A 115,343-nucleotide genomic window follows, 5' to 3' on the forward strand; every position below is an offset into this window, starting at 1 on the left:
AAAAGAATAAAAAGACCCATATCAGATGCAGAAGATGTGGTAGAAACACTTACCACGTACGTAAAAAAGTCTGTGCTTCTTGTGGATTCGGTAAATCCAAAAAATTAAGAAGATACAGCTGGCAAAATAAAAAACCAACCACCAGGCAAAGATTGGTATAAGTTGGTTAAACCATTGAAGATTATTTAATTAATCTTCATCCAAAATCTATTTTTCTAAGTAACTTTTAAGTCACTATCTAATTTATAAGCAACTTTTTTTAGATATATTTATATAATATTATAAGACTATAATAAATTTAGGCATGACTAAATTTTTTAGGAGGTCAAAATCATGACTGGATTAGCAGATATTGCAAAAGAAAATGAAGTTGATTTGGAAAACTGTGTCGTTTTTGTAAGAGGAAAAGACGACATTTTGGCTGTTGATATTTCAAATGCAGGAATAAGGCAGAGAAGTGATGATACAATGGGATTCACTTTTTCAATCTCTCCAAAACAGGCTTTGGCACTGGAGGAATTTTTCAACAGATTCACAACAGGCGAAAAATTCTACTTTGACATTTCACAAACCGGCTACAGGCCGGTCTATTACAGGGGTTTGTCTCCGATGACAAAGGAAGTCAGTGTCGAGTATGAACCTAAGTTCAACATTACATTATTTGCACAGAAAGCCATTGTTGAGCCTGATGACAATTACTTTGAGCCAACATGTGAATGCTGTGAGTTCTGCCACATCGGTTTGTGATATCATGTACATTTCAAACAAAATCATAATTAAAAAGCAAAAGCATGGGGAATATGTTGAGCTTGATCAAAGACGAGTCAGAATCAGGGAAAATGAAAATGGTCTGATGGCTTTAAGCTATGTTGCACCTGTATTTGAAATAATGGATTTAGAAAACTTCTTTGATGATGTGATTTCCTCCGAAAAGCTAACTGTGGACATCGGAGGAACCGGTGAGTTCAAGGTAAGCTACAGGGGAATAGTTGACGGTAAGGGTAAGAGTCTTCCTCAAAACCTTGACCATAAGATAATTCTCCTGCAGGAGCCTAAATGTCTTGATGTGAGGGAAAACATTCAGATTACCGGTTTTTCAAAATTCAAACCAAGAGGTAGGATTTCCGAATAATCCTACTTTTACAGTTCGTCTTCAACCGCATCCCATAAATCCACAGCCCAGCCTTGGCCAGCATCGATTACCATATCAAGCAGTCTTACTTTACCGTCTCTGAATCGGAATACTCTGTAGTCCTGTTGAGGCTTTTTGGCAGTGCCTTCCTTGTTGCAGTCAAGATATATTCCTTCACTGTATTCAGCTTCGAAGTTGCCTGCCTGAACAAAGTCGCCTACAAGGGAATATCCGTTTCTAACACTTTTGTCCAATTCTTCGATTGTTTTTAGCCATCCGCCTTGAGCTCTGAATTTTATATCTGGATCGATTCTTGTTATTTCTTCTTGCCAATTCAATATCATATATACCAAATCCTTTTTGATATTATTTTGGTATTGCTTTAAATATAAGAAAAGAGATAGAGCATTTGAAGAGTAATATTTATAACTATTGTTATATAATATTTTATATAATTGTAAATTTATAATTAATATCATATCAACTGACTTTGGGATTTAAAATGAATCTGTTTGAAAAATTTGGCATTGAAACTGAAAATGAACATCTCTATGATGTTGCATTCACTCATGGCTCTTATAGTGCAAAACATAATCTGGACTACAATTATGAACGGCTGGAGTTTTTGGGAGACTCAGTATTGAGTCTAATCGTATCTGATTATTTGTACAAGAAGTATCCTCAATATGAAGAGGGAAAACTAACCAAATTAAGGGCCAATTACGTATGCCAGTCAGCATTAATTCATTATTCCCATGAATTGGGTTTGAATGATTATCTTAGGGTTTCAGCAGAAGAATCCAACCTTACAAAAAATGAGATAATTTCAATTACTGCAGACATTTTCGAATCGTTTTTGGGAGCCATTTTCATTGACCAGGGAATCGAATTTGCAAGAGAATTTATCTCCAAAAACATTTTAATATATATTGATGAGGAAAAAATATTCTTCACAGACTACAAATCCGCAATAAAGGAATATGCGGATGTCCATGAACTGGAAATAGATTATGAAATATTGGAGGAATATGGAGTTCCTCATGACAAAACATTTATAATATCCATTTTAATCAATGGCACTGAAATGGGTGTCGGAAGAGGAAAGAACAAAAAGGAAGCGCAGCAGGCAGCGGCTAAAGTTGCTATGGAAAAACTGAATATTGGTGTTTTAAATGAATGATGAATCTGTAGGTATTGTTGAGACAAAATACCTGAAAATTGATGAGCCAATCGAATTGGATAGCGGTGAAAGTCTTGACAATGTTACTGTTGCTTATGAGACATATGGCGAGCTTAACAAGGAAAAATCCAATGCTATCTTAATTTGCCATGCTTTAACCGGTGATGCTCATGCTGCAGGTTGGCATGAAGGCGACAAAAAGCCAGGATGGTGGGAAATTGTAATAGGTCCCGGAAAGGCCATTGACAGTGAAAAATACTTTATCATATGTTCCAATGTACTGGGAGGATGTAAAGGAACAACAGGTCCAAGTTCCATCAATCCAAAAACCGGAATGGAATACGGTATGGATTTTCCTGTAATCACTATTAAGGATATGGTTAAGGTTCAAAAGAAATTAATCGATTCATTTGGAATCAATCAGTTATATGCAATAATAGGAGGATCAATGGGAGGAATGCAGGTTCTGCAATGGATGGTAACCTATCCTAAGATGATGAAAAAGGCAATTTCTATTGCAACTTCAGCAATGTCATATCCTCAACAGATTGCATTCAATGCTGTTGGTCGTCAGGCCATTTTCTCAGATCCGAATTGGAACAATGGAAATTATTATGAAACCGGTAAAAAACCGGAAAACGGTCTTTCACTGGCCCGTATGATTGCACACATTACATATTTAAGTGATGAATCCATGGACATCAAATTCGGAAGAGGTCTTCAGGATAAGGATGAAATCAGTTATGACTTTACAATCGATTTCCAGGTTGAAAGCTATTTGAGACACCAGGGAAGAACATTCGTAAAGCGTTTTGACGCTAACAGTTATTTATACATTACAAAGGCAGTGGATTTATTCGACCTTTCAGTCAACAATTCGTTAAGTGACGGTTTTAATGATGTGGAATCCAAGGTAGAGGTAATTTCAGTTGATTCCGATTGGCTGTATCCGACAGAACAGAACAAGGAGATATTAACTGCGCTCAATGCCAATGATGTTGAAGTTTCATATTCCGAAATCAAATCTAATTATGGCCACGACGCATTTCTTCTTGAAAAAGGACAGCTTAATTTCATTTTCTCAAAATTCCTGTCCGATAACATTGTTGAAGATATAATGATGGAAAATGTTGCAACAATTAAGGAAGATGCCGATGTTCAGGATGCTGCCAAATTGATGTTGGACAAGCATGTAACACATATTCCTGTCGTTAGTGATGATTTTAAGCTAATAGGTATTGTTACAAGCTGGGATTTATCCAAATCCATTGCAACAAATTCAAATCATTTGAAAGATATCATGACAACAAATGTAAAATACTGTCATGCTCGTGACAGCATTGAAGAAATCGCAAGAAAAATGCGCGATTTTGATATTTCATGTCTTCCGGTCGTTGATAAGGACATGAAAGTATTGGGTCTTATTACAACAGACCAAATCAGTAATTTACTCAGTTAAATTACTTTCTTTTTTTTATTTATTTTTTCAGGAGACATTACTATTTCCAGAAAATCAAAGTTTATTGAAGGCGCCAAAAAGGGTATTCCAATCACATTCGGCTATGTTCCGATGGGAATTGGCTATGCCGCAATAGCTATAAAGGCTGGTTTTACACCATTGCAGACTATTTCAATGTCATTTTTGGTATATGCAGGTGCAGGCCAGATTATAGCAGCATCAATGGCTCTTAGTGGTGCAACTGCCATAGCTATTATTTTAACAAACTTTGTTGTAAACTTAAGGTATTTTGTAATGTCAACATGCGTTCTAAATCAGGTTGAAGAGTCAAACACTCCACTGAATGTCATAGTGGGTCATGTAACCGTTGATGAATCCTTTGCAATGTTTTCGCTTTCAGATGATTCATCAATTTGGATATATCTCGGAATTGCAATAACAGCATGGCTTTCATGGTGTCTGGGTGCTGCAATAGGTGTGGTTATACTGGATTTGCTTCCTGTAATAGTTACAAACAGTTTCAACATTTCGTTATATGCTCTCTTTGTTGCAATATTGACTCCGGCCGTTAAGGAAAACAGACAGATTGCCATTCTGGTTTTGATAACTGCTGTTTTAAACATTGTATTGAGCAACTTTTTGGGAAACTGGTCTTTGATTGTATCAACCCTTGTAGGTGCTGCAGTTGGAATGTATATAGTTGATGATGAATATCTGCTTTCGGGTGATGCGTGATGGATTACATTAATCTTGTGATTTTGGGCTGTGCTTTGGTAACATTCATTCCGAGGTTGATTCCGGCATTATTCATTGACAGGCTTGATTTTTCACCTAAAGTGGAGAAATTCCTGAATCTGATTCCATATACTGCCCTTGCGGCATTGATATGTCCCGGAGTGCTGACAGTTGACAATCAGCTGTGGTATATCGGTTTGATTGGTGCTGTTGTAGCTGCAGGTCTTGCCTGGAAAAAGGTGCCTCTCGGCGCTATTGTAATTTTGACAGTGGTTGTTCTGATTACTGTTTATTCGATTGTTCCTTTCTTTTAGTTTTAATATTAAAATTAGTTTTTTAGCCCCAAGCAGAGATTTAAGGAAAAATGGAGGTTAATATATTGATAATTTTGATGTTTCTGCTTGGAACCATTTTGTAACATTAAATGTGTTAATGAAATGTTACATATGTTAAAGATGATTTACCTATTATATAAATGTTTCGTTTTTTATTATTTACATTAAAAATTAATATTTGATTTTTATATATTGTATTTAGAATAATAATTGCTTTAAAAATATAAATAAAAAGTATTGATATAATTTAACATAAATTATGGATTATTATTCTTATTTAAATGATTTAAACAAAATTAATAAGTTTTATTATTAACCGTTAAGTTTATATACTATGTAATGTAACATTAACATAAGTAATTAGATTTTAACATAATTACTTGAAGTACTTAAATACTTTTTGCAAAAATGAATTAATTTGTGGGAATACTATGAAAACCATGATTAAATATTTAAGACAAGAGCTCAAAATGAGCCAAAAAGAACTTGGGGATAAAGTTGGAGTTACCCGCCAGACGATTAACGCGCTTGAAAACGGCAGATATAATCCATCTTTATTTTTAGCATATGAAATTACCCAGGTCTTTAATAAAATGTTATTCAAAGGAGATCGAGAACAATATTTCGTCATGGAAGATATTTTCATTTTCGATGATGATTACTATTAGGAGTTGAAAAAATGATTTTAGATATTTATAAGGACGCACTGGAATATTCAGCAAAGGACTGGAAAACACTGGTGATTTTAGGAGTAATATGTCTGTTCAGTTTCTTGTTGCTTCCAGTATTTTTACTTACAGGTTATAATTACAGAGTTATCAATACAGCAGTACACGGAATCATCAACGGAAGGGATCCGTTGCCTGACTTTGAAGATTTGATAGATATGTTTGTTGATGGAGTTAAAGTTGTAATAGTCCAAATTGCATATTTGCTTGTTCCAGCAATTGTTTTCATACTCTTTGCGGTTGTTTCAAGACAATTGCCGGGTATAGCTTCATCTGCACTGATGATTGTCGGATGTTTGATTACATTTGCCCTTATTGTAGTTGCATGTCTTATGAACCAAATCGGATTGTGCCACATGGCATACAATGAAGGTTCATTTTCAAAGGCGTTTGCAATAGGTGAAATAAAAGAGGTAATTGATGAAATCGGCTGGTTCAACTGCATTGCAACCTATTTGGGATTGATTATAATAACTCTGGTCATATCAAGTGTTGTTACAGCAATTATTTATGCAATATTTACAGTATTCGGAATTTCAACAGCCATTTTAGGTGCAAATCCAAGCGGAATATTCATATTGGGAATATTGATTAATTCCATGGTTACAATGTTCATTGTCGGACCGTACCTTAGCATATTCAATGCAAGATCCATAGGATTATTATACACTATGCAGATTTAAGGTGATTTGATGGCAAGCATAACAGATCATGTCGTTGAGGGATTGAAATATCCTTTCAATGACATCAAAAAACTTTTAGGCTGTGGCATTCTATTTGCATTGATAAGTGCATTGTCAGTGTTCATGAGTACAAAGTCATTAGATATTTTCAGATATTGCGTGCATCTGGCTGAAAATACAAACACTACCTTATCACACATACCGCTTTCACAGCTTCCTGCCGGAGACATTTACATTTGGGTTGGTCTGGCTATTTTAAGCCTTATCATATCTCTGTTCATATTCGGATATCAGTACAGGGTAGTAAGATTTTCAATCGACAGAAAGGAAGACCTTCCTGGTTTTGATGATATTGTGTCAATGCTGGTTAACGGAATAAAATATTTCATTGTGATTGTGGCATACAACATAATTCCTGCTCTTATATTGGCAGGAGGAATAATACTGGTAGGCAACTCATCAGTATTGCTGATCATTAGTTTGATTTCAGCATTACTGTTCATAATTGCATTTTTCCTCCAGATTATGGCATTAAACAACATGGTTGCACACGACAGCCTTAAAAAGGCATTTGACATAAGGGAGATTACAGACAATATCTCCAATCTCGGATGGGGAAAATACATTGGAATTATAATCTTTACAATAATTGTATACATGATTATCATGGTTGCGGTAAACTTCATATTGAGTTTAATAACTGGAATATTCATAGCAGCCATATCAAATCAGGCTTTCTTTGTATCAATTTTCATTGCAGTGATTGAAGGACTGTTTATAGACTCATACGGAGCAATATTCTACAATAGGGTTTTCGGATCAGTATATAGGGAATCAATTAAATAATATTATGGTGATTATATGAAGTTCAATTCAAAAATATTGGGTGTTTTAGCTGTATTGGCAATTTTTCTTGCAATTTCAGCTGCAAGTGCAGTTAATTTGGAAAACGAATTTAATTTTGCAGATGATGTTTTTTCGGCCAACAATTTCACTGAAACAGTAAACGTTTCAACAAGTGATATGGCCATTGTGGTTTTTCAAAATTCAGAAAATAACTCATCTGATGTAAATTCAATAATGTATTTTAAGGATTTATCATCCGATAAAAGTGAAATAACAGGTTTTGTTAAAGATCTGGAGGGTTCCGCCAGCAAAGTTGAAGAGACAGACAAATATGTTGTATTGAAAAACTCTCCAGATTCCATGAATTTTGATGTTGGAAACAGTATTGGAGATATTTTCAATTTCGTCGGCAGCATATTTTCATCTGAAGGCATGAATGTTTCATCCGATGGAGATTCAATTTCACTGTCAAGCAATGGTTTGAAAATTTCTGATGCTGATGGTCAAAACGTATCAATCACAGCTGATGGTGTATCTGTTTCAGGTGATTCATCATCCAATGACACCGTCAAAGTTTCAAGTGATGCTGATTTCAACATTAAAGATAATGTTTATTCACTCTATTTGAAAAATCCTGCTGGTGATAAGGTTGTTGTGATATCCGGAAACAACCTGGAATTGTTGAAATCAATGGCTGAAAATGTATCTTTCAATGAGAATTAAATTTATTTTCATTTATTTTTTTTAATTTTTTTATAGGAGATTTTTATCATGTTAGACTACGTTATCGAAACAAACAACCTGTCAAAAATATATTCCAAAAATAAGGTTGTTGACTCTGTAAGCATGCATGTTGAAAGAGGCAAAATCTATGGGCTTTTGGGCAAGAACGGAGCCGGAAAAACCACAACAATGTGTATGCTTTTAAATCTTACATATCCAAGCAGCGGAGACATATATCTTTTTGGAAAAAATCCGAAAAAGAATTCTGATGGAATATATTCCAAAATAGGTTCCATTATTGAAACTCCGGGGTTTTATGAAAACCTGACGGCTTATGAGAACTTGAAAATCATTGCAAAGATAAGGGGAAATTATGATTCGTTCCATATCAATTCGGTTCTGAAAATGGTCAACCTGGAAAATGCAAAATCAAAAAAATATAAGGATTTCTCTTTAGGCATGAAGCAGCGCTTGGGAATAGCGGCCGCAATCATGCACAGTCCTGAATTGCTGATATTGGATGAGCCAATCAACGGCCTTGACCCTTTTGGAATTAAGGAAATCAGAACATTGCTTAAAAGACTGGCCCACGAGTTCGGAATAACCATTTTGATATCCTCTCATATCCTAAGCGAAATAGAAAACATTGCGGATGTCATAGGATTTATGGATGAGGGGGTCTTGATTGAAGAGATTTCAAAGGAGGACTTGCACAGTCGTCTTAATAAATTCGTTGAATTTGAAGTGTCAGACATTGACCTGGCAGTTAATATATTTAGGGAATTGGAACTTAAGGAAAATGAAGACTTCACTGTTTGCGGAAATGAAATCTGTTTGTATACTCATTTGCAGTTAAGGGACAAGTTCAATGAACTGTTTGTGAAGGCAGGAATTGATGTTAGAAAAGTAAATCTCTGCGAAGAGAACCTGGAAGAATTTTTCACACGGTTCGTATCAAATAATTGAGGTGATTTGATGTTGACTTTCATTGAAATGGAATTTTTAAAACTGAAAAGATCAAAAATATTTCTGTTAAGTATAATTGGAGCCATTCTTCCTCCATTGCTGATGTTTATTGCTGTTACAGCCTTTGATGAAGGACAAACCTTTCAGATGTTGTTTGAAAATGTGAACATGTACATGTCTGCAATGTTTGCTGTTCTTCTCTTTGCAATAATCATATCCTACCTGTTCGGCAGGGAGTACAATGAACATACTCTAAAGACCATGCTGACAATTCCGATATCTAGGGGAAAGTTTCTGATGTCCAAATATATTATGTTTCTGGTGTGGATTGTCATCCTTACAGTTGTTACAATGCTTTCAGCAACCCTCTTCGGTTTCATTGCAGGTCTTGAAGGATTTACAATGGAGCTGTTTGCAGGCAGTTTTGCACAGCTTCTATATGCAAATGTGCTGTTGTTTTTGACATTCTCTCCGTTTGTATTTGTATCCCTGTTCATTACAAACATGGTTCCTGCAATGGTGGGTGGTGCAGGTTTGTCACTGGTTAATTTAATGATTTATGGCCAAAACTGGGCGCCGTTTGTGCCTTGGGTATGTCCGTATTTAATCGCATCCGGTGAGATAGCTGAGTACACTACAAGCATTATGGTGTCTTATGGTGTTATTTTAGCCACATTTGTCATTGGATTGGCTATTTCGTATATCTATTTTACAAAAAAAGATGTTCAAATTTAGTTTTAAAGCACTGGACGGGTTAGAAATCCAGTGCTTATTCGTACTTATGTTCAGATTTGTCAAATATATCAGTGAAGAATAATATTTTGACTTAAAGGTTGATAAAAGGGTTTATTTTTGATAAATTTATACTAATTTATTCATTGGGTGGTAATCGACAGGTTCTGTTCCCATTGCTTTTACTGCCTCACAGATAAACATGTCTGTTTGAGCAACTGCAGGGAATGCGATTTTTGCATTTTCAATAGGTCCGAAGAGAACGAAGTCTCCTCCACACATCACTTGAACAATGTTAGCACCAATGTCACAAACAGTAAAAGCAGTCTTATTGCCTGCTTTTTTGTATTCTCTTAACCAGTCCCATGCGGATGGAACGTTATGAATTCCAGATCCTACAGGATATCCCCATTTTGCCTTTTCAGCAAATGAGGTTCTAGCAGCAATACCTGCACCTTGGCCTAAAGGTGTTACAGCAGTATCCATCATGAATCTGTCAATACCGCAATCTGCGGCAACTTCAAGTAAACCTTTTTCGTATGCACCATCGTCTCCATCTTCCCACATGGCCATTTTTCCTTCAATGGTAGCGTTCATTGGGTTGAATCCTAAGATAATGGATGCTGAAATGTCGGTTTCGGCAACTGCTTCCAATTCAGATTTGTCTGCTGCCATGTTAATGGAGTTATAAATTGCCCTTTCGGTTAATCCCACTTCATCGGCATATTGGGCTCCAGCTACTCTTGCATCACCTGATGTTGAATCTATAAGGAATGGAGCATCGCAAATTTCTCCAATATATTCAATATATTTTGGAAGAGCTTCAACTGTTTGCCCAAAGACTTGTACGATATACGGATTACCGGTTACATCTGAAATTGATGCCATATCATTAACTAACTGTTCGGCTCGATCTTTGTCAAAGTCCCCAGTCAATTCGTCATTAAGAATATTGTGTCCACCATAGAAAATTGTTCCTGCTAAAACGGTAGGATATTCTCCTGGCTGTCCACCCATTTCGACTCCAGCGAAGTCAAAAACTATTTGTTCTTTATCAAATTTAAACATTTAACATAACCTCTATATTTTTAGACCTAAAAAAATTCAATTTAACTTTAAAAAAATTAAATTTAGGTCTAATAAATATATTTTATTTAAGCATATATAAGTTGATATTATTAATTTTATAATAAATTTGAAATATATTGATAATTGTTTAATATATTTTTATTTTTTATATACATTTTAAATTCAAAAATATCAAGTTAACATATTTTTTTTATGAAAAGGGGTGATATTATGTTTTATTTAATCAATTAATCTTAAAAAACTTGAAATAATTAATTGTTAATGATTAATCATGATTTGGAAAATAAATTTGAAATTCGCTCTTTGATTAGGGAAATAATGGTTTCTAACAAGTTTTAAAATGGCAAATAAGTGATTATTATCTATTCTAGTTTAAAAATTGTAAAATGGATTTATTTTAAGAAATATGTGTCTAATTTAAATAGTTATGTTTTTAATTATTCCGATGGTTCAAATCTCAATTTCCTTTGATTGATTTTGAATTTTTTGTCTTAATATACTTAATTTAATAATAAAGTTTTATATATAATTTAAATCATAGTTTAATATAATTCAATTTAATTTGTGTAATATTTTTATTACTTTAAGATATGTCTAGGGAATGTATGTCATGCAAGATAGAGATTTAACCATCCAAAAAAACTATGTTGACATTATTACAAACAATTCGATAATAAAACATTATGTTAAAGGAATGTCTCGTTTTTTGATATTGTGGATTGTCAAGTTCAAGGGTCCTATACATGGTTATGCAATCCTTAAGGAATTGGATGCTTTTTTTTCAATATTGATTGAAGAAGGATCTTTAAAAAAATCAAATCCCAGCAACATTTATCCGATTCTAAACCGGATGGTGGATTTGGGTCTCATCAACAGCGAATTAAAATACAAAAACAATAAGAAACTTAAATATTTCAGCATTACGGATGATGGAACACATGTATTTGAGTATATGTGGTCCCGGTTTGACATTATCCATGCCAATTCCCAATGGGAATTGCTGTTTGAAACCATGAAATAAGATGCAATTTAAGTATGATAAATTTTAAAATATTATATCATGTGTTCAATAGTAGGTCTTCAGGGCAATTTTAAGGGTAATGAAATAATAAAAATGTTGAAAGCCTCCAAAAACAGGGGTCCTGATTCATCAGGAGTTTATCTGGATGAAATTCATGAAAATATTGATTTGGATGAATTTGCGGATGAAAATACTTATTCTATAGGTTTTGGCCATAACCTGCTTTCCATTTATGATTTAAATGACAGAATCTCAAAACCCCAGCCAGTTTCCAATGGAAATCTTACTGTTGTATTCAATGGTGAACTGTATAATTTTTACACCATGAGAAATTTCCTAAAAAAGGTTGGTGTTGAAGCTGAAATTACCTCAGACACTGATGTCATACTCTATCTGACTGAGTTTTACCAAAAGAAACTGGATCTTCTCAAGGCAGTCCAGTCAACCCTCAGACTGGTTGATGGAGATTACGCCTTTGCCGTCTATGATGGCGAAAACCTTGCAATTGCAAGAGACCCGTTGGGGGTAAAACCTTTATTTTACTCAGATGATGGTAAATTAAAAGGATTTGCATCCTCAAGACACTCCCTAAAGGAAGTGGGATTCAGTGAGATTAACACTCTTAAACCTGAACACATTCTATACAACTGGCAGGATGTTGGCCCTGCCCAGCCGATTTATGAAAATGTATTTGAAGGCGATGTTGCCAAAATAGAAAAGATGCTAAGGTTAAGTGTACTGAAAAGAGTTGAAGGGCTCTCTGAAATCGGAGTAATATTTTCAGGTGGAGTTGACAGCTCTTATTTGGCATTGCTTTTAAAGGAGATTGCAGACAATGTTGCTCTAAAAATCAAGTTATATGCAGTTGGAGCCAAAGGTTCAAAGGATGTTGAAGCTGCAATATATGCCTCCAAATTCCTGAACCTGGATTTGGAGATATGTGAAGTTACAGAGGAGATGGTTCGTGAAAGCCTGCCTCAGGTTGTTGGTGCTATAGGGGACGATAATCTCATGAAAGTTGGCGTAGGCCTTACAACATATTTTGCAACAGAGCTTGTTGCCCGTGATGGACTGAAGGTAGCAATTTCAGGCCAAGGCGCTGATGAGCTTTTCGGCGGTTATAAAAGGTATGTTCAAAGTTTCATCGACGGAACACTTAATTATGATTTGAGAGTTGACATGTCAAACATGTATCATGTTAATCTTGAAAGGGATGATGCATGCTCAATGCTTAATTCAGTAGAGTTGAGATTGCCATTTTTGGATAAAAAGCTTGTCGAGTTGGTATTGAACATTCCTGACAATAAGAAAATAGTTTCAATGCATGATGATATGAGAAAAAGTATCCTGAGAAAATTGGCTTTTGAAGAAGGTCTTGACTATGAAATCGCATACAGGCCCAAAAAGGCCGCCCAGTATGGAACCGGTATAGATAAGATATTGAGAAAGAAAATAATTAAGGATACTGATATTTCACAGTATCTATATTAATTAATTGTTATATAGGTCAAGTTCACTTAATTTAAAAATTTTACAGGATAATTTTTTTCCATATAAATCTTCTTTGAAAAATGACAAATCATAATCGTTAGTTATTATGGGATAATGTTTGTCATTTGAGTAAGATATTAATGCCATATCCTCGAAAGATGGAATTTGTGAACCTTTTCTTTTTTTGTTTAGGAATTCATCAATTTGAGGGTGCACGATTAATTTCTCAAAAAAATCATGAATTTCATCAATGGATTCTTTTGAAGGAAAATAATCCTCAACAACAAACCATTCCTTTTGTTGGAGTAGATTAAACTTGTATTTAACTTTTGATTCAAGTTTCATTTTGAAAAAATAGCCTGAATCTTTTGGCATATTTGTTAATTCTTTTTTAAAAATCATTCCCTCAATTTTTTCAGCAAATGATATTCTATTAATCTCATTAATTATGAACTTCGGAACCCTAAATGTAACCTTTTGATTGATTAAAAATTCTATTAATTTATGTGTTTTATCTGTAAACTCGACAATTTGTGTTTCTTTAGTTTTAAAACAATAATAAATAATTATATTGGAATCTAAAGCAATGTTCTCATAGATTTTAAGTCGTTTCATTGAACCACATCCTTAAAAAAAGATGGATAAATCGGAATGTTCATTAAATTTAGGTAAAATTCCAAGTTCATCGGACACATACTCTTCTAAACTGTTAAAATCATGTTTTAAATATTCTAGATTAACATATTCAAAATTGGCAAGTTTTGAATAATTTTTAAAATATTCTTTTTCAATTTTTTCACAATAATTATACAATTTATTTAACAGTTCTGATTTTTCAATGTCCTTAACATTTTCATGGTCAAATACGATTCTAAAATAATCTAATGATCCCAATATGAATAATCTATTTGAACTAATATCAAATGTTTCAAAAATATCCATCAATCCTTTTGCTTTGTCTTTAACAATTTTTTCAAATTTATCTAAATCGTTAATTTGATTATCATTAATATTTTGATTAAACAAATTAAATTTTTCAATATTATCATAGGATTTAGAAGCAATGTCTTGATGAATATGTGGTTTCAATGATTTTAAAATGTTTAAAGAATCAGTTTTGCTTAGATTTTTAGTATCCATTTTATTTGAATAATAAAGGAGTGTAGATTCGGATTCTAATGTATCATTGTCATGATTTTTAACAAATGAGTTGAATTTATCTAAGTCGATTTTGGCAATGGCTTCACATTCCTGATTAATTAAATCTGTGGAATGGTAATCCGCACTTAAAGTAGCTGAAAAAGGTCCATTGATATGAAAATTAAAATGATAGTTGTTATTCCATCCAAAAAATTTTGATAAATAAACCAATTTTTGGACTTTAATCCTAAAATCTTTGTTTTCATTAATTTTTTTCTGAAAATCTTTATCATCTTTAAAGGGTAATGTTTTTTTCATGGAATTCAAAAAATACACGAGATTATTTATTTCACTCATAAAAATACCTCACATCATATTTTTCAATTTCACCTTTGTGGTGTTTGTTATTATTATAATCTTCATTTAATATAAAGTTTTACTTCTATCTGACATCAATTTTACGAACTTAAATCAATTTTGAGGTAGACATGAACATACATGTGATTTAACTAGATTTTAAACATTTAAATTTGATGTTGATGGGGATTATTTCAATTCATTGAAAAATCTTTAACTTTATTAATATAAAAAAACATAATAAATATATTATTTATTATTATAAGGAGTTTTTAATTTATGACAATCGAGAAAGATGCTGAAGACATTATTGAGAAATTTTCAAAAATATTAGAAGACATCCCGGATTCAGATGAAACCTGGTACATTACTGATAATTTAAATTTAACACGTGAAGATCAATCTCATGAAAAAAATCCTGAAAAAATATTGAGAAATGCTCAAATTGATAAGGAAGGAAATCTCATTGTTAAAAAAGCAGATTGGACAAACTAAAGAGGGATTCAAATGAAAATGAATTTAGTTTTAGAATTGTTGGATATTCCGGGTCAGCTGGTTTCAGTACTGGAGCCAATCAGTAGTCTTGGCGCAAACCTGGTTACCGTTATCCACAAAAGGGAATTGAAAAATGAACAAGGCATGGTTCCTGTTCACCTTACAATTGAAGGGGAACGTGAAAACCTTTTCAATGTAATCCAAAAGTTCGATGATTTGGGTTTTTCCATCGTCGAAATGGATGGTGTGGTTAAAAAGGAAATGGTCAGTACAATTTTATACGGCCATATTGTTGATAAGGATGTAAGGGACACCATGGATAGAATCAACGCACTTAAAGGCGTTACTGTTGCAGGATTCGATATTAAGTTAGATGGTGAAAGAGAATCAACTGCACTTGTTACTGTAGAGACTGATTATGGTAAAAAGCAATTTGTATTTGATAAAATCAAAGAAATTGCAGAAGAAAAGGATTTGGTAATGATTAATGAAGTGTAGGGATTATTATGGATGAATGTAAGGTCATTATAATGGGATTCGGTGCAGTTGGTCAGGGTGTGGCCAATGCCATTTCCATGAAAAAGGATTTAATTTTAGAAAAAACAGGTGTGGCAGTAAAGGTCGTAGCAGCTGCCGATTCATCAACATCTGCAATATCTGCCGATGGTCTTGATGAAAAATTGCTTGTTGAAACCAAGAACAGTGAAGGAAAATTGTCAGCCTATCCTGAATTCGGATGTGATAAATCCGGTGAAGATGTCTTGGATGCTGTTGAATATGATTGTCTTATCGAAGCAACTCCTACCAATATCGTAGATGCGGAACCTGCATTTTCATTAACACTCAAAGCTTTCAGCCAAGGAAAAGATGTGGTAACATCAAACAAAGGACATTTGGCACTTAAATTCAAGGAAGTTGTAGGTGCAGCTGAAAAAGCCGGTGTGGAATTCAAATATGAAGCAAGTGTTGGCGGAGCAATGCCAATCATAAATTTCACAAAAGAGACACTCGCATCATGTGAAATCAAATCAATTGTAGGTATTCTCAACGGTACAACAAACTACATCCTGTCAAGGATGACAACTGAAGGTACAGATTATGAATCCACATTAATTGAATCACAGGAATTGGGTATTGCAGAAACTGACCCTACCCAGGATGTTGAAGGTATTGATGCAGCATGTAAAACTGTGATTTTAGCAAATTCCCTTTTGGGAATCGATGCAACCTATAGTGATGTGGTAGTTTCAGGTATTTCAAACATCAACTCAGATGCAATAGAGCTTGCCAAAAAGGATGACTACCTGATTAAGTTGATAGCTGAAGTATCCAGTGAAAATTTACGTGTATCTCCACGTTTGGTTAAAAAAGGAAGTTCCTATGATGTAGGAGGAACCTTGAACATGGCTACAATCCATACAGATTTGGCCGGAGATATAACCGTAATGGGACTTGGAGCAGGATCTCTTGAAACTGCTTCTGCGATGTTGACTGATTTAATTAGTATTTTAAAAAATAAAAACTAATTAAATTTTTTTTTTACTTTTTTTGATAACATGAAATATGTAATTTTTATTCCAGATGGGTCCAGCGACCTTCCAATTGATGCATTAGATGGTAAAACTCCTTTAATGGTTGCCAACACTCCAAATATTGATAAATTGGCTGAAAACGGTTTTGGTGGACTTACAAACAATGTTCCTGAAGGATACACTCCGGGCTCAGATGTGGCCAACATGAGCATTTTCGGATACAATCCTGCAGATTACTATACAGGTCGTGGACCGCTTGAAGCAGGCAGTGAAGGCATTCCAACAACACCTAAAGACGTTATATTCAGATGCAACACCATATTCAGTGAAACTGATTCAATGGATGACTTTAATGCAGGTCACATTTCCACCGAAGAAGCAGATGAACTGATGAAAGGATTGAACGAATACTTCACAGAAAAATATCCTGACTTTAAAGGAAAATTCTACACTGGTGTCAGTTACAGACATCTGTTTATTTACTCCTGTGACAGCATTGAAGATGCAGAAATATTATCCGCCATCAAAACAATGCCTCCACATGACATTGTCGATGAAAAGTTAGCTGATAATCTGTTTGGTGAATGTGAACTCGCTGAAGAGATTCAGCAAATAATGTTTGAATCAAGACAATACCTTAAAGACGCCGAAGTAAACCAGAAAAGGGAAATCCCTGCCAATATGATATGGCTATGGGGACAGGGCGTAACTCCAAGTCTGCCTGATTTTGAAGAGACTTATGGAATTACAGCTGCAGTGATTACTGGTGTGGATTTGCTTAAAGGTATTGGAAACTTCGCAGGAATGAATATCATTAATGTTCCTGGTGCTACAGGATATTTTGACACTGACTATGAACAGAAAGGCCAATATGGAATTGAAGCCTTAAAAGATAATGATTTATTGCTGATTCACATAGAGGCTCCTGACGAAGCGGGCCATGCCCAAAACATAGAAGAGAAAATAAAGGCAATTGAAAGGATTGATGAATTTATCGTCGGTCCGATTATTGAAAGTCTGAAAGGCCAGGACTTTAAAGCGGCAATACTGCCTGACCATCCAACCCCAATTGATATTGGAACACATACAAGAGATGATGTGCCAATAGTTATTTATGATTCACAAAGAGATGGTGATGAATGCGAATCATTTGACGAGAAAGGTGTCCTGAAAGGTTCAATTGCTATAAAAGAAGGTTATACATTAATGCAAAAATTAATTGATGGGGATTATTAAATGAAAGTTTTATTATTCAACGGCAGCCCTCATAAGAAAGGATGTACATATACGGCACTTACAGAAATCACAAAAAGCCTGAATGAAAATGATATTGAAACTGAAATATTTTGGGTGGGTACAAAACCTGTTTTAAGTTGTATGGCTTGTGGAAAATGTGCTGAGATTGGAAAATGTACTTTTGGGGATGATAAAGTCAATGAATTTGTTGAAAAGGCATATGATGCTGATGGGTTTGTATTCGGAACTCCGGTTCATTATGCAGCGGCCAGCGGGGCAACAACTGCATTTTTAGACCGTGCATTTTACTCAAATGGTCATGGAACTGGGGCTGAAGCATTCAGATTCAAACCTGCTGCAGGCATTGTATCTGCAAGAAGATCAGGTACAACTGCAACTTTTGACCAGCTAAACAAATACATGACTATTACTCAAATGCCAATAATTTCATCAGTTTACTGGAATGCAGTGCATGGAAACACTCCTGAAGAGGTAATGCAGGATGAAGAAGGTTTATTTACCATGAGGCAAATCGGTAAAAATATGGCATACTTTTTAAAATGCATTGAAGCGGGTCGTGAAAAGGGTCTTGAACCTGACATGTCTGAGGCAAAACCACGTACCAATTTCATCAGATAACTTATGAATTTATTTAAAACTCCTGAAGGTTATTTATACACAAATAAGGCATTACTCTACCTGTTCATTCCTCTATTGGTAGAATATGCCTTGGAATTTTTTGTAGGATTTGCCGATTCCATAATGGTCGCATCATTGGGAGAAGCGGCAATTTCAGGTGTTTCCCTAGTTGACTTTTTAGTTCAACTTCTTATTTTTTCTTTTTCAGCTCTTGCTACTGGTGGTGCTGTTGTAGCAGGCCAATATTTAGGCGATAAGCAATTTGATAAGGCACAGGATTCTGCAACCCAACTTGTATGGTTTTCAACAATTCTATCAACTGTGTTGATGGTTGTTGTTATACTTTTGAGAAGAGTTTTAATAGGAGTGTTATTTGGACAAATTGAAGCTGATGTATGGGCAAATGCTGATATGTACCTATACATTATAGCTTTATCAATTCCATTCATTGCAATATATAATGCCGGAGCGGCTATTTTTAGAACAACCAATAATGCAAGCCTGCCAATGAAAATCATGCTGGTCTGTGATGTATTGAATGTAATAGGTAATGCATTCTGCATTTACTATTTGGGCTGGGATGTTAGGGGAGTAGCTATTCCAACGGTAATATCCAGGATGGTTTCGGCATATGTGATAATGTATTTTGCTGTTGATGAGGATTATAAACTGCACATTAAAAAGACTTTAAAACACAAATTTGACTTGTATATTCTCAAAAAAGTTTTAAAAGTCGGAATTCCCTACGGAATTGAAAACGGATTATTCCAATTGGGCAGAGTATTGGTTTTAAGTATAGTTTCAACATTCGGAACAATGGCAATTGCTGCAAACTCAGTTGGATATGCAATCGGAATATTTTCAGTGCTTCCGGGATTTGCAATTAATTTGGGTCTGACTGCGGTCATTTCAAATTGTGTCGGTGCAAATGACTATGAACAGGCAAGATATTACAACAAGAAATGTCTGATAATAGTATTCATTTCCCACATTGTCATTAACATTGTAATATTCGCTTTACTGCCTTTGATTTTAGGTATTTATGATTTATCTGCCCAAACAGCAGCCATGACAACTGAAATGGTAATATGGCATGGAATATTTGCAATAATAATATGGCCTTTATCATTTACAATACCTGCAACATTCAGAGGTGCTGGCGATTCAAAATCAGTAATGTATATCAGTTTGGCTGTAATGTTTGCATGCAGAATAGGTTTATCTTACATAATAGCTGACTGGATGGGCATCGGAGTATTTGGAACATGGATTGCAATGTTTATTGACTGGTATGTGAGAGCAGCGATTTATATTTACAGATATTTTTCAAACAAATGGACGGAATATCGGGTGGTTTGATGAGCGATATAGTTTATAAGGATATTCATGAATTTAAAAAAGAGGACTTGCAGGACTTGTTTCTATCTGTTGAATGGTCTTCAGGTCATTTTCCCGAAAAACTGCAAATAGCTATGAGAAATTTCGAAACGGTAATTTCAGCATGGAGCGATGATAAGCTAGTTGGCATGATTTGTGTGATGGATGACGGCATCATGACTGCATATGTTCACTATCTTCTTGTAATGCCTGAATATCAGGACAAAGGAATAGGAAAACATTTAGTAAATGAAATTAAAGATAGGTATAAGGATTATCTAAGAATTGTTGTTGTCGGATATGATGAGGAAGTGGGCTTTTATGAGTCATGTGGATTCGAAAAGGCAGAAGACGCAAGCCCTCTATTCATAACCGACTTGTGGACTTAAGGTGTTAAGATGATAGAAAATGAAGATATTTTTAATAAATTAGTAGGTTTGGTAAATTTGAATGATGCACATTTCAAAGTAATTATGGACAATCAGAATCTGATTTTAAAAAATCAGGAGATCCTGTTCAAGGAATTTAAAAAAATCAATGAAAGATTGGATAAACTGGAAGAATAGGTGCATTATGGTATTGTTTAGAGGAGATGTCAAGTGCAAAAGCCTGCAGAGAAGAACATCCATTAGCGTGATATTGCCGTCTGATAATATTCATTTCCTGCAGGACACAGAAGAGATTGTTCCAAAGCCTTATAAAACACTGTATCTGCTCCACGGTTTGTATGGCAGTGATGACATATTTTTGGCAAACACTTCAATCCAGAAGTTTGCAGAAGACAATGGGATAGCTATTGTCATTCCATGCGGTGAAAACAGCTTTTACGTTGACAATGTTAATGCACATGCTTATTATGGAGAATATGTCGGCCAGGAACTGTTGGACATTACAAGAAATATTTTTCCATTGTCAGATAAAAGGGAAGATACATATATCGCAGGCTTTTCAATGGGGGGATATGGTGCTATCAGAAACGGACTGAAATATTCCAAAAACTTCTCAAAAATAGGCATGATTTCAGCAGCATTGATAACTGATGATATCGTCAACTACACAAGTGATGATAATGTTTTAAGGTCAAGGCAATTTTATGAATCTGTTTTTGGCAGTTTGGAAGATATTGAAGGTTCGGATATGGATCCTAAAGCATTGATAGATAACTGTGAGAGCATTCCTGAAATTTTTATGGCCTGCGGATTTGATGACTTTTTATATGAAAAAAACAAGGATTTTTATGGATTTTTAAAATCAAGAAATGTTGAAGCTAAATTTGTTGATGCCCCAGGCGAACATACATGGGAATTCTGTGACAGATACATTAAGGAATTCATTAAGACTTTGATTTAGATGTGATAATATGAGATGTCCCAATTGCGGTAATGAATTGGATGAAGACAATTACTGTTATGCATGTATGGAATTCATTACAGGCGAAGGCGATGATTTTAACGACGGCTTTAATGAGGAACATGACTATGATTCAAGGGTCAATAACGGTGAGGAAATCTGTCTTAACTGCACGTACTGGAGCGTAAATCCTCACGGGTCTGCTTATGGGATGGTCTGTCGTAGAGGTAACTTCACGCAGGGACCTGGTGATTCCTGCTTTGATTTTGTAAAGGAAACTCATTTTGCAAGTTATGGTGATGACGGTCAGTACCAGTTTGACGAGACCGGAAGGGCAATTTCAAACAAATTGTATTACTGGAAAAATTCAAGGTAAACTATTTTTCATATCTTCTTTATAAAGCCGATTAAATTTTTATATATCATAACGAACTAAAATTATAAATGTATTTTAATATCAAAGGAGAGGATTTATCTGACAAAATATATTATTATTACTGGTGGGGTAGTAAGTTCCATAGGTAAAGGTATCACATCTGCGTCTATGGGTAGAATTTTAAGATCTTATGGTTTAAAAGTTTCAGCTATTAAAATAGACCCTTATTTAAACTGGGATTCTGGAACACTCAATCCTTATCAACACGGTGAAGTTTATGTAACCAATGACGGTATGGAAACTGATTTGGATTTAGGTCACTACGAAAGATTTTTGGATGTCGAATTAAAAGGCCTTGCCAACATTACTACAGGTAAAGTTTATGAGTCCGTCATCGCTAAGGAAAGGGAAGGCGGATATCTGGGCGAATGTGTACAGGTAATTCCACACATCACCAACAGAATCAAGGAAATGATCAGGGTCACTTCCGAAGGCGATGACTATGATGTGGTCTTAATCGAACTTGGAGGTACTGTTGGAGATATTGAAAGTCAGCCTTTCCTTGAAGCACTAAGACAACTCAGAAATGAGGAAGGACGTGAGAACGTCATGTTTGTCCATGTTACATTTATTCCCTACCTAAATGCAGCTGGAGAATTCAAAACCAAACCGACCCAGCACTCTACAAAAGAATTAAGAAGTGTCGGTATAAATCCTGATGTTATTGTATGCAGATCCCAGGAGCACATTGACGATGCATTGCTTGCAAAAGTAGCTCACTTCTGTGACGTTGATGTAAATGCAGTGGTAAACACTCCTGATGCAGGTACAATATATGAAGTGCCTCTTGTTCTGGAAGATAACGGAATAGGTGAATTGATAGTCAACCGTATCGGTTTGGATGTTGAAGCCGATTCTTCCAAATTGGATGAGTGGAGAGAAATTGTAAAATCTTTAAGAATTAAAGATCCTCAGGTCACCATTGGTATTGTGGGAAAATATGTGGAACTTGAAGATTCATATATCAGTATTAGGGAATCTCTGCTTCATGCGGCTGCAAGCATTGGAGTTAAGGCAAATATCAAATATTTAAGCTCTGATGTTGAAGCGTTGGACAAAGATGCATTGGCAGAGTTTGACGGTATTCTGATTCCTGGAGGATTTGGTGAAAGAGGTTTTGAAGGAAAACTCGATGCTGTCGATTATGCAATTGAAAATAATGTGCCGTTGTTTGGAATTTGTCTTGGAATGCAATCCATGGTAACCCAATTTGCAAGAAGAAACGGGTATGACGATGCAAACAGTTCAGAGTTTGACGATGACTTGAAATATCCTGTCATTGACATGATGGAAGAGCAGAAGAAAATCAAAAACATGGGCGGAACCATGCGTTTGGGATCTTATGATTGTAAAATCATTGAAGGAACCAAAACCTATGATGCTTATGGTGAAATCGATATTGAAGAGCGTCACAGACACAGATATGAATTCAACAATGATTACAGAAAGGATTTACAGGATAAAGGTTTAATAATTTCAGGTACAAGCCCTGATGACTTTTTAGTGGAAATTGTAGAGTTCCCAAATCATCCATGGGCAATTGGATGTCAATTCCATCCTGAATTTAAATCAAGACCAAACAGACCTCATCCTTTATTTAAAGCATTTTTAGAAGCTATTTATGAGTTTTCTAAAAATTAATTTTTCTTTTTTTGTACAATATTACGAACCAATCTTCATTTAACGAGATAAATTTCTATCTAATTAATATTCTAGTTGTTAAATACTATAATTATGAATATTAGTGTTTTATTTTTAATTCAAATTATTGTTACAGTTTTATTTGCTATTTTGGCATCAATTTTCGATGTCAGGAAGGGTTTTGTTCCGGATTCGTTAAATTATCTCCTGATATTTTTCGGCCTGGGATCGAACCTGATTTTGACATTGATTTCAAATAATGTTAAATACATTTCGGCTTCAATTATTTTGATGGTTGTGACATTTTATATATCTTATATGTTATGGCAATTGAATATGTGGGGTGGTGGTGACGTCAAGCTATTCACTTCCATTGCTGCAGCTATACCATTTGGTTTGAATATTGATTTTTTGAATATATTTCCTGTATTTTCGGTTTACCCTTTTGTTTTCAGTGTGATATTCAACAGCATTCTTGTTTCATTTCCTTTTTTGGTTTTGTTTACAGCACATTTGCTTTTAAAAAACAAAGCATTCAACAATAATGTTGATTTTTTGGTAAACATATTCAATTATCAAAGTTTAAGGGCGATGGTCAATTCAACGCTGAATAAAACAGTTCCAGTTAAGGACTTGAAGGTGGGAATGATTGTCAATGATTATGGATTTGATGATGAGCATGTTAAAAATCTCATAGAGGAACTGGACGGGAATCTGAAGGTTTACAAAAACCGGACTGATGACTTTAAATATTACTTCAAGTCCCAAAGTGCGGGAGGAATTACAAGCGATGATATGTACCTTTTGAAAATCATGTCTGCCCAGAAATTCATTTCAAAGGAACTGTCCGTAAAAATTTCATTTCCATTCACTCCGGCAATACTGGCGGGGTTAATCATTGCATTGAGCTATGGTGATTTGATAATGCTGTTTACAAAAAAACTGGTTTTGGTGGTTTGATGATAAAGGATAACAGAGGCCAGATTTCCCTTGAATATCTGCTGATTTTCAGCATTTCACTGATAATTATAACGGTATTTTCACTGCCCCTATTGCATGAAAGCATGGACAATACCTTTGATGTTTCCGATTCCCTCAAAGCCAAAGCGGATTTGTCAAATATAGCTCAGGCAATTAAACATGTCTATGGTGAAGGTCAGGGATCAAAACGGGTTGTTAAATTAGATATAAGCCTTCCTGTTAAAATTAGTGTTGCAGGTGACCATGTCTCTTCAAAAATAAAGCTAAAGAACGGTGAAAGTAAGACAATAAAGATTTATGTCAACTCAAAATTGAAGAGGGATGATTTCAATCTAGGTAAGGGCAGGCATGAAATGATTGTTGAATGGCCAATAGGTGATGAGCACATGAAAATATATCAAAAGTAGCTATTTTCATACAAAGTTATTTAACTATTCATTTTTAAATATTAAAATATAATAGGTAAATGGCTGTGTGAATTTATGGATATAATAATGGCAATAATTTATATCGTTTTATTTATAATAATGATGGTATTCGTTTTTTCAATTGGAATGCTGAGAAACTACATGCCAAAAAAGGAAGTTGTCCTGGTATTGGTTGTGGCTTTTTTGATAGGTGCAATTGGAGGAGCATTCTTTTTAGAGCCAATCTATGAAGAATTGCCTTCTGTTATGAGTATGGTTGAAAAAAACGTGCCTGGAAATGAAGAAACTTTATTTTTAGATTTATCTTCTTCTATAAACATGAATGAATTGAGAAATAATCTCTCAGCAACTGAAGGTTTTATTTCATTTAAGGAAACCAGCATTACAATTCCTTTGTGGAAATTAAATGATCGTGAGAAGGAATACTTCGAGTATGTTCTTGGAAACATCGATTCCCATTATAAGCATTATAATGTAACAGATGACGGTAAACTTCAGATTCAGCTTGAAGACAATTATTCATCTTACGAAGCGTTGAAATCATTTTCCGATTGGTATAAGCTAGTTTATGGAGGTTCCATTTCATATGCTCAGATTCATGCCGAGCTGGTAGTCGAATCATCTTCACTGGATACGTTTGAGAAGAACCTGCTAGATACGGGTATTGTTGCAAGCAGTAAACAGGGTCCTGTCCAGGACAGAATAAACAATACCAATTCAACAATGTTGTCCAATTCCTATTTTGTATTGGCTACTGGTGGTTTTGGAGTTCTTGTTGCTGTAATCGGTATTTACTTTGAATCCTTTGGTGTTTTCACAAGAAGATTTAAAAAATTCGTAAGGGAAAAACGTAAAAGGTAATTTATTATGAATGCTGCCGTTCTGTTTTCGGGAGGAAAGGATAGTACAATGGCATTGTATTATGCCTTGGATAAGGGAGAAGATGTGAAATATCTTCTTTCTGTCAAATCTCGCAATGACGAATCATACATGTTTCATGTTCCAAATATTCATGTCACTGATTTGCTTGCAGAAGCGATTGATATTCCTATAATGTCAGTTGAAACTGATGGTGTTAAAGAAGAGGAACTTGAAGATTTAAGGCATGCCTTTGAAAACCTTAAAAGTTTGGGTGTCGAGTGCATATATACAGGAGCACTTTACTCAGTTTATCAAAAATCCAGAATTGAAAGGCTTGGCGATGAAGTCGGATTGAAGATTTTTTCTCCGTACTGGCATGTTGATGAGCTTGAATACATGAGGAAAATTGTTGCACTTGGTTTTAAAATAATTATTTCAGGGGTTGCGGCATGGGGTTTGGATGAATCCTGGCTTGGACGCCTAATCGATGATGAAACCATTGACGAACTTGTAAAAATCAATGAAAAGTATTATATAAACATTGCCTTTGAAGGCGGTGAGGCCGAAACGTTGGCTGTTGACGGACCTATATTTAAAAAGAAACTTAAAATTTTAAAAGATAAAAAGGAATGGCATCATGATAGTGGTGTTTACATTATAGAGGATGCCGTTTTGGAAGAAAAATGATTAGAAACCAATTTCTTCTAAATATTCATTAATTTCTTGGCGGAAACTTTCCAGATCACTTTCGTTAATAATCATTTTATCTGAAAGTGAAATGACATGTCCCATTCCAAAATCAAGTTCAGTATTATCTCTTTTTGCGAATCCTTCATAGTCTTTTGAATCGTCTTCCCTCATTCTTTTTAGAAGTCTTTCAAAGCGTATTTGAGGATTAGCAGATATTGAAAGTATAATGAAGTTATCAAAGTTTTCCTTAAACATTGCCACTTCGTGGTGGCTTCTGATTCCTTCAACGATGATTGGCTTTTCATTACCTTCCGCTTCTAATTTTTTAATTTTCTCGATTGTCAATTCGGAAACAATATTTTCTCCAAATTCTTTTCTTAAATTAGTTGCGGTTTCTTTTGTGCTTTCGCCTCTTTTTTTAGCTTCTTCTCTTATGATATCTCCCATACTTACTATGATGGCTCCCCTTTCAGTTGCCATATCAGAAACTATACTTTTTCCGGAACCTGGCATTCCGGTTATTCCCATTATTTGCATATTAATCTCCATTATCCTTTAATATTAATTTGTTCTATTGATTCTTTAAGGTTTTCCTCATTATCAAATTCATTAACCATTTCAATCAGCACTTGCTTGTCCTGGGTTTTCAGGTCTTCGGCAATCTTTGTCATGAAAGGTATCGCTCTTGTAATGTTGTCCATTATGGAAACGTCAGACATTTTTGATGTTCTTGAAAGTGGATTCAAATCAATTGTAATTATGTTTTTCCCACTTTTTTTAAGAATCTCTGCCCTGTCGCCATCTTCAAGAGGTATCAAAATGGTATCAGCACTATAGATTCCGGTTTTGCTTGCTGATGCCCTGTTGTTTTTAATCTCATTTAAATACTCAATGTCATCATCAAGGGTTCCTAAAATCTCTTTGTATCCGTGATCCCTGTACAGTTTTGTGATGATTTCAACTCTTTCATCAGTTCTGTAAAACAGGTTTATTTCGATTTTGGCATTTACTGTATTTGCCAAATCGATTATTTCGTCGATGGCCAATGCGGTTGCATTTCCGTTGACTGAAATAACTGGATTATTTGATAAAAGTAAAGCTGCGACAGCCACATACATGGCTCTTTTTGCAGGATATGTTGTTTTTTCTCCAATCAAGTAATCAAAAGCTTCTCCTCTTCCATGGGCTATCATTGCGGAGTCGGCAAGATAACCTTTTTGGGAAGCCTTTACGATTTTATCTCTTAATATCAATGACTCATAACGGGGGTGGGATTTCGGTATCATTATCAATCTCCTTATTTTAAATCAATGTTCATTTGAGCTAAATATCCTAAAAATGTTGTAATAAGCAGTGTTAAAACAATCATTGAGAACAGATGAAGTGCATAATCTGAAAAAATTAAATTTTTTGTATTTGGCATGATGAAAAATATCATGTCACATATCAAATCAACGAAAATAAATATCAATCCTACCAAAAATCCTTCGATAACTTCGTTTTCATTAATTTCCCTGATGTATAGAATTCCAAAAAATCCTGTTGTAATGATTAGTATTATCGGAACCAGGATATTAATGCCTGCCAAATGATTTGAAAAGATTGGATTAATTATTTCTGTTAAAATATAAGTGATTATCCATATTAATATTCCAAAAATTATTGCGACTTTTAATTTCATATTCAAAACCTAATATATACTATGTTTAATATTGTTTTGAAAATATAATAAGTTTTTCTAAATTGAGTCTTGAAAAATTAGTATTGGGATGGTTAGGTAGATAGGAATTATCTACCTAACAACTTGTTTTTACAAGTTTTTAGAGAAATGAATTTTAAAATTTGGCTGTTTAATCTATCTCTCCGGCTACATTGTAGCCAAGTATTATTTATGTATTACTAGTATATAAAGTTATTTGCATTTTATAAAAATTCAAGTATACTTTATAAAAAAAATATATATTCTTTGATACATAAAATTTACTTGAATGAGCGATTATAACGAACATGAAATGTATCTTAAAAGAGTCCTTTCAAATTCAATAGGCTCTCAAAATCCATCAGAAAATGCAAAAAACAGGGCACGTAAATTATCCAATTCCTATTTTATGGATTACAAGGAAAACCTTCTAATGGATTATGAAGGTAAGCAATTGGATGATATAGACAACTCCAGTGTAGTTTCAACATCATTCGGGGACACGTTAAAGATATCTCAAACAGAAAAGATAGACTTCAAAATCACTGATAACAATTTCAAAAGTCAAATAAACAATAACTTAAAGTTGCTTCCAAAAATTGGCCTCAAAACCGAGCAAAACCTTAAAAACAAGGGATACACTACAATAGAATCGCTTACACGCCATGACAAATATGGGGATAGCGCATCAAAATTCCTTGATAACATTGACGGATTGTCATTTAGGCAAATTGTTGATTTGCTGGACAATAACAGATACAGCAAAAAATGCAGGGACAATATCCTGAGGTCAATCAGTCTGACAGATAGGGAAAACTTCAAATTCATGGATATCGAGACATTGGGTCTTTCCAACGTTCCGATAATATTGATTGGTGTGGCTGAGATTAAAGGAAATGAGATCATCTCTTCCCAGTACTTTTTAAGGGATATCTATGAGGAGCCTGCAGTAATCGAGGCATATCTGTCTCATCTGGATGAGGATTCGGTGCATGTCACATTCAATGGAAAAAGCTTCGATGTGCCATATATCAAAAACAGATGCCTTTCCAACAGGCTGTCTGCAGATTTGAATCTTGCCCATCTGGATTTGATGTATTTTGCAAAGAATCTCTGGAAGGATGACCTGCCTAACTGTCAGCTTCAGACAATCGAAAGGGAAATTTTTGGAATTGAACGTGAAGGTGACGTTCCGGGACAATATATTCCCGACTATTACAATACATATCTTGCCGAAAAAAATATAGGTCCAATCGTTCCAATTATAGAACATAACCGTCAGGATATCGTTTCACTTGCTAGCTTTTTAGAGAAAATGTATGAGGATGTAAATTAAAATGGGATTTTTAGACAGATTTAAAAGCAAAGACAACAAAAAGGAAAAAAAGCCTCTTCCGGAAGATGTTGAAATTGACGAAGAGCAGCTGATACTTAAGGAAATTGCCATCAACAGTAAGGACAGAACTGAAAGGGCTGTGGCTGCAGACAGCATCACCGACCAGTTTGTGGCACTTGACATTGCAAAAAATGTAAAGGACCGTGCAATCAGACTGATTGCTGCAAACAAACTCAAGGATGAAAGACTGCTTTGGGATGCTGCTGAAAACTCAAAATTTTTTGATGTAAGAAGCTTTGCATATGAAAGGCTTGGCGAGAACAACAAATCAATATCTGAAATTGTAAAAAACACAAAAAAGAACAAGAATGTCGATGAGATATTTGAAAAGATTGTTGACGAAGAGACCCTTGAGGACATTGCCATCAATGCAATTGACAGAAATTACAGAAGACTGTCACTTGAAAAAATTGAAAGTGAAGAGATATTGTATGATCTTGTTTTCAAGGCTGGTGATTCATCAATCAGAAAATCTGCAGTAAACAAGGAGAACTTCACAGATGAGGATGTTCTCTTTAAGGTGGTAAGCCAGGATAAGGATGAAACTGTAAAAATTGCTGCAGTTAAAAAGATGGAAAATGAAGAGATTTTGGCAGAAATTGCCAAAAACGAGGAAAATGCAAAAATCAGATCAATCATTTTCGGCAAAATTCAGGATATAGAAATCTTAAAAGGCATTGCATTGGATTCCAATAAGGCTGACGTTCGCCTTGATATTATAAATAAATTGGATGATGAGGAGCTGCTGTTAAATATAGCTTTAAACGACTCCGATAGTGTTGTCAGAACAGAAGCAGTCAAAAAGATAACCTCAGATGATGCATTATTAAAAGTCATATCAAATGAAAATGATCCGTTTGTAAGACAAATTGCCGTTAAAAACTTAAATGACACAAAGGAATTGATTAACATTGCTTTAACCGATGAAGACCAGTTTGTAAGAAATCATGCACTTTCCAACCCTGCCATTACAGATGAAGCTGATTTTACATATATTGCAATCAATACAACTCATGAAGATGTTGCAGCTCAGGCAATGGAACACATTAGTGATGAGAAAAACTTCATTGAAATATTGAAGAATGCCGAATTGGAGAATGTCAGAAAATCCACATTGGACAACATCACTGATTTGGAAACATTAATCAGAATTGTTCTTGCAAATAAGGATGAGGAATTTTCACTTAAGGCATTGAATAAGATTAAAGTTGAAAAATGTCTGATGAAGATTCATGAACAGGGAATTTCAGAAAATATCTCCGTAAGGGCAATTTCCCTAATAAGGGACCAGAAATATCTGACCGATGTAGTTAAAAACGACGATTCGTGGAGAGTTCGTGAAGCGGCATGTAAAAAAATAGTAAGTAAAAAGGTCCTAAAGGATGTTTCAATTTCTGATGAAAATGAATATGTAAGGGCTGTTGCTAAAAAAAGAATGAGTTTATAAGAAAAACTCAGGCTCTTTTCTTTCGCTGTTTGCACTTTCAAATGCAGGTTTTTTGGCTTCAAATGCATCTCCGCTAAACATTCTGGCATCCTCAGGACAGATGCTGATGCATGCAGTGCACCTTGAACACAAATCAAGGTCTGTATCAATAGGATCATCATCAGGTATTGCTTTTTCAGGACATATTGATACGCAGTCATAGCAGAATGCACAGAGGGTTTCATCACAGCTTATTTCAAATGGAAGTTGTTTGTATTCGACATAAGGTCTGTTTCCAGGTATTTCGGCATTCAGACTTTCACCGGATTTGATTTTTTCAAGGCATTTTTTGGAAAATTCGTTAATCTTTTCAATGTCGCTGGCATCAGGTCTTCCAACTGCAACGCCGTCAAATATTGAATGGTGACTTACTGTAGTGGCAGCCGCAATAACATAGAAGTTATTTTCTTTCAACAAATCAACCAACTCAAGCAATGCATCGGACACATGAGCATTCCCATAATTTGTGATAGCTATTGCATTAGCATTGTTTCCTTTTAATTTTTCTAATCTTTCACGACCTCTTTTTGGAATTCTTCCGGCAAAAATAGGCATTCCGACTATGACTATGTCGTCCTGGTCAAATTCCTTGCTTTCATCGAAATTTAATAAATCATAAGTTTCGCTGGAATAGTCAAAATTCCTTGCAACTTGTTCCACGACTTTTTTGGTTGTTTTAGATGGACTGAAATAAATTTTAATGATGTTTGACATGCTTTCACCTATTTGATATTATAGTATATTCATAACATATAAATTTCGGATATTACTTTAGAATGGCTAATAATAGAAACCATTTAATATTATTAAATTTAAAAAAATATTTGGTGATACGATGGAATTAATGAGAGAGCTATCTTTAGCACCTGGTGTATCAGGTTCCGAAGAGGAAATAGCTAAAATTATTACACGTGAATTAAAAGATGTAGCTGATAAAATTGAAAAAGACAGTATGGGAAACCTTATTGCTACCAAAAAAGGTGAAAAAAAGGCTCCTACTGTAATGCTTGCCGCCCACATGGATGAAATTGGGCTTATGGTAAGATACATTGACGATAACGGATTTATTAAATTTTCAAATATTGGTGGAATCAACGACCAGATGTTAATGAACCAGACAGTAACTGTTCACTCATCTATTGGAGAACCAATTGTAGGTGTAATCGGTTCAAAACCACCTCACGTTACCAAACCGGAAGAGAGAAACAAGGTCGTTAAGGCTGACGACATGTTCATCGATATCGGTGCAAAAGACAAGGAAGATGCGGAAAAAATGGTCAGAATTGGTGACAAAATGACCTTCAATGCACTCTTTGAGGAATATCCGAATAATTTGATTATGGGTAAGGCTTTAGACAACCGTGTAGGATGTTACGTAATGATGGAAGTTTTAAAAAGAGTTGAAACCAGAGCCACAGTGTACGGTGTAGGTACCGTTCAGGAGGAAGTGGGTCTTAAAGGAGCAAAAACTTCAGCATTCAAATTAAACCCTGATTTGGCAATTGCACTTGATGTAACATTATCCGGTGATCATCCTGGAATCAAACCTGAAGAGGCACCTGTTGTGATGGGTAAAGGTCCTGCAATTATTTTGGCTGATGCAAGCGGAAGAGGTATCCTGACTCAGGAATCCGTAAAGGAAATGCTTATTAAGGCAGGAGATGAAAAGGAAATTCCATACCAATTGGAAGTTAGTGATGGTGGAACAACTGACGGAACAGCAATTCACCTGACTCGTGAAGGAATTCCTACCGGTGTTTTATCAGTTCCTACCCGTTACATACACACTCCTGTTAGTGTATGCAGTATGGATGATATTGAATCAACAATTCAATTGATTACAGAAGCTATAAATAACTTATAGCTTTAATTTTTCTTTTTTTAAAAAAAATAGTTAGATGAAGATTATTTGAATCTGTCATCTGATTTTTGTGATTTTGCTTTTTTGTGTTTGGTTTCAAACCATCCGATTTTTAGCTCATCAATGGTGTCTTCGTAGAGCTGGGGTACATATGGTTTGATGTCGAGAAGTGGTGTTCCATCAAGCACATCAATATTTTCAACACAGACCTTATTATCCTTAACGTCTGTGAGCTTAACCACGCTCATTCCGATGCGGTTTGGCCTTTTGGGTGATCTTGTTGCAAACACTCCATGGGTGTTGTCATCCATGAACGGTTTTACTTCAAGCATGTAGCCGTCAACCTTGTGAAGCAGATATATGATGTGGATGTGTGAGAAATCATTGAGGTCTTTTAGACCGTCTACATATTTGTCCTTGATTTCAATAGTTCCCTTTACTCCCTTTGCACCAGTCGGCTGAATTGGCATGCCTTCGATTTCTTTAAACTCAGTATGGATTGTACCAATTGATTCCATTTCGATTTTCATAATATTATTTTTCGATTTGATTTTTAATATATTTTACTGGTTTATTTAAATATGTCCATTGTCATTTTATGAATTTCGATAGAATTTAATATAAACTAATATATAATTTTTAAATTAAATATAAAATTATATATAATCTTATTTTTTATTTAAAATTAATATTTAATTTTTATTTTGAAATTAATTGTTTTTTATCTAAATAAAAAATAATTTTTATAATTTTTGTTATCGATATGAAGCAAAAAAAGTAATCGATATTAAAATTCTTCTTTTACCCAAAAACCGAAACATTTATATACAATTCGATACTACTTATTATTACAAAACATAGGTTGATGTGAAAATTAACTTATGAAAAAAATTATTATATATAATTATACAATATAAAATAAAGGTGATATGAATGAAACTTAGTGCAAGAAACCAATTAGAAGGAAAAGTAACAAATGTTGAACTCGGTGCTGTTATGGCTAACATCAAAATCGAAATTAGCGAACCTAACACTATTACTGCTGTAATCACTAAAGAATCTGCTGAAAACTTAGGTTTAAAAGAAGGCGATGATGTTTGCGCTCTCATCAAATCAACTGAAGTGATTATCGGAAAATAAGTAGGATGACAGGATTAAAATCCTGCTATTCCTAATAATAGTAAAACAGCAAATACGATTATTGCTGCTTTCAATAATGTTTTTAAATTTTTAATTACTGCATAAACTATTACAAACAATATTATTAAACGGATAATGTTAATTCCCATTAACATTATTATCCACCTGCAAGAATGGTCTTTGTACCTTCTTCAGAAATTTCTTCTTTTTTAAATTCAACATCATATTTTACGGTTTCAATAACTTCTTTTAATGCGTCAAGGGTTTCCCCTCTGTGATTTCCTAAAACCGCAACTAAAAATAGCATGTCGCCGGTGTAAAATTCACCGATGTAGTGAACTACTGATATCTCATGAACGTTGTATTTGATTTTTGCATTTTCAGCGATTTTTTCGATTTCCTTTTGGGTCTTTTCCTTATCTGGAGTTGTTAATATTAACTTTTTCAAGTTCATGTTTTCTTCTTTGCCGCGCACAATTCCTTCAAAAGTAAAAATAGCTCCTGAATAATCGATTTTTGTACTTTTTTTCAAGTCTGCTATTAAATCGGCCATTGTAACTTTGTCTTCTTTAGCTTCTATAACTCTTACAACCATGATTTCATCTCCATTATGTTAATATAATTTAATGATATAAATAACTATTGTTATAAGTCACTGATTTCCTTAACGGATAAATTTTTTATCCTTTCCACACCGTTGATTTCAGAAATGACATCTGCTGTTGCTTTTGGAACTAATTTCTGCCAATCATCATCAGTTAAAATCCTTTTTCTAACTTCTGTTCCGGACAAGTGCAGTCTGTCATAAAGTGGAGGTTGTCTGACTTCATAACCCTCTTCTGAAAATAATTGCTTAACTAGGGGATTTCCTGAATAAACAATTGAAAATGGAGGGGTCAGCATTTTGACATGTGATGCCCAGATGGCATTGAAATTGATGTCTTGCATTGGAATGATGTAATATCTTGACGGGTCGACATCAGCTTCAGCCAAAGCCTGACTTATCATAACAATCCTTTCACCTGCAGTAAACGGATCCTTCAGCTCATGGCTTAGCTGGGCACTTCCGATTCCAATAATGATTTCATCCACTTCATTCAATATCTTGCTGATAACCTGCATATGGCCGTTGTGCACCGGCTGCATTCTACCAATCAGTATTCCTCTAACTTTTTGCATATTATCACACTAAGGATTCAATTCGTCTAAACTTTTAATTAATTTGTCTGCCTTTTCCTGCTTTTGGGATAAATTATCGGTAATTGAGGTTTCCATTAAAATTGTTGTAATTCCTTTATTGGCTATCGGCATTGTAACCTTTTCTGGACTGGTTCCTTCGCTAAAGTTGAAGTCAACTATGCCGATATCGTCGGATAATTTATCGATGTAAGTGTCGATTTTGTCAGTTCTGTTAGACAAACTAAATAGGAAATTGGAATATTCATATATAGGGTCTATTTCATGAACATCAACGACAATAAACGGTTTGTCTTTTTTAATGTTTGGAACAATGTATTTGTGGGCCAGTGCCTCTCCTGCCTCTCTTGTATCATAACGGGAAGTCAGATTGTCCTTGACTTTAACATAATAGATTACGTATTTTTTTGTCAGGTTCCTGTCTCCATTTTCACTGGTAATGTTGTATATGGTTTTGTTTACGGCTTCATGGATTTCATGTTCTCGTGGATGAACTCCCAATATGATTCCAACGGTTTCATTTGAAGAGGGATTGCCTGCAATAATCTTATATACGGTACCATTGGCATTTTTTCCAACTGTAGTGATGTTGTAGATATTGTCATGAGGACCGGTATTTGCAGTTAACATTATTGCTATGTTAAATATTACCACTAAAATTAAAACCAAGAGTAATATTTGATATTGTCTTTTTTTATTCATAAGCAGACCTTTTAATTTATAGTATATTTTTTTGTTTTTAACAATTAATAAACTTTCTTAAATGAAACTAAACTATATTAAAGACTTTTTACTAAAATATTAAATGAATAAATTATGGAGTTTTCATAATGGAAAATAGAAATATAATTATTATAGCAGTGGCAATCATTGCAGTCATCGCAATTGTTGGCGTTATTTTTGCTACTGGAATGTTAGACAATAAAGACCAAGTTACCACTCCATTTAAAACAGCGTTTATGGAAGGTAAGTTTATCGGAAACGTTACTCTGGAAAATGATACAGAAGAATTCATGCATTCATATAAGGATAAGGAGCATGACATTACTTACAACATATCAACTGTAGACAATTCCTCTGCACTGATGGACATATACTGGCTTCAGGGCGTTACAAATCCTGAAGAGCGTTCAGTTAATGGAAATGACTGGAACATATACTTCAATGAAGCCGTTCCAGGAAATGAAACAAACAATACAAATGCGACCATGAACATTGTAATATGTCAGTCACAGGGTGAAAAACAGGGATATCTGATTTATGCAATATTCGGACCGGATAGTGATGTAAACTCAACAGGAAACGAATTTGGCGCAACTTATACTGATTACATATTGCCTCTTCTCAAAACAATTAAATTGAAAGAGAGCAGTAATGTTCCAGCCATCAATGAAGAGTTTGGATTAAGTGAATCAGAATTTGCTGAACAAATCGATTTGATTCATCAATATCAGGCCGGAAACGTTTCAGCATTAGGTTAAAACTATGAAAATAACAGTTTTTCATGCGGATGAATGCGACAGGAAAAAGTGCACTTCCATCAAGATGGAGAGGCTAGGCAAATGTAGGTTAGTCTACAATATCAATAAGATTCCCTCAGGTGCAATCGTCCTAAATCCATATGCTGAAAAAGCTGTTTCATATGAAGACTACAGATATGTACAAAGAAGAGGAATTGTGGGGCTTGACTGTTCTTGGAATGAAGTATCAAGCTCTAAAAAATTCTTTTCTTTATCTAAATATCACAGATCCCTTCCTTTTTTAATTGCAACCAATCCTGTCAACTATGGTAAACCTTGCATTTTATCAACAGTTGAGGCAATAGCCGCAACATTATACATTACCCGTTTTAAGGATGAAGCCCATAAAATTTTGGACGGTTTTAAATGGGGTCATACATTTTTGGAGCTCAACCATGATTTGCTTGAAAGTTATTCTGAAGCAGATACAAGTGTTGAGGTTGTGGAAGTTCAAAATGCTTTTCTTGCTGACAATGGCATTAACATCGGAGATTAACCGTTTTTTTTAAATAATTTTTAGAAACCTTTGTAAAATAAATTGTACAATGTAATACATTTCATTAAGGGTATTTGAATTTTTACCTAAAAAATGAGCCATTTCCAAAAAAATTTTTATTTTTTTTAGAATTTTGGATAATGTTTACAAACATATAAATTGTTTAAATTATATATTAACAATCGGTGATTATTATCGGAAATAATGATATGAAAGGTTTGAATGGTTTGCTTAATATTTTTAAAAAGGAGGCTGAAGACGCATCTAAAATTACTTTTATTGGCTCTCCAGGTCTTTGCACTCCATTTGCAGAATTTTTAAGTTTTGGTGTAAATGATATGGAATCCCACTATATTCCGTTATTAAATATTGATGACTGTCATGAATTTGAACTCAGATCCTATGGTATGGCGCTTAAGGATGAAGTCTCAAATCCAATTGATTCAGACATTGTTGTTTTATTGGGCGGATTGGCGATGCCCGACTTTAATGTGGATGTGGATGAACTCAAATCATTAATAAGTAAAATTTTAAAAAACGACGGAAAAATCATTGGAGTATGTTTCATGAACATGTTTGCCGATTTTGGCTGGCTGGATGAAATAGATTTCGACAGCATCATCGATGGAACATTAATCCCTATGGTTCAAAAATAATTTTTGGTGATAACAATTAAAAGTAAAATCATTTTAACCCTATTTGCTGTTTTAATTTTGTTTTCATCTATGAGCATCATCACTGCAGGTGATGTTGATTCAAATCAGACTGATGTTTTGAAAGCTGATGCTTCAACATCCTCAACAGATGATTTGCAGAATGTTTTGTCTGCCTCCAGTCAGGAAAATTCAACAGAAAATAATACTCAAGGCAGTGCATTTTTGGTATTGGACAATGATGCAGATAAAGAAAATGTACATATCGGTGATTATGTAACCTGGATTTTAAAGGCACAAAACTTCGGTCCGGATATAGCCAAAAATACTAAAATTCATAATACTCTGCCTGAAGGCTTAAAATACATAAGACACACTACTACAAAAGGAACATTCTCTCCTGAAACTGGAATTTGGGACATTGGTGATTTAAGTATGGAAGATGGTTCTGTAAGATTGTTAATCACTACCAAAGCAATCACTGCTGGTGAAAAAGTTAACAAGGCATATATAACAACCGATACAGCTAATTTAAATAACGTAACTTATGAGGAAGAGGAAATGGATGTATCGGACGATACTTATACAAAATCGTCCAAATTGGAAAAGTCAGCAAAAACAATGTATGAAACCGGAAATCCTATATTTTTAATTTTAGCTTCATTATTCATATTGTTCATCCCATTTTTCAAAAAACAATGATTTAACATTATTATACTGTTTTTTTTAAGCTGGGGAGTTTTGTCAATGTCATAGTGAGTCTAGTCCGATGGGAACAATGACTCAATCAGAAAAATAGATGAATTATTGTAGTTGGTGCTACAATAATCTAAAATTTATTTATTTTTTCCTGGAATTCCTCTTCAGTTTTCATTTCATGTCTTTTTTCGGTTAGAACTTCCATTCCAGCAAATACAAGTCCTGTTATGACAAATGTCAGGTGAAGCACAATTCTCCAGAATTCAAAATTCGGATCTACATGTGTAGTAGCATTCAGGAAATCCTGCAGTAATTCAATCAGGGAAATTGCCACCACTGAACCGATGATTTTTATTTTAAGTCCTGAGAAATCCAAACGACCCATCCATGGAAGGCGGTCATCACTTCTCTCGGCAGCATCAATTTTAGATACGAAGTTTTCATAACCTGAAATTGTAACGATGAGCACTAAATTGGCCACTAAAGTCAAATCCAGAAGCTCCAGGATGCGTACAATCCACTGATTGGTATTCAATGTTTGCATTATCAAAACAAAATCATATACTTCAAATACGAATTTGCCTAATATAAGTATCAATACGATTATCAGGATAAGATACATTATTGATAAAATCCATCTGCTTCCAAAAAGGAAAAATTCTATTCCCCTTTCAACAAGATGCCTTAAATAATGGAATTTTTGCTCAATATATGCATACTTTTCATTCTTTTTATCATCTTTGCCGGGTTTATGTTTTACATTTCGTTTATCGACTACTTCAAATATGGGCTTCTTTTCTTCTGGCAAGCCATCACATCCTATATGTTAGTGTTATATTCATAAGGAGAACCATTACTGCCTGTTTTAACATATTTTTCAATATCTTCTCCCTGTTTAATATAAATTTTGTTATCGTTGTAAATTGATTCGTTATTCACGTTTCCAAATTCAAGATTTTCAAGCTGCAATATTCCGTTTTCATTGTAGATTGCATATGAATTTTCATGTTCTTTTTTAAGGTCGAATTGGGTTGATTTTATATCGCAGGAACCGTTTTCGACATATATTAGATTGTTGTTGTATTTGTCTCTGGAAAATGAACAGTCTTTAAGGTTCAATTTGTTGTTTTCTCCACCGGTCTGATAAATAATGTTTGAATATTTGGTGGAAATATTGTTTTCGGATTCGCATTTTTCCATATGGGCAATATTGTCATTATATATTATGCTTCCCTGATTTGTTGCCCTGTTGGATTTGAATTTGGCGTCTGATAGTGTTAATTTGGCATTTTCACCATTGCTTATTGATGCTCCGTTTTTAGCATGGTTTGATATGAAATTGCAATTGTTGTCGATTTTCACTATGTTTGTATTGTTTATGGCACCGCCGTTCTCATCGGTTGTGTTGCTTAAAAAGTCACAGTTGTTAATGTTTAATTCACCTTTGTTGTTGATTGCACCGCCATCACTTTCATTTGCGAAATTTTTTCTAAAATTGCAGTTTTCAATATCTGCAATACCTTCATTGCTGATGGCTCCTCCGGCATTGGAAATGTTGCGGTCAAAATTACAGTTGATAATCTTCAGGGAGTTGCTTTTGTTGTTGATTGCGCCTCCTTCAGTTGATGATCCGTTTCTGAAGTTGATGTTTTTCAACGTGACATTTTCGCCGGTAACATTGAATATTCCTTTTCCAAGTCCGTCAACGGTAAAGCCGCATCCGTCAATGACCAGATTGTCTTTGTCAATGTCAATGCCCTTTTTGAATTCCTTGTTTATGATGTCACTGTCCAGTTTTATTTCTTTTTCACCGCTGGATATGATAAGATTGAGATTTTTAAATGTTTTTGCATTTTCGCTGTTGATGTGGATAAATCCACCTTGAGTAATCTCTTCAAGCTCTTCCTTTTGAGCACTTTCAATATTGACCGTTCCCTGATTGTGGATTTCAAATTTATTTTTAAGCATGTCCGTTTGGTCCCTTTTGAATTCACAGTACCTTAAGGTTGCATCTGAGTTGAATGTGTTGAATATTGCAGGGCCCTTCAAACCGGAATTGTTTTTAAATGTTGAACCAGTCAGATTTAACGCATTTCCATTATATATGGCTCCTCCGAATTTGGCATAATTGTTTTCAAAGGTGCATCCTTCGATATTAAGCTCGCCGTTGAAATTGTAGATGGCTCCGCCGTCGTTTCTCTCGGTACGGTTATCGATGAAATCACATTTTTCAATGTTTAATTTTCCTTCCAGATTGTATATGGCACCGCCGTTGCTGTCATGGGCATAGTTTCCGATGAACTTGCAGCCGATGATATTCAAATTGCCTTTGAGGTTATTGATGGCTGCCCCATCGGTATTTGAGCTTGCCTTTTTAAATATGATGTTTTTTAGGGTGATGTTGTTTGCATTAACGATTAGAATTGGGGTGTTTCTGCCGCTTGGCTGGATGGTGTGACCCTGGCCGTCCAGAACAATATCGTCAACATCCAGTACGAGGGTTTCGGTTAAATAAAAATCGCTGTTTATAATGATTTCCTTTCCACCGCTGTGTATTGCATTTAAAAATTGTTCGGTGGGTGATTCATCGATTTCAGCTTCTTTTTTTCTGAGAGTTTCCTTTTGATTTTTAGAAGATTTCTTTAGCCAGTCACTAAACCCCATGTACAACACCTTTATTAATAAGTCTTAATTTAAAAAGATTTAAATATTTCTTTACATCATTATTAAATATTGAAAAATAATAATTATTTTCTATAAGCGGTTTTAGTTGTTTTGACTCTTTTTTACTAAACATTTAAATACTATTAAAGTAAAATAATTAATTAATAGTTATGAAGACTGGATTATGCTGATTTCATAACGGTTTTATTATTACTAAATTTTCACGATTATAAGGAGGAATTGTTAATGGCAAGATTTGAAGTAGCAGAAAACAGAATGTTCAATGTAAAAATCTGCTTAAAATGTAATGCTCGTAACCCTGCTGGTGCAACTACCTGCAGAAAATGCGGTTACAAAGGTTTAAGATACAAAGCTAAAGAACCAAGAGGATAGACATATTCTCTTTTTTTACTATTTTTTTATTTTTTTCTTATTTTTAACAATTAATTTAATATATCATTTTTTATAAATCTTATTTTAGGTAATCTTTATGAAGGACGTAGAAAATTATATCAGAGATATTCTAAAAACAAGAAAAATACATTTTACATTGATTGACCCGGATGAACAAACTCCGGAACAGGCTTTGGAAATAGCCACTCAGGCTATTGAAGGCGGAACCGATGGTATTATGATTGGAGGATCAACCGTTAACGGTGACGATGTTGACAATACCTGTAAAATATTGTCTGAAAACATTGCAGTTCCGATTATTATCTTTCCTGGAAATACAAGCAGTGTAAGTAAATATGCCGATGCAATATTTTATATGAGTTATGTAAACTCTAGAAATCCGCACTGGATTAACGGTGCTCAGGCAATAGCTGCCCCTGCAGTTAAAGCTTCAGGAATGGAAATATTGTCCATGCATTATATGGTCGTTGCACCTGGAGGAACTGTCGGTTGGGTTGGTGATGCAAATCTTGTACCTAGAAACAAACCTAAAATACCTGCAGTTTACGCAATGTCTGCTGAACTTTTCGGAATCAAATTCTTCTATCTTGAAGCAGGTTCTGGCGTGGATGAGCCAATTCCAGTGGAAATGGTCGCATATTCCAAAAAGGCCGCTCCAAAAAACATCCTTGTTGTCGGAGGAGGAATTCGTGACGGTCAAGCAGCTTACATGGCAGCAAAAGCTGGAGGAGACATTATTGTAACCGGAACAGTTGTCGAAGAGGTTGCAGATGTTAAAGCTAAAATTCAAGAATTAACCGGAGCTATCAAAAAAGCTTCAATGGAGTAGTCACCAACTGCTCTTACCATACTTTTTTTTAATATATTAACATAACTAATATCAGGAGATATTATGTTAAATTCACTATATGAAAAGGCCATCGCTAAAAGAGGAAATATCCAACCTATGGAATCAGACAATAATGTCGAATCCCAACTGGAATGGAACTGGTTTGAAAGACCGTTTAAGGAAAGTTCCAAAGAGTTTTCAATCGCAGCAGGCGACGGAAGCTTCAACAAAAAGAAATTCCTGACAACAAATTTCTGTGCCGTAGGTGCCGAATCCATAATATATGATGGTGAAATAAAAAAGATTGACGATGCAGACATATTTGAAATTTCGCATGTTCCGTTTCTCGATGAGCTTTTGGGAAATTACATGTCAATCTATGAACTCAAATGTGCACTGAAATCAATTGAAGAGTACAATGTGGACTACTACATGTTTGACGGATCCATATTGGGAGACTTGGAGAATGCTTTTCCAAAGGGCGCGAAACTGCCTTTAAAAATAAAGGACAATCTTGATGAAAGTCTTTTGAATGAATTTGAAAGAAGGCTGGAGCTGACCCCTTACGGTTTTGTATTTCCGCAGATAAAGGAACGTGTCCTTGCTGATGTAAGCGTTAAAATGGAATATGAAAACAGGGAGGATTTTGATTTGCATCTTGCTTCAATAGAAAAGATTATCCTTCTAAAAAAGCTTCTTGAAAACAAAAGCAAAATAATTTCAATCGCAAAAACCTCATCCGACAACAATCTGTTCGGGTGGAACATTCCGGACATTGCCTTTTTGGACAAGTTCACCAAAAAGCAGGGAATATCAAAACTGGAATATCGAAGGGTATTTAAGAATGCGGCATTTCCGTATTTCAATGACTTTTTCAAGCAATTGAAATTCACCATATTCTACGTGAGATTGCAGGACAACAAAAATGTTTTAAAGGTTGAATTGCCATATAAGGCTTCAGAAAAGGAAATTTTGGATATTGTGGAAAAAATTAACGTGTTGACCGTTCAGGGTTATCCGTATTTGCTCAATAAGGCACACAATGATGTTGTGATTACGGACAGGAACATGAAGGAATTATTGAAGATAGCTAAAGTTTATGAAACAACAAACAGGGAAGTGATGTCATGGTAGTCGGAATTTGTGTAGGAGAAACATCCCTTTCAGAAATAACATTCATTTCTGACAAGATGCCTAAAGTAGGGGAATATGTTACCATAGAATATGACGGCAAAAAGGTTTTGGGAATGGTTGAAAATCTTATAAGGGGAAACGATGCTTTAAATGTAGACATTAACGATTTTAAAGCCATTCAAAAAATTTCCAAAATAGGAGTTGAAGACAACTATATCAGAGGAAAGGTAAAGATTTTAGGGGATGTCAATGACAATTTGAAATTGCCAAGAACACCAGCTCTTCCGGGAACAGAAATCAAATTGGCGGACAAAGAAGTGTTGTCAGAGATATTCAAGGTTGCAAATCCGATTAAACTTGGTTGTTTAGTAAACCAGAGTGATGTCGATGTCAATGTTGATGCAAACCCTATTCTGTCAAGACACCTTGCCATTCTGGCCATGACAGGTGCCGGAAAATCCAATACTGTATCTGTTTTGATAGATCAGCTGCTGACATACAGTGTGCCTGTATTCGTTTTTGACATGCATGGCGAGTATAAGGATGCGGAATTTCCAAACGGCGATGTAAATATCATAAGGCCAAAGATAAATCCTAACTATATGGATTTTCATGAAATCAAAAAGCTGGTCAACATTCCGTCAAATGCCTATCTTCAGGAAAGATTCTTCAGAAAGGCATTTAAAACCGCTAAAGACAATCTTAAAAACGGAAAGGCCAATTCAAATAACTTTTTACAGATTATGTATGATATTCTCTATCAGGAATCTCTTGATGAAAGTTCAGATAAAAGAATTGTTGATGTAATGAACAAAATCGATGATTCAATGGACAGGTATTCCAAGCTATTCGACAAAAATGCAGCAAACATCCTTTCAAATATCAAACCTGCCCATGTTAACGTATTGGATTTAAGCCAGGTGGATGAATCTGTTGCAAGCGTGCTTGTAAGCCACATCCTTAGAAATTCACTTCAAAGGTCCAAGAATGCTGCCCACAGCGGCAATAAGGACGAACTGATGGACAATTCAGTATTCTTTATATTGGAGGAAGCCCATATTTTGGCTCCAAATAGACGTGATTCAGATTCTAAAAGATGGATTCAAAGGGTTGCAAGGGAAGGTCGTAAATTCGGTTTGGGCTTATGTCTGGTAAGCCAATCACCGAAAACCGTTGACCATGATGCATTGTCACAGATGAACAACATGATTATCCTAAGGCTTGTTGAGCCCGAAGACCAAAGACATGTTCAATCAGCAAGTGAAAGCCTCTCTCAGGATCTTGTCAATCAGCTTCCTTCTTTAAATGTAGGTGAAGCTATTGTACTGGGTTTAATGAGCAAAGTACCGACTCTTGTTAAAATTGATGAGTTTAAGGGCCGTCGCCATGGTGATGACATGGACATTGTATCTCACTTTAAAAACATTAAGCAAAGACAGGCTGAAGAGCTTGAACATGATTTAAAGGAATCAGAAGACATGGGATACGATTATTAATCCCTACTTTTTTTATTTTTTAAATTCAATATTGATTTGACTTCGTTATATTGTATAGGACTATATAGAAACTTATTTATATTATTTAATCGATATTAATAATTGAAATGGAATTTGGAGAATTATATTTCAATGTGGGGTCAATTTTCCAATGTGAAAGCAATTTTTCAATGTGAAAACAATTTTTGAGGATATAAAAAAAATGTTTCAATGGCAAGATTTTCGTCAAGTTGCGGATGAATTAATGATGCATTATGATGAATCTCATATTAGATGTGCAATAAGTAGGCATTATTATTCTCTTTTTGGTTCTACTAGACAATATTTGATAAATGATAAAAATCTTTATGAGTTTAATAGTCGAAAGAATATTCATGAAAGGATATATAGGGAATTAATTAATTCTAATGATTCTACAGAATATGAGCTAGGTGAAATAATTGGATTTTTAAGAAAAATGAGAAATCATGCAGATTATGATCTGGGTGATGATTGTTTAAGTTATTTTGAAGAAAACTTAGAAAAGATTTTGGAAGATGTGGAAACTGCTTTCAATTCTCTTAATTCTTTAAAGGTTAATCCGCCTTATATTGTGTGAGTTGATAATATGGATTATTTAAATTACGTTAATAAATTGGAGTCAGATGAAGGTTTATTTTTAAATGAGTTAAATGAATTGAAAGATAATTATGAAATTAAACATAAAAAGGAAGTGTACGATTTTATAAATTCTAATAGAGGATTAATTGTTTTGCTAAAAGAACTTCATCCATACCTAAGTTCAAATTTTCCAAATGGTGAATTTTCTTTAATGTATAGTATTGACCCTGAATTTGATTCACTGTCAAATATTGTTGTAAATGTTAAAGTGGACAGATACACATTTGATAATGGAGTTATGAAAACTTTAAGAAATATTTCTTTTGAATTAAGACCATTAAGACAAAAACTGGATTTGATGGTTGAGTTAATGTTAATGCCTGCATTATTGGATAAGGATAAAATTAAAAGATAATTCTTCATTTTTTTTAAGTTGATTTTGGTTATTATTACTCCTCAAATGCTCTCTTAGCAAACCATTAAATATACAATCGAATAAAATATTATTCAATTAAATACTGTTATAGTGTTTAAATTGGTTATATACAATAAATTAAAAAAAGGTAATATAATGAAATTTGCACATTTAGCAGATACTCATTTAGGTTATCGCCAATTTGGTTTAATTGAGCGTGAAAAAGACTTTTATGAAGTATTTGGAAAGGTTATTGATAAAATAATTGAAGAAAAAGTAGACTTTGTAATACATAGTGGGGATTTGTTTGAAAATGCAAAACCATCTCCAATGGCACTTTTGGAATTTCAAAAAGGATTGTTAAAGCTAAAAGGTGCGGGCATTCCCATGTATGCAATTGCAGGAAATCATGACTCTACATTGCGTAAGGGATCAATTCCTCCGCAAGTTGTTTTTAAAAAAATGGGTTTGAAAGTTATAAGTCCAATAAATACTAATTATATGCATGGAGATATTTTCATTGCGGGACTGCCGTTTTATCCAGCATCCAAAAGTAAAGTTTTAAAATCAAAACTGGTTGATTTGTCCAAAAAGGCAGCCAATCATGAAAAATCAATTCTTGTTTTGCATCAGGGTATTGACAATTACTTTGATTATCAGTATGAACTGGAACCAGGTGACATTCCCGACAATTTCAACTACTATGCGCTGGGTCACATTCATAAGTATATTGTATCTGATTTCGGAAAAGGAAAACTGGTTTATCCGGGATCCGGTGAAATCTGGAAAACAGATGAACTGGAAGACTACAACCTGAACGGCAAAGGTTTTGTCGTGGTTGACTTTGATGGTTCCAAACCACAAATCAAAAGGGTAAAGGTTGATGTTTCAAGAGAATTCATTAAAAGGTCTCTAGATTATCATAACCTGGAAAGCGGAATTAATGGAATAAAGGAAACCATCAAGGATTTTGACAAAAAGCCTATCCTGATTTTAGAGATAAACAATGTTGATTCCGATACTGGTATTATATATGAGTTGATTAACAGGGAACTTGGCGAATTGTCTTTAATGATCAGGCCTACATTCAATCTTGTTGATGATGAAATTGAAATTGAACTAACTAGGGACTCTCCAGTAGGTCCTGAAGAACTGCTTATTGAGAAATTGGAAGGTTATGAAAACGAGGATGTTCAAAAATTGGCTGTTGATTTGTATAACTTCCTTTCAAAAGACAAACTTGAAGATTCCCAGGAGTTGATTGATCAGTATTTCATTGAGCATTATCCTTCTTTGGAAAGTGAAGACGACGAAGAGGAGAGTGAAAAAGACACAGATGATATTCAAGTAACCTTTAAGGGGGTTCTGGAATGATTTTCACAAGATTAAAACTAAATAATTTTAAATCTCATCAAGATACTACCATTGATTTTGATAGGGGAATAAGCGTTATTGTTGGTGAGAACGGTGCTGGAAAATCAACAATCCTTGAAGCCATCAGCTTTGCTTTATTCAAACAGCACACCGCAAAAAGAATTGATGATCTGGTTAGAAACAATTCAAATCATATGTCAATTGAATTGCAGTTCGTTTCAAACGGCAAGGAATATAAAATAGTTCGTGAAAAGAAATCCGCTCTAAAATCATCCCTTTTTGCAAAAACCTCTTCTGATGGTGGTTTTATGCATATATGTACTGGTGATAAGGAAGTCAATGAGGAAATTCGCCAGATATTGGACATTGATTCCGATTTGTTTTTAAATGCCATTTACATAAGGCAGGGTGAAATTGCAGAACTGGTTGACAAAACACCTGCCGAGAAAAAACAGTTGATAGCCAAATTATTGGGTATTGATTCTCTTGAAAAAGCTTGGAAAAACTTATTGCCTTTCATAAATGATTATGAAAAGAAACTTGCTGAACTTGAGGGTAAATTATTCAATTCTTCTGAACTAAAGGAAGATTACGATAGAAAAAAGGAAGAGTTGAACACTCTTAAAGAAAAAGGCCATGAGCTTGAAAGCCAAATCAACGATGCAACCAAGTCCTTAAATGAAATTTCCGAAAGTAAAAGAGACATGGAAAGGGAAAAGGAAATTTATGAAAACCTTGTCCATAACCTTGAAAGCGAAGAAAAGAATCTGGCAAAATTCGAAGCAGATAAGAGAATGGTTCAGGAAAATCTGGATAAGATTAGGGATGCTGAAGAGCAGATTTCCAGATTGGAAAAATATGTCTCAAAGCTGGATGTTTATCTTGATTTTGAAAAGTCTGTAGTAAGTATTCAGAAATTAAAAGAGGACGAAAAACAGATTACCGATAAATTATCAGCTATGGATGAGCAAAAAAATATCGTTAAGGACAATAAAAAAGGACATAATGAATTTTTGGCTTCAGATGAAAAGATTTCCAGATTGGATAATCAAAAAGTCAGTTATGAAAAGGAATTGGCAGCTATGGCCAAATTGGAAAAGGATAAAAAAGACCTTTTAAAATCCATTGAAAATGAAAGAAATGAAATTGAGGAATTTTTCTCAAAAGCTAAAGATAAATTGGATGATTGTGGTTTGTCTGATGATGAATTGGCTGCAATTGATGATTTCAATAATCTTGAAGAGGCAACCAATAACTTAACCGAGACAACCTCTCAAAAAATCAAAGATTTGTCACAGGACATCATATCCAAAAATGAGGAAATTGTGGTATTTAAACAGAATATTAAAGCCTGTCAAAAACCATTGGATGAACTGGAAGGCGTTGACAATAACAAATGTCCTGTTTGTCAATCAGATATTGATGATGATAAAAAAAGAGATCTGATTGAACAGTATGAATCAGATATTGAAAAGAATACTGAAATGATTTCCCAATATGAGGAAGATGTCAAATTATTTGCCAAAAATAAACAAAGCCATGAGGATAAACTTGAAAATCTTGATGTTCTCTCAAAGGATATCATAGAATACAAGCATAAATTCAACCATTTGGAAAACGAACTTGTTAAGCTAAAAAAGATTGATGAAGGTCTTGAATCCAAAGAGTTTATCAGCAACAAACTTGGTGAACTTATTTTGGTGATTGCCAAGGAAAGAACTGCCCGTGAAGCTAACAAAAAATCTCATGATGCCTATAACCAGGCTAAAGGTGCTTTGGAAGTTTTAGGAAGCGAAACTGATGCTCAATATAAACTGAAACAGGTAAAAAATGAGATTGATGTCCATGTTAAAAATATCAAATTGGCCATTGAACAGGATCCTCATCTGAGTGGTGATATCAGCGCATCTGAGCTTCAAAATCGTATTGCCGATTTAAAACAGAAAAATGAGGAGTACAATCAGCTTAAAGGATTCATCCAAAATAAAAATTCCCTGATGACTCAGCATGATAATATCAAAGAGGAAATCGGTGTCAGCATTAACCAAAAGGACATCATTGAAAATAAGATTGAAGCTTGTTTGTATGATAAGGAAAAATACGAAAATATCGTATTCAGATATGAAATGTATGAAAGACAGCTTAATTCTTTCAACTCCCAACTTTCAGAACTTAAGGGTCAGGCTCGTGAATCTATCGTTCATCTCAAGGAATTGGGTGAAAAAATACAAACAGCCAATCAGTTCCAAAAAGAGTACGACAACGTTTCAGATTATATTAAAATATTGAAGCATATCCGTGAGTTATATGATAAAAACGGTATTCAAAAAGAGCTTAGAAGCATTTCCAAACCTTTAATTCAAATGTATACAAAGGAATTCTTCAAGGAATTCAATTTCAACTATTCCGATTTGACCTTGGATGATGAATACGACGTTACAGTATATGGTCCTGAAGGAGAATCCTCAATGAGCATGGTTAGTGGTGGTGAAAAAATCGCTATAGCCCTTGCATTGAGATTGGGTATTACAAAGGCAATGTCTAAAGGGGATTTGGATACAATCTTACTTGACGAGCCTACAATTCATTTGGACAGCTCAAGAAAACATGAACTCATCAATCTGTTGAAGGACATGTCAGTATTGCCGCAAATGATAATTGTAACTCATGAAAGTCAGCTTGAAAATGCTGCTGACAATCTGATTAAAGTTGAAAAAGAAAATGGTATTTCAAATGTTATAGTTTAAATATCATTTTTTAATTCTTTTTTTTACATCAGTTCATCTGCATCCTTTACAGAGTCAATGATGCAGTTTGCATTCCATCCGACAATTGTTGCAGCTTTTTCTTCAAGTATTTCCGGAACTTCTTCAAGTCCCAAAGGTCTGACCAATATGATTGGTATGTCGTATTTTTCACCAGCTTCAAGTAATGATTCGAACAATTCCTTATTGTTGTTGTAGAGGCCTGCAAGCAATATGATTCTGTCCACTTTGCTGTAGAATGCCTCACCGGCCAGTGAATAATCTCCGGATATGGATTCCTTCCATAAAAATTTCACTTTGGAAAACAGTTTTTCTGTAAATTGTGCATATTCCCTGTTTTCATCAATGCCATTTGAAATAATTAAATTGTAAATTTTATCATCTTTTTCATCTTCAAACATTTAATCACCTTGCTTTAATTATTTTTATTCTACTATAAAATAATTTGTTTTTTCAAAATATTTATTAATCCTAAAATAATAACTATTTATAAGAATTATTTTTTTAAGGATTAGTTTTTTATGAAAGCAGCAGTGATAGGATTAGGAGTAGAAGGAAAGAAAGCTGTAAATTCTCTTTTAAAACATGGATGGGAGGTTTACGCTACTGATTTAAATATTAACGTTGATTTGGATGGTCTTGATTTGCCGTTACTTTCCATGAATCTGATGGATAGCGAACAGACAGTATCGATAGTAGGTGAAAAAATTACTGTGGATTTGGGTTTTACCAATCCCTATGCAATTGAGGAGTGTGATGCAATAGCTATAAGTCCCAGCATGTATGGGGGAGCATTTGCAAATCGCCTATTGATGGATGGCAAACTTTTAAGTGATGTGGTCGACAGACATAAGGATATTTTCACAATAGGCATCACAGGAACAAACGGCAAGACAACAACTGTTCACATGATAAAAACAATTCTTGAAGCAGCAGGCAAAAAAGTGCTGGTTGGAGGAAACGGCGGCGGAGGATTTTCAGGATACTATGATTTGATTCTTGAAGCCTCAGAAGGTGAATATGACATTTTGCTTGTTGAAGTATGTGACATGACTTTGGATTTCTGCAGATACTGCTTTGACTTTGACATGATTGGGCTTACAAACATAGGCAACGATCACATGAATGTCCACAAGACCATTGCCAATTATAAGAATTCACTGGTAAGATTTTTTGAAGATAAACTAATATTTACTGCTTTCAATCAGGATTTCAACAGTGATTTCAAGGAATCTGCCAGCAGATATATTCCTTATTTTGAGTATCAGGATGAACTGCAGGTTTTCGGTAAATTTAATCTGCTCAATGCAGGTCTTGCAACAGCCATTGCACGTGAACTGAAAGTATCCAAGGATATTATCAAATCCAGTTTGGCTGACTTTAAGGCTGTTGAAGGCAGATTGGATGTATATAAGATAAATGATGCTTCAGTTTATGTTGGAAAAACCGACAATTCAGATGCTTTGGCTTCAATTTTGGCTGAAAGGGATTTCTACGCCCTTTTCATTGGAACTCCTCGCCATAATGAGGAGCACAGGCTGGATATCCTGGATGTTGCGGTTAAGTATAATCCTGAAGTGATTGTGTTGTTTCCGGGATTGGATGATACCTTGGACATTGCAATTTACAGGCTTAATTCATTGGGTTATGCCGGAAATATCATCACTGTCAATTCACTGGACCAGATTATTGAACTGGTTGCGGAATACTCTCATGAGGATGCCATTCTAATAGGGGGTAACGGTCAGGATACAATCATTGACATTCAGGAAAGAATCAAATTAATTTCTCAAAAACTGTCAGATTAACAATAATCTTTTTATATATTGAATTTTATACTAATTATTGTTATATATTATAGGTGGAGTAAATGAGAAGTTGGAGAAGAACATCCGTTACAATATTTTTAGCAATATTATTTGCATGTATTTTATTATTTGCTTTTTCATTTGTGAATAGTGCCCCTTACACAGGTCAAACCATTGCTGATGATTATAATATATCTGTAGGTCAATCAATATTCGAAGGACAATCAATATTTGGTGTAAACAAGACTATTGAAGTGCCATTATTAAATAATTTTGGTTTTTTAACTCACCAGTTATTGGCTCTGGATCTTCAGGGTATTTTCATGTCATTGAGTACTGGTATTGTTCCTTTTGATTTCACAACAGTTGCAAGTGAAGGTATCGATTCATATGGAAATGCAAAGGATATAGAAGGACCGGGATATTTGACATATGAAGGAGATAAATTGGCTGTTAGGGGACCTGATACCTATGTATGGGGATACAGTACACCTTATAAACTTTTATGTAAAACAGATACTGGAGTTGACATAATCGAGGGTGGAAAAGTCATAGAATCAGTTCCTACCGATAAAATTAAGGATTTGAATTTCACAAGTGATTATTATAACAATGACACTATTGTAAGCTGGTATAATTATGATGCATCTGTCGGATCAACATTTACCTTGGAAAAAGGTATTGTAGGATTTTCCGATGGAAGATCAGACATCGGATCACAGGATGTTCCAATAATATTCGGTAAGGATGTAACCGATTATGCAGCGGAGTATCCAACGGGTTCACCAATCCTGTTGTATGCAGGAAACTATACTGAAGAAAATGGTGAGGTTTATGGAACATCATTAGGTTCTCACCCTGAATATGGTGATGGGGTTAGAGAAATCAATGCCAGACAGTTCGTAGAGGCATGGAACGGCACTATCATACCGCCTAATTCTACAAGTTCAGGTAAGGACTATGTTTACTTTGAATCAGCCAGTGATGCAGAAGCTCCTGGTGGAAGTGCAGCACACGGTGTATGTCCATCAGCTAGAGCATTAAGAGCAGCAGTACTTGCTGAAGGATTTGGCTTGCCTGTTGGTATGGATGGTTCTGAAAATGCAGTATTGTTCGGTTATAACCCTGCAAGTGACATTACAGTAACAAACAATCATGACTACCCAGTTAAAATTACCATGTGGACTGAAGGTTCAGGTACTGGAATGGGTATTTATGCACAAATAACAAGATATATTCCAAATCAGTGAATATGTTCTTTTTTTCTTTTTTTATGACAATTTCAACTATTATAACAGCGGCTGGAAAAAATTCCAGAATGAGAAAAGATCAATTGGCCAGAAACATTGATTTGAAAAACAAGCTTATTTTACCTTTCAAGGATTCCACAGTTATAGAGACTACCATTGACAATGCACTAAACGCAAATATTGATGAATGCATTGTGGTACTTGGCCATTATTCCAGTGAAATAAGGGAAGCTATTTTTGATAATTATAAAGATGATGTAAAATTCATTGAAAACAATCCGGTTGATGTAGGTTTATCGGTATCATTGTACAATGGTCTGTCGAATATTGACTCTGATTTTGCATTATGCATTACCGCTGACCAGCCTACAGTTTCTACAGAAACATTCAATAAAATGATTGAAGTAAGTCAGAACAGTGACGACCCTTTTCATACGATTTCAATTTTAAGAAGAAGAAAAACAGGATTGCTTGATACTGCAGAAGGTTTGGGAATGCCATTTGTAGCTCCAAGATTGAATCTTATGAAATATCTGGAAAATGAGGATGACAACCTAAATCCGATTTTGAGAAAAATATTTGCTGATGGCTATACGTTTTATGGAATAAAGGAAAAAAATAAAAAAGAATTATTGAATATTAATCATTATGAAGATTATTTAAATCTTCTAGATTGATTCCAAACCTGAAATCACTTCTTCAATCATATCGGAACTAATTCCAACAGTCATTTCATTATCCTTAATGTCTGCTGCTTTTCTGGAACCGTCACAGCCCAATGTGAAATTAACTCCTTTTGCAAGATATGGGTTTGCAAATGCATCTCCGCATAATGATTGAATTCCTGCAAATGAAGGTTCGATTTTTTCACCTGTTTTATAAACTATACTCTGTGCAAGAAGCATTCCGCCTACAGGTTCTGTGATGATTTGAATGACGTCAGCCTCAAAGTCTGCTTCATCCAAAGGAGCATAAATGATTCCCCAGGAAATATCTTTTATGATTGAAAGTTTTGCAGTAAGGTTTTTAGCTGTTTCCAAGTCTTTAAATCTTCCAAGTGAGAAGTATTTTTCACCGTTGGCCAATTTTTCAGGCATGTCTCTAAGTCCGATGGCTCCAGCTCCTCCCAAACACATTTGCTCATCGATAGTTGAGTAAAATTTGTTTCCCAAGGATGCTTTTCTAACCATTTCGCAATGTCTGATTTTTTCATCGATTAAATCGTAGCCTTCAGGAAGGTCGTTAGAGGTTTTGATTAATTTCATTGCCACTGGTTTTGCATCGAGTTTAATTTTACTTTCGATGACTTCACAATATTTTTTGTTTGTTTCTAAATTAGTCATGGTATCGCCTAATTAATAATATGGTTAATTAATTTTAAATGTTTTTTGTTATGTCACTGTTATGTTTGCAGAATGTCTTGAAATCACAAGCTAAACAGGTCCTTTTATCGGCTTCCGCTTTCCATGCGTCCTGGATTTTACATCCTTTCATTTCTCTGATAAGTGAATTTTCTATATCGCAAACCACATTATCAAACTTTTTGAGTGCTTTTCTTTTTTCTTTGTCATTGATTTCAATGAATCTGATGGAACGGGCAATTTTAAATTCATCGCTCAATTCAGGTGCCTTATCTTCTTCTTTCCAGTTTTCTATTGTTTCAACGTCCTTTTCGAATTCTCCGTTTTGAGGAACATCAGTCAGGTTATCTCTAATTTCCTCTTTTATCATCATAAGGTCCTCTTTTGAGGGTACAAGTTCGTTGAGATAAAGGATTATTCCCGCTGAAATGTCCTTGGCATCTTCCTGTTTGGACCGAAGCCAGGAATATGTGAGAATTTGCTGTTTGTGGTTTTCCCATTTGTCTTCGGAAAGAGGGTCTGCAACCTTTATTGGAGGTCTTTTCATTCCCTTATAATCGATAATGATTTCATATTCTCCAATACTGTTTTCTTTGATGTTGCTTTTGATGAAATTGACAATCTTGTTGTTATTTGCGGAGGTTCTCTCTTCATGCATCCTGTTTATCTTGGTAGATGTCAGCACGTCCACTACACCATTGATTCCGTAATAATTGGATCTGCTTATGTTTTTGTCATAATTTGGCATTGGGCGCAGCCCCTTAATCAGCAGTTCGGCAGAATCAATCAGGGGGAACAGGTGCTCTCCCCAGATGTTTATTGCCTTTTCAGCCCTTGCGCTGGCTAACTTTTTATGGTCATGTTCGTTTAAGTCCTCACGTTTCAAATCCTGTCCTGGCTGATTGATGCTGAAAAACAAGTCTTCATCATGGGGATAAAGTCCTCTGACCTGCAGTCTCAAATCAATTTCATCTTCTATCGGCCGAATATCATCTTTCCAATCCCAAGGGAATTCTTTTTTGCCGAATTTCCATTGGTTGAACGATTCCTCCATGACACCATGAATGAATTCTCCGAACCATCTTTGAACTGGCTTTGACGGTGGCAGGGCTCCCTTATTTTGATATCGGTATTGAAGACCGCATGTGATGTATGATAGCAAATCTCCGGTAAGGCTGTATTCCGGAATCATGTATGATTTTGATTTTGGGGGTATTTTCATGTTTAATCCTCCTAAATTAGGTAAATCTCCTTAAATCCAACATATTTTTCATCCCTGCTCCATCCAAGAGCAATGTTCGGTATGTCAAAATGCTGATTTTTCTTTACATATCCTTCAATCGATGGGTTGAGTCCGACAAGCAGCAGTACGCTTTCCGCTCTTGAAAATGCAACAAAATAACGGCGTATCAAATCGTCGAATTGCCTGTCCTTTTCACTTCTCGGATTTTCACCGAGGGAACTGTATTTCCTGATGCTGTCCTCGATTGTTTCTTTATCCTTAAGGGATTTTGGAAATCTGAGGTGTTGGGTTCTGATGTCGTTGTTCTTAAACATTGACCCCACATCGACAATGACCAAAGGAAATTCCAATCCTTTTGACTGGTGGATTGATAGGACATTGATTCTGTCTTCCGGAAGTGTTTCAAAATGGCTTTCATCCAGATTGACTCCTCCTGTTGAGAGAGGTATGAAAATGTTCCATATTGCTTCCTTGATTGATTCGGTTTCCTTCTCTTTATCTTTAAATGATATTTGTGAATGGTACTTGTTGAAAAATCCGGTTTGTGTGATGGATTTTGTTATGGATTCGAAATATACGATTCCTTCGGCATCATCATAGAATTCCTCTATCCAGATGGCCAATCCATATGCAAGGTCAATGAGACTTGCACTTTCAGGCCTTATCTCTCTTCCTTCATCGTCCATTTTGAGATTTACTCTTCTTTGCTGCCAGTTAATGACAAATGAACTTAATGATTGGGGATGATGTGGTTCGGGATTCAATTTGATGTATTCCTTTGCACTCATTCTCCATCGGGTCATGTTCCGCCTGGCCAGATTTGGAATGTCCTTGTCTGACTTTTGTATTTCACCTTCCGGGTCGATACATTCAAGCATCAGTCCGCAAAATGTTGCAACAATGTTGACATCCTGAAGTTCAATTCCCCGAGGATTGAACATTTCAATCGGTTTTCTGAGTCTTTTAAGATTTTTTCTTAAATGGTGAAGAAATGACCTTCCGCCGTACTGTGTTTCCTTAGGGGAATATGATAATATTGCCAAATCCGCTGATGAACCATATGTTTCATCCAATTCAAGTGTAATGGTTTTGACTTCCTTTCCCTTTTGGATATTTCTTCTTTTGATTTCCTGTAATTTTGCAATATTCAAATCGCCATCAATCTGCCTATAATACTCTTCATCTAAAACCTGTAGGACTTTTATTTCTGCTTTTTTCTTATTCACGAGATTGTTTATCAGTCTGGCAAGGTCTTGCGCCAGCATTTCAGGATTGTTTCTAAACATTCCCAAAACAGGCATCTTTTCCTTTTCGAAATCGGGTGCGGTGATTTTTGGCTTGTTGTCAACTCGTGCATTCTGATATTCGCTGTCAAGTTCAACAAACTTGTTGCAGTGGTCGATAATGTTTTCGGTTGAGCGGTAGTTGGTTGTCAGGTTGATTTCATCAACGTCAATGTCAAGTCTGTCCTTTGCACGTTGCTTGAAATTGGTAAACAGATCAACGGTTGCTCCCCTGAAGCGGTAAAGTGACTGGTCATCATCGCCTACAACGGTTATGCTTCCATTGTTTTTCAATGCTGACTCGGCTATTGTAAAGTAGATGTCTTCCTGAATGAGATTTGTGTCCTGATATTCATCAATCAGAACGATTTTAACGTCCTCTAAAAATTCGTTCAGTTCTCCGTTTTTTAGCTTTTCAAGAAATGAAGATTCAAGCATCTGAAAATCAATTGCATGTCTACTGTTCAATGTTTTTTCATATTCCTTGATGCATTCAAGGGCAATCCTAAGACCGCTGTCCTTGTCTGTCTTTTCATAAAGCTCATCAATGTCCACCTGATCATAGCATAATCTGTCTTTTATTTCAATGAGGTATCTGCTCATAAGTGATGGTTCTTCAAGCTTTTGCCTTCCGCTTAACTGCTTAAGGTAGTCGGTGAGATTTGTATCAAGATATTTCTTTGTGTCAATGAGGATTTTTATCATTGCGGAGTTTGCAACGAAGTTTTCAACGATGACAGGTTGTGTTTCTCCGGGTTTTCTGAATTCCCTCAAAAGCTCTTCTGCAATGCTGTCTGTGGTACCGATGTTGATTTGGTTGAAGTCAATCCTTTCGATTTCAAGAATTTTTTCAATGTCTCCAAAGTCGCTTTCATCAAGCTCGCCGGTGAGGTGGTTTTTGATTTGATCTCCCCAGCTTAAAATTCTTGAATTCAACTCATCAGCAGCTTTTCTGGTAAATGTTGTAGCCACTATTTCATTCGGTTCTATTCCGTCAACAAAAATGTATTTCAATATTTTAAGTACAATAACGGTTGTTTTACCTGATCCGGGTCCCGCTACAATGAAAAGGGATTTGTCATTTTCAGACAGTATGGCTTTTTGTTGATTTAGATTTGAAGAAATATCTCTTTTAAGTGTATTTACTACAATGTCTTCAAATTTATCATATGAAATCATTTTTTCCCTCGTAGTCTATAATAATTAATTTATGGTCCGACCTTATTTATATAATGAATGAGAGAGCGTTTGAAGAGTAATATTTTTTAAGTTTCAAGGATTTAATAAAAAAAATTATTTATTATAAACATCAAACTATATTCATGGAGGAAATATCCTTCCATAATATGTATAAATAAAAGTTGGGAATCTAATATTCCTGACTTTAATCAAGATTCTATTTTTCTTATCAAATTAATTCCAAAAACAACAAATATTTTAAATATTATGCTAATTTAAAATATAATTGTTAACTTAATTGAGCTGTTATTATGTCTGAGCCTAACAATATTGATATGTTTAAAAATGATGTCCGATATAGGGATAATATTGCACATGTTGAGACAATACCAGCAAAAGAACCTACTTTTAAGAAAGTTGACAATTTAAATGAAAAAATCATAGATTATCTTGATTCAAGGGATGTCAAGCTTTACAAACACCAGGCCGATACATATGAGGCCATAAAAAACAATGAAAACGTTATAATTACAACACCGACAGCTTCAGGAAAAACTCTGGCCTTCAATTTGCCTATTATGGAGATGATGATTGATGACATGGATGCAACGGCCCTTTATATCTATCCGGCAAAAGCCCTTTCAAATGACCAGCTGCATGTTCTTGAAAACCTAGAAAGGGAACTCGAAATCGATATCATGCCGAGAACCTATGATGGTGATACTCCCAGGGAAGATAAAAAGGGAATCAGGGACAAATCAAGGATCGTTCTTACAAATCCCTACCAGTTGCATTTGATTTTGTCCTGGCACCATCAGTGGACAAGATTTTACAAGAATCTGAAATATATCGTAATCGATGAGGCCCATTACTATAAGGGAGTTTTCGGTTCAAATGTCGCATTTCTCATAAAGAGATTAAAAAGGATAGCCAATTTTTACGGTTCAAATCCACAGTTCATATTGTCATCTGCAACACTGGCAAATCCGTTGGAGCTTGCAAACAGATTGACTGGCGAGCAGTTCAGTTTGGTTGATGAGGACGCATCACCGAGCGGAGAAAAGGACTTCATCATGTACAATCCCTTTAAAAATTACCGAAGAAACAAGGTAAACATGCAGAATGCTCCTTCAGTGCACATGGAAACTGAAAACATATTCATATATATGATGCTTAAGGGAATTCAAACGTTGTGTTTTACTGTTTCAAGAAAAACCACTGAACTGATAGCTATGTGGGCCAAAAAGGACATGACGCAAATTAAGGGAAAGCTGGCCCATAGGATTGCTGCTTATCGTGCAGGTTACCGTCCTCAGGAGAGAAGGGAAATTGAAGAAGGCCTTAAAAGCGGAAAATATTTGGGTGTTACCTGTACAAATGCATTGGAATTGGGAATCAACATAGGTTCGCTTGACGCTGTTATCATTTCGGGATATCCAGGAACCATGATATCAACATGGCAGCAGTCAGGAAGGGCAGGTAGAAGCAACCAAAAATCTCTTGCTGTTTTGATTGCTTTTGAAAACCAGCTTGATCAGTATTTCATGAACAATCCTTCATTTTTCTTTGACAAGCCTCATGAAAACGCAATCATAGACCTGACAAATCCTATTTTGCAGGAGGCGCATATACTTTGTGCAGCCAAGGAACTGCCGATTAAATCAGGTGAGGTTTCCAAATACTTTGGAGTCGATGAAAAAATTCTTGATGCTCTGGTTTCAAAAAAGGATCTTCATAAGAATATCCGTGGGGACTATATGTATCCTTATGATGACAATCCTGCACTGGACCATTCCCTTGACCAGATTTCAGGTCAGGAATTTAAGGTAATGAATAATGGAAGGCTTCTCGAGACAATGGAAAGGTCCCAAGTATACAGGGAAGCCCATGAAGGAGCCATTCTAATCAACAAGGGAGACACATATGTTGTAAATAGTGTCAATCTAAAAAACGGTTTTGTCAACGTGAGCCAAAAAACCGTAGATTATCATACGATGGTTTTGAATAAGACAGAAATCAACATAGAAAAGAAAATTTCTAAAACCAAATACGGAAACCTGACTATTCACTTTGGTGAGCTTACTGTTCGAGAGGATTACTATAAATATAAAAAAATGCATTTTTCCAAACCGATTGGAACATATCCTTTGGATTTACCTCCATTGAAGTTTAAAACCAAAGGATTATGGTTTACAATTCCAAAACAGGTTCAGGACACTTTGGAAGATATGTTTTCTGAAGAGGAAGTCTTTGCAGGAGGTCTTCACGGCGCTGAACACGCACTGATTGGTCTTTTCCCACTTCATACAATGTGTGATAGATTTGATATAGGGGGTCTGTCAACCAATTATCATGAAGATACACAGGAGGCAACCATTTTCATCTATGACGGTTATGAAGGTGGAATCGGAATATGTGAAAAGGCGGTTGACGTATTTGTCGATTTGCTTAAATCCACTGTTGATTTGCTTGAAAACTGCAACTGTAAAAGCGGTTGTCCTGCTTGCATATATTCACCGAAATGCGGAAACGATAACAAGCCGCTTCACAAAAATGCAACAAAATACATTCTCAACTATATGACACAGTTAATTTCCAAAAGTGAAACTCCCAAAAAGGAAATCGTTGAAGAAACTGTTGAGAAAAGTGAAGAGAATGATGTTGAATCATTGTTTGGTGAGGCATTGGAGCTTTTTAACAAAAATGACTATTCAACATCAAAGGATATCTTAAACAGCATTCTGACAATTGATAAAAGGCATGTCAATTCACTTGCACTTATGGGTCAGATTTTATACAATCAGGAGCAGAACGATATTGCACTCTATTTTGTTAAAAAGGCATTAAGCATTGATAAATCCAATGAAATGGCCAATGAACTGGACAGTCTGCTTTCATCAAAACCTGAAAAATCCGATGAAGAGGAATTCGAATCCATTGATGATGTTGAAGTGATGTATGAGGAAGCATACGATTTGTATGTGCAGGGTGATTTGGACACATCAGCTGAAATTCTCGAAAAGATAATCAACTTCGATGACAGGAACGGCGATGCACTAGCATTGATGGGATTGATTTATTACCACTCAGGAATCTTTCCAAAGGCAGTTGAATATTACAGAAAAGCTTCAAAAATAAATAAAAATGGTGAAATGGTTAGGGAATTAAAGATGAGGGTTTCCTAAGGAGCGCCTGCATAAGGGCTGAAACCATTTTCAAAATGGCTGCAAACCTCTTCAAGTTTATCCGGAATATCTATTTTTTGAGTACAGTGGTCAAGACAGGTTCCGCAATAGGTACACTCGTCTGCAGGTACTTTTTCATCACCCAATTTATCATAATACAATCTGTATATGTCTGATTCAGGTTGGTTTTTGCTTGTATTGTACAGGTTGAAGTATTCCGGAATTGGAATCATCTCAGGACATGCATCCACACAATATCCGCATTCGCTGCATGGTACTGCAACGTTTTGTTTAAGCTTTTGAGCCATCTTTTCTAAAAATGCTCTTTCTTCATCGCTTAAAACCTCAAAATTGTCATATGTATCGCAGTTGTCAAGCAGATCTTCCATTTTGCTCATTCCGCTTAAGACAATTTTAACACTGTCAAGTGAAGCGCAGAATCTGATTGCAAAGCTTGCTATTGACTTGTCTGGGTTGAACTCTTTGAATTCATTTTTAATTTCATCGTTTGTGTTAACGATAACTCCTCCTTTCAAAGGTTCCATCACATAGACGTCAAGGCCATGTTCAACGCATAAGTCGTAGCATTTGTGTGCTTCGATTGCAGGATCTTCCCAGTCAAGATAGTTCAGCTCCAGCTGGACAATGTCAAACATGTCCCCATATTCATCCAGAACTTCCTTTAGCAATTTGGAATTGTCATGGAAGCTGAAACCGATTTGTTTTGCTGTTCCATCCTCTTTCATTTTTTTAACATATTCGAAAGTTTTGGCATTTTTAGCATTTTTCAGCCATGGTACGTTAATGTTGTGAATGAAAAACACATCAAAGTAGTCAATTCCCAATCTTTCAAGCATTTCGTTTACAAACTTTTCATTGTCATTTTCGCTTGTCAATGCCCAGGTAGGCATCTTGTCACATATCTTGAATGATTCGCGAGGATACCTTTCGACTACTGCCTTTCTGATTGCAGTTTCACTGGCTCCGTTGTGATATGCATAGGAAGTATCAAAGTAGTTGTATCCTTTTTCCATATAGATATCGACCATCTGATTGAATAATTCCTGGTCGATAGTTGTCGGGTCTTTTTCATCGGTTTGAGGAAGTCTCATGCATCCGAAACCGAATTTAGATTTATAAGTCATAATGTATCTCCTATAATATAATTTAGTATTACTGAATTATTTAAGTGTTGTTAATTGCAACATTAATTTATTTTTTTTAAACTGTTTAGTAATACTCCAATATCGGCCAAATATTAAATATATTTATAAATGGATAAAACTAAACTTAAAATATTAATACTTATTATAAGGAGTTGTAAAATGCACGAATTATCTATGGCTCAGGGTATTATTAATGCAGTTCTGGAAACTGCTGAGGAAAATAATGCAACTGAAGTCAATGAAGTTACTATCGAAATCGGAAGATTGGCTATGATAAACCCTGAACAGCTGCAGTTTATGTTGGGGGTATTGGTTGAAAACACCATTATGGAAGATGCTAAAGTGAATATCGAAGATATTCCTGCTGAAATCGAATGCGGTGATTGTGAGTTTAATGGTGTGGCTATTCTCGATGATAGTGACCATTATGCACCGCTAGTTAAATGCCCTGAATGCGGCAGTTTAAAAGTTGAAATCTTAAATGGTAAGGATATAGTTGTTAAAAACATCGTTATCGAAAAACCTGATGATACATAAAATAAATGAGGAGATATTATGCACCAAGTTGCAGATGTGGAAGTAGCAAAAAATATTATGGACGCTAACAAAAGATTAGCTGATAAAAACTTGAAAAACTTAGAAGAAAAAGGAATTTTCTGTATAGACTTTGTTGGAGCAATCGGTTCCGGAAAAACTACATTGATTGAAGAAATCATTGACAATACTGATTATAATATAGGTGTTATTGCAGGAGACGTAATCTCCAAATTTGATGCTGAACGTATTGAATCCCATGACGTTCCTGTTGCAGGTTTAAATACAGGTAAGGAATGTCACCTTGATGCGCATTTGGTTCACCACGGACTTCACGACTTGCCGTTGGATGATTTGGATATGGTTATCATCGAAAATGTGGGAAACTTGATTTGTCCTGTTGACTTTGAGTTAGGTTCACACATGAGACTGGTTGTAATCAGCGTAACTGAAGGGGATGACACTGTCGAAAAACACCCAATCATATTCCAGACTTCTGATGTAATTATTATTAATAAAATCGATTTGGCTGATGCTGTCGGCGCCGATGTGGATAAGATGGTGGCTGATGCCAAAAAATTAAATCCAAATGTCAGGATAATCACTTCCAATTTAAAAGAAGGTGAAGGATTGGATGAGATTATTCAGGTCATTAAAGATAAAAAAGAAAGTTTATAAGTGCTTTAAGGTGGTTTCATGAAAGTATGGATAGATATTTCGAATGCACCTCATGTAAGGTTCTTTAAGGATGTAATCAAGTATTTGGAAGCTGAAGGTGAGGATGTAATCGTTACTGCAAGGCAATTTGGTGATATCCATAAATTGATGGAAATGTATGACATTGATTTCATATCCGTTGGAAAACATGGTGTAAGCTTGTATGATAAGTTAAGGGAAAGTACATCAAGAGTTTATAATCTTGTTGATATTATACATGACGAAAAGGTGGATGTTGCCCTTAGCAAGCATTCCATTGAGCTTCCTAGAATTTCATTTGGTCTGGGAATCCCAAGTTTGTACGTTTTAGACAACGAACATGCGCTTGCCGCAAATAAATTGACTCTTCCTTTATGTGATAGAATCATTACTCCAAAAATCATTGACATGTGGAAACTGATGAAATTTGGAGCAGACCCGAATACAATTATTTCATACAATGGAACCTCTGAAATAATGCATTTCAAAAGTTTTGAATATAACGATAATGTTTTCAATGATTTGGATTTGGATTTGAAACATCCAAAAACAATTCTGATGAGGCCTGAACCGTCCCTTGCATCATATTTGGATGCCGATTGCAGAAAATCCGTTTTATCTCCAATCGTGGATGAGCTGAAAAATGTTGCAAACATTCTGATATTGCCTAGATTCAGGGAACAGGCTGAAATCTTCGAAGGTATTGACAATGTATCAATCCTAAAGCCTCCTGTCGACACATCCAGCATAATCAAGAAATGTGATCTGGTTATTGGTGCCGGCGGAACAATGAATAGGGAAGCTGCACTTCTGCAGACTCCTGTAATTTCATGTTATCCTGGTGAAACATTATCAGTCGACCAATTTTATATAAATCAGGGTTTGATGTACAGATCAATTGATACTAATGAGGTAATTGACAAGGCACTTGATTTTATTGTAAATCCTCATGAACAAATTGATTTGAAAACTGATGATTTGTTCCAGGTTATCATTGATAACCTATATGATTTGGCAAAAAATGGAAAATAGTTTTATACTAAAACATTCATATAGTATATTATATTTATTTTTTGGGCTGGTAGCTCAGATGGTAGATCGTCGCCTTGGCATGGCGGAGGCCCCGGGTTCAAATCCCGGTCAGTCCATTTTATTTTAAAAAGAAGAATTGTGATTAAAATATGTTGTTGATTGCTCAAAATCATTTACAATTGATTGTAGAAGTAGGATTAATGTTATTTGTTACAATGGTGTTTTGCCTTAACTTAATTCCATTATCCCTAAGTGTTGTTACTTTTTTATCATTATTCTTAATCGGTGGATTCACACTTATTTTTGGAGCAGATATTGTTCTTTTGATAATATCCTCCAGTCAGGCTGAATTTACTCACCCTTTCGGACCGATAGCACTTCTTGGAGCTGTAACTGCTCTGGCGTCGCTGAAGGTAATGAAGGAATCGGGTGTGGATATAAGGCCCCTTAGAAGATTTGTGATTTTATTCATTGTGGGTATTACCGTTTTCGGTGGATTAATGCACAGGTCATTTTTAATATTATGGATATTAGGTTTGTTTATTGGATACATGGTTATCTCCAAATCTTTCAGGGAAAAGTCAATTTTAACCGGTAAGAGGATTATCATGTTCTTAGGTGCGGCAGGTATAGGTTTTGTTCTTCTCGAAGCGGTTGCAAGAGTAACCGGAATGACCATTTTCTCCCCAATGTTAAGGTTGGGTAGGATTGAGCAATATTCCTTGTCCAGTATTAAAACGGTATTAAATAACATTCAACTGATTGGGCATAGCGCCAACGCTTCCTACTGGGGAGCTGAGGGAACGGCATTTGCGGAAGGTTACATTACCCTGCCGATGCAGTTGGTTTTATTCTTCGGTCTTCCATTCCCAATGTTTTTCGGTATATTGGTTAACCAAAAGGATACAATCGATTATATGCTTCCGGGTATTTTTGGATACGGTTTCGACTTCGGTTATTTAGGTTTAGTAGGATTAATGGTATTCGTACTTGGAACAATTCTCATTGGTTTTAAAATCCTTACAATTTACAGAGAAAGAAGAGAGAAAAACAATAAGAAATACCTGGGAAGAGAAGTATTGTTAATGGGAGCGTTATCAGCATTCATATCACAGGCTTTAATTGGTATGTTTGTATTTAACAGAACAATCAATGGTATGGCGCTTTTAACTTTCATATTTATTGGGGCATTGATTTTAGCCAATGCCGTTACGCTTAAAAGATCTTAATGAGGTAGTTATATGAAAGCTTTAGTTTTACTAGGATGTCCTGAAACTCCATCTCAGACTCCTATGGCAGTTTACGTATTCAATAAATTAACAAAAATGGGTTATGACACTACAATTGCTGCAAATCCTGCAGCTTCAAAACTTGTTAGAATATCCGACCCTGAAGGTCATTACAATTTAAATCTAGTTGATTTGGAAAGAACGTTGGGAGATATTAACGAAGGCGATTTTGATTTGTTGGTCGGTTTTGTCCACAAGGATGCGGCGGCTTCATTTTTCGTAACTTTTGAACAGATTCTTCAGTGCAAATCCCTTGCGCTGGTATTTTCAAGAGATGCCGATGAAGTGGAAGAATTTGTAAACATGATTGAAGAAAGCGCAAGCAATGCAAAAATTGTTCCTGTCAGAGCATTCCATAATCCTTCTCCAATTAAAGTAAAATTCGACAAAGCAATTAAGGAGTTTGAATAAATGTCATTCTGTTTAGATACTTACCTGCAACAATCAGATAACTATGAAATCCACGCTTCCAAAGCAGGTTTCAAGGATTGCGCAATGATTATCAGATTTAAAGCAAAAGATATTGTTTACATTAAACCAGGTGACCAGGTTTTAGGTGTTAGAGTAATAGGTATTCCTCCGATTCCAATCGGATTTGACCATGAAAAGGGAACTGTTTTTTTACCTTATACAAAACCTTGTCATGGAACATCCGTTGTTGAACTTCCAATAGATGAAGAGGAAGTTGAAAAAATAAGAAAATTGGATACTGGTAATAAAAAATGAAATCTACAGTTGTAGGTAGCTTTCCGGTTGAGGAAAGCTCACCGTCCAGTTTTAAGGATAAATTACTAAATTCTTTTGGGGCATACGACCCGTTTAAGCAGGCCATCAAAAGCAGTGTAACAGCCCAGCTTGATGCCGGAGTTGACATCATCTCTGACGGCCAGGTTAGAGGTGACATGGTTTCTATTTTTACTAAATATATTCCCGGAATGAAAATTGAGGATGGAAACACAGTCATTGTTTCCAAAATAAGAAATCCAATCCAGGAAATTTCAATCAAGGATATGCAATATGCCAAAAAGGTGATGAAAGAATATTATGGAGGAAAAATTCCCGAAGGAAAGGGAATCAAGGGAATCATAACAGGTCCCAATACCATTGTACACTCCTCCAGAATTGAATCCTTTTATAAAAACAAGGAGGATGCAATCATTGATTTGGCCCATAGCTTGAAATTTGAAGTTGATGCAATAGCCAAAAAGGTCAAACCGGTTTATATTCAGGTAGATGAGCCGTTTCTCTCAACAGGGATGGTCGATATGAAAACAGCCCGTGAAGCTATCGGGATAATTAAGGACGGTCTTGAAGTGCCGTTGGCGATGCATGTTTGCGGTATCCTGAAGGATGCATTCACCGATATTGCAAAGTTCAACGTTGACATTCTCGATTTTGAATTTGCAGGAAATAACGTTAATCTGGATGTTTTGGAAAAAAACGCTTCATTAATTAGCGGTAAAAAATTGGGATTCGGTTGTGTTGATTCGGCTGTCAATGAGGTCGATGACATTAACGACATCGACGAGCTTGTTACAAAAGCTATTGAAATTGTTGGAAAAGACAATTTGCTTCTTGATCCTGACTGCGGTCTTAGAAGAGCTCCAAAGGATGTCGCTTTTGAAAAGCTACAATTGATGAATCAAATCAAAGACAAATACAATTAATTCTTTTTTGAGGTTTTTGCCATGGATGAGCATTGCCGTAAATGTGGCGAAAAATTAAAGGAAAATGCCCAGTTCTGTCAGAATTGCGGTGAGGAAGTCCCCCGAAAAAATAAATTCTTTTTAAATAAATATTCACTTCTGATTGTTGTTGTAATTATTGTTTTAGCTATTTTGGCTTCAGCTTTTATCCTTTCCAACCAGACACAGGTTGTTAAAGTTGACAATGTCCGATTTGAGATACCGTCAGACTATGTCAATGAACCTTCAAGAACTGAGGTAAGCACAGATGAAGGTGTAAAGTCATCTGCAATGGGCTGGAGCAATGACAAATATTACATTGAGATTGGCGTTACACGAGTTCCCGGCGCCGGAATTAACAGTGAAGAGGTTGCAGCAAGCATTGGCGGGACACCAACCAAAATGTTTGGATATTCAGGATATTATCAGAAATATGATGAAAACAGCTATTCATTTGTATTTGGAATGAAAGATGAAGTGTGCATGGTATATGTTTCAAATTACGATGCATTTGGCGATATAAAGGTTCTTGGAGTAGAATAAAAAGAAACATAAATGTTTTGGTTTATATAATTTAAATATTTTCTAAACAGATGATTACCAGAAAAAGAGATGTGGAATTTAGTGTGGTAAACTAAATTCACATTTTTAATTTTTTTTATCTATATTCATGTTTAAAGTTCTTGTCATATAGCTTGGATGCATTAAAGTCTCCAGGGTCAAGAACATCTCCCACCACAATCATTGCAGTCTTCGTAATATTGGCATCTTTTACTTTTCCTGCAATATCCTTGAGGGTTCCTCTAATTATTTGCTGGTCTGGCCAAGTTGCCTTTTTGACAACAGCAACAGGGGTGGTTTCCTCATAACCTTCAAGCAGTTCCTCAACAACTTTATCAATCATGCCTATTCCTAAAAAGATGCACATGGTTGCATGATGCTTTGAAAAACTGGCAAGGCTTTCTCCTTCAGGTTTTGGAGTTCTGCCTTCAGGACGTGTGATAATGACACTTTGTGAAATTTCAGGCAAGGTCAATTCCGCTTCCAAAACACTGGCGGTTCCAAATAAGGAACTTACGCCTGGAATGATTTCATATTCAATGTCATGCTTTTTAAGTTCACGAATCTGTTCGCCGATGGCACCATAAATAGAAGGGTCTCCTGTATGAACTCTTGCCACCAGTTTTCCTTCATTGACTGCTTCGGTAATAATTCCATCAGTTTCCTCTAAATTTAAATAGGCACTATTGTGAATTTCACATTCGTCTTTTGCAGGGCTTAAAACATCCTTGTTAACAAGTGAACCTGCATAAATGATTACGTCTGCCTTTTCGATTACTCTTCTTCCCTTAACTGTAATTAAATCAGGATCACCCGGACCTGCTCCAATGAAAATAACTTTTCCTTTCATGATTAATTTTTTATTTCATGTTCTATTAATAATTATGTATCAAAATTGATTTTTAATCATTGAAACTTTATAAATAATTAAAATAATTAAAAATCATGGACAATAAAGGTTTTATTTCAATAGAATATTTATTTTCAATCTTTGTTATTTTAATAATAACTCTTCCGCTGTTATTTTTTACACAGTCAATTATTGAATCCAGCCATAATGTTGAAGACAGCGTGACCCATAGAATCATTTTGGATGATGTTGCAAATTCAATAAGCCAGGTCAATTCCAATGGCGAAGGATATTCAAAGCTGATTTATCTTAAATCGGATGTGGGCTATTATGAAATAACGGTTGAAAACGGCAAATTGACGATGGAATATGATGGCAAAAAGGGTGAGACTTCACTTCCGCTTTCAAATTTCGATTCGAAATATAAAATTCACAGCGGAAGAAGTTATGTCATATCCAAAAATCAAGATGGAAGGATTGTGATAACATGATTGGAGACTCGGGACAAATCAGCGGGGAATATCTGCTTTTGGCAGGAGTCCTTGTATTGGTGCTGATGGTTTCAGCGGTTTTCATTGCCTCTGAAAGTGAACTCAACAGTGCAATGGAGGCTGCAAGGCAAGGCGTCAATGAAGGTATTGGAACCTCATCATCTGCAATATATCCGAAACAGACGTTCAATGACTATTCGAAGACCAAAAACGATTTGCTCATTCCATATTCGGTTGAAATTGTCAACGTATCATATATGGATATGGGTTATGACAGCAATTTCAACAAGAAAAAGATTCAGTTTAAGGTTTATGTAACCTCATCAAAGGAGTTTTCCAAAAGCCAACAGGTTTCCATAGGTGACAGGATTAATTATAATCTAAGAAAATCCATAGCCATCACTTTCAATACCACTTCTTCGACAAATAAACTGTATAATCCGGTTTTTTCCCCTCATTATGTTTTCACAACAGCTAATGTTAAATGGGTTTAGGGACATATAATAGTTCATATGCTTGGTGGTGATAAAATTAGCGAACAGACATTTGAAGTGGTATCCCGCAAATTGCAGGAAGAGCTGGCAGATATCCTCAAAAACAATAAGCAAGTTAATGATTATGAGCTGATTGTCTATAAGTATGTTTTCATCAGCGAGCTTAAGATTCCCCTTCTGGAGGATTTGGGTGTGGAAATCGACGAGGACTCATTCATATTATATATTGTTCCTGATGGTCTGGAATTCGGTTTGCTCAGGAAACTGGATGACGTCTTTGACAGATTCGACATTTCTTTCATGCCAAATGAGTATAATATTTTGAAATTGAAATTCAGGTTAAGTGATTAGATGTACAGTGATGAGGAAAAAAAGCAGTTGATGGAAGATTTAAAGGAAATGGAAACCTTCAAAGCTGATGTTGGTGATGAAGGAAAAATATTGCAGGAAGACTTGAAGGAATACTTCATTAACGGCAATGGTGATAAGGAAGACTTGATTTTCAGGCTGGAGCTGTATTTCTATGCATTCAAATTATTCTCAAGAAAAGCAATCGTGATAAATCAAAACCAGTTTACAATATTTTTAAATGATTCGCTTCTTGACTGGCATCTGATTAATCTGGTGATGCAGGACTTAACGGATTTTGAACTTGAAATCGAGGCTGTAAAGGAAAATAGGGATGTATTGATTAATTTGAATTTCACGCTTCATTTCTAGATTTTGAAAACGTTTTTGGCATTGCTGGTGGTAACCTCATCAACAATGTCAATGTCAATATTTTGAATTTCGGCTATTTTTGAAACGGCCTTTGTAACGTTTGCAGGTTCGTTTCTCTCTTCTTTTGTCATTGCCAGATATGGACTGTCTGTTTCTGTCAGTATATAATCAAGGTCAATCTTTTCAATCAGATCCTGGTGCTGTTTTGAATAGCAGAGCATTGTAGAAAAGCTCATGTAAGCGTTTGACATGTCCATTATTCTTTTTGCGGTTTTGAAACTTCCTCCATAGCAATGGAAAATGAAATAAGGTATGTTATCGTAATCCTGAATGATATTCACTGCCTTTTTCTCGCAGTCCCTTACATGCATTACGATAGGGACTTTATATTCATTTGCAATGTCTAAAAAACTGGAAAAGATTTCCCTTTGCCTTTCACGCAGAGCCTTGTCGGTAACATAGTAGTAGTCCATGCCGACTTCCCCGACCGCCACAATATTGTCCAGATTTTCAATCAGATAATTGTGGGCATCTTTCAGCTCTTCATCGCTGCAGTTCTGGGAACTTACAGGGTGAAAACCAAATGTAGGATAAATAAAACCTTCATATTCCTTTGAAAGCTTTAAAACATCACTGTTACTGTCCTTGCTGTATCCTGATGCGATGATGGCATCCAGTTTGTCCTGGGCTCTGGCGATTACTTCTTTGCGGTCATCATCAAAATCCTTGAAGTCAATATGGCAATGAGTGTCAATCATGTTTTATACTCCAAAACGTCTGTCTCTTGCCTGATATGATCTGATGGCTCTGATAAAGTCTACCTTTCTTAGCTCAGGCCATAATGTTTCACAGAAATAAAGCTCTGAGTATGATGATTGCCAAAGTAAAAATCCGCTTAAACGTTCCTCTCCGCTGGTTCTGATAATCAGGTTAGGGTCATCCAGTCCTTCGGTGTAAAGATTTTTGTTGACAAGGTCTTCATCAACGTCATCAATTGTGATTTTACCTGCCTGGACATCTGCAATGATTTTTTTAAAAGAATCGATGATTTCCAGACGGCCGTCATATCCGATAGCCAGGTTAAATAATCTTTTGTTGTATTGTGCTGTTGCCTCTTCAGCTTCCCTGATGGCTTCCCTTACGTCATCAGGCAGTAATTCGGTTCTACCTACAACTTTTACTCTAACTTCGTTTTTATGGATTTTTTCATGGTCAACCAGTCTTTTAAAGTTTATGACAAACAGTCTCATAAGGCCGTCCACTTCGTGTTTAGGTCTGTTGAAGTTTTCTGTAGAAAAAGCATAGGCAGTTACTATTTCAATTCCAAGCTCAACACTCCAGTCAAGAACATTTTCCAATGTGTCTACTCCCATTTCATGTCCCTTTAAAACATCCACATTTCCTTGGAGTTTTGAATATCTTCTGTTCCCGTCCATAATTATAGCTACATGTTTAGGCATTTTTTCGGGAACAAGATCTCTTGAGATATACCATTCATAAAGTCTATAAAGTATATTTTCTGCCATTTTATTATCCCTTTAATAGTTTATATTAAATAATTATTATGTAACTTAATGTTTTTAAAGGTTGGCTAATTTGTATGCAAATTTTATGCTTCTTAGATATCCTTCAACACTTTGGTCCCTGCTGGTGTCGATGTATATTCCGTTTATTCCAAATGTTACCGCACCACAGCTTGGCCATGTGTTGACTAAAATAAGTGTACGAAATATTATGTTGCCGATGATTCCGTCTGGTGCAATAATCACATTGCAATTGTCTTTGAGAGCCTGTTCAATGAGAATATAATAGTTTTTAACTTCAAAATCAGTATTTTCTTCAATTAATTGGGTTAATTTTTCACTGTCGTCAATGGATTTTGAAATCTTTTCGCTTCTTCCGTAATCTCCTTTTCTGCCGTCTGCAAGAACTGCAATTTTAGGATGTTTTGACAGTTTTTTGAGAAATTCACCACAATTTTTTGCAATCTCGAATTTTTCTTCAATGGTATTTCCTTCATCAATTCCGACAGGTGTCAATAAGAATTCCTTTCCGTCTCCATTTACATATGTGGCTCTTGAAATGTCCGGGAAATGTTTTTTAAGTTCTCTGATTACTCCTGATGCTGGAAGGGAACCTCTAACGACGGCATCAATTTCCCCATCCAGGATGGCACTGACCAGCTCATCATCATTTTCAATAATTTTGATATTAATATTTTGTTCATTATTGAAATTTTGAATGGCCTTTAAAATATTTTTATTTTTTCCAACTCCGATTGCTATTGTTTTCATTATCTCATTATATTTTTTTTATATTTAATTAATTTTTCTTCATTCGTTTTTTATATGTTGTATCCAAAAATGTTTAAAAAATATGATAATTATACATACTTTTTTTAATACCTTTATATTTAATATATAGTATGAATAATGATGAGATTTTTGAGTTGGTAGGATATATTATGGCTTCCGATTACAGGACCAGAATATTAAAATGTATAGGTAACGATATAAAAGTCCCATCTGCAATAGCTGAAGAAATTGATTTGAGAACAAATCATGTTTCTAATGTGCTTAAAGATTTAAAAGACAGAAATTTGGTTGTTTGTTTAAATGAAAATGCCAGAAAAGGAAGATTATATAAAACAACAGATTTAGGTTTGGAAATTCTAAAATATTTACATTAATTTTAAAAAAAGGAAAATTATGATGATTTGTTAAAATCATCAATTGCGGAATCTACTAGTTCAATAATGGATTCACTCAAGTCCGGATATGAATTATCAATAGAAACAGGAATGTTGTCGCAATAAACAACTTCAAGACCGGCTGCTAATGCATCCTTTGTTGCAACATCAACAGCAGCGGCTTTCAGTTCAGTAAGCATGACTTCCGCTTTATCCATATAGGTTTCCATATCTTGGCGAAGCAATGGTCTGTTTGATAGGTGTGCTGTTGTACCTATTACTTCACAGTCATATTTGCTTTCCAAATAATCTACCAGTTTGTCCTTAACGCCTTCAGGTGCGGTAGTTGCAAACAATACCTTTTTGCCTGAGATGTCAGCTAGCGGTTTGGGTCTGAAGACAGTTGATATGACAGTTGCATCGGGATTGACTTCACTTACGAAGTCTTCTATTTTAGCTATTTTTTCACTGTCACACATAGGCTCTTCACACATTGTTAGGATAACCAGATCTGCGAGTCCGACTCTATACGGTCCGAAATATGTTGTCAAGTTTTCAATTGGCTGGTTTGCGCCAATTAATGTTATTTTTTTATTTGTTTTTATTGGTGGGATTGCAGCTCCGCTGCCTTCAAAGATTGCAAATTTGGAATCCACTTCATTGGCCAGTTTCGCTCCTTTTTTCATATTTGTTAGAAATACTTCTCCAGCCATTCCACCGCCGCAGCGTCTGCAGCCGATTGTCAGGATTCTGCTCATCAACGCATCTTCCCAATGATCACTTGCTGCATGAACTCCCTTTTCGGATTGCTCAAGCAGGAATTCTGCATTGATTTCCAATTCTTCACCATGAACGATTTCAGGTTCTTCAGGTCCTCCTCTTCCCATTGCGATAACGCATGGTTCATAGCCGTTTTTGTCAATCAGTCTGGAAACGAAACCTGAAACTGCGGTTTTTCCGATACGTTTGCCGGTTCCGAGAATGGTGATTGAAGGCTTTTGCATGATGTCATATTGTGATGTTGGTTCAAATTTAAAGTCAGGTCCTTCATAGCTTATTCCTTCATTGAGGACTTTGCATGCTATTTTAAATCTTTTCGGATAGTCAAGTATCGGTTCGTCGCTTAAATCCATTACTGTATCAACGTCAAATTCCCTAATCATTTCAACGATAAGGTCATATGGTATGTCCTTGTCTTTTGCAAATTTTACAGGAACGCCAAGCTTTTCGGAGTATGTGTCTTCAGAATCGTCTCTGAGCTTTTCGGTTCCTCCAATAAAAACTGCACCGACAATGTCAATGTGTTCAAGATTGTTTAATGTATCTATTGCCTCTTTGGTGACTGGCAGGTAGTGTTCTCCATCGACCAAACAGAGCATTTTGTTAAGAGCTTTCATAATATGTAATATAGTTTTTATAGGTAATAAGTTAAATTATAATGTATGAATTTCTCACAAATCAATCTGGATGAAACTCATATCAGACTGACTACAGATTTGGCTTTGCATGATTTGAAAAGGCATATATTTTCTATCAGAAGGGATTTGAAAAATCATATACTGAAAAACAATGATTTTGCAGTGTCCCTGGAGCCTTTAAAAATGCCTGAAGGTGATTTGCCGGATATTGTATGTAGGATGTATGAATCATCCTCTATTGCCGATGTCGGACCTATGGCATGCGTTGCGGGAACAATCTCTGAGATGGCGCTGGATTATCTCGTTGAAAACGGTTCGGGATATTCAATTGTTGAAAACGGGGGCGACATTTCGCTTGTCAATAATCGGAAGGTTTTATGCGGAATCTATTCAAACAATGAGATTTTGGGAAATGACATTGCTTTTGAAATCAAAAAAAGGGACAGGCCATTGGGAATATGTACATCATCTGCTAAAATTGGTCATTCAATAAGTTTTGGTCAATCAGACAGCGTAACTGTCATTGGAAAATCTTCATCTGTTTGCGATGGTCTTGCAACCAGAATAGCCAATGATGTCAGTGGCATGTCCAGTGAGGATAGGGTTTCAAACGGTTTGGAATGCTGTGAAGAGTTCAGGGAATTTTTTGATGGCGTTTTGATTATTTGCGGTGATAATGTTGGAACCATTGGAAAATTACCGAAAATAGTTGAAACCGATGAGTTTGATATTTTCTCTCATTCAGATTAAACAGTTCTTTAAAAAATTGTTAAATTGATTTGAATAAGTATTATATTGTAAAGTTATTTTAATGCAAGGTTTAAATATGATTAGTATACAATATTATTGTATAGAAAAGGGAGTTAATTTTTAACTAACTGAAATTAGTTAAAGGGTTAGATATCTATGTACAAAGACGAAATGATACAATTACATCAATTTTTAGTATATGTTTTAAAATATTTAGCGGAAGATGACCAAATAACCAATGATTGCAGTGAATATATCACCCTAAAAATAAGCCCTCACCACATACACAAGACAAAAGCTGAACATAAGCATGCTATTTTTGTTCTATGTAAAATTATTGCCCAGGTAATTGCTGATAAAGAAAACGATTCTATTCCTGAAAACGTTCGCAATTCCTTATCTGATTTAGTTACAAGATCTGAAAATGAAATTAATGCAAATTAATTCTTACTTTTTTTCCTTTATTTTTTTGATTTATCAATATAACAGCCTTTTATTTTAATTTAAAGCAAAAGCCTTAATAATATTTATATACTATAATCTTATTATTAATTAATGAATAATTAAACTTAACACGCGTGATATTTTGAAATCATTTGAATTTTTATCAATAAAAAGAGAAGAAAAACCTAGGGATTGCGGAATCACAATGGTTTTAGACAAGGGATTAGGTCTTGAAACCGCATCAAGTCTAATGGATATCTCAGGAGAATACGTCGATTATTTAAAATTCGGTTGGGGAACCTCAATCGTTCACGAACAGGAAATAATCAAGGCAAAGGTTGAAATGTACAAATCCCATGACATAACTCCGTATACCGGAGGAACATTATTCGAACTTGCATATATTAATGATAAATTGGCAGAGTTTTTTGAGGAAGCCCGTAAATTGGGATTTCCGGCCATTGAAATATCGGACGGATCTACAAATATAAATCACAATGATAAATTGAACTGCATCAAAAGAGCAAGACAGGAAGGATTTGAAGTTTTATCAGAAGTGGGTAAGAAAAATCCCGATTTGGACAAGGAGCTTACACTTGATGAGAGAATTGAATACATGCAACAGGAGTTGGATGCAGGTTCCTCCCTTGTAATTGTAGAGGCAAGGGAAGGCGGAAAAAACATAGGAATCTTTGATAAATCCGGAAACGCCAAAGAAGATGAGATTGATTATATCTTGGATAAAATCGATGGAAATAAGATTCTATGGGAAGCGCCAAATAAGGACCAGCAGGTATTTTTCATACTCAAGCTTGGAAACACAGTTAACTTGGGAAACATTTCAAATGATGATATAACCTCTCTTGAAACCTTAAGAAGAGGTTTGAGGGGCGATACTTTAGGAAAACTTTAAGGAAGTTTTAAATTGAGCGACATTCGTACAATCAGCCAAATCAATGAAAAGATTGAAAAAGGCGAAGCTAATATTTATACTGCAGAAGAATTTAAAAAACTCATAAAATCAGGAGACACTCCAAGCTTTGAAGAAGTGGATGTTGTTACATGCGGTACATGTGGCGTAATGAGCGGAACCGCAGCAATACTTAACTTCATCGTATCGGAACCTGGAGAATTCATAAGGGCTCGTGAAGTATACATGAATGGTGTTCCTGCATATGCCGGGCCTTGTCCTAATGAATGGCTGGGCTCTGTAGATGTGATTCTGCACGGAACGGCTCACTCAATACACGATGCCAATTACGGTGGAGGATTTCTGTTAAAAGACCTTCTTGAAGGAAAAGACATAGATGTTGTAGTTGAAAGCGTTGACGGAAAAACAATCGAAAATACAATAACAATCAATGATATCACACGTGGACAGATTATAGGGGCACGTATGGCATTTAAAAACTATACTGCATTCACAAATCCTAATTCACAACCGATTTCTTCAATATTTGCTGCAACACCTCTTGAGGGTAACTTAAGCGGGTTGACATTTTCAGGCTGCGGAGATTTGAATCCTCTTCAAAATGACATTCCTCACAATGCCATAAAAGAGGGTAAAAAGGTACTCCTAAACGGGACAATAGGATATATTTTAGGTGACGGTACCAGATCAAGTGCTGAAAAGCCAAACCTAATGCTTTCAGGTGATTTCACCAAAATGGACCCGTATTATATTGGAGGATTCAAAACAGGCCAGGGCGGAGAAATTTACGACACAGTAGCTATTCCAATACCTGTCCTAAACGAAGAAATCTACAATAACCTATTGATAACTGATGATAAGATAGATTTGCCTGTTGCAGATATTAAAGGGCGCCACTTGCCATTGGACAACACGAATTATCATGAAATGTGGAATGGTTATGATTTAAGGCCGAAATATGATAGAAATGCATGTTTAAGTTGTGATTCATGTTTGGTTGAAGGAATTTGTCCTACAAATGCCTTTAAAAAAGGAAGTTTGAATATCGCCTATTGTTATGGATGTGGAATGTGCGCCAATTTCTGCCGTCATGATGCATTTGACATGAACACAGGGGATGTTGATTTACAAATCAATGGTGAAAAAGTCAACATTCCGATAATATGCAGGCAATCAGATAGGATGAGGGCAAATAAGTTGTCTTTAAAATTAAAGAAACTGATTGAAAATAATGAATTTGAATTGTAATGAGGTGGTTATTTGACTAACCAACAAAAGATTACCGATAAACCAATAAACTTTGCAGAGGACATCATTCGGGATGTTAAAAATTCGAAAGATGAGGGTGTACTGAAATGCGTACAATGTGGAATGTGCACCTCAACATGTCCGGCTGCAAGACACTCCGATTATAATCCTAGAGATATTATGGAAAAGGTCTTGGAGGGGGATATGGAAATTCTGGAAGATGATGTTATCTGGAATTGTTTTTACTGCTATACCTGCCATAGCGTATGTCCTGTCGGAAATAGCGTCTGTGAAGTTAATCAGATATTAAAACAGTTCGCAATAGAAAAGGGAATAGCCTGGGATAAGCTATATGAATACTTGGGTTTTGCTGACAGCTATTTTAATGCAGCCATAGGAGCAATACCTGAAATATTTTTCGCTGATATCGACAGGGATGTTCCCGGCTGGTGGGAATTCAGACAGAATTTAACACAAATACGTGAGGAACTTGAACTTGACCCTCCATTAATGCCGTCTCAGGATGTCATTGATGAGGTTAGCTTAATATTAACAATAACAGGATTTAAAGACAAGATTGAAAAGATAAGAGCTTCACAGGAGGATGAACAATGAAATTCATTCCAGATAAGGATATCCTTTTATTCAGAAGTTGTCTTGTAAGTGTTGAATATCCTGGTGTGGAAGCATCAACAAAGTTTGTTTTCGATAAATTGGGAATCGATTATGCAATTTCAGAAAATCAGACCTGCTGCACAGGACTTGGACATTATTCCGATGTGTTCAATCAGATTGATACAACAGCAATTGGTGCACGTAATTTTAAAATAGCCCGTGAAATCGGAAGGCCAAATTTGGTGATGATGTGTGCAACCTGCTATGCAATAAACAAGAAATCAGTAAAATTGCTCAATAAGAAAGACGATTTGAGAAATCACATTAATCAATTATTTGATGAAAACGGTTTAAGCCATCTGAAATATGAAAAGGATGACTTGAAACCAACCGAAAACATTTTCCATGTTGTGGATATTTTATACGGTAAAAAAGATGAAATCAAGGACCATATCAAGTACGATTTAAGCGATTATACGATAGCAACCCATCACGGTTGCCATTACTGTAAGGTGCACTATGAAGATACCGTTGGCGGTGTAAGGGATCCAAATGTCATGGATGAGCTGATAGAAGAGTGCGGATGCAAGACAATCGGTTGGTATGACCACAAAAGGGCGACATGCGGTACCGGATTTAGACAGAGGTATTCCAATCCTGATTTGTCATTTACTGCAACTGCCGATAAAATGAATGCAATAGACGATGAAGATGTTGATATTCTTGTTCACTTATGTCCTAATTGCCATATTCAGTTTGACAGGTATCAGCATTTGATAGCCGAAAGGGAAGGAAGAAAATTTAAGGCTATTCATTTAAACATTGCCCAGTTCATTGCACTTGCAATGGGTGGTGATTTGGATAAGGTTATAGGACAAAAAGCACATACAGTTCCAATTGATTCTATTATTAAGGAGTTAAAGGAGGTTCGAAAATGAGGGATGATTTAAAAGTTGGCGTTTTTTTATGTGAATGCGGTGGAAACATTGCAGATGTTGTTGATTTGGATAAGGTTCGTGAAGAACTGGATGTTGAATTTATTGGACAATTCGAGAACTTATGTTCCTTAAACGGTCGTAAGATTATTCGTGATGCAATATTTGACCATGATTTGGACCGTGTTGTAGTTGCAGCATGCTCACCGATAAGCCATGAAAAAACATTTCAGGATTACGTAAAACCTCTAAATCCTTATCTGATGGACATGGCAAATATAAGGGAGCAATGTTCATGGGTACACTCAGATAAGGTGAAGGCCACCAATAAAGCCATAACTCTCATCAACGCTTCAATCGAAAAGCTAAAGCAATCCGATGCTGTAGATCCGATTTACTGCCAGACTCCAGATGAGGTTGCTGTAATCGGTGGGGGAATAGCCGGAATGAATGCGGCCCTATCCCTTGCAAAGCAGGGAACAAAAGTGACATTAATAGAACAGTCCCCATCAATCGGAGGACACATGGCAAAAATAGGTAAGGTTTTCTCACCTGTTAAAATCGCTGAAGAATGCGGAATGTGTCTTTTAAATCCGATCCTAAATGAGCTTGTTTGGAATGAAAACATAGAGGTTATGACAAACACCAAAGTCATTGAAGCGGAAAGAAGAGCCGGAACCTATAATCTGATTTTAGAAAAATCACCCAGATATGTTGACATTGAAAAATGTATAGCATGCGGCAAATGTGCAGAAGCGTGTGAAGTTGAAGTTCCAAATGACTGGAACGATAATCTGTCAATGCGTAAAGCGATATACAGGCCATTCGGACAATCTTATCCTGAAGCATATGTAATTGACATGGACAATTGTGACAAGTGCAGCAACTGTGTAAAGGCATGTACAATGAAAGCCATTAAACTCAGGGGAAAACCGGAAAGGATACCTCTTCAAGTCGGTTCAATAGTTGTTGCAACAGGCCATAAACTGTTCGATATGGATAAACGTCCGGAATACGGATACAGCAGGTATGATGATGTCATTACCCAATCAGAATTGGGCCGTATCACTGGTGTCAACGGTCCGACAAAAGGAAAACTTCTAAAGGCAAACGGTGAAGTTCCAAAACGTGTTGTAATGATACAATGTGTAGGGTCCCGTGATGAAAAGCCGGACGGGCATAGATATTGCTCAAAGATATGCTGTACAGTGGCTTTGAAAAATGCAAACATCATAAAGCACAAATATCCTGAAACTGACGTGTTAATATGTTACACTGATATCAGAACACCTGGAATGTTTGAAAAATACTACAAGCACACCCAGGAAAATGAAGTAAGATTCCTTAGAGGCCGTCCGGGTGAAGTAGTTAGGAAAGGGGACAACTTCATTGTAAGAACTGAAGACACACTAAAAGGTGAATTTGTAGAAATTGAAGCCGATATGGTGGTTCTGTCCACTGCAATGGAACCGTCAGACGGAACATGTGAAATTGCACAAATCTTAAATGTTGGAACAACAGAAGATGGTTTCATCAAGGAGTCACATCCTAAAATCAAACCGATTGCCACTGATGTTCAGGGAATCTTTGTGTGCGGAACTGCACATGATCCAAAAGACATTACAGATTCTATCATGCAGGCAACAGCAGCAGCTGCAAAGGTTGGCGAATACAACTACGGTGGAGTTGAAATCGAACCGTTCATTGCTGAAATCGACAAGGAAAAATGTATTCTTTGCGGTGAATGTATTTCACGCTGCAAATATAAATCCATGAGCATTCAAAATGATGAGCTATACATTGACCCGATGAGCTGTACGGGATGCGGAAAATGTCTTGTAGGATGTAACCAAAGGGCAATTCATGTAAACGGTAATATTGATGAAAAGATTTTGGCTACAATTCAGGGGGTATTGTCCAATAAGCAAGACGGCGAGCGTATGATACTTGTATTTTTAGATAATATAGGTTATACTGCTGCAGATAATATTGGTGTTAACAGATTGAGCTATCCTGAATCTATACATATCATCAAGGTAATTTCCGTAAATCGTGTAAGTCCGGATCATATTCGTTATGCGCTTGAAAACGGTGCTGATGGTGTATTTATCGGTGAATTCCCTGGAGATTTAATGTATGATGAAGTCGAACGTAAAATCCAAAGGGTCAAAGACAGAATCTCTGAAATGGGTGAAAACCCTGAAAGGATTACATTTTCAAAGGTATACATACCATATTTCTCAGGGCTTGCCCGCAAATTAACTGACTTCGATAAGAAAATTGAAGAATTGGATGAAGCCGAATCATGAGATGATTTTTTCATCTTCATTTTTATTTTTTTTTAGAAAATAATAATCAATCTTGAATGTTTCTATAATTTTTTATTATTAGTATATTTTTTTTAGTTTTTCATTGTTTTTTTTATCAATTTCTATAAATATTGCTGGTTTGAATTGAGTATTTTTAATAATTTAAACATTCAAATTAAATCAAATAGTATTAATATAAAATCGTATATAAATATCTATCACATAATTGTAATGGAGGAAAAAGTTTTGAAATTAAAAAAGATAATGACGATTTTTGCAATTATTCTAGTTGCTTTTATGGTCATAGGAGCTGTCACTGCATCGGAAGATGTATCTAATGATGAACTGGCAGCAAACGACATCGCAGAAGATTCTATTGGTGAAACTCCTGTTGATGATGTAATTGCAGAAACTCCAGAACAGACAACTGGGGCTAATGCAGAAGATTTTAATGCATGGATAGCTAATGAAACTTTTGATGTTGATAATGATAAAGATAAAGTTGTTATAAATTTCACTTCCCCTGCTGATGCAAAGGGTGATGTTCAAGTTTGGGCAAATGAAAAATATAAAGCAGAAATTCACATTGATGAAAGCACTGCTGGAAAAAACTTTAATTGGACTTTAAGTGATTTATACATTTCAGAAGCGGGAGTTTATGAAATTTCTCTTAGATGTAATTCAGAAGGTGGCGGTCAATTAGTGATTGCAACAGGTACCTTTACTGTAGCTAAAAATTATTCTAAAGCTGATTTTACCACTATGACATTTGATTATATAGGGACTACAGGTACCCGTCTTTACTCTTTTGCCCCTGCTCCAGTTTATGGAACTTTAAGAGTATATGTTGACGGAAAAGAGAGTTATAATAAATATATTAATAATAAATATACATATCTGCAACTTTATGTGGAAGACTTGAATATCAGTGAAAATGGGGAATATAATATTCGCACTGAATATATAGTGGAAGATTCTGGTCAGGTAGTTGCTCTTGATGATTTTAATTCAAGTGTTCAATGCTTCCCAGTATCTCTTTTTATCTCAGAGATGGATATAGATGTAGCTGCAGGATATGCTTCCCTTGGTTCTGTTTATGATGATTATGGTGTTGTAGGAACTATTACTGCATATATAGATGATAATCTAGTGTTCAATAATACATACTCTGATTATCAGCCTTCTGTTCAAATTAAACAGTATACTCTCCCAACATCTTTCGTATTGGGTAATCATACAGTAAAAATTTCTTATACAAAAAATGGTAAAGAATATACTAAAGAAGGAAATGTCTTCTTCTATGCCGAACCGCAAGCTATTAGTCCTGGTTGGACTATGACTGCAGGGGATGATAAGAATATTACTGTTAAGTATTATAAAGGAACTACAGGCACTATAACTGTTTATAATGCAGAACTAGTCAGTCCTGGTGTTTGGAAAAAAATATCAATTTTCATGAGCACTGCAAATTTAAATGGTAGCGGAATTTATTATGTTCCTTTAAATACCTTGGATGCAGGCCATCATTGGTTAGGTTTAAACATTACATTAGGCACATATAGTTTTGAAACATACTTAGATTTTAATGTTATAGAGCCAGTAGATCCTAGACCTGAAGTGGTTATAAATGTTGACAATCCTTCTATTGTAGATTATGGTCCAGCTAGCATTACAGTTACAACAGAAGGTGTTTTAAACATATCTGCAAAAATCAGCGGTAAATCCTTAGAAGTTAGTGGAAATACTATTTACATAAATGGTTTTAATGCCAGCTCAGACCCTTACTATTTGGTCATTACTGCTGTTCCTGATGCTGACCACAAAGCAGGTTCACCTAAAGCTGTTCCGCTCTATGTTAATCCATTAAACACTTCCATAACTGTTCCTGATATTGATGATGCTTCTGTCGGTCAGGAAGTAACTCTTGTTGCAAAAGTCAATTCCACCATAACTGTTAATGATGGTAAAGTGGCTTTCACTGACGATAATGGTGATGACATTGGAGAGGCACCAGTTGTAAATGGTACTGCAACAATAAAATACACACCAACAGCCACTGGTACTCTTAATATTAATGCTGATTATACTGGAATTAACTTTAAAGGAGCTTTTGGAGTTGGACATATAACAGTTTCAAAAGCAAAAGGCATTGTCCAAATCAATGCTTCTGATGTAATCACTGATTATAATGGTGGAAAATTCTTGGTTGCTACATTAAAAGATGTAAACGGAAACCCTATTGCAGGTGCAAATGTTTCTGTTAAAATCGATAAAGAAACCAATTACACTACTGATTCTGCAGGTCAAATCAAAGCATCCTGTGATGGAATTGATCCGGGTGATTATGTTGCAGACATTATTTTCAAAGGAGACGACAACTACCTTGAAGCTAAAAAATCAGTCAATGTAACTGTTAACAAGTTGGATACTAGTATTGATGTAGAAGTGGCTAGTATTGCAGCAGGTCAAGTTGCATACATTAACGTTACTCTAGACTCTAAAGCTAGCGGCAGTGTTGTTTTAAAATTCAAAAAACAAAATTACACTGAAACAATTGAAAATGGTAAAGCTTCATTTGCAATATCTGATTTAACAGTTGGAAATTACACATTTGAAGCTGTATATGCTGGAGACAAATATTATAACAATGCTAGCGCGGAAAAATCAATTAAAGTTACAAAAGCTAACATTACTTCAGTTGATTTCCCTAAAGTCATTTCTGAAAAAGACAGCAAATTCAGTTTCGATATGCCTGCAGATGCAACAGGAAATGTTACTCTTTCAATTAATAATGTAATCTATCCTGCTAAAGTTGAAAATGGTAAAGTAAACATCAATCTGGAAAAATTGGAAAAAGGAAATTATGATTATAATGTTTCCTATTCTGGAGACGATAAATATAATCCATTTAATGCAACTGGAGTTATATCTGTTAATAATATCGCCACTATCATAAGTATTTCTGAAGTGAATGGTGACCGCATTATTACTGGTGTTTTAAAAGATGTTGAAGGTAAACCTATCGCTGATGTAACAATAAAAGCCATTATTGGAACTGCTACTAATCAGACTAAGACTGATGATAAGGGTGTATTTACTTTCAAAATACCCGAAAACACTGAAGTTACTCTGGCATTTGATGGTAAAGATGCATTTTTAGCATCCAATACTACAATTACCTTGAAAAATTTCTCTCCTGTGAGAACTGCTACCAAAATCATTGGTGAAAACTACACTCAATATGCTGTAGATTATTTCGCAGGTGAAAGAGGAGGATACTTCAAAGTTAAATTAACAGATGCAAGCGGTGCTCCATTAGCTAATAAAACTGTAAATATCGGATACAACGGTAAATGCCTTGTCCTGGTAAGTGATAAAGACGGATTTGTAAAAGTGCAAATCAACTTGGTGGCTGCAAACACTTTAACATTTGCTGTAGCATTCTTGGGTGATGATAACTACAATGCTTCATTTGAAGTATACAAAATCACAATAAACAAAAAGACCACCAGTCTTTCAGCTCCGGCAAAAACATATAAAGCAAGCGCAAAAACCAAATCCTACACAGTAACCCTGAAAACAATCAAAGGATCATCTGCAGACGGTAAAACATATCTCGGCTCAGGTAAAACTATTACCTTATCAGTAAACGGTCAAACCTACACAGCTAAAACCAATGCTAAAGGTCAGGCTACCTTTAATTTAAAAATAACCAAAAAAGGTACTTACACTGCTACTGTAAAATACGCCGGAGATAACACCTACAACGCAGCAAAGGCAACTGCAAAAATAAAAATTAACTAGAAGAGATTAAATCTCTTCTAAACTTTTCTTTTTTTAGATTTCGTGTTTAATGTATATATTGAAAATTTAATCAATCGCCTAATTGTCAAATAGGATTATTGAAAGTTCATCATTTTTTTTATATTGATGTTTATCTATCAATAATTGTTAATTTTAGTTGACATTATTCATTTATTATTAGTTTTACTGGCTAAATGTTTTTGTTTATATTAAATTTTATATTCTATATGAGACAAAAATATATTCGTATTCAAAATGAGTATAAAAATTTTCAAATGGTAATTACTATGAAGTTAAACAAGATTTTAATAGTTAGCTTATTATTGCTGGCTATTATGACAATTGGTGCCGTTAGCGCAACCGATTCTTCGGACGTCTCGACATTAAGTCAGGCTGATGATGGACAATTATCAATAGATAATTCCTATTCCGGAGATTTGTTGGGCGATGGCGAAGGAAATGAACCTGATGCCGGCTCTAATGAGCCATCCATAACCATTTATTCAGAAGCTTATGTCGATGACACTATCGTTGATGTACGCCTTGTAAACGGTTCTGAAGGTTCAATTAAAATTGAAGATGGTGCAAACAACTATTTCAATGAGTCTTTAGGTAATCTGCAATCTGAAGTGGATGGGGATGACGACAATTTTGTCCACTATTTTATCGCTTCCTCAAAGTTGGTTCCTGCATTGTCTGTTGGTAAGGAATATGATTTAACTGTCACTTATACGGATGGAGATGGAAATGATTTCTCAAATGACGGGTCTGTCATACTTTTTGAAAGAAATCAAATAACATACAGCCAATTTAATATAACTATTAACATTGAAACCATTTCAGTTAATTTTGACAACGATGATGCTTTGGCTTCAATTAGGGCGCGTGATGATGCTCAAAATAAGATTGCTGTTGTTCTAACCAATGATGAGGATAATTTCCGTGATGAATTTGAATGTGAACTGGACAAATTTGATCCTAACAATATTGAAGATGATGCTGACTCTGATTATAACTGGTTTATTGTTAGACCATCTGACTTTAGAGATGTTGGTCCTGGAAACTATAATCTGAATTTCACTTATTTTGATGATGCTGGCTCAATTCAACAGTATGGTGAAGTTAGACTCACAACTGATGGCGAAGGATTTGATTTTAATCCAATCATCAAACCTATATATTCAATTGATTATGAAGATTATTGGTGGAGGGCTGCCGTTAGAGTTAATAGTCCTGGTGATGGTAATTTTACAGTCATTGTTTCTAAAAATGGAGCAGATAATACTTTAATTTTTGAACAGTATGGTGAAGATGTAGCCGAATGGAATTTGGATGACTTGCAAATTTCCGAGATGGGTGCATATGAAATCTTTGTTAAATACACCTCACCAAATGGCGATGTGACAGATGTTTGTGAAGGCAAACTGATTGTAAGTGAAATGATTGTACCTGAAGAGTTTGATGTCAATAATCCAAATTCCACTTTGGTCAGTGTTTACTGCCCTGTAAACGCTACAGGTTTTATAGCAATACTGATATCCTATGATGATGGTGAGGATTGGCACAGCTTTGATCCAATCTATCATGAGATTGTTGAATCTGACTATGAAAAATACATTAATTACACAATATCCGATGTCGGAATAACAAATAATGATGTTGGATATTATTTTGTTCAAGTATTCTTTGTAGATGACGTGGACGATGAACTTGATGTGGATGGAGGATATAATAAGCTTGATGAATTCGATTCAGATGCTGTGGATAATACTAAATTCAGGGCACATGTTGCAGGAGGTACCAATATACTTTCAAACGAATCCGTAGTTTCTGTTTACTGTCCTGAAGGAAGCGCAGGTATCGTTAATGTAACAATATTGGATGAAGAAGGGGATGTTGTTTCCACTTCAATAAAGAATATTGCAAATAAGGATGATGAAAACTGGCTTAACTGGAATGTAACTGATTTGGGTATTGATGTTGGATTTTATTTAGCTAAAATAGTTGTTAATGAAGATAAAACATTTACAGAGGAATTTGATATTTATGGACCTATTACTATTGAGCAATCAGCGTATGTTGATTCAGATGATGAAGAACGTGTATATATCACTTATGTTCAAATTCCAACTTATATCAAAGATGCAGTTATTGTTATAAATTTCAACGGCAGTGAAAAATTCAGAAAACAGTTGTCTGATTTTGTTGAAGCTGATGACACTACAACAATTGAAAATCTCACTTGGAGTTATGCAAGAAGGCATGGTCATATCCTTATGGAGGCGTTTGAATATTCAGTTAATACTAAAAATATTGGATGCACTTTAGCTCCTGGAACATATAACGTGTCTGTCAGCCTCATTATTGATGAAAAAACATTTACTGATGAATCAAATGTTACTTTATACAAAGTCAATTCAGTTTCCGAAAACGGAGTAACCATCAACATATATGATTCAGAAGATTATTATTTTGACGATGATGAGATGAGCATTGCTGAAATAGTCTGTGGCGATATAGACGGTTATGTCGTTGTAACAGTTGCTGGCGATGACGATTGGAACAAGACCTTTTATTTGGAAAATCATCAATGGGATAGAAGAATATGTCCTTGTGATTTGAACTTGAATGCTGATACCTATAATATGGCCGTAACAGTCTTTGATAAGGATGATAATGAACTTGCAAAAAATACCGCTACAATCACTTTGGATTATGGTGATGAAGGAATAATGGATTGCTATATAAGAGAGCAGATGCAATATTCCGATGAGTGTATCAATATATGGTTTGCAGTTAACGATATATCCGGTGATTTGGTCATTAAATTCAACGGTACAGAATATTATAATGAGCATATTGACATCAACGATTTTGACCCTGATAAATATGATGATGAGGGTAGGGGTCACATTACCTTTTCACCTTATCAGTTAGGGGTTGAAATAGGTTATTATGATTTGGTGGAAATATCCTATTATGGTGATAATGGAATAAATGACACTGATTATCGTGAAGATATTGAAGTATGTCTGGATGAACCGGAAATATACCTGCGCTACTCAGAGTGGGAATCTAGAAAATCACAATATACAATTAATAGTGATGACCTTATTGGGGTCCATGTCAATTCAGATAACATCTCATCAGTTAGAATCGTTGTAAAAATAGGCGATGAAACATATCTTGATGCAATGATGGAAGATTTGAATCTAACTCCTAATTATGACGTAAACAATATATTATATGGTTATTATAATATCGGATTAATCCATTTAAATAAAACCTTTAATTTAGGTGAACATTATGATGATGTAACAGCCTATTACTACAGTGACAATTATCAATTGGATACCTCTGATGCAGCCAGAAGGGGAGATAATCCTGATTTCTTTGATGTAATAGGTATAGTTGATGAAATTGATGTAAATGATGATTCTGACATATTGTATGTTGTCGGTGATAAATCCAAATCCAAGGTTATATTAGATATCTGGGATTATCAACAAAATGACTGGTTAAATCCAATTGAATATAATATTAAGAAGAGTGACGATAACCTGTTCATTAGCTGGAAATTGTCTGACCTAAAACTTGATGTAGGTGATTATCGCATCGAAGCCAAATTTGATGATGATACCTGGATTTTTGACACTGACTTTTCAGTCGTGAACAAATCAGAATTCTATGCAAAAATCGGATGTGACTGGTTCTTCACCACTGATGCTGTAATTAAAGTATGGTGTCCTGAAGGAGGTAACATTATTGTCAACCTATCCAGATGGGGAGAACATTTCTTTGAAATTGAACATTCAATCACAGATGATGAAAAAGGAACCTATGTCGGATTCACTTTAGCTAATTTGAACATCACATCTCCTGAGTGGTATGATGTTAACATAACCGTGGACGGCAAACAGATAACCGATGATGATGCAGGATTATGGGTTCCAAGCCCTGTTGATATTCCGGGCACTAATGTATATCTTCCTGAAGGAGGATTTAATGAGGATGAATCAATGAAAATAGCTGAATTGTATCTTCCAAGTGATGTCAGCGGTAATGTTACAGTTGTCATTGATGGTGCCGAATACGTCAATAAAAACATTGAAAGCCTGGAATCCCGTGTTGAAGGGTCTAAAGTGATTTATAAGTTATACACTTCTGATTTGGATTATCCAGTTGAAACCGGACTGCGTAATGTTGATGTAATATTCGATGAGTTTTCACAATCAAAAGTTCTCAATTTCCTTGAAAGAAACACAAAATCAAAAGATGGAATTTCCATTGTAATCTGTAATGGAGATACCCGTATTGATTGGGGAGACGTAATAGTTGAGATAATCGCTCCAAATAATGCTAACGGCAATATTGTCGTTAAACTTAATGACAGCGAAGCAGCTGCTTGGGATGAACTCTCATGGGTCTACTCTGAATTATATGATGAAGGTTATTCAATCTATTATATCTGCACTAATGACTTGAACATTCCTGATGTCGGTAAGTACAATATTTTAGTCACTTATGATGATTCCTTCTCAAATAACGACACAATCACTTTCATGAGAGACCATGCAAGTAATGTTTGGATGAATGATAACTCTTATGAAGGTACAGTCACTCCTAATGATCACTGGTTCGTTATCTCTCCAAATGGTGAAACCGGCCGTGTTGTCTTAACTGTAAATGGCGAAGTTCGTTTAAATAAAACTATTGATGAGTTAGATAATAATGATTGGGGAGATAAGATAATCACTCCTAGAAATGCAACTCTTGATTTGGGATACTATAAAGATGTTTTACTTGTTTTCTATAGTGATGAGGACTATTCATATCAGGCCATCAAGTCTAATGAAGTAGGAGTCGTCTGGGGTTATGTGGATATCCATGTGCCTAATGATGAAATTAATGTTTGGGACTGTATTGCTAATATCCATGCTCCAAAAGCAGCCAATGGTACTATTGTATTTAAAATAGGTGATGTGGAATACTTTACATGTGCTTTAACAGACATTACTGAAACAGCACCCGATGATGAGGAAGATTACATGTTCTATTTCCTAACATTATCTGACTTTACAGATGCCGTTAAAGGTGGCAATTACACCAATGTGATGATTTATTATTATGGTGATGATGGATATAATACCACTAATTTGAAAAGTGGGGAACCACGTGATAATGTTACAATCTATGCCAATTCCAAAATAAACATGGACGATTTCGAATATGTATATGGTACTGCTGGTAATGTTGCTGTAAATGTAACAGGAGGTACTATTGTAAAAGATGATGTATCTGTTGATGGACATTCCGAAGCACAAATTGACATTGTTGATGGCGTGATTACCATTGAGGGTCTTGAAGTTGGCCAATATGTTTTAAGAGTTATCACAACTCCTGATGAATACTCATATTCAATTGAAGATACAATAGATTTCAACGTAACCGATGCTGAAAGTGATGTTGAATTCAGTAATGACATTGTATTTGACTATGGTACATCAGGCACTACAAACATAACTCTCACCGGTGCTACTGTTGATTTAGAAAATATTTCAGTTGACGGTCACAATGAAGCAATAATTTCCTTAAATGATAATGTTATAACAGTTTCAAACTTAACTGTTGGAAATTACGCTTTAAATGTTATCACAACACCTAACAAGAACTATAAATCTACTCAAAAAACAGTTGCAATCACTGTTAATAGGTTAGACTCTCCTATAAGTATTGATATTCCTAAGGTGGAGTACACTGCTTTGGATGAGTTTACTATTAAGATATCTAATGTAACTGATGTTAATGTAACTATCAACAATAAGCCTTATGCTGTTAGGGCTGATGGTACTGTTGATGTTGATACTGCAACTTTGGATGCTGATAGTTATGAAGTGATTGTTTCTAATGCTGAAACTTCTATCTATAAGGCCAATTCAACTTCTAAAGTGTTCACTATTGTTAAAAAGCAAAGTGATGTGTCAATTAGTGTTGGATCCAATTATGCTATTGGTGAGTCTTTCAGTATTTTGATTACCAATAACACTGCTGTTAATGTTACAATTAATGGTGATGCTTATGCTGTTAAGGCTGATGGTAGTGTAGATGTTGATACTACTAAATTACCTGCTGATGAGTATACTGTTGTTGCATCAATTGCAGAAGATGGTAAATTCAAAGCTAATTCAACTACTGCTGTGTTTACCATTTCCAAACTTGACTCTCCAATCAGTATTGATATTCCTAAGGTGGAATACACTGCTTTGGATGAGTTTACTATTAAGATATCTAATGTAACTGATGTTAATGTAACTATCAACAATAAGCCTTATGCTGTTAGGGCTGATGGCAGTGTTGACATTGACACAACTGATTTGGATGCTGATACCTATGTAGTGTTTGTTTCAAATGAGGAAACTGCGAACTATAAATCCAATTATACTTCTAAAGAGTTTGTCATTGTTAAAAAGCAAGGTGAAGTAGCTATTAGTGTAGGTTCACATTATGGTATTGGCGAGTCATTCAGCATTATAATCAGCAATAATACTGTCGTTAATGTTACAATTAATGGTGACAGTTATGCCGTTAGGGCTGATGGCAGTGTTGATGTTGATACTACAAAATTACCTGCCAATGAATATATTGTTGTTGCATCCATCGATGAATCAGGTAAATATAAAGGCAATTCAACTTCTGCCAAGTTTACCATTTCCAGAATGGATTCACCGATTGCTATTGAAATGGATAAAGTTGAATACACTGCTTTAGATGAGTTTACTATTAAGATATCCAATGTCACTGCTGTTGAGGTAACAATTAATGGTAAGCCTTATGGTGTAAGGGCTGATGGAACTGTTGACATTGACACAACCGCATTGGATGCTGATACATACAGTATAATTGTTTCTAATGATGAAACTCCTTCATATAGGGCTAATTCAACTTCTAAAGAATTTACCATTGTTAAAAAACAAGGCGAAGTTGCTATTAATGTTGGTTCCAATTACACTGTAGGTGAGTCATTCAGTATTGTGATTACCAATAACACTGATGTTTATGTGACTATTAACGGTGATGTATACTCAGTTAGGGCTGATGGCAGTGTGGATGTCAATACCACTAAATTGCCTGCCGGTGAGTACACTGTTGTTGCATCCATCGATGAATCCGGTAAATTTAAAGCAAATTCTACTTCTGCTAAGTTTACCATTTCAAAATTGGATTCTCCAATAGTCATTGACATTCCTAAATCAGAATACACTGCTTTGGATTCATTTACAATTAAGATATCCAATGTAACTGATGTTAACGTGACAATCAACGGTAAACCTTATGCAGTTAAAGCTGATGGAAGTGTTGACATTGACACAACTGCCTTGGACGCAAATACATACACTGTAATTGCTTCCAATGAGCAAACTCCATTGTACAATGCCAATTCAACTTCAAAAGTGTTCACAATAGTCAAAAAACAAAGTGAAATATCCATCAGTGTTGGTCCGATCCATAATGTTGGAGAAAATTTCACTATTGTAATTGCTAACAATACAGCTGTCAATGTAACCATTAATGGCGATTCATATGCCGTTAGAGCTGATGGAACTGTTGATGTGGACACTACAAAACTTAAAGCATCACAATACACAGTTGTAGCATCCGCTGCAGGTGACGGCAAATATCTTTCTGCCAACAAGACTGCCAAATTCACAGTTTCCAAACTGTTCTCTAAAATTGAATTCACTTCAGTTTCAGGAAAACATGAAATTCAGGCTAAATTAACAGATCTTGGTGGTGAAGCTATTGCAAATGCGGCCATAGACTATTTCATTAATGGTGTTAAAAACTCAACAACAACCAATGAAAACGGTATGGTATTTATTAAGGCATACAATAACTGTGAAGTTGATATTGTTTATGCTGGAAATGATTTGATGCTTCCTGCAAATGCAACAATTACATTGAAAAACATTGCTCCTGAAAGAATTGAAACTAAAATAATCGGTGATAACTACACACAATATGCTGTAGACTTCTTTGCCGGTGAAAGGGGTGGATTCTTCAAAGTTCAATTAAAAGATGTAAGTGGAGCACCATTGGCAAATAAAACTGTAAATATCGGATATAACGGTAAATGCCTTGTTTTAACAAGTGACAGTGATGGTTTTGTACAGGTACAAATCAACCTGCTTGCCGCAAACACATTAACATTTGCTGTGGCATTTTTAGGTGATGATAAATACGACGCTTCATTTGAAGTTTACAAAATCACAATAAACAAAAAGACCACAAGTCTCACAGCTCCGGCAAAAACCTATAAAGCAAGCGCAAAAACCAAATCCTACACAGTAACACTAAAAACAATCAAAGGATCATCTGCAGACGGTAAAACATACCTGGGCTCAGGTAAAACAATTACATTGTCATTAAACGGTAAAACATACACCGCTAAAACCAATGACAAAGGTCAAGCAACCTTTAAACTTGACATAAACAAGAAAGGCACTTTCACAGCTACTGTCAATTATGCAGGTGATAACACATATAATGCAGCAAAAGCAACCGCAAAAATAAAAATTAGCTAGAAGAGATTAATTCTCTTCTATATTTTCTTTTTTTTTTAAAACAAATTACTCGATTGATTTCATGAATCTTTTTTTAATCTCAACCGGACTTAAATCAATTATAGGTGCAGATGAGTTTCCGGCCTCTGTATTGAAGACAATAAAACTGGCATCTTTACTGTTGATTATCTCTTTTAAATCAATGTCATTAAAATCATAACTGTTTTTAAATCCGACGCTTTTTGCAATGGATACCAAATCAAGCAGCTGGGCATATGTATCCTGATTTCCGGTTGACCCGTAAGCGCCGTTGTCAATTACAATCCATGTTAGATTTGAAGGATTTGCAGCAAAGACTGTTACAAGAGACCCCATATTCATTAAAAGAGATCCGTCACCGTCAATTACAATAATCTTTTTATCAGGACGAGCAAGGGCCAAACCCAGACCTATTGATGAGGCAAGTCCCATTGAACCGATCATATAAAAGTTTTCATCCCTGTCTTTGATGTCATATAATTCCCTTGAAGGAAATCCGATATTGCAGACAACAAGTTCATCATCAATGTTTTTCATTATATCTTCAATAGCTTCTCTTCTTGCCATATTATCACCAATAACTGATTTCTAAAAGTACAGAAACAGGTCTTCCCTCTTCAAGTGACATTTCCCATGCTTCATTTATGTCTTCATATGCTCCTTCAGGATTTCCAGGCTTAAAGAATTTAAAGTCCATTGCCTCAAGAATTCTTGGTGTGGACTCTCCCATCGGAACCTGTCCGCAGATGCTTTCCCCTTCGGTTCCTCTGTGACTCATAATCATCAATAGTGGAAATTCGTATAATTGTGTAAGGGATTTCAATGCATTTATTGAGTTTCCAAGTCCTGAATTTTGCATTAGGATTGCAGGACTTTTACCGCCCAGATATGCTCCTGCACAGATTCCAATTCCTTCCTCTTCACGGGTAACGGGAATATGGATTATTTCATCATCATCGTCAATCATGTTTAACAGTTTTGATAGATTGACGCACGGAACGCTTACAATAAAGTCAATTCCTATGTCTTTAAGGGCATCGAAAATAGCTTCACTACTGTCCATCATATCACTTCAATTTTTTATATAATTTCTATTTATCAAAAATATTATAAAAATATATTCAAATTTCAAGATTTTTCAATTTAGATTATTCTAAATAACCGTAACTTTTTAGTAACCTTTTTATTTAACTTTAGAGTAATATAAAATCATGTTTGATAAACTGCCGATTTCTTCTAAAACGGAAAAAATCCTAACAAAATCTCTCGACGAACAGATTACTGTTGAAGAGGCCAATCATTTGATGAACATTAAAGGAGCAGAATTATATCCTCTCCTGGCAACTGCTGATTATTTAAGACATGAAATCGTTGGCGATGACGTTACATTCATCAATAACTGCAACATTAATTTTACAAACATCTGTATGGTCAGATGCGGATTCTGCGCATTCGGAAAGGATGCCGATGACCCTGATGCCTATATATTAAATGATGATGAAATCATACAGAAAGCTGAAGGCGCTGTTGCAAACGGTGCCCGTGAATTTACACTCATGGGTGGTGTGCTTCCGGATGCTGATATTGACTACTATGAACATTTGTTAACTCTTTTAAAGGATAATTATCCGGATGTTGCTATACACGGATTTTCACCAACCATGATTAGGGATGCATGCGTGGTTTCAGGAATTGATGTGGCAGAAGGTTTTGAAATACTTAAAAAAGCAGGTCTTGACACATTGCCAGGTACTGCCGCTGAAATATTGACTGACCGCTCAAGGGAGATAATATGTCCCGAAAAGGTTAGTGTTGGCGATTGGATAGACATTATAAAGACCGCTCAGGAAGTTGGAATTCCCGGTTCTGCAACAATAATGTACGGTCATGTGGAGACATTGGAGGAAAGGGTAGAACATATCGATATTATCAGACAGATTCAACAGGATACAGGCGGTTTTACGGAATTCATTCCAATGACCTTTATGCACGAGTATTCTCCTATTTTTCTTGAAGGTCAATCAAACCTTGGAGCTACAGGAACTCAGGACCTGAAATTATATGCCGTTTCAAGGCTGATGCTCAGGGATTTGATACCGAATATTCAGGTTTCATGGGTAAAGATGGGATTTCGATTTGCACAGGTCGTACTTACTGCAGGTGCAAACGACTTGGGAGGCACACTAGGCGGTGATGAACTTTCAGAAGCGTCAGGTGCTCCGGATGGCGTTGAAGCGTCAATAGAAACATTAAGCAGAATGGTAATGGATTTGGGCAGAAATCCGATAGAGCGGAATTCAAAATATACTGAATTTTACCCGATCGATTAGGTGGAAAAATGAAGAAATTTATTGTTATAGATGGGTTGGACGGCTCCGGAAAGGACACTCAGGTCAATTTGATTGCAGAGGTATACAAAAAACAGGGCAGGGATGTAACCGTCAGGTCCCATCCGTGCAGTGACAATAAATATGGCAGAAAATCAAAACAGGCACTTCTCAAAGAGGGTAAGGTTAATCACATTAAGGCCACAATTTATTTCGGTCTTGATGCAATCAGATCCGTTCAGATGTACTGTCACAATAAGAACACTGACGTTGTGATATTTTCAAGGTATATTCTAGCAGTAATGTATCTTCCAAATGTTGTCAATACCATTGTATATAAGGTTGTTGCTTTCGTTCTTCCAACTTCGGATTGCATGTTCTTTTTAGATGTTTCTCCGGAAGAATCTCTTAGAAGGATGGCCGGTCGTGGTGATGAAAAGGAGATGTTTGAAAATATTGAGGATTTAACCAAAAACCGTTTAAGGTCACAGAAATTCACATATAACTGGAATGTGATTCCGGGTGACGATTCGGCAGAAATCATCTCTGAAAAAATAGTCAGTAAATGTCTTGAATCAGATAAATTATTATCTTAATACTTATTTTCTTTCATAAACGAATTTTGGAACGGCCTTGTCAAAAGGATCAAATGTTTCTCTGTTTTTAACTTCCATACATTTCATGCTGACTTTTGAGTGAAGTGATGACGGAAGTCTTAAAATCCTTTTCAGGTCTATTGTAACCTTGGCGTCAATGGTTGCAAGATTTACTCTGGCCATTGCTTCAACAAGATTCTTATAACGTCTAGGGCCAATGTCCTTTTTGAACAGTCCCCAATTGTCATTTTCCAGGTGATGTCTTGATGCAATGATGTCCTTCATCAGTTTCGCATTGATTCCGTCCAGTTTTTCATTTCCTACCAAATGCTGAACATTGAATTTGACCTTGTCGGTGAATATTTTTGAATATCCGACAGGAATTGAGAAATGCTCAAAGTTAAAGCTTTGATTGGATATTTCAGAGTTGATGAACTGGGATTTTGGAACCTCTGCACCTGCAACATACTTTAGAACTTCAGATCTGAGTTCGCTGTTTGCCAACATCATTTCCTCATCAAGAATCCTGATGTGGTATCCACGGCCTGAATAGATTAGATGTATGTTTTTAAGGCCCAAATCAGATTCCAGTGTGTCAATAAGATTGTTTACTATCTCTAAAGCTTCACCAAGACAGATTTCACAAACCCCGTCGCACTGGCATGACCTGATTGGAATGTCTTTGGCATCCACATCAAAAATATATTCTGCTTTAAGCCAGTCTTCCCTTCTTTTGGGATTGTTGTAAAATGCCACTGAGATATATGCAGCAAAGGGAGCCTTATATCTTAGGAATTTTCTTAAAGACTCTGTTCCTCTGAAAACTTTATATCTATCGTTAGGACCTCTTCCATTATGGTCAAAACCGAATTCCCTTTTTTTGATGTCATTGGCAATGAAATCGGGAAGGTCTTTCGGGTCCCATTCCTCACGATAGTATTGTCTTCTCTCTTTGATGGTGGCTTTAGAAAACATGATTATAAATTTATTTTTAAAGTATATATTATTTGGGCAAGCGTGCTTTTGCACACTTTTATATCTTATGTAAATAAATATAATCACATGAATGAATTTGTTGAAGTGATTGGAGTTGAACACTTAAAAACTGTTTTATCCAGTCTGACACCAGAGGATATTGTAAAACCGGCATATGACAATTGGCAAGCCAGTTTTAAAACAGGCCACACAGTATTGAACCTGGAAACAGGTAGGGTTTACGGTATTGGTGTTGAGCTGAATCAACTTCCGTTGGCTGATGATATCTACATTGAATTGTTTACAATTAAATCACATGATGAACCTGTCTGTGAAGAGGATTTCTTCTCCGGAGAGGAATATGAGGAATTTTTAGAGTTCAGCAGCGACGATCCGTGTGAATATATCCCGGATATCATTACTGATTTTTGCCAAAAGAAAGGCATTGACGAGTATGAACGTACAATTGGCATTTTGGCATATAATTTTGAAAAAAATGAGCAGGCAAACTATAACATGTGGGAATCCATGATTTTAAACAAGTATTATGATGCAATCTATGAGGACCACAATCCGTTCCAGTTTTCCCAGTCTAGTCTTTAGGTGCTTCCTTATCAAGCTGAAACTTCTTTCGGCCGTAGCATGAAAGGGGATTGTTTATTCCTTTGCATGATTTGTCTGGATGGCACAGGTGAGGCAGGTGAATTTTGATTTTCTCACAGCTCATTGGAGTATACCATTTGGTTTCGCCTTCATGGTTGATATCGACCCTATCGTGCATTCCAAATCCTAGTTTTGATATGATATTTATTTTTTCCTGTGGCTGGTCTTCAAATAAAGGTGGTGTACAGTTATCTGCAGCATCAAAGATTAACGGCAGGATTTCATTTTCGGTAATTGACAAATCAGGATCCATATCTGATACTTTAACGCTTTCATCTGATGCAAATATTCTCGGATAGAGTCTCGCATATGATGCAAATGATGTCAGCAAAAGTACAATGGCATCGTTACGTCCACCGGATGATACTCCTTCAACGGTTGTTTTAATGCAAGGTGGAAATGCTTCGGGATTTAATTTTCCAGCCTGAACTGAACCGTATATTCCGCCGCTTCCAGCATAATACTGGTTGTATTTGCTGATTTCTTCAGGTATGAATTCCTTAAGTTCCTCGCCGATTTTGATGATTGCGGGATGAATTTCAATTCTGGCTGACATTTCCTTAATTCTTTTGATGTATTCTTCTGTTTTCTGCATGACCAATCTTGATAGGATTTGTTCTTTAACGCTGTCTCCAATCAATATTCCATACATTCTCTCAGGGCTTCTGTCATGGAATCTGTCAGAAAATCTCTCTAAAAAATCGTCCTGCTGAAGAATGATGTCTCCATTGTCTATCAAAAGGTCTGTCAATTTGAGCTTTTTGGATGCAACAACATCCCTTAGGGACTTCCAGTGAATTGCACCATCGGTTTTTACTTCATCAAGAACCTCATCAATTATTTCTGCTCTTGCCATTGGTGGTATTTTAGCCAATCTTTCTAAAATAAGTGTTCCTTGTGATTCAACAAATAATCTGGTTTCACGGGAACCTGTATTGAATTGTATTGCGATTGCCTGGCATAATATGTGAAAAGTAACAACATCCTGCATGAATAAACTTTCATTTGTAAGGTATTCAAATTCGGATTGTGAGAAATTGTTGTTGTTTTTTTTCTCAATTGCCCATTGAATACGTTTGATGGCCAGATCATGGTATGATTTGGGAATCAGTGAATCATCTGATATCTTTTGATTGGTGGTATGGATTATAATGTCTACTAAAGATTCATCTTCATCAAATATCTGATTCAAATCCCCGTATTGTCTGATAATTTGTCTTCCTTCATTTGACAATGGGTTGATATAGGAAACTTCTGCCATGTTTTTAACTTTTTATTTTATATTTTAAATAGCTATCTCATTTTAAAAATCACTATTGTTTTCAGTTTGAAAAGCAGTTAGAATGGCAATATTGCTTTTGCAATCAGAAAAGTCCTTTGAATCAATTATTGTCTTATAATCTTTTTTAAGCCAATTGTTTTCATGGATTTTTTTCGATTTTGTTTTATAACAATGTTAAAAAATATCATTTATTATATATGAAAAACATATTTATATCATGTTTAAAATAAATGAGGGGAAATGATAAATGTCAAAGATTTTTATTTCATGTGCACTTCCTTATGCAAATGGACCGTGTCATTTGGGCCATATCCGTTCCACATACTTGCCTGCGGATATCTATGCAAGATACAATCGTATGGTTGGAAATGATGTGCTGATGGTTTGCGCTACCGATGAGCACGGAACACCAATTGCAGTTAAGGCTGATAAGGAGAACAAAAAACCGATTGAAATTTCAAAAAGATATCATGATATGATTGTTCAGGATGTGGAATCCATGAACATATCATTGGATAATTTTACAAGAACAACCGATGAGGCTCACTACGAAATCGCTCAGAATTTCTTTAAGGATTTGTATGAAAAAGGGTTAATCTACAGGCAGGACATCCAACAGCTGTACTGTCCGAACTGTAACAAATTCCTTCCGGACAGATATGTTGAAGGATTGTGTCCGGTTTGCGGCTCAGAAGCTAGGGGAGACCACTGTGAAAAATGTGGAAAAGCTTTGGATCCAACAGAACTTGATGAACCGCACTGCATTACCTGTGGCACAACTCCAATAATCAAGGATACCTTCCAGTACGCATTTAAATTGTCAGAGTTTGAGGATGACCTTAAGGAATACATATCCAGCAATGAAAACCTGCCTGCAAACGTTAAAAATTACGCTTCAAACTGGCTGGAACAGGGTTTGAACGACTGGACATTAACAAGAGACATGGACTGGGGTATTCCTGTGCCTTTGGATGAAGCTGAAGGTAAGGTATTGTACGTTTGGATTGAAGCGTTTTTAGGCTACATCTCTTCAGCCAGCCAATGGTCAGCACAGTCAGGCAAGAAATGGGAAGAGTACTGGGCGGACTTTGTAGTCCATTTCATTGGAAAGGATATCATTTACCATCATTCCATATTCTGGCCGGGACTTTTAACCGCATACGGATGCAAATTGCCTGACATGATTTATGCAGGGGAGTTCCTGTCCCTTGAAGGGGAAAAAATGTCTACAAGTAAAAATTGGGTAATATGGATTGAAGACTTTGTAAAGGACTGGGAACCTGATTTGCTTAGATATTTCCTCACAATCAATGCTCCATTAAACAAGGATTCCGATTTTTCATGGGATGATTTCCAAAGAAGAAACAATGATGAACTTGCGGATGTCATTGGAAACTTCCTGCACAGAACATTTACATTTACCCGAAAGTTTTTTGACAACATGATTCCTGAGTATGCAAATCCTTCAGCGGAAGATGAAGAATTTAGAAAGGCCATTGAAGAATTGCCTTCTGCAGTCGGGGAATATATCTCACAGTTTGAATTCAGGGAAGGTTTGCTTGAAATATTCAAAGTTGCCAAAAAAGGAAATAAATATTTCAACGATCAGGAACCTTGGAAGGCTGTTAAAGAGGATATGCAAAAGGCAGCAAACTGTTTATATCTATCCAATCAACTGGCAAAAACATTGGCATACACATTAAAGCCATACTTGCCGACCAAAGCCGATAAGATAGCTGAAATAATGAATATCGAAACTTTGGATGAATGGAAAGATGCAAGTGTGACCCTGCCGTCAGGACACGCTATCAATAAAGCCAAACCGTTATTCAAAAAGATTGATGATGAAATAATTGATGCTGAAAAGGCAAAACTGCAGGAAAATTTAAAACAAAATGAAGAGGATGATAAAATGAGTGATTTAATTAGTATAGATGATTTTGATGAAGTTGTAATTAAAATAGGACAGGTATTGGAAGCTGAAAAAATAGAAAAATCAGATAAGTTATTGAAACTTCAGGTTGACATTGGAGAAGACAAACCAAGACAAATCGTAGCAGGTCTTGCAAAATTCTATGCACCTGAAGAATTGGTTGACAGAAAAGTCTGTGTTGTAGCTAATCTGCAGCCTGCAAAACTCTTCGGAACTTTATCTGAAGGTATGATTTTAGCTACCGGTGAGACCGGTGCATTACTTGCTCCTGATGAAGCAGGAAAAGTTGGCGAAAGAATTCAATAGATATGGATTAAAATGGAAGAATCTGTCCTAGTAAACAAAGCCGAGAACTACCTAAATGAAATTGCAAACGATGCAATTATCCTGGAGGATATTGAAGAGTTTGACAATTTCAAAAGTCTTTACTATAAGCTAGTTGACAGATTAGACTATTTACAAAGCCTTAAAGACGATATGGATGCTCAAGGATACACAACTCCATTTACAGCCCTTAGCCGTTACGGTACAAAATCGGCATCCGATGTTGCCCTTGAAGAGGTCGGTGAAAACAGCCGCCACAACCAGATATTCAGGATGAAGGCAAACTCCAAGAAAAATATTCTAGATAGGGTAAAATCCGCAATCGATTCACATAAGATAGCTATAGGAAACCTTGAGCAGTTTGGATATGTGAAATGCAATTCCTGCTATAAAAAATATTCCATAAGTGATTACCGCCAAAGACAGGCAAAATGCAGCTGCGGATCTCAGGGATTTACATTTAAAGTCAACAAGGAGGCAACCCATCGTCTTGACATTATCCCCTTTTTGCCGCTGTCAGGCAATTACATGGTATTGATGGGTGAGCTCAACAAATATGACAGAGAATCATTCAAGCAGGTATTGAATATCCTAAAGCAGGAACGTAAGGGTGTTGTAAAAACCATTTCCCTGGTTATCAGATTCAGGGATAAGAACAACCGCTTGATTAGAAAAAACATAACCCTCGACTCCGAATTTGTAAATAACTACGAAGAAGAGGTAAGGCGCCGTTATGGCAGAAACGTCAGAATTGAAGCATTGAGATTTCACAGGACAAAACCTGCCATAATAGATGACAAGCATGCAAGAACAGCCCTTGCACTGGCTTATGTAAAATACGCCGAATCAATCATTGCCGTCATTAAGGATGATATTCTAAAAAGAAGACTGACTGATTTTAAGAGATTGAACAGGTATTATGAAATCCTCGCCAAATATGAAAACCAGACACCTGATTTCATTGACAAGTATGATTTAAATGCAATTGAATCATGGAGAGAGTCTAAAATTAAAGAGGAATTCATGAAACTGAACTATGCTGATCGCTTTGGAAACATCAAACGGTCATTAAGCAGAGATTTGAAAATAAGGGATTCAATCTATAAGAATACCTTTCAAAATATTGCCTCAGCACTGATAATGTGGGACATATTCAGGTATTATCTGACCACTTCAAACAATTCCCGTAAAATCATCACAGGTCCGTTTCCCTATATTCGTGTAGAGCTTGACCGTGAACAGAGAAAGGTATTCCAGAATAATTATATAAAGGTTATAGACACTTTAAACAATTTTACAGACATCAAAATCATTTCCCTTGATGATAAGGATTTGCTTTTGTATGAGAAGTTCAAGTTTGAAAAGCAGTCCAGAAGTTCAAACATCAAATTCAATCATGTCGCTTTGGGAGCGGCGATAATTCATTTAAACTCTGATGTGGAACTTGAGGAGATAAGCAATGCCTTCAATATCAACGAATCCAAAATCAGAAAGGAACTGAAAAACATAGACCAAATCAGAAATCCGAAAAGCGACAAATCCAAGAAATTTTTGGATTTAATTAAGAAATAGTGATTATATGGATGAGGAAGTTACAACAATTCATATAACTAAAACCCTATCCTCGGCACTGATTGTTGAGCTGATAGAAAAATATCCCAATTTGGCTGAAATAACTTGTCCTCCAAGTATTTATGAGAGAACCTCAAAGACATATATCGATGCTCTTTTGCAGCTTGACATTGAAGTCGTTAAGAAATATAACTGGGGGGCCAAATCCAAGACAAACGGGGCAGAATTTGAAGTGCTTAAATTGTCTGATGAAGGTTTATCAGCAAAGGAGATTTCCCAAAAATTAGATATCTCATTAAATAGGGTTTATTATCTTTTAAAAAAAAGCAAAGCCGATTTTGACAATAGAAAAAGAAAATACAGTCATGATGAAGTCATGGGCCTTAAAAATGATGGACTTTCAGCAAAGGAGATTTCCCAAAAATTGGATATTCCTCTTAGAACTGTCTATTATATCCTAAATAAAAAATAATTACTTTTTTTAATAATGAATTTTATATAATTAATTATGATGATTCTACCACAACTTCCTTTGTATGCAATAGCCATAATCTGTGGTTTGCTTTCCTTTGTTGTAACCAGATTAGCTATGCCAAAGATTATTAAAAAACTTGAAGATGCTGATATTGTTGGAAAAGATATACATAAATCATGGAAACCCGTAGTTGCTGAAATGGGTGGTTTCGGAATTCTATTCGGATTTACTCTTGGTATGTTTTCCGGAATTTACATGCATGATATTATCGCGTTTCCTTTGGTTATCGTTCTGGTTGTGATTTTGCTTGTAGGCATCATCGGAATTGTAGATGATTTGCTTGCACTTTCTTCAAAGGAAAAGTTTTTCCTTCTGTTTTTGGCCGGTTTGCCATTGATTTGGGCAGCACCATCAAATGTGGGCCTTTTGTATTTGATAACAATTCCTATTGCCCTTTCAATCGGATCAAACTTGACCAACATGCTTGCCGGTTTGAATGGAATCGAATCAGGTTTGGGCGTTATTTCAATGGCATCATTAACAATTGCATGCATAATCCTGGGAAAATACGATGTAACAATCATATCCATGAGTATGCTTGGTGCACTGATTGCATTTTTATATTATAACAGATATCCTGCAGAGATTTTCCCTGGAGATACAGGAACACTGATTATTGGTGCGGCAGTCGTATGTATTGCATTTATCGGTAGGGTCAAACTGATTGCGCTTATTGTATTGATGCCGAATATCATCGATGCTGCATTGAAATTCTATTCTGCAGGTGTCATGAACCGTTCACAGCAAAAACCGACACAATTGAATGATGAAGGAAAACTGGTAAGGCCGGAAGTCGGTTTCAAATCACTAATCAGACTGATTTTAAGAAAACCGATTGCAGAAAAGGATGCAGTTAAAGTAATCTGGGCTATCGGATTGGTATTTGGAATCATTGGTATTCTAGTTGCATTGATAATGCCTGGAATGATTGAAAATCAGACATTGATGAACTTTTTACAGATTAAGGAAATGCTTTATCACGTAGGATGATATTATGAGGCCATACGTAATACTTAATGCAGCCATGACATTGGACGGAAAGATTGCAACAGCAACCGGAAGCTCAAACATTTCAGGAGAGGAGGACCTTAAAAGAGTTCATGAAATAAGAAAGGACTGCGATGCAATAATGGTGGGGATAGGCACTGTAATGGCGGATGATCCAAGGCTGACAGTCCATAAGGTCGATGCAAAACCAGAAGACAATCCTGTTCGTGTGGTAGTTGACAGTAAATGCAGGACTCCAATAGCTGCCAGAATTACAAATAAGGATGCAAAAACAATAATTGCCGGAGCCAATGAATACAAACATGATTTTATGGTTTCAGACAGATATGAAACATTTAAAAAACGTGGAGTCAAGTTTTTTTGGAGCGGAGATAAGAGAGTTGATTTGACAAGTCTAATGAGTTATCTTCATGAAGAGGGCATTGAAAAGCTGATGCTTGAAGGAGGAGCTACTCTGAACTTTTCAATGATTAAAGCTGGTTTAATTGATGAAATAAGAATTTGTGTTGCGCCGATGGTTGTTGGAGGGGCAAATGCGAAGACTTTCTTTGACGGTGAAGGATTTGACACTATGGATGAATCCGTTAAATTGGAATTGGTTGATTATTATACTCTTGGAAAGGATTTGATTTTAACTTATAAAGTTTTAAAATAGCTATTTTTTAATTTAGACAAAAAGTTGTCTAGGTATGTAAAATTGTAGTGGGAAAGAACAAAAAATTACTTAAACAATGGAGAATATAGTCTTAATCACCAAAACCGTTGTTTGTGATATGATGAATATTTATAATAGTGATGGAAAAATAAATTTTGATGTCCTAGATGAGATTTATAGAAAAATTCGTAAAATTTTTACAAATGTTAAAACTCAGAAGGAGTATTCACTTGAAGAGCTAATTGAAATTTATTCTAATGATGCCGTTTTTTTAAGAGATTTAAAAGTCATTGAAATTTCAATGTCTGAAATAGCGGATATATTAGAACCAATTGAAATTTTAGAAAAAGAATATTATAATTTTTTAACAATTAGAAGGATGATTAACTATATTTTAAATGAAATTAAATTGTTTATTGTTCATTTGAATTTCATTGAAGAGTTATTAATTAATTTCTTTAATATAATTCATCAGAAATTAAATTCTGATGGGAATTATCAGGAATTGTATTCTACTTTTGTAACTAATTTAGAAAAACAGAAGGTTTTCTTTTTTGAAAAGATATTTGAGTTCTCTGATGATTATAATGATTTGATTGTAGATGTAACTAATGTCTTATGGTGATTATATGGATTCATTTTTGGACTCCAATGTAATTATTGGACATATATTTTGCTTAGATTCCTCATTTGAGGCTTCAAAAAAGTTTATTTTTAGAAGTGATAATAACTTTTTTTCTCTAAATGTAAAAAATGAGGTTGAAAGGACATTCATAAGAAAAAATACTGAATTTGACAGGTTTCTTTCAAGATTGTATAGGAAAATAGAGCATAGGGGAGATTTGGCTTTGTTAAGCAGAGAGTATCTGCATAAGCATATTAAAAAATTTGATAATATTGGTAATTTAGATGTGGTTGATATGCAGTATGCTTTTGAAAAAATGTGGGAACATTTTGGATTTTCAGAAAATCAGGAAGCATTTCTGATTAGATTAAAACTTAATGATTTCATAAATAATTTTGAGGGCACTCATATTGTTAGAAAAAACCAAATTTTTAAAGAATTGTATCCTGTTCCGAATCACTCAAAAAAAGATAAACTAATTTTAGATGAAATTAAAAAAGAAAACCTTAGAGATACACTACTGCATGGTGCTGATGAGGACATCCTTTTTGATGCCAATGAATTCTGTAAAAATAATCCTGAATTAAATCTAAAATTTGTTAGTGCAGACCAGAATTTTCTAAAGGCAATCGATATTTTGAGGGATTATTTGTGTTTAAAAGAATCAATCAATTTGGTTGAATTTTCAAGTAACTAAAACAGTCCTGAAAACCCAACATTTTTACAGACACAGTATCTGCAAAGAGATTTTTTGTCATGAATGTATTTTACACGGCCCTTACAGAAATAATCTCCATTGAAATAGTAAACTTCATCTTTTTGATCTTCACTGAAGGGATGAAGTGGTTTTTTTGCAATCAGCGCCAGGTATAGTGAAATGTATTTTGTAAAATCACGGGTTTGCTCATCACCAGGTGCATACCTGTCAAAATAGTATCCGATATCTGCCTGGATATTTTTAATTACGCTATCCTTGATGTCAAAATCATCTTCAATGACTGTCTCATATATCTCATCATATACAGATGAGTTATATTTTGCAAGTTTTTTGGTAAGAGGGTCCCGATACCTGTCATCGGTTACCTTGTTTTTGAGATAATCTATGGGATAATTTTTTAGATTTTTCTGAATAATCTTTAAAAGTTTGGATGCCTTCATAATATTCCTTTGCTTTTGAGCAGTTCCCTTGGGTTATCAACAATTGCCTTTATCGCTTCATCATGTGTTAAACCTGCACCCAATGCAATCTGGTATGATTTGTCAAATGTAATGATGTTGTCTGGTGAGTGGGTGTCGGTATTTACAAGAAGCTTGTTTCCAACTTCACGGGCAATGTTTGCAACATGGCCGTTTCCAAGGCAATGTCCTTTTCTTGCTGAAATTTCAAGATAGATGTCATTTTCCTTTGCAATTTCCGCTTCTTCAACAGTTATTAAACCCGGATGGCCTAAAATGTCAACGCTTTCAGATTCTACTGCCGCCCTGTTGGTTCCTGGAGTGACAGGTTCGTTTAATGTTTCACCATGGACAACTACGATTTTTGCTCCCAATTCCTTTGCTCTTGCGGCAATTCCGTCAATGGACTCGCATGGAGCATGGGTAACTTCAGCACCCAAAACGACTGTAATGTCCCAATTGGCATTGATGTCTTCGATTGCATCCTGAATGGCGGGAATTGTATCGACGTTTGACCAGTCGACATGGTCTGTAATGGCTATTGCTTCGTGATTAAGTTTCAAAGCTCTTCTTGCAAGTTCTGATGGCAGCAGTTCGCCGTCGCTGAATAAACTGTGCATGTGTAAATCGATTCTTTTATTCAAAATAATAACTCCTTCTTTTAAATATAATATTATATATATTACATTTGATATAAATTTATATAACTTAAATTTTTAGAGGTAATAAAATGAAAGCAAAAGCAGTAAAAATAGCTGATGGTGTTTACTGGGTTGGTGTTATTCACTGGAACAGTAGAACCTTTCATGGATATGGAATTCCAGGTACCACATATAACGCATATGTAGTGTTTGGAGAAGAAAAAACCGTATTGATTGATAATGTCTATGGAGGATTGTCAGATCAATATTTCGCAAGAGTTGAAGATGCATTTGCTCAGGAAGGAAAAGACATTAAAATTGACGTGTTTGTACAGAACCACTCCGAAATGGACCATTCAACCCACTTGAGGGAAACCATTGACAAATACAATCCAGATGCAGAAATCTATGCATCCGCTAACTGTATCAAATTTTTAGAAGCACAATATCACAATTATTCAGATTTGGAATTGACTGCCGTTCAGACAGGCGATGAGCTTGACATTGGTGGGAGAACATTAAAATTCATCTCAGCACCAATGCTTCACTGGCCTGACAGCATGTTCACATTACTGGCTGAAGAAGGAATTCTATTCTCTAATGACGCATTCGGTCAGCACGTGGCTCACTCCAAAAGATTTGATGAAGATTATTCCGTTGATTACCTTTTAAGAGAAGCGCAAAAATACTACGCTAATTTGGTAACTCTCGGTTCTCCAATGCTAAGGATGAAATTGCAGGAATTGACTGACACAGGTTTAATCAATGACATCAAAATGATTGCACCATGTCACGGTCAAATCTGGAAAAACCCTGCTCCAATCGTTGAAAAATACTCCGAATGGGGATCTGGTGTTTGTAAAGACAAAATCACTGTTATCTATGACACAATGCATCACTCAACCGAAAAATTGGCTTTCCAAATTGCTGAAGGTATCATGAGTGAGGGTGTAGAGGTAGAAATGTACTTCATGCAGGAAGACGGTCCTGATGATGTAATTACCGACATTTTGGACTCCAAAGCCATTGCACTTGGTGCTCCAACAATGATGAACAAGCCATTCCCAAGAATAGGTAACATGATGTACTGGCTTGACTGTGTCAACTTCAAGGGAACAGGCAGTGAGAAAAATGCTTTGATATTCTCATCCAAAGGATGGGGTGGAGGAGCTATTAATAAACTCCAGGAAGATTTGGAAAAAGCAGGTTTCACTGTAACTGATACATTGGACGTTTTGTTTGTACCTGATGAGGATGTATTGGCTGAAGCATTTGAAAAAGGAGCGGAACTTGCTCGTTCAATTAAAGAATAGTTAATTCTATTCTTAATTTATTTTTTTTAATTTTTGATTGTTGTATTTGACAACATTTATTGGAATATCATTAAACAAATATTTAGAGGTTATAACAATGTCCAGTTTAGTTATTTATTTTTCAAGAAGCGGTGAAAATTACTTCGGCGGTGAGCTTAAAAACATTGAGAAAGGAAACACCGAGGTAATTGCAGAGTATATTCAGGAAGAAACTGGTGCTGACTTGTTTAAAGTTGAACCGGCAGTCGAATATCCTGCTGATTATATGAAATGCATTGATGTTGCAAAAAAGGAACTTGCAGCAGATGCAAGACCTGAAATCAAGGAATCCTTAGATGACATTTCAGATTATGATACAATCTATATAGGTTTTCCAAACTGGTGGGGAACACTTCCGATGGTGATGTTTACCCAGCTTGAAAAACTTGATTTTACAGGAAAAACAGTAAAGCCGTTTGTAACTCATGAAGGATCCGGTTTCGGTGCAAGTCAAAAGGACCTGAAAAAGTTATGTGAAGGTGGCGAAATCAGGAAAGGTCTTTCAATTCCGGGCGCAAATGTTTATGATGCTCAACAAACAGTAGTTTCATGGATTAAAGATTAACGGAGATGGTATTATTATGAAAATTTTAGCTCTACAGGCAAGTCCTAGAAAGAAAGGAAATACAAATCGTGTTTTGGATGAAATGATTAAGGGTGCTGAGGACAATGGTCATGAGGTTGTAAAATATTACCTGCAAAATATGGACATTAATCCATGCAGCGGATGTGAAATATGTGCTAAAGGAAAAGACTGCAGATATGAGGATGATGGTGCAGAAATCATTAACCAGCTGGCTGAAGGGGCTGGCGTTATTCTTGCTTCCCCAATATATTTCGGTCAAATGACTGCACAGGCAAAGACAATTGTTGACAGGTTCTACTCAATATTCAACAATCCCGATAAGAAGTTCAATGGAAAAGCTGCCATGATATTCACACACGCATATCCAGATAAGGATATCTATGAACCTTATATCAAGCTTACAGAAGCCCAACCTTTTTTAAATAACACTGAACTTGAATATATTGAAACACTTGAAGTTGCAGGCGTTAAATTCATTGGCGATGCAGACAAAAAAGAAGATGACCTTAAAAAGGCTTATGAGATAGGTCAAAAATTTTAATTAAATTGAAAACAAATTATGTATTATGGCAAATTCAGTATTTGTACCTGGCCACATTACAGGTTTTTTCACAATAGAAAACCATGAAATAACTCTTAAAAACGGATCATGTGGTGCCGGATTTTTACTTTCAGACGGTGTTAAAACAACAGTGTCTAAAGCAGATGAGCTGACTGTCGATGTTAATCAGGGTGATTTGACAGTTATAGATGAGGTATTGTCAATTTTAGAGATTGAAACGGATTTTAAAATTACTCAGGATATCCAGTTGCCGATTGGAGCCGGTTTTGGCACTTCAGCCGCTTCGGCTTTAAGTCTAACGTTAGCTATTAATGAATATCTGAATTTAGGTTATTCCCTTGAGCTTTGCGGTCAGATTGCCCATATGGCTGAAGTTAATTTAGGTGCCGGTTTGGGGGATGTTATAGCTCAGACTGGTCAAGGTCTTGTTTTAAGAACAAAACCGGGTGCTCCGGGAATTGGTGAGATAAAATCATTTACAGAAGATGTTTATATAGGGTGGAAGACTTTTGGAGCAATTGAAACTGCAGATATCATTAACAACCCTCATCACAAGAAAGTTATTTCCTCTTCCGGCTTGAAATATCTGGATTTGTTTGAAGGTGAACCTACTTTGGAGAATTTTTTAAGTTTTTCAAACAGGTTTTCGCATGAAACTAAATTAATGTCAGATGAAGTCAAAAATCTGATTGATTATTTTAATTCTTCGAGTGATATTTTAGGCAGTTCCATGGCAATGTTGGGAAATACGGCATTTGCATTTGCATATGATGAAGATGCACTCAAAACTTTAAACATTGAAAACTTACATATAGATAAACTCAACAACATTGGGATAGTTTATGATTAAACTTAGCTATAACATTAAAAATTACAGAAAGAATCTTATGGATTTGGTCCAATCAGGCGATACAATAATAGAATTGGGCTGTCACACTGGAGGCACTACAAAACTGTTTCCCAGAGACTGCAGGATTATTGCCGCTGATAACTCACCTGAGGCAATTGATGAAATGGCAAAACTGGATTATGTTGACTTTATTTCTGGTGATGTGCGATTGCATGAGGTTTTGGCTGAAATATTTAAAAAAGTTCAGTCATGTGATGTGTTAGCTATAGATTTGGGTGGAGGATATCATCCGGATACTGTTTTTAAGGTGTTTTACATTTATTCATCAACATTCAAACCAAAACATACTGTAATTAGAAATAGGGGACTTTTGGAATTTGTTAATTCTGCAAATGTTAGTGGGGAAGAATACTACTCACAGGATGGATATCTTGACTCATACAATGACTCCGGAATTCCTCCTTTGATAAAAGAATTTGATCTATGGACTCCCTCATTGAAAAAATAGTTAATTTTATATAGTATGTTTTTTTCAGAGCAATTTTTTAATGTTAAATCAATTTTTAAGAGTTAAAATCAAAAATTATATAAATAATGCTAATTAATATATTTTTAACTAGAAAATTAGGTGATTTCATGGCTAAACCAATTGGGGATACTCCAATATTATATGGCAAAGATGCTGAAGATTTTTTAAATGGTCTTAATAAACCATTAACAAAAAGGCAAAAAAAGATTATTAAGGAAATTAAGGAACAGAGATTTGTTCCATTTTAATTTCTTTTTTCTAATCAATATTTTCTAAATCAAAATATAGGTAGAACTTTTTAGTTGGGTCTCTTTTTGCAATAAAATCAATATTGTTAATTTTTTCGTCATCTTTTTCTAAATTCACAAATCCATTTTTAATTACATAGAAATATATTGCTTTTGCATAGCCTTCAACAACAATAAAACGAAATCCTACTTCTTTTTTTGATATGTTTTTTAAATTCAATATGATGTTTCTAATTATATGGGTTCCTAAATTTTTTCCAGAATATTTCTTATCAATTGCAAGACGCCCTATTTTTACAGCAGGCAATGTTCGATTTTTTCTTTGAATTTGTAATTTTTCTTTAATTTCTGAGGAAACATTTTCATCACGTATATTTCTAAAAATAATGGTATCTGTTAAAAGAGAGACATATCCTATAACTTTTTCTTCACACATGACGAGTTTAGTAACATTTAATTTTGAATTTTGCTGTTTTAATGCATCATTTTTTAAAAAATTATTCAAGTCTTCATCACCACAATCAAAATCACTTAAGTCGTGATTTTTATTCAAAGTTTCGAAATAATAATTTTCTTTAATGTCTTCGATTTTCATATTAAATCTTATTATTCTTTGAATTATTTATTACTTACTCTTAATGGCTGTAAATATTGATTTAAGCTTGTAATATTTGGCATATTTCATAATATTGATTTCAGTTTATTATTTTTAATTCAAATTGTATCGTATTTATCCTGTATTTGAATATGATATCATTTACACATATTTTAGTTTAATTTTCTTTTTACTGTTTAATTAATACAAAAACATTTTAATCAGATTTTAAAAATTAATTAATCTTTTTTAGATAATTGTCTATTTTTTTACAATTAACATTATATATCATAATCAAGAAAAATATAATTCATAAGTAAAGAGGTTAAAAAAATGATAGGTAAAAAGATTCGTTTAGAAAGAATCATTAACAGAAATACTGGTAGAACTGTAATTGCACCGATGGATCATGGCGTATCAAGCGGTCCGATTCCAGGAATCATCGATATGGATGAAACCGTTGAAGAAATCTCCCAAGGTGGAGCAGACGCAATCCTAATGCATAAAGGTATTGTACAACAGGGACACAGAGGTTACGGTAAGGATATTGGTTTAATTGTACACCTGTCCGCAAGTACTTCCCTTGCACCGGATCCAAACGATAAGGTAACCGTAACAAGCGTTGAAAAGGCAATCCAATTAGGTGCGGATGCAGTATCCATTCACGTAAACTTAGGTTCTGAAACCGAAAGCCAAATGCTTCAGGAATTGGGACAAATCGCTGAAACATGTGACTTCTGGGGAATGCCGCTTTTAGCAATGATGTATCCTCGCGGACAAAAGGTAGAAAACGAACATGACGTTGAATTCGTAAAACACGCCGCACGTGTAGGGTCCGAACTTGGAGTGGACATCGTTAAAACCAATTACACAGGTGATCCTGATTCATTTAAGGAAGTTGTTGAAGGTGCAATCGTACCGGTTGTAATTGCAGGCGGACCTAAAGTTGACACTGATGAAGACTTACTGAACATGGTTAAGGATTCACTTGAAGTCGGCGGAGCAGGCGTTGCATTTGGACGTAACTTGTTCCAGGCTGAAAACCCAGGAAAAATTACAAGAGCAATATCTGAAGTTGTTCACCATGACTTGGATGTGGATGAAGCACTTGAATTCTTAAAATAGGTGATTTGATGCAAAACAAATTCGCATGGATTAGTACTCCTGATGAATTGTGGGAAGATAAAAAGGAAATGATTACAACTGCTCTAGAGTCCGGAATCGACCATGTCCTTGACTTTGATGACATAGAAAACATCAGAAAACTGGGTAATGTAAAAATCATTGCAAACAATGATGATGCTGATATCTATCTTGTTGGCATTAACGGTGAAGGTGACGGATTTTTAGACCTAAATGATGACTTTACAGATTCCGTCGACATTTCAAATGCCAAAAAAGCAAAAAGTGAAGGAAAAACTGTATGTGCATATATAAAAATCACAGATAAGGCACATGAGCAGTTGGCTGTAAAGTTAGGTTCAATCGTAGACTATATTATTCTTGTAGGAACTGACTGGACAATCATCCCACTTGAAAACATCATAGCGGATTTACAGAAAGTGGATGTGGAAATTATTGCTGCAGTACGTGACCTTGACGGTGCACGTGTAGCGCT

The 115,343-nt window shown here is 35.4% G+C and carries 121 protein-coding genes, 1 tRNA gene and 1 pseudogene (1 of these 123 running past the window's edge); 91 read left to right on the plus strand and 32 right to left on the minus strand.

The window, feature by feature from the left end; translation table 11 throughout:
- From Q0W04_RS00005 to Q0W04_RS00015, 3 genes are all read left to right on the plus strand, one after another.
- On the plus strand, positions 1-161 hold a 161-nt coding region (locus tag Q0W04_RS00005), incomplete at its 5' end, for a 50S ribosomal protein L37e (RefSeq protein WP_298498851.1).
- Between the two features lie 172 nt (positions 162-333).
- Positions 334-747 (plus strand): hypothetical protein, encoded by a 414-nt coding sequence (locus tag Q0W04_RS00010; protein WP_298498519.1) that lies wholly within the window; start codon positions 334-336, stop codon positions 745-747.
- Positions 689-1,132, plus strand: coding sequence for a hypothetical protein (locus tag Q0W04_RS00015; protein WP_298498521.1), 444 nt, complete (start codon positions 689-691; stop codon positions 1,130-1,132). The genes Q0W04_RS00010 and Q0W04_RS00015 overlap by 59 nt, the downstream gene beginning before the upstream one ends.
- 8 nt (positions 1,133-1,140) lie before the next feature.
- Here the strand turns inward: Q0W04_RS00015 and Q0W04_RS00020 are convergent, their stop codons facing one another.
- Positions 1,141-1,476, minus strand: a complete 336-nt coding sequence (locus Q0W04_RS00020) for a hypothetical protein (RefSeq protein ID WP_298498524.1) — start codon at positions 1,474-1,476, stop codon at positions 1,141-1,143.
- 158 nt (positions 1,477-1,634) lie between these two features.
- Here Q0W04_RS00020 and rnc point away from each other — a divergent pair, with 158 nt between their 5' ends.
- The 10 genes from rnc to Q0W04_RS00070 all read left to right on the plus strand — a co-directional run bounded on the left by rnc (position 1,635) and on the right by Q0W04_RS00070 (position 9,522).
- Positions 1,635-2,312: a ribonuclease III gene (rnc, locus tag Q0W04_RS00025; RefSeq protein WP_298498527.1), complete on the plus strand. Its 678-nt coding sequence runs from the start codon at positions 1,635-1,637 to the stop codon at positions 2,310-2,312.
- Positions 2,305-3,771, plus strand: coding sequence for a homoserine O-acetyltransferase (locus Q0W04_RS00030; protein WP_298498530.1), 1,467 nt, complete (start codon positions 2,305-2,307; stop codon positions 3,769-3,771). Before rnc ends, Q0W04_RS00030 begins: the two co-directional genes overlap by 8 nt.
- 90 nt (positions 3,772-3,861) lie before the next feature.
- The gene (locus Q0W04_RS00035) at positions 3,862-4,506 is read left to right on the plus strand and encodes an AzlC family ABC transporter permease (RefSeq protein WP_298498854.1); all 645 of its coding nucleotides are present in this window, start codon (positions 3,862-3,864) and stop codon (positions 4,504-4,506) included.
- Positions 4,506-4,820: an AzlD domain-containing protein gene (locus tag Q0W04_RS00040; protein ID WP_298498533.1), complete on the plus strand. Its 315-nt coding sequence runs from the start codon at positions 4,506-4,508 to the stop codon at positions 4,818-4,820. Before Q0W04_RS00035 ends, Q0W04_RS00040 begins: the two co-directional genes overlap by 1 nt.
- A gap of 452 nt (positions 4,821-5,272) precedes the next feature.
- Positions 5,273-5,509, plus strand: a complete 237-nt coding sequence (locus Q0W04_RS00045) for a helix-turn-helix transcriptional regulator (protein WP_292815268.1) — start codon at positions 5,273-5,275, stop codon at positions 5,507-5,509.
- An 11-nt stretch (positions 5,510-5,520) separates the two neighbouring features.
- A complete protein-coding gene (locus Q0W04_RS00050) occupies positions 5,521-6,252 on the plus strand; it encodes a DUF4013 domain-containing protein (protein ID WP_298498536.1) in 732 nt (243 codons plus the stop codon).
- Between the two features lie 9 nt (positions 6,253-6,261).
- A complete protein-coding gene (locus Q0W04_RS00055; protein WP_298498538.1) occupies positions 6,262-7,098 on the plus strand; it encodes a DUF4013 domain-containing protein in 837 nt (278 codons plus the stop codon).
- 15 nt (positions 7,099-7,113) lie between these two features.
- Positions 7,114-7,821: a hypothetical protein gene (locus tag Q0W04_RS00060; protein ID WP_298498540.1), complete on the plus strand. Its 708-nt coding sequence runs from the start codon at positions 7,114-7,116 to the stop codon at positions 7,819-7,821.
- A 48-nt stretch (positions 7,822-7,869) separates the two neighbouring features.
- Positions 7,870-8,787, plus strand: coding sequence for an ABC transporter ATP-binding protein (locus tag Q0W04_RS00065; RefSeq protein ID WP_298498543.1), 918 nt, complete (start codon positions 7,870-7,872; stop codon positions 8,785-8,787).
- Positions 8,788-8,796: 9 nt separating this feature from the next.
- The gene (locus tag Q0W04_RS00070) at positions 8,797-9,522 is read left to right on the plus strand and encodes an ABC transporter permease (RefSeq protein WP_298498545.1); all 726 of its coding nucleotides are present in this window, start codon (positions 8,797-8,799) and stop codon (positions 9,520-9,522) included.
- Positions 9,523-9,648: 126 nt separating this feature from the next.
- Here Q0W04_RS00070 and mtrH read toward each other — a convergent pair whose 3' ends face one another.
- Positions 9,649-10,587: a tetrahydromethanopterin S-methyltransferase subunit H gene (gene mtrH / locus Q0W04_RS00075; RefSeq protein ID WP_298498547.1), complete on the minus strand. Its 939-nt coding sequence runs from the start codon at positions 10,585-10,587 to the stop codon at positions 9,649-9,651.
- Between the two features lie 631 nt (positions 10,588-11,218).
- Here mtrH and Q0W04_RS00080 point away from each other — a divergent pair.
- Together Q0W04_RS00080 and Q0W04_RS00085 are read left to right on the plus strand one after the other, a co-directional pair.
- Complete coding sequence (locus tag Q0W04_RS00080) at positions 11,219-11,629, plus strand: PadR family transcriptional regulator (protein ID WP_298498549.1); 411 nt, start codon at positions 11,219-11,221, stop codon at positions 11,627-11,629.
- Positions 11,630-11,668: 39 nt separating this feature from the next.
- Complete coding sequence (locus Q0W04_RS00085) at positions 11,669-13,120, plus strand: asparagine synthase-related protein (RefSeq protein ID WP_298498551.1); 1,452 nt, start codon at positions 11,669-11,671, stop codon at positions 13,118-13,120.
- Here Q0W04_RS00085 and Q0W04_RS00090 read toward each other — a convergent pair whose 3' ends face one another.
- Together Q0W04_RS00090 and Q0W04_RS00095 are read right to left on the minus strand one after the other, a co-directional pair.
- A complete protein-coding gene (locus Q0W04_RS00090) occupies positions 13,121-13,735 on the minus strand; it encodes a hypothetical protein (protein ID WP_298498553.1) in 615 nt (204 codons plus the stop codon).
- A gap of 12 nt (positions 13,736-13,747) precedes the next feature.
- Complete coding sequence (locus tag Q0W04_RS00095) at positions 13,748-14,617, minus strand: hypothetical protein (protein WP_298498555.1); 870 nt, start codon at positions 14,615-14,617, stop codon at positions 13,748-13,750.
- A 279-nt stretch (positions 14,618-14,896) separates the two neighbouring features.
- Between Q0W04_RS00095 and gatC the strand changes: the two genes are divergently transcribed.
- The 15 genes from gatC (at position 14,897) to Q0W04_RS00170 (ending at position 26,280) form a co-directional block, all read left to right on the plus strand.
- Positions 14,897-15,112, plus strand: a complete 216-nt coding sequence (gatC, locus tag Q0W04_RS00100) for an Asp-tRNA(Asn) amidotransferase subunit GatC (protein ID WP_298498558.1) — start codon at positions 14,897-14,899, stop codon at positions 15,110-15,112.
- A gap of 12 nt (positions 15,113-15,124) precedes the next feature.
- Positions 15,125-15,610, plus strand: a complete 486-nt coding sequence (locus tag Q0W04_RS00105; RefSeq protein WP_298498562.1) for an amino acid-binding protein — start codon at positions 15,125-15,127, stop codon at positions 15,608-15,610.
- An 8-nt stretch (positions 15,611-15,618) separates the two neighbouring features.
- Positions 15,619-16,638: a homoserine dehydrogenase gene (locus Q0W04_RS00110; protein WP_298498565.1), complete on the plus strand. Its 1,020-nt coding sequence runs from the start codon at positions 15,619-15,621 to the stop codon at positions 16,636-16,638.
- A gap of 30 nt (positions 16,639-16,668) precedes the next feature.
- Complete coding sequence (locus Q0W04_RS00115; protein ID WP_298498570.1) at positions 16,669-17,880, plus strand: cofactor-independent phosphoglycerate mutase; 1,212 nt, start codon at positions 16,669-16,671, stop codon at positions 17,878-17,880.
- Positions 17,881-18,519 carry a flavodoxin family protein gene (locus Q0W04_RS00120; protein ID WP_298498573.1) on the plus strand — a complete coding sequence of 213 codons (639 nt, stop codon included), beginning with the start codon at positions 17,881-17,883 and terminating at the stop codon, positions 18,517-18,519.
- Positions 18,520-18,522: 3 nt separating this feature from the next.
- Positions 18,523-19,878, plus strand: coding sequence for an MATE family efflux transporter (locus tag Q0W04_RS00125; RefSeq protein WP_298498576.1), 1,356 nt, complete (start codon positions 18,523-18,525; stop codon positions 19,876-19,878).
- Positions 19,878-20,285: a GNAT family N-acetyltransferase gene (locus Q0W04_RS00130; protein WP_298498579.1), complete on the plus strand. Its 408-nt coding sequence runs from the start codon at positions 19,878-19,880 to the stop codon at positions 20,283-20,285. Before Q0W04_RS00125 ends, Q0W04_RS00130 begins: the two co-directional genes overlap by 1 nt.
- Before the next feature lie 9 nt (positions 20,286-20,294).
- A complete protein-coding gene (locus Q0W04_RS00135; RefSeq protein WP_298498582.1) occupies positions 20,295-20,462 on the plus strand; it encodes a hypothetical protein in 168 nt (55 codons plus the stop codon).
- A 7-nt stretch (positions 20,463-20,469) separates the two neighbouring features.
- Positions 20,470-21,246, plus strand: coding sequence for an alpha/beta hydrolase family protein (locus Q0W04_RS00140; RefSeq protein ID WP_298498585.1), 777 nt, complete (start codon positions 20,470-20,472; stop codon positions 21,244-21,246).
- 10 nt (positions 21,247-21,256) lie between these two features.
- On the plus strand, positions 21,257-21,622 hold the full coding sequence (locus tag Q0W04_RS00145) for a hypothetical protein (protein ID WP_298498588.1): 366 nt from the start codon (positions 21,257-21,259) through the stop codon (positions 21,620-21,622).
- A gap of 78 nt (positions 21,623-21,700) precedes the next feature.
- The gene (locus tag Q0W04_RS00150) at positions 21,701-23,323 is read left to right on the plus strand and encodes a CTP synthase (RefSeq protein ID WP_298498857.1); all 1,623 of its coding nucleotides are present in this window, start codon (positions 21,701-21,703) and stop codon (positions 23,321-23,323) included.
- Positions 23,324-23,416: 93 nt separating this feature from the next.
- Complete coding sequence (locus Q0W04_RS00155) at positions 23,417-24,283, plus strand: prepilin peptidase (protein ID WP_298498591.1); 867 nt, start codon at positions 23,417-23,419, stop codon at positions 24,281-24,283.
- Positions 24,283-24,711 (plus strand): class III signal peptide-containing protein, encoded by a 429-nt coding sequence (locus Q0W04_RS00160; protein ID WP_298498594.1) that lies wholly within the window; start codon positions 24,283-24,285, stop codon positions 24,709-24,711. Before Q0W04_RS00155 ends, Q0W04_RS00160 begins: the two co-directional genes overlap by 1 nt.
- A gap of 75 nt (positions 24,712-24,786) precedes the next feature.
- Positions 24,787-25,593 carry a hypothetical protein gene (locus Q0W04_RS00165; protein WP_298498597.1) on the plus strand — a complete coding sequence of 269 codons (807 nt, stop codon included), beginning with the start codon at positions 24,787-24,789 and terminating at the stop codon, positions 25,591-25,593.
- A gap of 6 nt (positions 25,594-25,599) precedes the next feature.
- A complete protein-coding gene (locus tag Q0W04_RS00170; protein ID WP_298498600.1) occupies positions 25,600-26,280 on the plus strand; it encodes a diphthine--ammonia ligase in 681 nt (226 codons plus the stop codon).
- Here the strand turns inward: Q0W04_RS00170 and Q0W04_RS00175 are convergent, their stop codons facing one another.
- The 3 genes from Q0W04_RS00175 to Q0W04_RS00185 are packed head-to-tail and all read right to left on the minus strand — an operon-like array spanning position 26,281 to position 27,964.
- Entirely contained in the window at positions 26,281-26,820 is a 540-nt protein-coding gene (locus tag Q0W04_RS00175; RefSeq protein ID WP_298498603.1) for a nucleoside monophosphate kinase, read from the minus strand.
- 11 nt (positions 26,821-26,831) lie between these two features.
- On the minus strand, positions 26,832-27,569 hold the full coding sequence (locus Q0W04_RS00180; protein WP_298498605.1) for a 4-phosphopantoate--beta-alanine ligase: 738 nt from the start codon (positions 27,567-27,569) through the stop codon (positions 26,832-26,834).
- 11 nt (positions 27,570-27,580) lie between these two features.
- Positions 27,581-27,964 carry a hypothetical protein gene (locus Q0W04_RS00185; protein ID WP_298498607.1) on the minus strand — a complete coding sequence of 128 codons (384 nt, stop codon included), beginning with the start codon at positions 27,962-27,964 and terminating at the stop codon, positions 27,581-27,583.
- 307 nt (positions 27,965-28,271) lie between these two features.
- On the opposite strand from Q0W04_RS00185, the gene Q0W04_RS00190 reads away from it, so the two are divergent.
- Positions 28,272-29,318: a ribonuclease H-like domain-containing protein gene (locus Q0W04_RS00190; RefSeq protein ID WP_298498609.1), complete on the plus strand. Its 1,047-nt coding sequence runs from the start codon at positions 28,272-28,274 to the stop codon at positions 29,316-29,318.
- A 1-nt stretch (position 29,319) separates the two neighbouring features.
- On the plus strand, positions 29,320-30,825 hold the full coding sequence (locus Q0W04_RS00195) for a HEAT repeat domain-containing protein (RefSeq protein WP_298498611.1): 1,506 nt from the start codon (positions 29,320-29,322) through the stop codon (positions 30,823-30,825).
- On the opposite strand, the gene Q0W04_RS00200 is transcribed toward Q0W04_RS00195, so the two are convergent.
- On the minus strand, positions 30,820-31,578 hold the full coding sequence (locus tag Q0W04_RS00200) for a ferredoxin (protein WP_298498613.1): 759 nt from the start codon (positions 31,576-31,578) through the stop codon (positions 30,820-30,822). The two genes, Q0W04_RS00195 and Q0W04_RS00200, sit on opposite strands and share 6 nt — an antisense overlap.
- A 121-nt stretch (positions 31,579-31,699) precedes the next feature.
- Here Q0W04_RS00200 and Q0W04_RS00205 point away from each other — a divergent pair, with 121 nt between their 5' ends.
- Complete coding sequence (locus tag Q0W04_RS00205; protein ID WP_298498615.1) at positions 31,700-32,728, plus strand: M42 family metallopeptidase; 1,029 nt, start codon at positions 31,700-31,702, stop codon at positions 32,726-32,728.
- A gap of 41 nt (positions 32,729-32,769) precedes the next feature.
- On the opposite strand, the gene tsaA is transcribed toward Q0W04_RS00205, so the two are convergent.
- Complete coding sequence (tsaA, locus tag Q0W04_RS00210; protein ID WP_298498617.1) at positions 32,770-33,255, minus strand: tRNA (N6-threonylcarbamoyladenosine(37)-N6)-methyltransferase TrmO; 486 nt, start codon at positions 33,253-33,255, stop codon at positions 32,770-32,772.
- A 403-nt stretch (positions 33,256-33,658) separates the two neighbouring features.
- Between tsaA and Q0W04_RS00215 the strand changes: the two genes are divergently transcribed.
- Complete coding sequence (locus Q0W04_RS00215) at positions 33,659-33,865, plus strand: molybdopterin-binding protein (RefSeq protein ID WP_298498621.1); 207 nt, start codon at positions 33,659-33,661, stop codon at positions 33,863-33,865.
- A 14-nt stretch (positions 33,866-33,879) separates the two neighbouring features.
- Here the strand turns inward: Q0W04_RS00215 and Q0W04_RS00220 are convergent, their stop codons facing one another.
- From Q0W04_RS00220 to Q0W04_RS00235, 4 genes are read right to left on the minus strand one after another with little or no spacing between them, the layout of a single operon-like run.
- The gene (locus Q0W04_RS00220; protein WP_298498623.1) at positions 33,880-34,020 is read right to left on the minus strand and encodes a hypothetical protein; all 141 of its coding nucleotides are present in this window, start codon (positions 34,018-34,020) and stop codon (positions 33,880-33,882) included.
- A 2-nt stretch (positions 34,021-34,022) separates the two neighbouring features.
- A complete protein-coding gene (locus Q0W04_RS00225; RefSeq protein ID WP_298498625.1) occupies positions 34,023-34,460 on the minus strand; it encodes a molybdenum cofactor biosynthesis protein MoaE in 438 nt (145 codons plus the stop codon).
- A gap of 50 nt (positions 34,461-34,510) precedes the next feature.
- Positions 34,511-35,044: a nicotinamide-nucleotide adenylyltransferase gene (locus Q0W04_RS00230; RefSeq protein WP_298498627.1), complete on the minus strand. Its 534-nt coding sequence runs from the start codon at positions 35,042-35,044 to the stop codon at positions 34,511-34,513.
- A gap of 9 nt (positions 35,045-35,053) precedes the next feature.
- The gene (locus tag Q0W04_RS00235) at positions 35,054-35,716 is read right to left on the minus strand and encodes a hypothetical protein (RefSeq protein ID WP_298498629.1); all 663 of its coding nucleotides are present in this window, start codon (positions 35,714-35,716) and stop codon (positions 35,054-35,056) included.
- Positions 35,717-35,892: 176 nt separating this feature from the next.
- On the opposite strand from Q0W04_RS00235, the gene Q0W04_RS00240 reads away from it, so the two are divergent.
- The 4 genes from Q0W04_RS00240 (at position 35,893) to Q0W04_RS00255 (ending at position 38,433) form a co-directional block, all read left to right on the plus strand.
- Positions 35,893-36,543 (plus strand): hypothetical protein, encoded by a 651-nt coding sequence (locus Q0W04_RS00240; protein ID WP_298498632.1) that lies wholly within the window; start codon positions 35,893-35,895, stop codon positions 36,541-36,543.
- A gap of 4 nt (positions 36,544-36,547) precedes the next feature.
- Positions 36,548-37,078 (plus strand): DUF367 family protein, encoded by a 531-nt coding sequence (locus tag Q0W04_RS00245; protein ID WP_298498633.1) that lies wholly within the window; start codon positions 36,548-36,550, stop codon positions 37,076-37,078.
- 209 nt (positions 37,079-37,287) lie between these two features.
- Positions 37,288-37,734, plus strand: coding sequence for a DUF2124 family protein (locus Q0W04_RS00250; protein ID WP_298498635.1), 447 nt, complete (start codon positions 37,288-37,290; stop codon positions 37,732-37,734).
- Positions 37,735-37,740: 6 nt separating this feature from the next.
- Positions 37,741-38,433, plus strand: coding sequence for a DUF11 domain-containing protein (locus Q0W04_RS00255; RefSeq protein ID WP_298498637.1), 693 nt, complete (start codon positions 37,741-37,743; stop codon positions 38,431-38,433).
- 127 nt (positions 38,434-38,560) lie between these two features.
- Here Q0W04_RS00255 and Q0W04_RS00260 read toward each other — a convergent pair whose 3' ends face one another.
- Positions 38,561-39,238 (minus strand): YqhA family protein, encoded by a 678-nt coding sequence (locus Q0W04_RS00260; protein WP_298498639.1) that lies wholly within the window; start codon positions 39,236-39,238, stop codon positions 38,561-38,563.
- Positions 39,239-39,249: 11 nt separating this feature from the next.
- Positions 39,250-41,094 carry a right-handed parallel beta-helix repeat-containing protein gene (locus Q0W04_RS00265; RefSeq protein ID WP_298498642.1) on the minus strand — a complete coding sequence of 615 codons (1,845 nt, stop codon included), beginning with the start codon at positions 41,092-41,094 and terminating at the stop codon, positions 39,250-39,252.
- Positions 41,095-41,340: 246 nt separating this feature from the next.
- Here Q0W04_RS00265 and Q0W04_RS00270 point away from each other — a divergent pair, with 246 nt between their 5' ends.
- The 8 genes from Q0W04_RS00270 (at position 41,341) to Q0W04_RS00305 (ending at position 50,103) form a co-directional block, all read left to right on the plus strand.
- Entirely contained in the window at positions 41,341-41,487 is a 147-nt protein-coding gene (locus tag Q0W04_RS00270) for a 50S ribosomal protein L40e (RefSeq protein WP_292741479.1), read from the plus strand.
- Between the two features lie 97 nt (positions 41,488-41,584).
- Positions 41,585-42,337: a geranylgeranylglyceryl/heptaprenylglyceryl phosphate synthase gene (locus Q0W04_RS00275; RefSeq protein ID WP_298498644.1), complete on the plus strand. Its 753-nt coding sequence runs from the start codon at positions 41,585-41,587 to the stop codon at positions 42,335-42,337.
- 63 nt (positions 42,338-42,400) lie between these two features.
- Entirely contained in the window at positions 42,401-43,471 is a 1,071-nt protein-coding gene (locus Q0W04_RS00280) for a DNA double-strand break repair nuclease NurA (RefSeq protein WP_298498646.1), read from the plus strand.
- Positions 43,465-44,967: an ATP-binding protein gene (locus Q0W04_RS00285; protein WP_298498648.1), complete on the plus strand. Its 1,503-nt coding sequence runs from the start codon at positions 43,465-43,467 to the stop codon at positions 44,965-44,967. The genes Q0W04_RS00280 and Q0W04_RS00285 overlap by 7 nt, the downstream gene beginning before the upstream one ends.
- Before the next feature lie 172 nt (positions 44,968-45,139).
- The gene (locus Q0W04_RS00290) at positions 45,140-45,565 is read left to right on the plus strand and encodes a hypothetical protein (protein ID WP_298498650.1); all 426 of its coding nucleotides are present in this window, start codon (positions 45,140-45,142) and stop codon (positions 45,563-45,565) included.
- A gap of 9 nt (positions 45,566-45,574) precedes the next feature.
- Positions 45,575-45,982: a hypothetical protein gene (locus Q0W04_RS00295; protein WP_298498652.1), complete on the plus strand. Its 408-nt coding sequence runs from the start codon at positions 45,575-45,577 to the stop codon at positions 45,980-45,982.
- Between the two features lie 156 nt (positions 45,983-46,138).
- On the plus strand, positions 46,139-47,356 hold the full coding sequence (locus Q0W04_RS00300; RefSeq protein WP_298498654.1) for a DNA repair exonuclease: 1,218 nt from the start codon (positions 46,139-46,141) through the stop codon (positions 47,354-47,356).
- Positions 47,353-50,103, plus strand: coding sequence for an AAA family ATPase (locus Q0W04_RS00305; protein WP_298498657.1), 2,751 nt, complete (start codon positions 47,353-47,355; stop codon positions 50,101-50,103). Before Q0W04_RS00300 ends, Q0W04_RS00305 begins: the two co-directional genes overlap by 4 nt.
- Positions 50,104-50,126: 23 nt before the next feature.
- Here the strand turns inward: Q0W04_RS00305 and Q0W04_RS00310 are convergent, their stop codons facing one another.
- Positions 50,127-50,522, minus strand: coding sequence for a nuclease (locus tag Q0W04_RS00310; RefSeq protein ID WP_298498659.1), 396 nt, complete (start codon positions 50,520-50,522; stop codon positions 50,127-50,129).
- A 120-nt stretch (positions 50,523-50,642) separates the two neighbouring features.
- On the opposite strand from Q0W04_RS00310, the gene Q0W04_RS00315 reads away from it, so the two are divergent.
- From Q0W04_RS00315 to Q0W04_RS00325, 3 genes are all read left to right on the plus strand, one after another.
- A complete protein-coding gene (locus tag Q0W04_RS00315) occupies positions 50,643-51,929 on the plus strand; it encodes a Mur ligase family protein (RefSeq protein ID WP_298498661.1) in 1,287 nt (428 codons plus the stop codon).
- 62 nt (positions 51,930-51,991) lie between these two features.
- Entirely contained in the window at positions 51,992-53,179 is a 1,188-nt protein-coding gene (locus Q0W04_RS00320) for a hypothetical protein (protein WP_298498663.1), read from the plus strand.
- Between the two features lie 23 nt (positions 53,180-53,202).
- The gene (locus tag Q0W04_RS00325; protein WP_298498665.1) at positions 53,203-53,856 is read left to right on the plus strand and encodes an NTP transferase domain-containing protein; all 654 of its coding nucleotides are present in this window, start codon (positions 53,203-53,205) and stop codon (positions 53,854-53,856) included.
- Here Q0W04_RS00325 and Q0W04_RS00330 read toward each other — a convergent pair.
- From Q0W04_RS00330 to Q0W04_RS00340, 3 genes are read right to left on the minus strand one after another with little or no spacing between them, the layout of a single operon-like run.
- Positions 53,848-54,522, minus strand: a complete 675-nt coding sequence (locus Q0W04_RS00330) for a DUF169 domain-containing protein (protein ID WP_298498668.1) — start codon at positions 54,520-54,522, stop codon at positions 53,848-53,850. The two genes, Q0W04_RS00325 and Q0W04_RS00330, sit on opposite strands and share 9 nt — an antisense overlap.
- 34 nt (positions 54,523-54,556) lie before the next feature.
- Entirely contained in the window at positions 54,557-55,762 is a 1,206-nt protein-coding gene (locus tag Q0W04_RS00335; protein WP_298498671.1) for a hypothetical protein, read from the minus strand.
- Positions 55,763-55,773: 11 nt separating this feature from the next.
- Positions 55,774-58,245, minus strand: a complete 2,472-nt coding sequence (locus tag Q0W04_RS00340) for a DEAD/DEAH box helicase (protein WP_298498674.1) — start codon at positions 58,243-58,245, stop codon at positions 55,774-55,776.
- Positions 58,246-58,556: 311 nt separating this feature from the next.
- Here Q0W04_RS00340 and Q0W04_RS00345 point away from each other — a divergent pair.
- Positions 58,557-61,127 (plus strand): annotated as a pseudogene (locus Q0W04_RS00345) (DEAD/DEAH box helicase); the annotation flags it as partial.
- 299 nt (positions 61,128-61,426) lie between these two features.
- On the opposite strand, the gene Q0W04_RS00350 reads toward Q0W04_RS00345, so the two are convergent.
- The gene (locus Q0W04_RS00350) at positions 61,427-62,575 is read right to left on the minus strand and encodes an aldo/keto reductase (RefSeq protein WP_298498680.1); all 1,149 of its coding nucleotides are present in this window, start codon (positions 62,573-62,575) and stop codon (positions 61,427-61,429) included.
- A gap of 180 nt (positions 62,576-62,755) precedes the next feature.
- On the opposite strand from Q0W04_RS00350, the gene hypA reads away from it, so the two are divergent.
- The 9 genes from hypA to Q0W04_RS00395 all read left to right on the plus strand — a co-directional run bounded on the left by hypA (position 62,756) and on the right by Q0W04_RS00395 (position 68,375).
- Entirely contained in the window at positions 62,756-63,133 is a 378-nt protein-coding gene (hypA, locus tag Q0W04_RS00355) for a hydrogenase maturation nickel metallochaperone HypA (protein ID WP_298498682.1), read from the plus strand.
- Between the two features lie 18 nt (positions 63,134-63,151).
- On the plus strand, positions 63,152-63,808 hold the full coding sequence (gene hypB, locus Q0W04_RS00360) for a hydrogenase nickel incorporation protein HypB (protein WP_298498684.1): 657 nt from the start codon (positions 63,152-63,154) through the stop codon (positions 63,806-63,808).
- 18 nt (positions 63,809-63,826) lie between these two features.
- Positions 63,827-64,858: a DUF354 domain-containing protein gene (locus Q0W04_RS00365; RefSeq protein ID WP_298498686.1), complete on the plus strand. Its 1,032-nt coding sequence runs from the start codon at positions 63,827-63,829 to the stop codon at positions 64,856-64,858.
- A 43-nt stretch (positions 64,859-64,901) separates the two neighbouring features.
- A tRNA-Ala gene (locus Q0W04_RS00370) sits at positions 64,902-64,974 on the plus strand.
- 33 nt (positions 64,975-65,007) lie between these two features.
- Positions 65,008-66,087, plus strand: coding sequence for a hypothetical protein (locus Q0W04_RS00375; protein ID WP_298498689.1), 1,080 nt, complete (start codon positions 65,008-65,010; stop codon positions 66,085-66,087).
- A 12-nt stretch (positions 66,088-66,099) separates the two neighbouring features.
- Positions 66,100-66,558 (plus strand): DUF1890 domain-containing protein, encoded by a 459-nt coding sequence (locus Q0W04_RS00380; RefSeq protein ID WP_298498692.1) that lies wholly within the window; start codon positions 66,100-66,102, stop codon positions 66,556-66,558.
- Positions 66,559-66,873: a DUF1894 domain-containing protein gene (locus Q0W04_RS00385; RefSeq protein WP_298498695.1), complete on the plus strand. Its 315-nt coding sequence runs from the start codon at positions 66,559-66,561 to the stop codon at positions 66,871-66,873.
- Positions 66,870-67,814, plus strand: a complete 945-nt coding sequence (locus Q0W04_RS00390) for a methionine synthase (RefSeq protein WP_298498698.1) — start codon at positions 66,870-66,872, stop codon at positions 67,812-67,814. Before Q0W04_RS00385 ends, Q0W04_RS00390 begins: the two co-directional genes overlap by 4 nt.
- 21 nt (positions 67,815-67,835) lie before the next feature.
- Positions 67,836-68,375 (plus strand): zinc ribbon domain-containing protein, encoded by a 540-nt coding sequence (locus Q0W04_RS00395; RefSeq protein ID WP_298498700.1) that lies wholly within the window; start codon positions 67,836-67,838, stop codon positions 68,373-68,375.
- Between the two features lie 115 nt (positions 68,376-68,490).
- Here the strand turns inward: Q0W04_RS00395 and cobM are convergent, their stop codons facing one another.
- A complete protein-coding gene (cobM, locus tag Q0W04_RS00400; protein ID WP_298498703.1) occupies positions 68,491-69,243 on the minus strand; it encodes a precorrin-4 C(11)-methyltransferase in 753 nt (250 codons plus the stop codon).
- A gap of 95 nt (positions 69,244-69,338) precedes the next feature.
- On the opposite strand from cobM, the gene Q0W04_RS00405 reads away from it, so the two are divergent.
- The 4 genes from Q0W04_RS00405 to Q0W04_RS00420 are packed head-to-tail and all read left to right on the plus strand — an operon-like array spanning position 69,339 to position 70,948.
- Positions 69,339-69,734 (plus strand): hypothetical protein, encoded by a 396-nt coding sequence (locus tag Q0W04_RS00405; protein ID WP_298498705.1) that lies wholly within the window; start codon positions 69,339-69,341, stop codon positions 69,732-69,734.
- Positions 69,731-70,228 carry a hypothetical protein gene (locus tag Q0W04_RS00410; protein ID WP_298498707.1) on the plus strand — a complete coding sequence of 166 codons (498 nt, stop codon included), beginning with the start codon at positions 69,731-69,733 and terminating at the stop codon, positions 70,226-70,228. Before Q0W04_RS00405 ends, Q0W04_RS00410 begins: the two co-directional genes overlap by 4 nt.
- 18 nt (positions 70,229-70,246) lie before the next feature.
- A complete protein-coding gene (locus tag Q0W04_RS00415; RefSeq protein ID WP_298498709.1) occupies positions 70,247-70,579 on the plus strand; it encodes a hypothetical protein in 333 nt (110 codons plus the stop codon).
- Entirely contained in the window at positions 70,580-70,948 is a 369-nt protein-coding gene (locus Q0W04_RS00420) for a hypothetical protein (protein ID WP_298498711.1), read from the plus strand.
- Here the strand turns inward: Q0W04_RS00420 and Q0W04_RS00425 are convergent.
- Genes Q0W04_RS00425 through mtxX form a run of 3 tightly spaced genes read right to left on the minus strand, consistent with a single transcriptional unit; the run spans position 70,945 to position 73,242 of the window.
- Positions 70,945-71,706, minus strand: coding sequence for a TatD family hydrolase (locus tag Q0W04_RS00425; RefSeq protein WP_298498714.1), 762 nt, complete (start codon positions 71,704-71,706; stop codon positions 70,945-70,947). The two genes, Q0W04_RS00420 and Q0W04_RS00425, sit on opposite strands and share 4 nt — an antisense overlap.
- Positions 71,707-71,709: 3 nt before the next feature.
- On the minus strand, positions 71,710-72,474 hold the full coding sequence (uppS, locus tag Q0W04_RS00430; RefSeq protein WP_298498717.1) for a polyprenyl diphosphate synthase: 765 nt from the start codon (positions 72,472-72,474) through the stop codon (positions 71,710-71,712).
- 54 nt (positions 72,475-72,528) lie between these two features.
- A complete protein-coding gene (gene mtxX, locus Q0W04_RS00435; RefSeq protein ID WP_298498720.1) occupies positions 72,529-73,242 on the minus strand; it encodes a methanogenesis marker protein Mmp4/MtxX in 714 nt (237 codons plus the stop codon).
- A gap of 131 nt (positions 73,243-73,373) precedes the next feature.
- Between mtxX and Q0W04_RS00440 the strand changes: the two genes are divergently transcribed.
- Positions 73,374-73,637, plus strand: coding sequence for a winged helix-turn-helix domain-containing protein (locus tag Q0W04_RS00440; RefSeq protein WP_298498723.1), 264 nt, complete (start codon positions 73,374-73,376; stop codon positions 73,635-73,637).
- Positions 73,638-73,654: 17 nt separating this feature from the next.
- Here the strand turns inward: Q0W04_RS00440 and Q0W04_RS00445 are convergent, their stop codons facing one another.
- The gene (locus tag Q0W04_RS00445; protein WP_298498726.1) at positions 73,655-75,034 is read right to left on the minus strand and encodes a 2,3-diphosphoglycerate synthetase; all 1,380 of its coding nucleotides are present in this window, start codon (positions 75,032-75,034) and stop codon (positions 73,655-73,657) included.
- A gap of 45 nt (positions 75,035-75,079) precedes the next feature.
- On the opposite strand from Q0W04_RS00445, the gene Q0W04_RS00450 reads away from it, so the two are divergent.
- From Q0W04_RS00450 to Q0W04_RS00490, 9 genes are all read left to right on the plus strand, one after another.
- Entirely contained in the window at positions 75,080-75,805 is a 726-nt protein-coding gene (locus Q0W04_RS00450; RefSeq protein WP_298498729.1) for a UPF0280 family protein, read from the plus strand.
- A gap of 156 nt (positions 75,806-75,961) precedes the next feature.
- Positions 75,962-76,249 (plus strand): UPF0058 family protein, encoded by a 288-nt coding sequence (locus Q0W04_RS00455; RefSeq protein ID WP_298498732.1) that lies wholly within the window; start codon positions 75,962-75,964, stop codon positions 76,247-76,249.
- 142 nt (positions 76,250-76,391) lie between these two features.
- Entirely contained in the window at positions 76,392-77,162 is a 771-nt protein-coding gene (comA, locus tag Q0W04_RS00460; RefSeq protein WP_298498734.1) for a phosphosulfolactate synthase, read from the plus strand.
- Positions 77,163-77,174: 12 nt separating this feature from the next.
- Complete coding sequence (locus tag Q0W04_RS00465; protein ID WP_298498738.1) at positions 77,175-78,428, plus strand: methanogenesis marker 16 metalloprotein; 1,254 nt, start codon at positions 77,175-77,177, stop codon at positions 78,426-78,428.
- A gap of 12 nt (positions 78,429-78,440) precedes the next feature.
- Positions 78,441-79,043 (plus strand): ferredoxin:CoB-CoM heterodisulfide reductase subunit HdrC, encoded by a 603-nt coding sequence (hdrC, locus tag Q0W04_RS00470; protein WP_298498740.1) that lies wholly within the window; start codon positions 78,441-78,443, stop codon positions 79,041-79,043.
- On the plus strand, positions 79,040-79,981 hold the full coding sequence (gene hdrB, locus Q0W04_RS00475) for a ferredoxin:CoB-CoM heterodisulfide reductase subunit HdrB (RefSeq protein WP_298498743.1): 942 nt from the start codon (positions 79,040-79,042) through the stop codon (positions 79,979-79,981). Before hdrC ends, hdrB begins: the two co-directional genes overlap by 4 nt.
- Positions 79,978-82,287: a ferredoxin:CoB-CoM heterodisulfide reductase subunit HdrA gene (hdrA, locus tag Q0W04_RS00480; protein ID WP_298498746.1), complete on the plus strand. Its 2,310-nt coding sequence runs from the start codon at positions 79,978-79,980 to the stop codon at positions 82,285-82,287. The genes hdrB and hdrA overlap by 4 nt, the downstream gene beginning before the upstream one ends.
- A gap of 231 nt (positions 82,288-82,518) precedes the next feature.
- Positions 82,519-86,091, plus strand: a complete 3,573-nt coding sequence (locus tag Q0W04_RS00485) for an Ig-like domain-containing protein (RefSeq protein ID WP_298498749.1) — start codon at positions 82,519-82,521, stop codon at positions 86,089-86,091.
- Between the two features lie 287 nt (positions 86,092-86,378).
- Positions 86,379-94,673, plus strand: a complete 8,295-nt coding sequence (locus Q0W04_RS00490) for a hypothetical protein (protein ID WP_298498752.1) — start codon at positions 86,379-86,381, stop codon at positions 94,671-94,673.
- Positions 94,674-94,718: 45 nt separating this feature from the next.
- Here Q0W04_RS00490 and comE read toward each other — a convergent pair whose 3' ends face one another.
- A complete protein-coding gene (comE, locus tag Q0W04_RS00495) occupies positions 94,719-95,258 on the minus strand; it encodes a sulfopyruvate decarboxylase subunit beta (RefSeq protein WP_298498755.1) in 540 nt (179 codons plus the stop codon).
- Between the two features lie 4 nt (positions 95,259-95,262).
- Positions 95,263-95,754, minus strand: coding sequence for a sulfopyruvate decarboxylase subunit alpha (gene comD, locus Q0W04_RS00500; protein WP_298498758.1), 492 nt, complete (start codon positions 95,752-95,754; stop codon positions 95,263-95,265).
- Between the two features lie 148 nt (positions 95,755-95,902).
- Here comD and cofH point away from each other — a divergent pair, with 148 nt between their 5' ends.
- Entirely contained in the window at positions 95,903-97,021 is a 1,119-nt protein-coding gene (gene cofH / locus Q0W04_RS00505; protein WP_298498760.1) for a 5-amino-6-(D-ribitylamino)uracil--L-tyrosine 4-hydroxyphenyl transferase CofH, read from the plus strand.
- Positions 97,022-97,029: 8 nt separating this feature from the next.
- Positions 97,030-97,614 (plus strand): thymidylate kinase, encoded by a 585-nt coding sequence (locus tag Q0W04_RS00510; RefSeq protein ID WP_298498764.1) that lies wholly within the window; start codon positions 97,030-97,032, stop codon positions 97,612-97,614.
- A gap of 3 nt (positions 97,615-97,617) precedes the next feature.
- Here Q0W04_RS00510 and priS read toward each other — a convergent pair whose 3' ends face one another.
- On the minus strand, positions 97,618-98,589 hold the full coding sequence (gene priS / locus Q0W04_RS00515; RefSeq protein ID WP_298498767.1) for a DNA primase catalytic subunit PriS: 972 nt from the start codon (positions 98,587-98,589) through the stop codon (positions 97,618-97,620).
- 87 nt (positions 98,590-98,676) lie between these two features.
- Between priS and Q0W04_RS00520 the strand changes: the two genes are divergently transcribed.
- Positions 98,677-99,192, plus strand: coding sequence for a hypothetical protein (locus tag Q0W04_RS00520; RefSeq protein ID WP_298498770.1), 516 nt, complete (start codon positions 98,677-98,679; stop codon positions 99,190-99,192).
- Here Q0W04_RS00520 and priL read toward each other — a convergent pair.
- Positions 99,182-100,513, minus strand: coding sequence for a DNA primase large subunit PriL (gene priL / locus Q0W04_RS00525; RefSeq protein ID WP_298498772.1), 1,332 nt, complete (start codon positions 100,511-100,513; stop codon positions 99,182-99,184). The two genes, Q0W04_RS00520 and priL, sit on opposite strands and share 11 nt — an antisense overlap.
- Before the next feature lie 268 nt (positions 100,514-100,781).
- On the opposite strand from priL, the gene metG reads away from it, so the two are divergent.
- The 7 genes from metG (at position 100,782) to Q0W04_RS00560 (ending at position 107,883) form a co-directional block, all read left to right on the plus strand.
- Positions 100,782-102,773 carry a methionine--tRNA ligase gene (gene metG, locus Q0W04_RS00530; RefSeq protein ID WP_298498774.1) on the plus strand — a complete coding sequence of 664 codons (1,992 nt, stop codon included), beginning with the start codon at positions 100,782-100,784 and terminating at the stop codon, positions 102,771-102,773.
- A gap of 12 nt (positions 102,774-102,785) precedes the next feature.
- A complete protein-coding gene (locus Q0W04_RS00535; protein WP_298498777.1) occupies positions 102,786-104,363 on the plus strand; it encodes a DUF530 domain-containing protein in 1,578 nt (525 codons plus the stop codon).
- Positions 104,364-104,370: 7 nt separating this feature from the next.
- Positions 104,371-104,835, plus strand: coding sequence for a hypothetical protein (locus Q0W04_RS00540; RefSeq protein WP_298498780.1), 465 nt, complete (start codon positions 104,371-104,373; stop codon positions 104,833-104,835).
- A gap of 36 nt (positions 104,836-104,871) precedes the next feature.
- The gene (locus Q0W04_RS00545; RefSeq protein WP_298498783.1) at positions 104,872-105,888 is read left to right on the plus strand and encodes a glycosyltransferase 4 family protein; all 1,017 of its coding nucleotides are present in this window, start codon (positions 104,872-104,874) and stop codon (positions 105,886-105,888) included.
- Between the two features lie 4 nt (positions 105,889-105,892).
- On the plus strand, positions 105,893-106,561 hold the full coding sequence (locus tag Q0W04_RS00550; RefSeq protein WP_298498788.1) for a 2,5-diamino-6-(ribosylamino)-4(3H)-pyrimidinone 5'-phosphate reductase: 669 nt from the start codon (positions 105,893-105,895) through the stop codon (positions 106,559-106,561).
- Between the two features lie 76 nt (positions 106,562-106,637).
- Positions 106,638-107,186, plus strand: a complete 549-nt coding sequence (locus tag Q0W04_RS00555) for a hypothetical protein (RefSeq protein ID WP_298498791.1) — start codon at positions 106,638-106,640, stop codon at positions 107,184-107,186.
- A 4-nt stretch (positions 107,187-107,190) separates the two neighbouring features.
- A complete protein-coding gene (locus Q0W04_RS00560) occupies positions 107,191-107,883 on the plus strand; it encodes a hypothetical protein (protein WP_298498794.1) in 693 nt (230 codons plus the stop codon).
- Here the strand turns inward: Q0W04_RS00560 and Q0W04_RS00565 are convergent.
- Together Q0W04_RS00565 and Q0W04_RS00570 are read right to left on the minus strand one after the other, a co-directional pair.
- Positions 107,880-108,344, minus strand: coding sequence for a DUF2115 family protein (locus Q0W04_RS00565; protein WP_298498798.1), 465 nt, complete (start codon positions 108,342-108,344; stop codon positions 107,880-107,882). The two genes, Q0W04_RS00560 and Q0W04_RS00565, sit on opposite strands and share 4 nt — an antisense overlap.
- Entirely contained in the window at positions 108,341-109,006 is a 666-nt protein-coding gene (locus Q0W04_RS00570) for a histidinol phosphate phosphatase domain-containing protein (RefSeq protein WP_298498801.1), read from the minus strand. The genes Q0W04_RS00565 and Q0W04_RS00570 overlap by 4 nt, the downstream gene beginning before the upstream one ends.
- A gap of 86 nt (positions 109,007-109,092) precedes the next feature.
- On the opposite strand from Q0W04_RS00570, the gene Q0W04_RS00575 reads away from it, so the two are divergent.
- The 6 genes from Q0W04_RS00575 (at position 109,093) to Q0W04_RS00600 (ending at position 113,130) form a co-directional block, all read left to right on the plus strand.
- Complete coding sequence (locus tag Q0W04_RS00575; protein WP_298498804.1) at positions 109,093-110,316, plus strand: FprA family A-type flavoprotein; 1,224 nt, start codon at positions 109,093-109,095, stop codon at positions 110,314-110,316.
- 97 nt (positions 110,317-110,413) lie between these two features.
- Positions 110,414-110,920, plus strand: coding sequence for a flavodoxin (locus Q0W04_RS00580; protein ID WP_298498806.1), 507 nt, complete (start codon positions 110,414-110,416; stop codon positions 110,918-110,920).
- 16 nt (positions 110,921-110,936) lie between these two features.
- Positions 110,937-111,482, plus strand: coding sequence for a flavodoxin family protein (locus tag Q0W04_RS00585; protein ID WP_298498808.1), 546 nt, complete (start codon positions 110,937-110,939; stop codon positions 111,480-111,482).
- Between the two features lie 25 nt (positions 111,483-111,507).
- Positions 111,508-112,353 (plus strand): pantoate kinase, encoded by an 846-nt coding sequence (locus Q0W04_RS00590; RefSeq protein ID WP_298498811.1) that lies wholly within the window; start codon positions 111,508-111,510, stop codon positions 112,351-112,353.
- Complete coding sequence (locus tag Q0W04_RS00595) at positions 112,346-112,861, plus strand: class I SAM-dependent methyltransferase (protein WP_298498814.1); 516 nt, start codon at positions 112,346-112,348, stop codon at positions 112,859-112,861. The genes Q0W04_RS00590 and Q0W04_RS00595 overlap by 8 nt, the downstream gene beginning before the upstream one ends.
- Before the next feature lie 128 nt (positions 112,862-112,989).
- Positions 112,990-113,130, plus strand: a complete 141-nt coding sequence (locus tag Q0W04_RS00600; protein WP_298498817.1) for a hypothetical protein — start codon at positions 112,990-112,992, stop codon at positions 113,128-113,130.
- A 10-nt stretch (positions 113,131-113,140) separates the two neighbouring features.
- On the opposite strand, the gene Q0W04_RS00605 is transcribed toward Q0W04_RS00600, so the two are convergent.
- The gene (locus Q0W04_RS00605) at positions 113,141-113,725 is read right to left on the minus strand and encodes an N-acetyltransferase (RefSeq protein ID WP_298498820.1); all 585 of its coding nucleotides are present in this window, start codon (positions 113,723-113,725) and stop codon (positions 113,141-113,143) included.
- 333 nt (positions 113,726-114,058) lie between these two features.
- On the opposite strand from Q0W04_RS00605, the gene Q0W04_RS00610 reads away from it, so the two are divergent.
- Complete coding sequence (locus tag Q0W04_RS00610) at positions 114,059-114,850, plus strand: 2-amino-3,7-dideoxy-D-threo-hept-6-ulosonate synthase (protein ID WP_298498823.1); 792 nt, start codon at positions 114,059-114,061, stop codon at positions 114,848-114,850.
- 8 nt (positions 114,851-114,858) lie between these two features.
- Positions 114,859-115,343 carry the start of a 3-dehydroquinate synthase II gene (locus tag Q0W04_RS00615; protein WP_298498826.1) on the plus strand. Its footprint extends 646 nt past the window's final position, so the window shows 485 of its 1,131 coding nt (coding positions 1-485); it begins with the start codon at positions 114,859-114,861; its stop codon lies off the right edge, out of view.

Origin of the sequence: uncultured Methanobrevibacter sp. (genome assembly GCF_947170395.1) — an archaeon.
GTDB lineage: Archaea > Methanobacteriota > Methanobacteria > Methanobacteriales > Methanobacteriaceae > Methanocatella.

What these genes read in the sequence shown, in the direction of transcription:
- Q0W04_RS00010 (WP_298498519.1), top strand. Translation starts at nt 334, where the DNA reads ATGACTGGATTAGCAGATATTGCAAAAGAAAATGAAGTTGATTTGGAA.
- Q0W04_RS00015 (WP_298498521.1), top strand. Translation starts at nt 689, where the DNA reads ATGACAATTACTTTGAGCCAACATGTGAATGCTGTGAGTTCTGCCACA.
- Q0W04_RS00020 (WP_298498524.1), bottom strand. Translation starts at nt 1,476, where the DNA reads ATGATATTGAATTGGCAAGAAGAAATAACAAGAATCGATCCAGATATA.
- rnc (WP_298498527.1), top strand. Translation starts at nt 1,635, where the DNA reads ATGAATCTGTTTGAAAAATTTGGCATTGAAACTGAAAATGAACATCTC.
- Q0W04_RS00030 (WP_298498530.1), top strand. Translation starts at nt 2,305, where the DNA reads ATGAATGATGAATCTGTAGGTATTGTTGAGACAAAATACCTGAAAATT.
- Q0W04_RS00040 (WP_298498533.1), top strand. Translation starts at nt 4,506, where the DNA reads ATGGATTACATTAATCTTGTGATTTTGGGCTGTGCTTTGGTAACATTC.
- Q0W04_RS00045 (WP_292815268.1), top strand. Translation starts at nt 5,273, where the DNA reads ATGAAAACCATGATTAAATATTTAAGACAAGAGCTCAAAATGAGCCAA.
- Q0W04_RS00050 (WP_298498536.1), top strand. Translation starts at nt 5,521, where the DNA reads ATGATTTTAGATATTTATAAGGACGCACTGGAATATTCAGCAAAGGAC.
- Q0W04_RS00055 (WP_298498538.1), top strand. Translation starts at nt 6,262, where the DNA reads ATGGCAAGCATAACAGATCATGTCGTTGAGGGATTGAAATATCCTTTC.
- Q0W04_RS00060 (WP_298498540.1), top strand. Translation starts at nt 7,114, where the DNA reads ATGAAGTTCAATTCAAAAATATTGGGTGTTTTAGCTGTATTGGCAATT.
- Q0W04_RS00065 (WP_298498543.1), top strand. Translation starts at nt 7,870, where the DNA reads ATGTTAGACTACGTTATCGAAACAAACAACCTGTCAAAAATATATTCC.
- Q0W04_RS00070 (WP_298498545.1), top strand. Translation starts at nt 8,797, where the DNA reads ATGTTGACTTTCATTGAAATGGAATTTTTAAAACTGAAAAGATCAAAA.
- mtrH (WP_298498547.1), bottom strand. Translation starts at nt 10,587, where the DNA reads ATGTTTAAATTTGATAAAGAACAAATAGTTTTTGACTTCGCTGGAGTC.
- Q0W04_RS00080 (WP_298498549.1), top strand. Translation starts at nt 11,219, where the DNA reads ATGCAAGATAGAGATTTAACCATCCAAAAAAACTATGTTGACATTATT.
- Q0W04_RS00085 (WP_298498551.1), top strand. Translation starts at nt 11,669, where the DNA reads ATGTGTTCAATAGTAGGTCTTCAGGGCAATTTTAAGGGTAATGAAATA.
- Q0W04_RS00090 (WP_298498553.1), bottom strand. Translation starts at nt 13,735, where the DNA reads ATGAAACGACTTAAAATCTATGAGAACATTGCTTTAGATTCCAATATA.
- Q0W04_RS00095 (WP_298498555.1), bottom strand. Translation starts at nt 14,617, where the DNA reads ATGAGTGAAATAAATAATCTCGTGTATTTTTTGAATTCCATGAAAAAA.
- gatC (WP_298498558.1), top strand. Translation starts at nt 14,897, where the DNA reads ATGACAATCGAGAAAGATGCTGAAGACATTATTGAGAAATTTTCAAAA.
- Q0W04_RS00105 (WP_298498562.1), top strand. Translation starts at nt 15,125, where the DNA reads ATGAAAATGAATTTAGTTTTAGAATTGTTGGATATTCCGGGTCAGCTG.
- Q0W04_RS00110 (WP_298498565.1), top strand. Translation starts at nt 15,619, where the DNA reads ATGGATGAATGTAAGGTCATTATAATGGGATTCGGTGCAGTTGGTCAG.
- Q0W04_RS00115 (WP_298498570.1), top strand. Translation starts at nt 16,669, where the DNA reads ATGAAATATGTAATTTTTATTCCAGATGGGTCCAGCGACCTTCCAATT.
- Q0W04_RS00120 (WP_298498573.1), top strand. Translation starts at nt 17,881, where the DNA reads ATGAAAGTTTTATTATTCAACGGCAGCCCTCATAAGAAAGGATGTACA.
- Q0W04_RS00125 (WP_298498576.1), top strand. Translation starts at nt 18,523, where the DNA reads ATGAATTTATTTAAAACTCCTGAAGGTTATTTATACACAAATAAGGCA.
- Q0W04_RS00130 (WP_298498579.1), top strand. Translation starts at nt 19,878, where the DNA reads ATGAGCGATATAGTTTATAAGGATATTCATGAATTTAAAAAAGAGGAC.
- Q0W04_RS00135 (WP_298498582.1), top strand. Translation starts at nt 20,295, where the DNA reads ATGATAGAAAATGAAGATATTTTTAATAAATTAGTAGGTTTGGTAAAT.
- Q0W04_RS00140 (WP_298498585.1), top strand. Translation starts at nt 20,470, where the DNA reads ATGGTATTGTTTAGAGGAGATGTCAAGTGCAAAAGCCTGCAGAGAAGA.
- Q0W04_RS00145 (WP_298498588.1), top strand. Translation starts at nt 21,257, where the DNA reads ATGAGATGTCCCAATTGCGGTAATGAATTGGATGAAGACAATTACTGT.
- Q0W04_RS00155 (WP_298498591.1), top strand. Translation starts at nt 23,417, where the DNA reads ATGAATATTAGTGTTTTATTTTTAATTCAAATTATTGTTACAGTTTTA.
- Q0W04_RS00160 (WP_298498594.1), top strand. Translation starts at nt 24,283, where the DNA reads ATGATAAAGGATAACAGAGGCCAGATTTCCCTTGAATATCTGCTGATT.
- Q0W04_RS00165 (WP_298498597.1), top strand. Translation starts at nt 24,787, where the DNA reads ATGGATATAATAATGGCAATAATTTATATCGTTTTATTTATAATAATG.
- Q0W04_RS00170 (WP_298498600.1), top strand. Translation starts at nt 25,600, where the DNA reads ATGAATGCTGCCGTTCTGTTTTCGGGAGGAAAGGATAGTACAATGGCA.
- Q0W04_RS00175 (WP_298498603.1), bottom strand. Translation starts at nt 26,820, where the DNA reads ATGCAAATAATGGGAATAACCGGAATGCCAGGTTCCGGAAAAAGTATA.
- Q0W04_RS00180 (WP_298498605.1), bottom strand. Translation starts at nt 27,569, where the DNA reads ATGATACCGAAATCCCACCCCCGTTATGAGTCATTGATATTAAGAGAT.
- Q0W04_RS00185 (WP_298498607.1), bottom strand. Translation starts at nt 27,964, where the DNA reads ATGAAATTAAAAGTCGCAATAATTTTTGGAATATTAATATGGATAATC.
- Q0W04_RS00190 (WP_298498609.1), top strand. Translation starts at nt 28,272, where the DNA reads ATGAGCGATTATAACGAACATGAAATGTATCTTAAAAGAGTCCTTTCA.
- Q0W04_RS00195 (WP_298498611.1), top strand. Translation starts at nt 29,320, where the DNA reads ATGGGATTTTTAGACAGATTTAAAAGCAAAGACAACAAAAAGGAAAAA.
- Q0W04_RS00200 (WP_298498613.1), bottom strand. Translation starts at nt 31,578, where the DNA reads ATGTCAAACATCATTAAAATTTATTTCAGTCCATCTAAAACAACCAAA.
- Q0W04_RS00205 (WP_298498615.1), top strand. Translation starts at nt 31,700, where the DNA reads ATGGAATTAATGAGAGAGCTATCTTTAGCACCTGGTGTATCAGGTTCC.
- tsaA (WP_298498617.1), bottom strand. Translation starts at nt 33,255, where the DNA reads ATGAAAATCGAAATGGAATCAATTGGTACAATCCATACTGAGTTTAAA.
- Q0W04_RS00215 (WP_298498621.1), top strand. Translation starts at nt 33,659, where the DNA reads ATGAAACTTAGTGCAAGAAACCAATTAGAAGGAAAAGTAACAAATGTT.
- Q0W04_RS00220 (WP_298498623.1), bottom strand. Translation starts at nt 34,020, where the DNA reads ATGTTAATGGGAATTAACATTATCCGTTTAATAATATTGTTTGTAATA.
- Q0W04_RS00225 (WP_298498625.1), bottom strand. Translation starts at nt 34,460, where the DNA reads ATGGTTGTAAGAGTTATAGAAGCTAAAGAAGACAAAGTTACAATGGCC.
- Q0W04_RS00230 (WP_298498627.1), bottom strand. Translation starts at nt 35,044, where the DNA reads ATGCAAAAAGTTAGAGGAATACTGATTGGTAGAATGCAGCCGGTGCAC.
- Q0W04_RS00240 (WP_298498632.1), top strand. Translation starts at nt 35,893, where the DNA reads ATGGAAAATAGAAATATAATTATTATAGCAGTGGCAATCATTGCAGTC.
- Q0W04_RS00245 (WP_298498633.1), top strand. Translation starts at nt 36,548, where the DNA reads ATGAAAATAACAGTTTTTCATGCGGATGAATGCGACAGGAAAAAGTGC.
- Q0W04_RS00250 (WP_298498635.1), top strand. Translation starts at nt 37,288, where the DNA reads ATGAAAGGTTTGAATGGTTTGCTTAATATTTTTAAAAAGGAGGCTGAA.
- Q0W04_RS00265 (WP_298498642.1), bottom strand. Translation starts at nt 41,094, where the DNA reads ATGGGGTTTAGTGACTGGCTAAAGAAATCTTCTAAAAATCAAAAGGAA.
- Q0W04_RS00270 (WP_292741479.1), top strand. Translation starts at nt 41,341, where the DNA reads ATGGCAAGATTTGAAGTAGCAGAAAACAGAATGTTCAATGTAAAAATC.
- Q0W04_RS00275 (WP_298498644.1), top strand. Translation starts at nt 41,585, where the DNA reads ATGAAGGACGTAGAAAATTATATCAGAGATATTCTAAAAACAAGAAAA.
- Q0W04_RS00280 (WP_298498646.1), top strand. Translation starts at nt 42,401, where the DNA reads ATGTTAAATTCACTATATGAAAAGGCCATCGCTAAAAGAGGAAATATC.
- Q0W04_RS00285 (WP_298498648.1), top strand. Translation starts at nt 43,465, where the DNA reads ATGGTAGTCGGAATTTGTGTAGGAGAAACATCCCTTTCAGAAATAACA.
- Q0W04_RS00295 (WP_298498652.1), top strand. Translation starts at nt 45,575, where the DNA reads ATGGATTATTTAAATTACGTTAATAAATTGGAGTCAGATGAAGGTTTA.
- Q0W04_RS00300 (WP_298498654.1), top strand. Translation starts at nt 46,139, where the DNA reads ATGAAATTTGCACATTTAGCAGATACTCATTTAGGTTATCGCCAATTT.
- Q0W04_RS00305 (WP_298498657.1), top strand. Translation starts at nt 47,353, where the DNA reads ATGATTTTCACAAGATTAAAACTAAATAATTTTAAATCTCATCAAGAT.
- Q0W04_RS00310 (WP_298498659.1), bottom strand. Translation starts at nt 50,522, where the DNA reads ATGTTTGAAGATGAAAAAGATGATAAAATTTACAATTTAATTATTTCA.
- Q0W04_RS00315 (WP_298498661.1), top strand. Translation starts at nt 50,643, where the DNA reads ATGAAAGCAGCAGTGATAGGATTAGGAGTAGAAGGAAAGAAAGCTGTA.
- Q0W04_RS00320 (WP_298498663.1), top strand. Translation starts at nt 51,992, where the DNA reads ATGAGAAGTTGGAGAAGAACATCCGTTACAATATTTTTAGCAATATTA.
- Q0W04_RS00325 (WP_298498665.1), top strand. Translation starts at nt 53,203, where the DNA reads ATGACAATTTCAACTATTATAACAGCGGCTGGAAAAAATTCCAGAATG.
- Q0W04_RS00330 (WP_298498668.1), bottom strand. Translation starts at nt 54,522, where the DNA reads ATGACTAATTTAGAAACAAACAAAAAATATTGTGAAGTCATCGAAAGT.
- Q0W04_RS00335 (WP_298498671.1), bottom strand. Translation starts at nt 55,762, where the DNA reads ATGAAAATACCCCCAAAATCAAAATCATACATGATTCCGGAATACAGC.
- Q0W04_RS00340 (WP_298498674.1), bottom strand. Translation starts at nt 58,245, where the DNA reads ATGATTTCATATGATAAATTTGAAGACATTGTAGTAAATACACTTAAA.
- Q0W04_RS00350 (WP_298498680.1), bottom strand. Translation starts at nt 62,575, where the DNA reads ATGACTTATAAATCTAAATTCGGTTTCGGATGCATGAGACTTCCTCAA.
- hypA (WP_298498682.1), top strand. Translation starts at nt 62,756, where the DNA reads ATGCACGAATTATCTATGGCTCAGGGTATTATTAATGCAGTTCTGGAA.
- hypB (WP_298498684.1), top strand. Translation starts at nt 63,152, where the DNA reads ATGCACCAAGTTGCAGATGTGGAAGTAGCAAAAAATATTATGGACGCT.
- Q0W04_RS00365 (WP_298498686.1), top strand. Translation starts at nt 63,827, where the DNA reads ATGAAAGTATGGATAGATATTTCGAATGCACCTCATGTAAGGTTCTTT.
- Q0W04_RS00375 (WP_298498689.1), top strand. Translation starts at nt 65,008, where the DNA reads ATGTTGTTGATTGCTCAAAATCATTTACAATTGATTGTAGAAGTAGGA.
- Q0W04_RS00380 (WP_298498692.1), top strand. Translation starts at nt 66,100, where the DNA reads ATGAAAGCTTTAGTTTTACTAGGATGTCCTGAAACTCCATCTCAGACT.
- Q0W04_RS00385 (WP_298498695.1), top strand. Translation starts at nt 66,559, where the DNA reads ATGTCATTCTGTTTAGATACTTACCTGCAACAATCAGATAACTATGAA.
- Q0W04_RS00390 (WP_298498698.1), top strand. Translation starts at nt 66,870, where the DNA reads ATGAAATCTACAGTTGTAGGTAGCTTTCCGGTTGAGGAAAGCTCACCG.
- Q0W04_RS00395 (WP_298498700.1), top strand. Translation starts at nt 67,836, where the DNA reads ATGGATGAGCATTGCCGTAAATGTGGCGAAAAATTAAAGGAAAATGCC.
- cobM (WP_298498703.1), bottom strand. Translation starts at nt 69,243, where the DNA reads ATGAAAGGAAAAGTTATTTTCATTGGAGCAGGTCCGGGTGATCCTGAT.
- Q0W04_RS00405 (WP_298498705.1), top strand. Translation starts at nt 69,339, where the DNA reads ATGGACAATAAAGGTTTTATTTCAATAGAATATTTATTTTCAATCTTT.
- Q0W04_RS00410 (WP_298498707.1), top strand. Translation starts at nt 69,731, where the DNA reads ATGATTGGAGACTCGGGACAAATCAGCGGGGAATATCTGCTTTTGGCA.
- Q0W04_RS00415 (WP_298498709.1), top strand. Translation starts at nt 70,247, where the DNA reads ATGCTTGGTGGTGATAAAATTAGCGAACAGACATTTGAAGTGGTATCC.
- Q0W04_RS00420 (WP_298498711.1), top strand. Translation starts at nt 70,580, where the DNA reads ATGTACAGTGATGAGGAAAAAAAGCAGTTGATGGAAGATTTAAAGGAA.
- Q0W04_RS00425 (WP_298498714.1), bottom strand. Translation starts at nt 71,706, where the DNA reads ATGATTGACACTCATTGCCATATTGACTTCAAGGATTTTGATGATGAC.
- uppS (WP_298498717.1), bottom strand. Translation starts at nt 72,474, where the DNA reads ATGGCAGAAAATATACTTTATAGACTTTATGAATGGTATATCTCAAGA.
- mtxX (WP_298498720.1), bottom strand. Translation starts at nt 73,242, where the DNA reads ATGAAAACAATAGCAATCGGAGTTGGAAAAAATAAAAATATTTTAAAG.
- Q0W04_RS00440 (WP_298498723.1), top strand. Translation starts at nt 73,374, where the DNA reads ATGAATAATGATGAGATTTTTGAGTTGGTAGGATATATTATGGCTTCC.
- Q0W04_RS00445 (WP_298498726.1), bottom strand. Translation starts at nt 75,034, where the DNA reads ATGAAAGCTCTTAACAAAATGCTCTGTTTGGTCGATGGAGAACACTAC.
- Q0W04_RS00450 (WP_298498729.1), top strand. Translation starts at nt 75,080, where the DNA reads ATGAATTTCTCACAAATCAATCTGGATGAAACTCATATCAGACTGACT.
- Q0W04_RS00455 (WP_298498732.1), top strand. Translation starts at nt 75,962, where the DNA reads ATGTACAAAGACGAAATGATACAATTACATCAATTTTTAGTATATGTT.
- hdrB (WP_298498743.1), top strand. Translation starts at nt 79,040, where the DNA reads ATGAAATTCATTCCAGATAAGGATATCCTTTTATTCAGAAGTTGTCTT.
- hdrA (WP_298498746.1), top strand. Translation starts at nt 79,978, where the DNA reads ATGAGGGATGATTTAAAAGTTGGCGTTTTTTTATGTGAATGCGGTGGA.
- Q0W04_RS00485 (WP_298498749.1), top strand. Translation starts at nt 82,519, where the DNA reads ATGGAGGAAAAAGTTTTGAAATTAAAAAAGATAATGACGATTTTTGCA.
- Q0W04_RS00490 (WP_298498752.1), top strand. Translation starts at nt 86,379, where the DNA reads ATGAAGTTAAACAAGATTTTAATAGTTAGCTTATTATTGCTGGCTATT.
- comE (WP_298498755.1), bottom strand. Translation starts at nt 95,258, where the DNA reads ATGGCAAGAAGAGAAGCTATTGAAGATATAATGAAAAACATTGATGAT.
- comD (WP_298498758.1), bottom strand. Translation starts at nt 95,754, where the DNA reads ATGGACAGTAGTGAAGCTATTTTCGATGCCCTTAAAGACATAGGAATT.
- cofH (WP_298498760.1), top strand. Translation starts at nt 95,903, where the DNA reads ATGTTTGATAAACTGCCGATTTCTTCTAAAACGGAAAAAATCCTAACA.
- Q0W04_RS00510 (WP_298498764.1), top strand. Translation starts at nt 97,030, where the DNA reads ATGAAGAAATTTATTGTTATAGATGGGTTGGACGGCTCCGGAAAGGAC.
- priS (WP_298498767.1), bottom strand. Translation starts at nt 98,589, where the DNA reads ATGTTTTCTAAAGCCACCATCAAAGAGAGAAGACAATACTATCGTGAG.
- Q0W04_RS00520 (WP_298498770.1), top strand. Translation starts at nt 98,677, where the DNA reads ATGAATGAATTTGTTGAAGTGATTGGAGTTGAACACTTAAAAACTGTT.
- priL (WP_298498772.1), bottom strand. Translation starts at nt 100,513, where the DNA reads ATGGCAGAAGTTTCCTATATCAACCCATTGTCAAATGAAGGAAGACAA.
- metG (WP_298498774.1), top strand. Translation starts at nt 100,782, where the DNA reads ATGTCAAAGATTTTTATTTCATGTGCACTTCCTTATGCAAATGGACCG.
- Q0W04_RS00535 (WP_298498777.1), top strand. Translation starts at nt 102,786, where the DNA reads ATGGAAGAATCTGTCCTAGTAAACAAAGCCGAGAACTACCTAAATGAA.
- Q0W04_RS00540 (WP_298498780.1), top strand. Translation starts at nt 104,371, where the DNA reads ATGGATGAGGAAGTTACAACAATTCATATAACTAAAACCCTATCCTCG.
- Q0W04_RS00545 (WP_298498783.1), top strand. Translation starts at nt 104,872, where the DNA reads ATGATGATTCTACCACAACTTCCTTTGTATGCAATAGCCATAATCTGT.
- Q0W04_RS00550 (WP_298498788.1), top strand. Translation starts at nt 105,893, where the DNA reads ATGAGGCCATACGTAATACTTAATGCAGCCATGACATTGGACGGAAAG.
- Q0W04_RS00555 (WP_298498791.1), top strand. Translation starts at nt 106,638, where the DNA reads ATGGAGAATATAGTCTTAATCACCAAAACCGTTGTTTGTGATATGATG.
- Q0W04_RS00560 (WP_298498794.1), top strand. Translation starts at nt 107,191, where the DNA reads ATGGATTCATTTTTGGACTCCAATGTAATTATTGGACATATATTTTGC.
- Q0W04_RS00565 (WP_298498798.1), bottom strand. Translation starts at nt 108,344, where the DNA reads ATGAAGGCATCCAAACTTTTAAAGATTATTCAGAAAAATCTAAAAAAT.
- Q0W04_RS00575 (WP_298498804.1), top strand. Translation starts at nt 109,093, where the DNA reads ATGAAAGCAAAAGCAGTAAAAATAGCTGATGGTGTTTACTGGGTTGGT.
- Q0W04_RS00580 (WP_298498806.1), top strand. Translation starts at nt 110,414, where the DNA reads ATGTCCAGTTTAGTTATTTATTTTTCAAGAAGCGGTGAAAATTACTTC.
- Q0W04_RS00585 (WP_298498808.1), top strand. Translation starts at nt 110,937, where the DNA reads ATGAAAATTTTAGCTCTACAGGCAAGTCCTAGAAAGAAAGGAAATACA.
- Q0W04_RS00590 (WP_298498811.1), top strand. Translation starts at nt 111,508, where the DNA reads ATGGCAAATTCAGTATTTGTACCTGGCCACATTACAGGTTTTTTCACA.
- Q0W04_RS00595 (WP_298498814.1), top strand. Translation starts at nt 112,346, where the DNA reads ATGATTAAACTTAGCTATAACATTAAAAATTACAGAAAGAATCTTATG.
- Q0W04_RS00600 (WP_298498817.1), top strand. Translation starts at nt 112,990, where the DNA reads ATGGCTAAACCAATTGGGGATACTCCAATATTATATGGCAAAGATGCT.
- Q0W04_RS00605 (WP_298498820.1), bottom strand. Translation starts at nt 113,725, where the DNA reads ATGAAAATCGAAGACATTAAAGAAAATTATTATTTCGAAACTTTGAAT.
- Q0W04_RS00610 (WP_298498823.1), top strand. Translation starts at nt 114,059, where the DNA reads ATGATAGGTAAAAAGATTCGTTTAGAAAGAATCATTAACAGAAATACT.